Annotated in this window: 102 protein-coding genes, 2 tRNA genes and 13 pseudogenes (2 of these 117 cut by a window edge); 85 read left to right on the top strand and 32 right to left on the bottom strand. The window is 72.0% G+C overall.

Translation table 11 applies throughout. The features are described from left to right. Positions 1-535 carry the 5' portion of a uroporphyrinogen-III C-methyltransferase gene (cobA, locus tag QQK35_RS04655; RefSeq protein WP_284253152.1) on the bottom strand. 248 nt of this gene lie to the left of the window's left edge, so 535 of the gene's 783 nt are visible here — the first part of the coding sequence; its start codon is at positions 533-535; its stop codon lies off the left edge, out of view. Next, positions 535-3,100: pseudogene (gene nirB / locus QQK35_RS04650) on the bottom strand (nitrite reductase large subunit NirB). The gene cobA and the pseudogene nirB overlap by 1 nt, the downstream one beginning before the upstream one ends. 181 nt (positions 3,101-3,281) lie before the next feature. Here nirB and nirD point away from each other — a divergent pair. Beyond that, positions 3,282-3,602 carry a nitrite reductase small subunit NirD gene (gene nirD / locus QQK35_RS04645; protein ID WP_284253151.1) on the top strand — a complete coding sequence of 107 codons (321 nt, stop codon included), beginning with the start codon at positions 3,282-3,284 and terminating at the stop codon, positions 3,600-3,602. Beyond that, the gene (locus QQK35_RS04640; protein ID WP_284253150.1) at positions 3,599-4,372 is read left to right on the top strand and encodes a sirohydrochlorin chelatase; all 774 of its coding nucleotides are present in this window, start codon (positions 3,599-3,601) and stop codon (positions 4,370-4,372) included. Before nirD ends, QQK35_RS04640 begins: the two co-directional genes overlap by 4 nt. Here the strand turns inward: QQK35_RS04640 and QQK35_RS04635 are convergent. Beyond that, the gene (locus QQK35_RS04635; protein WP_284253149.1) at positions 4,314-5,228 is read right to left on the bottom strand and encodes a rhodanese-like domain-containing protein; all 915 of its coding nucleotides are present in this window, start codon (positions 5,226-5,228) and stop codon (positions 4,314-4,316) included. The two genes, QQK35_RS04640 and QQK35_RS04635, sit on opposite strands and share 59 nt — an antisense overlap. Between QQK35_RS04635 and deoD the strand changes: the two genes are divergently transcribed. From deoD to serA, 3 genes are all read left to right on the top strand, one after another. Further along, complete coding sequence (gene deoD / locus QQK35_RS04630; RefSeq protein WP_284253148.1) at positions 5,227-5,940, top strand: purine-nucleoside phosphorylase; 714 nt, start codon at positions 5,227-5,229, stop codon at positions 5,938-5,940. The genes QQK35_RS04635 and deoD overlap by 2 nt on opposite strands. Positions 5,941-5,973: 33 nt before the next feature. Further along, positions 5,974-6,444 (top strand): hypothetical protein, encoded by a 471-nt coding sequence (locus QQK35_RS04625; RefSeq protein WP_284253147.1) that lies wholly within the window; start codon positions 5,974-5,976, stop codon positions 6,442-6,444. Positions 6,445-6,867: 423 nt separating this feature from the next. Continuing rightward, complete coding sequence (serA, locus tag QQK35_RS04620; protein ID WP_284253146.1) at positions 6,868-8,463, top strand: phosphoglycerate dehydrogenase; 1,596 nt, start codon at positions 6,868-6,870, stop codon at positions 8,461-8,463. 58 nt (positions 8,464-8,521) lie between these two features. On the opposite strand, the gene QQK35_RS04615 is transcribed toward serA, so the two are convergent. Beyond that, positions 8,522-8,668 (bottom strand): hypothetical protein, encoded by a 147-nt coding sequence (locus QQK35_RS04615; RefSeq protein ID WP_284253144.1) that lies wholly within the window; start codon positions 8,666-8,668, stop codon positions 8,522-8,524. Between the two features lie 12 nt (positions 8,669-8,680). Here QQK35_RS04615 and QQK35_RS04610 point away from each other — a divergent pair, with 12 nt between their 5' ends. From QQK35_RS04610 to QQK35_RS04595, 4 genes and pseudogenes are all read left to right on the top strand, one after another. Continuing rightward, the gene (locus QQK35_RS04610; RefSeq protein WP_284253143.1) at positions 8,681-8,818 is read left to right on the top strand and encodes a hypothetical protein; all 138 of its coding nucleotides are present in this window, start codon (positions 8,681-8,683) and stop codon (positions 8,816-8,818) included. Between the two features lie 159 nt (positions 8,819-8,977). Then, complete coding sequence (locus tag QQK35_RS04605; RefSeq protein ID WP_284253142.1) at positions 8,978-10,021, top strand: 3-isopropylmalate dehydrogenase; 1,044 nt, start codon at positions 8,978-8,980, stop codon at positions 10,019-10,021. 41 nt (positions 10,022-10,062) lie between these two features. Further along, positions 10,063-11,155: pseudogene (locus tag QQK35_RS04600) on the top strand (branched-chain amino acid aminotransferase). 299 nt (positions 11,156-11,454) lie between these two features. Next, positions 11,455-12,147 carry a DUF559 domain-containing protein gene (locus QQK35_RS04595; protein ID WP_284253141.1) on the top strand — a complete coding sequence of 231 codons (693 nt, stop codon included), beginning with the start codon at positions 11,455-11,457 and terminating at the stop codon, positions 12,145-12,147. 80 nt (positions 12,148-12,227) lie between these two features. On the opposite strand, the gene QQK35_RS04590 is transcribed toward QQK35_RS04595, so the two are convergent. Then, the gene (locus QQK35_RS04590; protein WP_284253140.1) at positions 12,228-12,881 is read right to left on the bottom strand and encodes an alpha/beta family hydrolase; all 654 of its coding nucleotides are present in this window, start codon (positions 12,879-12,881) and stop codon (positions 12,228-12,230) included. 23 nt (positions 12,882-12,904) lie between these two features. On the opposite strand from QQK35_RS04590, the gene QQK35_RS04585 reads away from it, so the two are divergent. The 5 genes and pseudogenes from QQK35_RS04585 to gltX all read left to right on the top strand — a co-directional run bounded on the left by QQK35_RS04585 (position 12,905) and on the right by gltX (position 18,494). Beyond that, positions 12,905-13,681, top strand: coding sequence for a fumarylacetoacetate hydrolase family protein (locus tag QQK35_RS04585; RefSeq protein WP_284253139.1), 777 nt, complete (start codon positions 12,905-12,907; stop codon positions 13,679-13,681). Between the two features lie 13 nt (positions 13,682-13,694). Beyond that, positions 13,695-14,984: an MFS transporter gene (locus QQK35_RS04580; RefSeq protein ID WP_284253138.1), complete on the top strand. Its 1,290-nt coding sequence runs from the start codon at positions 13,695-13,697 to the stop codon at positions 14,982-14,984. A gap of 59 nt (positions 14,985-15,043) precedes the next feature. After that, positions 15,044-16,081, top strand: coding sequence for a YeiH family protein (locus tag QQK35_RS04575; RefSeq protein WP_284253137.1), 1,038 nt, complete (start codon positions 15,044-15,046; stop codon positions 16,079-16,081). Between the two features lie 10 nt (positions 16,082-16,091). Beyond that, entirely contained in the window at positions 16,092-16,946 is an 855-nt protein-coding gene (locus QQK35_RS04570; RefSeq protein ID WP_284253136.1) for an EamA family transporter, read from the top strand. Positions 16,947-16,977: 31 nt separating this feature from the next. Then, a pseudogene (gltX, locus tag QQK35_RS04565) lies at positions 16,978-18,494 on the top strand (glutamate--tRNA ligase). Between the two features lie 21 nt (positions 18,495-18,515). Here gltX and QQK35_RS04560 read toward each other — a convergent pair. After that, entirely contained in the window at positions 18,516-20,627 is a 2,112-nt protein-coding gene (locus QQK35_RS04560) for an ATP-binding response regulator (protein ID WP_284253134.1), read from the bottom strand. Between the two features lie 136 nt (positions 20,628-20,763). Here QQK35_RS04560 and QQK35_RS04555 point away from each other — a divergent pair, with 136 nt between their 5' ends. Both QQK35_RS04555 and QQK35_RS04550 read left to right on the top strand, forming a co-directional pair. Next, positions 20,764-22,293, top strand: a complete 1,530-nt coding sequence (locus tag QQK35_RS04555) for a glycosyltransferase family 39 protein (RefSeq protein WP_284253133.1) — start codon at positions 20,764-20,766, stop codon at positions 22,291-22,293. 67 nt (positions 22,294-22,360) lie between these two features. Beyond that, positions 22,361-22,435: transfer RNA gene (locus tag QQK35_RS04550), tRNA-Gln, on the top strand. A 37-nt stretch (positions 22,436-22,472) separates the two neighbouring features. Here QQK35_RS04550 and QQK35_RS04545 read toward each other — a convergent pair. Continuing rightward, positions 22,473-22,793 (bottom strand): DUF3465 domain-containing protein, encoded by a 321-nt coding sequence (locus QQK35_RS04545; protein ID WP_431311834.1) that lies wholly within the window; start codon positions 22,791-22,793, stop codon positions 22,473-22,475. A 281-nt stretch (positions 22,794-23,074) separates the two neighbouring features. Here QQK35_RS04545 and QQK35_RS04540 point away from each other — a divergent pair, with 281 nt between their 5' ends. The 8 genes and pseudogenes from QQK35_RS04540 to QQK35_RS04505 all read left to right on the top strand — a co-directional run bounded on the left by QQK35_RS04540 (position 23,075) and on the right by QQK35_RS04505 (position 27,979). Further along, positions 23,075-23,716, top strand: a complete 642-nt coding sequence (locus QQK35_RS04540) for a Gfo/Idh/MocA family protein (protein WP_284253132.1) — start codon at positions 23,075-23,077, stop codon at positions 23,714-23,716. After that, positions 23,713-24,036 carry a Gfo/Idh/MocA family oxidoreductase gene (locus QQK35_RS04535; protein ID WP_284253131.1) on the top strand — a complete coding sequence of 108 codons (324 nt, stop codon included), beginning with the start codon at positions 23,713-23,715 and terminating at the stop codon, positions 24,034-24,036. The genes QQK35_RS04540 and QQK35_RS04535 overlap by 4 nt, the downstream gene beginning before the upstream one ends. 6 nt (positions 24,037-24,042) lie before the next feature. After that, a complete protein-coding gene (locus tag QQK35_RS04530; RefSeq protein ID WP_284253130.1) occupies positions 24,043-24,798 on the top strand; it encodes a BadF/BadG/BcrA/BcrD ATPase family protein in 756 nt (251 codons plus the stop codon). Further along, positions 24,795-24,977, top strand: coding sequence for a hypothetical protein (locus QQK35_RS04525; protein WP_284253129.1), 183 nt, complete (start codon positions 24,795-24,797; stop codon positions 24,975-24,977). Before QQK35_RS04530 ends, QQK35_RS04525 begins: the two co-directional genes overlap by 4 nt. Continuing rightward, positions 24,974-25,414, top strand: coding sequence for a beta/alpha barrel domain-containing protein (locus tag QQK35_RS04520; RefSeq protein WP_284253127.1), 441 nt, complete (start codon positions 24,974-24,976; stop codon positions 25,412-25,414). Before QQK35_RS04525 ends, QQK35_RS04520 begins: the two co-directional genes overlap by 4 nt. Continuing rightward, positions 25,351-25,668, top strand: a complete 318-nt coding sequence (locus QQK35_RS04515) for a beta/alpha barrel domain-containing protein (protein ID WP_284253126.1) — start codon at positions 25,351-25,353, stop codon at positions 25,666-25,668. Before QQK35_RS04520 ends, QQK35_RS04515 begins: the two co-directional genes overlap by 64 nt. Next, entirely contained in the window at positions 25,665-26,378 is a 714-nt protein-coding gene (locus tag QQK35_RS04510; protein ID WP_284253125.1) for a GntR family transcriptional regulator, read from the top strand. The genes QQK35_RS04515 and QQK35_RS04510 overlap by 4 nt, the downstream gene beginning before the upstream one ends. A gap of 12 nt (positions 26,379-26,390) precedes the next feature. After that, positions 26,391-27,979 (top strand): annotated as a pseudogene (locus QQK35_RS04505) (FAD-dependent oxidoreductase). Positions 27,980-28,126: 147 nt separating this feature from the next. Here the strand turns inward: QQK35_RS04505 and QQK35_RS04500 are convergent. Next, positions 28,127-29,420: pseudogene (locus QQK35_RS04500) on the bottom strand (FAD-dependent oxidoreductase); the annotation flags it as partial. Between the two features lie 100 nt (positions 29,421-29,520). Here QQK35_RS04500 and QQK35_RS04495 point away from each other — a divergent pair. Next, positions 29,521-30,390 carry a sugar phosphate isomerase/epimerase family protein gene (locus QQK35_RS04495; RefSeq protein WP_284253124.1) on the top strand — a complete coding sequence of 290 codons (870 nt, stop codon included), beginning with the start codon at positions 29,521-29,523 and terminating at the stop codon, positions 30,388-30,390. Between the two features lie 28 nt (positions 30,391-30,418). On the opposite strand, the gene QQK35_RS04490 is transcribed toward QQK35_RS04495, so the two are convergent. The 3 genes and pseudogenes from QQK35_RS04490 to QQK35_RS04480 all read right to left on the bottom strand — a co-directional run bounded on the left by QQK35_RS04490 (position 30,419) and on the right by QQK35_RS04480 (position 32,533). Next, a complete protein-coding gene (locus QQK35_RS04490) occupies positions 30,419-31,234 on the bottom strand; it encodes a LacI family DNA-binding transcriptional regulator (RefSeq protein ID WP_284255600.1) in 816 nt (271 codons plus the stop codon). A 38-nt stretch (positions 31,235-31,272) separates the two neighbouring features. Further along, positions 31,273-31,470 (bottom strand): LacI family DNA-binding transcriptional regulator, encoded by a 198-nt coding sequence (locus QQK35_RS04485; protein WP_284253123.1) that lies wholly within the window; start codon positions 31,468-31,470, stop codon positions 31,273-31,275. Between the two features lie 107 nt (positions 31,471-31,577). After that, positions 31,578-32,533: pseudogene (locus QQK35_RS04480) on the bottom strand (DUF6772 family protein). 137 nt (positions 32,534-32,670) lie between these two features. Here QQK35_RS04480 and QQK35_RS04470 point away from each other — a divergent pair. Next, positions 32,671-33,666 (top strand): alcohol dehydrogenase catalytic domain-containing protein, encoded by a 996-nt coding sequence (locus QQK35_RS04470; protein WP_284253120.1) that lies wholly within the window; start codon positions 32,671-32,673, stop codon positions 33,664-33,666. 137 nt (positions 33,667-33,803) lie between these two features. Here QQK35_RS04470 and QQK35_RS04465 read toward each other — a convergent pair whose 3' ends face one another. The 4 genes from QQK35_RS04465 to QQK35_RS04450 are packed head-to-tail and all read right to left on the bottom strand — an operon-like array spanning position 33,804 to position 37,113. Next, positions 33,804-34,712: an NAD(P)-dependent alcohol dehydrogenase gene (locus tag QQK35_RS04465; protein WP_284253119.1), complete on the bottom strand. Its 909-nt coding sequence runs from the start codon at positions 34,710-34,712 to the stop codon at positions 33,804-33,806. 23 nt (positions 34,713-34,735) lie between these two features. Then, positions 34,736-35,791 carry a LacI family DNA-binding transcriptional regulator gene (locus QQK35_RS04460; protein WP_284253118.1) on the bottom strand — a complete coding sequence of 352 codons (1,056 nt, stop codon included), beginning with the start codon at positions 35,789-35,791 and terminating at the stop codon, positions 34,736-34,738. Between the two features lie 15 nt (positions 35,792-35,806). Beyond that, a complete protein-coding gene (locus QQK35_RS04455; RefSeq protein WP_284253117.1) occupies positions 35,807-36,142 on the bottom strand; it encodes a DUF6385 domain-containing protein in 336 nt (111 codons plus the stop codon). 8 nt (positions 36,143-36,150) lie between these two features. Then, positions 36,151-37,113 carry a DUF6772 family protein gene (locus QQK35_RS04450; RefSeq protein ID WP_284253116.1) on the bottom strand — a complete coding sequence of 321 codons (963 nt, stop codon included), beginning with the start codon at positions 37,111-37,113 and terminating at the stop codon, positions 36,151-36,153. A gap of 263 nt (positions 37,114-37,376) precedes the next feature. Between QQK35_RS04450 and QQK35_RS04445 the strand changes: the two are divergent. From QQK35_RS04445 to QQK35_RS04400, 9 genes and pseudogenes are all read left to right on the top strand, one after another. After that, positions 37,377-38,305, top strand: a pseudogene (locus QQK35_RS04445) (ABC transporter permease). A gap of 107 nt (positions 38,306-38,412) precedes the next feature. Next, positions 38,413-39,194, top strand: a pseudogene (locus tag QQK35_RS19620) (ABC transporter permease). A 202-nt stretch (positions 39,195-39,396) separates the two neighbouring features. Then, a complete protein-coding gene (locus tag QQK35_RS04430; RefSeq protein WP_348534883.1) occupies positions 39,397-40,227 on the top strand; it encodes an ABC transporter ATP-binding protein in 831 nt (276 codons plus the stop codon). Then, positions 40,220-41,050 carry an ABC transporter ATP-binding protein gene (locus tag QQK35_RS04425; RefSeq protein ID WP_284253112.1) on the top strand — a complete coding sequence of 277 codons (831 nt, stop codon included), beginning with the start codon at positions 40,220-40,222 and terminating at the stop codon, positions 41,048-41,050. The genes QQK35_RS04430 and QQK35_RS04425 overlap by 8 nt, the downstream gene beginning before the upstream one ends. 65 nt (positions 41,051-41,115) lie before the next feature. Then, positions 41,116-42,654, top strand: coding sequence for an ABC transporter substrate-binding protein (locus QQK35_RS04420; protein WP_284253111.1), 1,539 nt, complete (start codon positions 41,116-41,118; stop codon positions 42,652-42,654). An 80-nt stretch (positions 42,655-42,734) separates the two neighbouring features. Beyond that, entirely contained in the window at positions 42,735-44,060 is a 1,326-nt protein-coding gene (locus QQK35_RS04415; protein WP_284253110.1) for an FAD-dependent oxidoreductase, read from the top strand. A gap of 16 nt (positions 44,061-44,076) precedes the next feature. Further along, positions 44,077-45,006 (top strand): DUF6772 family protein, encoded by a 930-nt coding sequence (locus tag QQK35_RS04410; protein WP_284253109.1) that lies wholly within the window; start codon positions 44,077-44,079, stop codon positions 45,004-45,006. A gap of 42 nt (positions 45,007-45,048) precedes the next feature. Beyond that, the gene (locus QQK35_RS04405) at positions 45,049-45,375 is read left to right on the top strand and encodes a hypothetical protein (protein WP_284253108.1); all 327 of its coding nucleotides are present in this window, start codon (positions 45,049-45,051) and stop codon (positions 45,373-45,375) included. 53 nt (positions 45,376-45,428) lie between these two features. After that, positions 45,429-46,241, top strand: coding sequence for a sulfite exporter TauE/SafE family protein (locus QQK35_RS04400; RefSeq protein ID WP_284253107.1), 813 nt, complete (start codon positions 45,429-45,431; stop codon positions 46,239-46,241). Between the two features lies 1 nt (position 46,242). Here QQK35_RS04400 and QQK35_RS04395 read toward each other — a convergent pair whose 3' ends face one another. From QQK35_RS04395 to QQK35_RS04385, 3 genes and pseudogenes are all read right to left on the bottom strand, one after another. Further along, positions 46,243-46,878 carry an MBL fold metallo-hydrolase gene (locus QQK35_RS04395; protein ID WP_284253106.1) on the bottom strand — a complete coding sequence of 212 codons (636 nt, stop codon included), beginning with the start codon at positions 46,876-46,878 and terminating at the stop codon, positions 46,243-46,245. A 325-nt stretch (positions 46,879-47,203) separates the two neighbouring features. Further along, positions 47,204-47,938 (bottom strand): annotated as a pseudogene (locus QQK35_RS04390) (Gfo/Idh/MocA family protein); the annotation flags it as partial. A 23-nt stretch (positions 47,939-47,961) separates the two neighbouring features. After that, the gene (locus QQK35_RS04385) at positions 47,962-49,098 is read right to left on the bottom strand and encodes a Gfo/Idh/MocA family protein (RefSeq protein ID WP_284253105.1); all 1,137 of its coding nucleotides are present in this window, start codon (positions 49,096-49,098) and stop codon (positions 47,962-47,964) included. A gap of 110 nt (positions 49,099-49,208) precedes the next feature. Here QQK35_RS04385 and QQK35_RS20235 point away from each other — a divergent pair. The 11 genes and pseudogenes from QQK35_RS20235 to QQK35_RS04325 all read left to right on the top strand — a co-directional run bounded on the left by QQK35_RS20235 (position 49,209) and on the right by QQK35_RS04325 (position 60,114). Next, positions 49,209-50,572 (top strand): annotated as a pseudogene (locus tag QQK35_RS20235) (ROK family transcriptional regulator). A 310-nt stretch (positions 50,573-50,882) separates the two neighbouring features. Then, positions 50,883-52,184, top strand: coding sequence for an extracellular solute-binding protein (locus QQK35_RS04370; RefSeq protein WP_284253103.1), 1,302 nt, complete (start codon positions 50,883-50,885; stop codon positions 52,182-52,184). Between the two features lie 25 nt (positions 52,185-52,209). Beyond that, a complete protein-coding gene (locus QQK35_RS04365; RefSeq protein WP_284253102.1) occupies positions 52,210-53,196 on the top strand; it encodes a carbohydrate ABC transporter permease in 987 nt (328 codons plus the stop codon). Next, positions 53,193-54,101: a carbohydrate ABC transporter permease gene (locus tag QQK35_RS04360; protein ID WP_284253101.1), complete on the top strand. Its 909-nt coding sequence runs from the start codon at positions 53,193-53,195 to the stop codon at positions 54,099-54,101. Before QQK35_RS04365 ends, QQK35_RS04360 begins: the two co-directional genes overlap by 4 nt. After that, positions 54,101-54,859, top strand: a complete 759-nt coding sequence (locus QQK35_RS04355) for a 6-phosphogluconolactonase (protein ID WP_284253100.1) — start codon at positions 54,101-54,103, stop codon at positions 54,857-54,859. Before QQK35_RS04360 ends, QQK35_RS04355 begins: the two co-directional genes overlap by 1 nt. Beyond that, positions 54,856-55,653 (top strand): sugar phosphate isomerase/epimerase family protein, encoded by a 798-nt coding sequence (locus tag QQK35_RS04350; protein WP_348534882.1) that lies wholly within the window; start codon positions 54,856-54,858, stop codon positions 55,651-55,653. The genes QQK35_RS04355 and QQK35_RS04350 overlap by 4 nt, the downstream gene beginning before the upstream one ends. A gap of 25 nt (positions 55,654-55,678) precedes the next feature. Continuing rightward, positions 55,679-56,863, top strand: a complete 1,185-nt coding sequence (locus QQK35_RS04345) for a Gfo/Idh/MocA family protein (protein ID WP_284253098.1) — start codon at positions 55,679-55,681, stop codon at positions 56,861-56,863. Then, positions 56,860-57,758: pseudogene (locus QQK35_RS04340) on the top strand (sugar phosphate isomerase/epimerase family protein). Before QQK35_RS04345 ends, QQK35_RS04340 begins: the two are co-directional and overlap by 4 nt. After that, a complete protein-coding gene (locus tag QQK35_RS04335; RefSeq protein ID WP_284253097.1) occupies positions 57,759-58,910 on the top strand; it encodes an N-acetylglucosamine-6-phosphate deacetylase in 1,152 nt (383 codons plus the stop codon). Then, a complete protein-coding gene (locus QQK35_RS04330) occupies positions 58,907-59,713 on the top strand; it encodes an MFS transporter (protein WP_284253096.1) in 807 nt (268 codons plus the stop codon). Before QQK35_RS04335 ends, QQK35_RS04330 begins: the two co-directional genes overlap by 4 nt. Further along, positions 59,638-60,114, top strand: a complete 477-nt coding sequence (locus tag QQK35_RS04325) for an MFS transporter (protein WP_284253095.1) — start codon at positions 59,638-59,640, stop codon at positions 60,112-60,114. Before QQK35_RS04330 ends, QQK35_RS04325 begins: the two co-directional genes overlap by 76 nt. Before the next feature lie 29 nt (positions 60,115-60,143). Here the strand turns inward: QQK35_RS04325 and QQK35_RS04320 are convergent, their stop codons facing one another. The 4 genes from QQK35_RS04320 to QQK35_RS04305 all read right to left on the bottom strand — a co-directional run bounded on the left by QQK35_RS04320 (position 60,144) and on the right by QQK35_RS04305 (position 63,206). Further along, positions 60,144-60,815, bottom strand: a complete 672-nt coding sequence (locus tag QQK35_RS04320) for an N-acetylglucosamine-6-phosphate deacetylase (protein WP_284253094.1) — start codon at positions 60,813-60,815, stop codon at positions 60,144-60,146. Next, positions 60,767-61,270, bottom strand: a complete 504-nt coding sequence (locus QQK35_RS04315; RefSeq protein WP_284253093.1) for a hypothetical protein — start codon at positions 61,268-61,270, stop codon at positions 60,767-60,769. Before QQK35_RS04315 ends, QQK35_RS04320 begins: the two co-directional genes overlap by 49 nt. Beyond that, positions 61,267-62,484: an ROK family transcriptional regulator gene (locus QQK35_RS04310; protein WP_284253092.1), complete on the bottom strand. Its 1,218-nt coding sequence runs from the start codon at positions 62,482-62,484 to the stop codon at positions 61,267-61,269. The genes QQK35_RS04315 and QQK35_RS04310 overlap by 4 nt, the downstream gene beginning before the upstream one ends. Before the next feature lie 80 nt (positions 62,485-62,564). Beyond that, positions 62,565-63,206, bottom strand: coding sequence for an NADPH-dependent F420 reductase (locus tag QQK35_RS04305; RefSeq protein ID WP_284253091.1), 642 nt, complete (start codon positions 63,204-63,206; stop codon positions 62,565-62,567). 64 nt (positions 63,207-63,270) lie between these two features. On the opposite strand from QQK35_RS04305, the gene QQK35_RS04300 reads away from it, so the two are divergent. The 3 genes from QQK35_RS04300 (at position 63,271) to QQK35_RS04290 (ending at position 65,730) form a co-directional block, all read left to right on the top strand. Then, complete coding sequence (locus QQK35_RS04300; RefSeq protein WP_284253090.1) at positions 63,271-63,552, top strand: metal-sensitive transcriptional regulator; 282 nt, start codon at positions 63,271-63,273, stop codon at positions 63,550-63,552. Between the two features lie 71 nt (positions 63,553-63,623). Further along, complete coding sequence (locus QQK35_RS04295) at positions 63,624-64,271, top strand: HAD family hydrolase (RefSeq protein ID WP_284253089.1); 648 nt, start codon at positions 63,624-63,626, stop codon at positions 64,269-64,271. 52 nt (positions 64,272-64,323) lie between these two features. Then, on the top strand, positions 64,324-65,730 hold the full coding sequence (locus QQK35_RS04290; RefSeq protein WP_284253088.1) for a heavy metal translocating P-type ATPase: 1,407 nt from the start codon (positions 64,324-64,326) through the stop codon (positions 65,728-65,730). A gap of 15 nt (positions 65,731-65,745) precedes the next feature. On the opposite strand, the gene QQK35_RS04285 is transcribed toward QQK35_RS04290, so the two are convergent. Further along, positions 65,746-66,639 carry a hypothetical protein gene (locus QQK35_RS04285; RefSeq protein WP_284253087.1) on the bottom strand — a complete coding sequence of 298 codons (894 nt, stop codon included), beginning with the start codon at positions 66,637-66,639 and terminating at the stop codon, positions 65,746-65,748. Between the two features lie 83 nt (positions 66,640-66,722). On the opposite strand from QQK35_RS04285, the gene QQK35_RS04280 reads away from it, so the two are divergent. The 3 genes from QQK35_RS04280 (at position 66,723) to QQK35_RS04270 (ending at position 68,903) form a co-directional block, all read left to right on the top strand. Continuing rightward, on the top strand, positions 66,723-67,643 hold the full coding sequence (locus tag QQK35_RS04280) for a YegS/Rv2252/BmrU family lipid kinase (RefSeq protein ID WP_284253086.1): 921 nt from the start codon (positions 66,723-66,725) through the stop codon (positions 67,641-67,643). Positions 67,644-67,684: 41 nt separating this feature from the next. Then, positions 67,685-67,760 (top strand) — tRNA-Glu (locus QQK35_RS04275). 138 nt (positions 67,761-67,898) lie between these two features. Further along, the gene (locus QQK35_RS04270) at positions 67,899-68,903 is read left to right on the top strand and encodes a DMT family transporter (RefSeq protein ID WP_284253085.1); all 1,005 of its coding nucleotides are present in this window, start codon (positions 67,899-67,901) and stop codon (positions 68,901-68,903) included. On the opposite strand, the gene QQK35_RS04265 is transcribed toward QQK35_RS04270, so the two are convergent. After that, on the bottom strand, positions 68,810-69,166 hold the full coding sequence (locus tag QQK35_RS04265; RefSeq protein ID WP_284253084.1) for a hypothetical protein: 357 nt from the start codon (positions 69,164-69,166) through the stop codon (positions 68,810-68,812). The genes QQK35_RS04270 and QQK35_RS04265 overlap by 94 nt on opposite strands. Before the next feature lie 45 nt (positions 69,167-69,211). On the opposite strand from QQK35_RS04265, the gene QQK35_RS04260 reads away from it, so the two are divergent. From QQK35_RS04260 to QQK35_RS04120, 29 genes and pseudogenes are all read left to right on the top strand, one after another. After that, positions 69,212-69,373: a hypothetical protein gene (locus QQK35_RS04260; protein WP_284253083.1), complete on the top strand. Its 162-nt coding sequence runs from the start codon at positions 69,212-69,214 to the stop codon at positions 69,371-69,373. Between the two features lie 83 nt (positions 69,374-69,456). Then, positions 69,457-69,837, top strand: a complete 381-nt coding sequence (locus tag QQK35_RS04255; protein ID WP_284253081.1) for a hypothetical protein — start codon at positions 69,457-69,459, stop codon at positions 69,835-69,837. A 49-nt stretch (positions 69,838-69,886) separates the two neighbouring features. After that, entirely contained in the window at positions 69,887-70,507 is a 621-nt protein-coding gene (locus tag QQK35_RS04250; protein ID WP_284253079.1) for an SOS response-associated peptidase, read from the top strand. 479 nt (positions 70,508-70,986) lie between these two features. Beyond that, positions 70,987-71,982, top strand: coding sequence for a TerC/Alx family metal homeostasis membrane protein (locus QQK35_RS04245; protein ID WP_284253078.1), 996 nt, complete (start codon positions 70,987-70,989; stop codon positions 71,980-71,982). Between the two features lie 118 nt (positions 71,983-72,100). Beyond that, positions 72,101-73,156, top strand: coding sequence for a serine/threonine-protein kinase (locus QQK35_RS04240; RefSeq protein ID WP_284253077.1), 1,056 nt, complete (start codon positions 72,101-72,103; stop codon positions 73,154-73,156). After that, a complete protein-coding gene (locus tag QQK35_RS04235; RefSeq protein ID WP_284253076.1) occupies positions 73,144-73,674 on the top strand; it encodes a hypothetical protein in 531 nt (176 codons plus the stop codon). Before QQK35_RS04240 ends, QQK35_RS04235 begins: the two co-directional genes overlap by 13 nt. Positions 73,675-73,782: 108 nt before the next feature. After that, positions 73,783-76,383: an Ig-like domain-containing protein gene (locus tag QQK35_RS04230; protein ID WP_284253075.1), complete on the top strand. Its 2,601-nt coding sequence runs from the start codon at positions 73,783-73,785 to the stop codon at positions 76,381-76,383. Next, a complete protein-coding gene (locus tag QQK35_RS04225; protein WP_284253074.1) occupies positions 76,380-76,733 on the top strand; it encodes a hypothetical protein in 354 nt (117 codons plus the stop codon). The genes QQK35_RS04230 and QQK35_RS04225 overlap by 4 nt, the downstream gene beginning before the upstream one ends. After that, complete coding sequence (locus QQK35_RS04220; RefSeq protein WP_284253073.1) at positions 76,712-79,252, top strand: fibronectin type III domain-containing protein; 2,541 nt, start codon at positions 76,712-76,714, stop codon at positions 79,250-79,252. The genes QQK35_RS04225 and QQK35_RS04220 overlap by 22 nt, the downstream gene beginning before the upstream one ends. 127 nt (positions 79,253-79,379) lie before the next feature. After that, positions 79,380-80,341: pseudogene (locus tag QQK35_RS04215) on the top strand (AAA family ATPase). A gap of 9 nt (positions 80,342-80,350) precedes the next feature. Further along, on the top strand, positions 80,351-80,800 hold the full coding sequence (locus tag QQK35_RS04210; protein WP_284253072.1) for a hypothetical protein: 450 nt from the start codon (positions 80,351-80,353) through the stop codon (positions 80,798-80,800). Further along, a complete protein-coding gene (locus tag QQK35_RS04205; protein ID WP_284253071.1) occupies positions 80,704-81,585 on the top strand; it encodes a DUF58 domain-containing protein in 882 nt (293 codons plus the stop codon). The genes QQK35_RS04210 and QQK35_RS04205 overlap by 97 nt, the downstream gene beginning before the upstream one ends. Next, positions 81,582-82,610: a transglutaminaseTgpA domain-containing protein gene (locus QQK35_RS04200; RefSeq protein ID WP_284253070.1), complete on the top strand. Its 1,029-nt coding sequence runs from the start codon at positions 81,582-81,584 to the stop codon at positions 82,608-82,610. The genes QQK35_RS04205 and QQK35_RS04200 overlap by 4 nt, the downstream gene beginning before the upstream one ends. Positions 82,611-82,636: 26 nt before the next feature. Beyond that, complete coding sequence (locus tag QQK35_RS04195; RefSeq protein WP_284253069.1) at positions 82,637-83,998, top strand: transglutaminase-like domain-containing protein; 1,362 nt, start codon at positions 82,637-82,639, stop codon at positions 83,996-83,998. Then, complete coding sequence (locus QQK35_RS04190; protein WP_284253068.1) at positions 83,995-84,831, top strand: PP2C family protein-serine/threonine phosphatase; 837 nt, start codon at positions 83,995-83,997, stop codon at positions 84,829-84,831. The genes QQK35_RS04195 and QQK35_RS04190 overlap by 4 nt, the downstream gene beginning before the upstream one ends. A 55-nt stretch (positions 84,832-84,886) precedes the next feature. After that, positions 84,887-85,894, top strand: coding sequence for an FHA domain-containing protein (locus QQK35_RS04185; protein ID WP_284253067.1), 1,008 nt, complete (start codon positions 84,887-84,889; stop codon positions 85,892-85,894). Further along, positions 85,891-86,667, top strand: coding sequence for an FHA domain-containing protein (locus QQK35_RS04180; RefSeq protein ID WP_284253066.1), 777 nt, complete (start codon positions 85,891-85,893; stop codon positions 86,665-86,667). The genes QQK35_RS04185 and QQK35_RS04180 overlap by 4 nt, the downstream gene beginning before the upstream one ends. Continuing rightward, positions 86,664-87,197 carry an FHA domain-containing protein gene (locus tag QQK35_RS04175; RefSeq protein WP_284253065.1) on the top strand — a complete coding sequence of 178 codons (534 nt, stop codon included), beginning with the start codon at positions 86,664-86,666 and terminating at the stop codon, positions 87,195-87,197. Before QQK35_RS04180 ends, QQK35_RS04175 begins: the two co-directional genes overlap by 4 nt. 100 nt (positions 87,198-87,297) lie before the next feature. Next, on the top strand, positions 87,298-88,086 hold the full coding sequence (locus tag QQK35_RS04170) for a PP2C family protein-serine/threonine phosphatase (protein WP_284253064.1): 789 nt from the start codon (positions 87,298-87,300) through the stop codon (positions 88,084-88,086). Positions 88,087-88,698: 612 nt separating this feature from the next. Further along, the gene (locus QQK35_RS04165) at positions 88,699-89,307 is read left to right on the top strand and encodes an FHA domain-containing protein (RefSeq protein ID WP_284253063.1); all 609 of its coding nucleotides are present in this window, start codon (positions 88,699-88,701) and stop codon (positions 89,305-89,307) included. Continuing rightward, a complete protein-coding gene (locus QQK35_RS04160; protein WP_284253062.1) occupies positions 89,304-90,779 on the top strand; it encodes a serine/threonine-protein kinase in 1,476 nt (491 codons plus the stop codon). The genes QQK35_RS04165 and QQK35_RS04160 overlap by 4 nt, the downstream gene beginning before the upstream one ends. Continuing rightward, on the top strand, positions 90,776-90,955 hold the full coding sequence (locus QQK35_RS04155) for a hypothetical protein (protein ID WP_284253061.1): 180 nt from the start codon (positions 90,776-90,778) through the stop codon (positions 90,953-90,955). The genes QQK35_RS04160 and QQK35_RS04155 overlap by 4 nt, the downstream gene beginning before the upstream one ends. A gap of 14 nt (positions 90,956-90,969) precedes the next feature. Beyond that, positions 90,970-91,671 (top strand): FHA domain-containing protein, encoded by a 702-nt coding sequence (locus QQK35_RS04150; protein ID WP_284255598.1) that lies wholly within the window; start codon positions 90,970-90,972, stop codon positions 91,669-91,671. 138 nt (positions 91,672-91,809) lie between these two features. Beyond that, on the top strand, positions 91,810-95,760 hold the full coding sequence (locus QQK35_RS04145; RefSeq protein WP_284253060.1) for an Ig-like domain-containing protein: 3,951 nt from the start codon (positions 91,810-91,812) through the stop codon (positions 95,758-95,760). Continuing rightward, positions 95,730-97,364 (top strand): fibronectin type III domain-containing protein, encoded by a 1,635-nt coding sequence (locus QQK35_RS04140; RefSeq protein WP_284253059.1) that lies wholly within the window; start codon positions 95,730-95,732, stop codon positions 97,362-97,364. The genes QQK35_RS04145 and QQK35_RS04140 overlap by 31 nt, the downstream gene beginning before the upstream one ends. A gap of 13 nt (positions 97,365-97,377) precedes the next feature. Continuing rightward, positions 97,378-98,346 carry an AAA family ATPase gene (locus QQK35_RS04135; protein ID WP_284253058.1) on the top strand — a complete coding sequence of 323 codons (969 nt, stop codon included), beginning with the start codon at positions 97,378-97,380 and terminating at the stop codon, positions 98,344-98,346. Next, positions 98,343-99,560, top strand: coding sequence for a DUF58 domain-containing protein (locus QQK35_RS04130; RefSeq protein WP_284253057.1), 1,218 nt, complete (start codon positions 98,343-98,345; stop codon positions 99,558-99,560). Before QQK35_RS04135 ends, QQK35_RS04130 begins: the two co-directional genes overlap by 4 nt. 67 nt (positions 99,561-99,627) lie before the next feature. Continuing rightward, positions 99,628-101,508: a transglutaminase-like domain-containing protein gene (locus QQK35_RS04125; RefSeq protein ID WP_284253056.1), complete on the top strand. Its 1,881-nt coding sequence runs from the start codon at positions 99,628-99,630 to the stop codon at positions 101,506-101,508. Continuing rightward, the gene (locus tag QQK35_RS04120) at positions 101,448-102,158 is read left to right on the top strand and encodes a hypothetical protein (protein WP_284253055.1); all 711 of its coding nucleotides are present in this window, start codon (positions 101,448-101,450) and stop codon (positions 102,156-102,158) included. The genes QQK35_RS04125 and QQK35_RS04120 overlap by 61 nt, the downstream gene beginning before the upstream one ends. 31 nt (positions 102,159-102,189) lie before the next feature. On the opposite strand, the gene QQK35_RS04115 is transcribed toward QQK35_RS04120, so the two are convergent. From QQK35_RS04115 to QQK35_RS04080, 8 genes are all read right to left on the bottom strand, one after another. Then, positions 102,190-102,972 (bottom strand): hypothetical protein, encoded by a 783-nt coding sequence (locus QQK35_RS04115; RefSeq protein WP_284253054.1) that lies wholly within the window; start codon positions 102,970-102,972, stop codon positions 102,190-102,192. Further along, on the bottom strand, positions 102,953-103,594 hold the full coding sequence (locus tag QQK35_RS04110) for a hypothetical protein (protein WP_284253053.1): 642 nt from the start codon (positions 103,592-103,594) through the stop codon (positions 102,953-102,955). The genes QQK35_RS04115 and QQK35_RS04110 overlap by 20 nt, the downstream gene beginning before the upstream one ends. Beyond that, the gene (locus QQK35_RS04105) at positions 103,591-104,211 is read right to left on the bottom strand and encodes a hypothetical protein (RefSeq protein WP_284253052.1); all 621 of its coding nucleotides are present in this window, start codon (positions 104,209-104,211) and stop codon (positions 103,591-103,593) included. Before QQK35_RS04105 ends, QQK35_RS04110 begins: the two co-directional genes overlap by 4 nt. Before the next feature lie 2 nt (positions 104,212-104,213). Further along, on the bottom strand, positions 104,214-105,599 hold the full coding sequence (locus QQK35_RS04100) for a putative T7SS-secreted protein (RefSeq protein ID WP_284253051.1): 1,386 nt from the start codon (positions 105,597-105,599) through the stop codon (positions 104,214-104,216). Beyond that, entirely contained in the window at positions 105,596-105,925 is a 330-nt protein-coding gene (locus QQK35_RS04095) for a hypothetical protein (RefSeq protein ID WP_284253050.1), read from the bottom strand. Before QQK35_RS04095 ends, QQK35_RS04100 begins: the two co-directional genes overlap by 4 nt. A gap of 80 nt (positions 105,926-106,005) precedes the next feature. After that, the gene (locus tag QQK35_RS04090) at positions 106,006-106,302 is read right to left on the bottom strand and encodes a WXG100 family type VII secretion target (RefSeq protein ID WP_284253049.1); all 297 of its coding nucleotides are present in this window, start codon (positions 106,300-106,302) and stop codon (positions 106,006-106,008) included. A gap of 134 nt (positions 106,303-106,436) precedes the next feature. After that, positions 106,437-107,204, bottom strand: coding sequence for a hypothetical protein (locus QQK35_RS04085; RefSeq protein ID WP_284253048.1), 768 nt, complete (start codon positions 107,202-107,204; stop codon positions 106,437-106,439). After that, positions 107,159-110,905: a type VII secretion EssC family protein gene (locus QQK35_RS04080; RefSeq protein ID WP_284253047.1), complete on the bottom strand. Its 3,747-nt coding sequence runs from the start codon at positions 110,903-110,905 to the stop codon at positions 107,159-107,161. Before QQK35_RS04080 ends, QQK35_RS04085 begins: the two co-directional genes overlap by 46 nt. Before the next feature lie 144 nt (positions 110,906-111,049). Here QQK35_RS04080 and QQK35_RS04075 point away from each other — a divergent pair, with 144 nt between their 5' ends. From QQK35_RS04075 to murA, 4 genes and pseudogenes are all read left to right on the top strand, one after another. Continuing rightward, positions 111,050-111,598 carry an FHA domain-containing protein gene (locus tag QQK35_RS04075; RefSeq protein ID WP_284253046.1) on the top strand — a complete coding sequence of 183 codons (549 nt, stop codon included), beginning with the start codon at positions 111,050-111,052 and terminating at the stop codon, positions 111,596-111,598. Between the two features lie 452 nt (positions 111,599-112,050). Beyond that, the gene (gene leuC / locus QQK35_RS04070) at positions 112,051-113,472 is read left to right on the top strand and encodes a 3-isopropylmalate dehydratase large subunit (RefSeq protein ID WP_284253045.1); all 1,422 of its coding nucleotides are present in this window, start codon (positions 112,051-112,053) and stop codon (positions 113,470-113,472) included. Further along, the gene (gene leuD, locus QQK35_RS04065; RefSeq protein ID WP_284253044.1) at positions 113,472-114,068 is read left to right on the top strand and encodes a 3-isopropylmalate dehydratase small subunit; all 597 of its coding nucleotides are present in this window, start codon (positions 113,472-113,474) and stop codon (positions 114,066-114,068) included. The genes leuC and leuD overlap by 1 nt, the downstream gene beginning before the upstream one ends. Before the next feature lie 105 nt (positions 114,069-114,173). Then, a pseudogene (murA, locus tag QQK35_RS04060) lies at positions 114,174-115,343 on the top strand (UDP-N-acetylglucosamine 1-carboxyvinyltransferase); it runs 155 nt beyond the window's last position.

The following is a 115,343-nucleotide window of genomic DNA, read 5'->3' as shown; positions in this document are numbered from 1 at the left end:
TGGACGGCAGGGTCGCCACGCCCATGAGCACCACGATCGTGCCCGAGAGACCGGCCAGCCGGGCCAGGTCGTCGTCGGAGAGCGGCTCGTGCCCGGAGACGACGGTGAACATCCGGCTGACCTCGCGATGCGTGAGCGGGATGCCGGCCTCGGCGGGCACGGCGAACGCGCTGCTGACGCCCGGGACGACCTCGACCTCGACCCCGGCGGCCCGGCAGGCGAGCACCTCCTCGGCGCCGCGGCCCAGCACGTATGGGTCGCCGCCCTTGAGCCGCACGACCCGGCGGCCGGCGCGGGCGTGCTCCACAAGGAGTGCCTCGATCCGTTCCTGCGGGATCGGATGATGACCGGGCCGCTTGCCGACGTCGATGAGGCGGGCCCCGGGGGCGAGTGACGGCAGTTCATCCACCGGTCCGAGCCGGTCATAGAGCACGACGTCGGCCTCCCGCAGTGCGCGGGCCGCGGCGACGGTCAGCAGATCGCTCGAGCCGGGGCCGCCGCCGACGATCCAGACCCGCCCCGCCGCCGGATCCATCAGGCGCCCTCTCGCACGGCGATCCGGCTGCCGAGCAGGACCCGGCCGTCGGAGAGCTCGTCCTCGCGCGCCGGCCGGTGCTGTTCGCGCTCCTCGACGCGTGGCAGGCCCACGTCGGGTGCATCGGGGTCGTTGATGAAGCTCCGGAAGCGCCGGAGGCGCTCGGGGTCGGCCAGGGTCGCGGCCCACTCGTCCTCGTAGGTGCCGACATGGCGGGCCATGCCGGCCTCGAGTTCCTCGGCCAGGCCGAGACTGTCGTCGACCACCACCTCGCGCACGTGATCGACGCCGCCGGGCAGATCCTCCATCCAGCGCGCCGTACGCTGGAGCCGATCGGCTGTGCGGATGTAGTACATGAGGTAGCGGTCGATGTAGCGCAGGAGCGTCTCGTCGTCGAGATCGCTCGCCAGCAGCTGCGCATGCGCCGGCTGGAAGCCGCCGTTGCCGCCGACGTACATGTTCCAGCCCGACTCGGTGGCGATCACGCCGACGTCCTTGCCGCGCGCCTCCGCGCACTCGCGCGCGCACCCCGAGACGCCGATCTTCAGCTTGTGCGGGGAACGCAGCCCGCGGTAGCGCAGCTCGATCCGGATCGCCATCGCGACGGAGTCCTGCACCCCGAAGCGGCACCAGGTCGACCCGACGCAGCTCTTCACGTTGCGCAGCGCCTTTCCGTAGGCGTGACCCGACTCGAAGCCCGCCTCGACGAGCCGGCGCCAGATGTCGGGCAGCTGGTCGAGGCTCGCGCCGAATAGGTCGATGCGCTGGGCGCCGGTGATCTTCGTGTACAGCCCGAAGTCGGCGGCGACCTCGGCGATGACGGCGAGCTTCTGCGGGGTGACCTCGCCGCCGGGGATGCGCGGCACCACCGAGTAGCTGCCGTCGCGCTGCATGTTGGCCAGGGCCCGGTCGTTGGTGTCCTGCAGGGCGGCGCGACCGCCGTCCAGGATGTACTCCTGGTGCTGGCTCGCGAGCACCGAGGCGACGGCGGGCTTGCAGAGGTCGCATCCCGTCCCGGACCCGAGCCGCCCGATGATCTCGTCGAACGAGCGCAGGCCGAGCACCCTGACCGATTCGAACAGCTCGCGCCGGGACAGCGGGATGTGCTCGCAGATGGCCCGCGAGACCTCCAGGCCGGCGGCCGCGAGCTCCTGACCCAGCAGCTTGGACAGCAGCGGCACGCAGGAGCCGCACTGGGTGCCGGCTCGCGTGCAGGTCTTGAGGGGCCCGAGTTCGTGGCACGGGTCGGCGCCGTCCCCGCCGCCGATCGCGTCGCGGACGGTGCCCACCGTGACGTTGTTGCAGGAGCACAGCAGGGCGTCATCCGGCAGCCGGGTATCGACCGCGGGGGCTCCCGCCGCCGAGAGGTAGGCGCTCGGCTCGTGGTCGAGTTCGCGCCCGAGGAGGGTCGCAGCGCCGCGTAGGGCGCCGCATCGCCGATGAAGATCCCCCGAGCAGCGTGCGCGCGTCGCCGGTCGTGACGACCTTCTGATAGAGCCCGCGGGCCGGGTCGGCGAAGACCACCTCGAGGGCGCCGGACGTGCGCGCGGTCGCATCGCCGAAGCTCGCGACCTCGATGCCGGCCAGCTTGAGCCGGGTCGCCTCGTCGATCTCGCCGAGCTCGGCGGTGCCGCCGAGCAGTCGGTCCGCGACGACCTCGGCCATCGCGTTCGCGGGGGCGACCAGGCCGTAGCTGCGATCCCGATGACTGGCGACCTCGCCGATCGCCCAGATGTGCTCGACGCTGGTGCGGCAGTCGTCGCCGATCGCGACGCCGCCCCGGGGGCCGGGTGCGGCGCCGATGGCCCGCGCCAGCTCGTCCCGGGGCGTGATCCCGATCGCGAAGACGACGAGCTCGGCCTCGAGCTCGGAGCCGTCGGTCAGCAGTACGCGGCGGGCGGCGGCGGCCTCGTGGATCGCGACCGGGCGGACGCCGAGCCGCAGCGCGATCCCGCGCGAGGCGATCAGCCGACCGAGTGCCTGACCGCCGCCCTCGTCGAGCTGCGACGACATCAGCCACCGGCCGGAGTGGACGATGGTCGCATCCGCGCCGAGCATGGCCGCCCCGCCCGCGGCCTCCAGTCCGAGCAGGCCGCCGCCGGCGACCACGACCCGCGGCGGTCGCCCGAGCGCGGCTCTCAGCCGGCCGATCTCCTCGCGGAGGTGGTCCACGTCGTCGATGGTGCGGTACACCCGGGCCTGCTCCGCGCCCGGGATGTCGGGGATCGTCGCCCGCGAGCCGGTCGCCAGCACGAGCTCGTCGTAGCTCTCCTCCGCCGCGTCGTCGAGCCGGACGGTGCGCGACTCCGCGTCGACGGCGACGACTCGGCGCCCGCGCAGCACGGTGAGCCGGTGATCCCAGGCGGCGGCGGGCCGGAGCGCCAGGTCGACCGGACCGCTCAGCCGGCGGCTGAGCGCGACCCGGTCGTAGGGCGGATGCTCCTCCTCGCCGATCAGCAGGATGCGCGCCTCCTCTCCCGCTCGCGCCGCGAGCGCATCGGCCAGCCGGTGGCCCGCGGGCCCCGCGCCGACGATCACGATGCGTCGTCCGCCGGATCGATCCATATGGCGATTCCTCCCCGGTCTCACGGCGACGATAGGGAGCGGCCGTTTCGCGGCAGTTGCCGCGATGTAACCGCCAGATCAACCGGCCCGCACCGGCGCGGCCTCCGGTCGTGAGGATCACGTCACGACCCCGAAACACGCGTGCACAGCGGACGAAACCCGGCGTCTCTACCCTCGGGTCATGACGGACTGGATGCGGGCCTGCAGGGCCGACGAGCTGGAGCCCGACTACGGGGAGGCGGTCCTGCTCGACGGGGAGCCGATCGCCCTCGTGCTCACCGACGGTGTCGTCTACGCGGTCGGGCATCGCGATCCGACGTCGGGCGCGCCGGTCATGGCGCGCGGCATCGTCGGGTCGCGCGGCGATCGCCCGACGCTCGCCTCCCCGCTGCACAAGGAGATCTACGACCTCCGTACCGGTGAGTGTCTGAGCACGGACGCCCCGCGGCTGCCGACCTATCCCGTGCGCATCGCCGACGGGTGGGTCGAGGTGAGCATGTGAGCGCCCCCGCCCTGCTGGCGATCTCGCACGGCACGTCGTCGCCGTCGGGGCAGCGGGCGGTGGCGACGTTCGTCGCGGCCCTGGCGCGCCGTCGCCCGGACGTCACCGTCCTCGGCGGATTCGTCGACGTGCAGCGCCCCGATGTCGATGACGTCCTCGCCGCCCTGCAGCGGGACCGCCCCGCGGTCGTCGTGCCGCTGCTGCTCTCCGCCGGGTACCACGTGCACGTGGATCTCGCCCGGAGCGCCCGCGGCGCGGATCGGCCGGTGCGGGTGGCTCGCGCCCTAGGGCCGGACGATCGCCTCGTGCGGCTCCTGGCATCCCGGCTGATCGCCGCGGGTCTCGCATCGGGCGATCGCGTCGTGCTCGCCTGCGCCGGCTCCAGCGACCGGCGCGCGGTCGAGGACTGTCGTGCGGTCGCCGCCTCGCTGGACCGCCGGCTCGGGGTCGCCGTGCGGCCGGGGTTCATCTCGGCGGCCTCGCCCGCGCTCGCTCAGGCGGTCTCGGATGCCGCGGCGGCGGCGCGCGCCGATGGCGGCCGGGTGCTCGTCGCGAGCTATCTGCTCGCCCCGGGGTACTTCGCCGAGCTCGCCCGGAGCGGCGCCGCGGACCTCGTGACCGCGCCGCTGCTCGCGGCCGACGAGGAGCCGCCGGATGTCCTCGTCGACCTGGTCTGGGACCGGTACGACGAGGTCGCCCCGGGCGGCTTGTTCAATAGCGCGGCAGGGACGGGTCGACCTGCACCGCCCACGCGTCGATCCCGCCGGTGAGGTGCCGCGCGCGGGTGAAGCCGGCCCTCTGCAGCAGGCCGAGCGCGCGCGACGAGCGGACGCCGTGGTGGCAGAACACGACGAGCGGCGCGGTCGGGTCGAGCTCGCCGATGCGCGCCGGCAGCTCGCCCATCGGGATGTGCACCGCGCCCGGCAGCGAGACGAACGACACCTCGGGCGCCTCGCGCACGTCGAGCAGGGTCGGGACCGGCTCGTGGATGCCGAGCGTCGTCGCGCCGGCCAGCAGCTTGGCGAGCGCGGGTGCGGAGATCGAGCTCGCGTCGTCCGGCTCGGGGATCGTCGTGCGCTCCTCGAGCGACCCGGGTCGCGCGACGGCGCTGTCGCGGGCGTAGCGCCGCTGCTGCAGCGTCGCGCCGTCCCAGGCGCGAACCGTGCCCGCCATCCCGGGATCGGCCAGCACGGCCGCCGCGAGTTCGGCCGCCGACCCGCCGAGAACGTCGGCCGGTGCGTCGGTGGGGGCGACCGGCGCGTCGGGCGCGTGCAGATCGCGGTAGTCGACGCCGCGCTCGTCGAAGGCGGCGCCGACCTCGCCGGCCGCGGTGTCGACCCAGACGAGCGGGATGCCGCGCACGGCCGCCGCGTCGTTGGCCAGGTAGCGGGTGGCGGCATCCCCGCTCGCGTCGAGCACGAGGTCGGCCTCCAGCAGCAGGTCGAAGGTGCGTCCCTCGACGAACGCCGCGGTGCCGGAGTCGCGGGGCGCGGGCGAGGCGGCGATCACCTCGAAGCCGGGCTCCCGGTCGAGGGCGGTGCGCGCCGCGCGGGCGGCATCCCCTCGCCCACCAGCACGACGACCGCCATGGCTCGATCCTCTCGCACCGAAGTAGCGTGACCCCATGGCCACCCCGCACATCGCCGCCGAACCGGGCGACATCGCCCCCCACGTGCTCATGCCCGGCGACCCGCGCCGCGCCCGCCGCATCGCGGAGCGCTTCTTCGACGAGCCGCGGCTCGTGACCGAGGTGCGCGGCATCCTGGGGTTCACCGGCGGCTACCGCGGCGAGCCGGTCTCGGTGCTCGCCTCGGGCATGGGCATGCCGTCGCTCGCGATCTATGCGACCGAGCTCGCCCGGTTCTACGGGGTGCGGCGCATCGTGCGAGTGGGCACGATGGGCTCGCTGCAGCCGGAGACCGCGCGGCTCGGGGATGTCGTGATCGCCTCGAGTGCGCACACCGACAGCGCGATGAGCGGTTTCCGTGTGCCCGGCGTCGGGCTGAGCCACGCGCCGGCGTACCCGTTGCTGCGGGCCGCCGCCGACGCCGCGGCCGTGTCGGGGGCGCGGGTGCACGTCGGGCCGGTCTTCAGCTCCGACGCCTTCTACCATCCGCGCCCGGAGCTCGGGCAGGCGCTCGCCGCGATCGGCACGCTCGGGATCGAGATGGAGGCCGCGGGACTCTACGACGTCGCGGCTGCGGAGGGCGTCGAGGCGCTCGCCATCTGCACCGTCAGCGATTACGTGATCGGTCCGGAGGAGAGCATGACCTCCGATCAGCGGGAGTCGACCTTCGACGCATCGGTCGAGCTGGCGCTGGCGGCCGTGCGGGCGTGAGCCGGTCGGGCGCGGGAGTGGAACGATAGGGACGTGGCCAGTCCGACCGACCCGACGCCCGAGGGCGGCGACGTCGACGACGAGGCGCTCACCTGGGCCGGCGACGAGGAGCAGGGCCGCCGACGTCCGCGGCTCGCGGCACCCGACCCGGCCGAGGAGTCGACGCTGGAGTCGGCCGGCGACGACGAGGACCAGGAGTTCGAGCCGCCGGCGACGCCGCGCGACGTGCCGGGCGCCGCGCTGGCGGTCGTGTTCGGCATCCTGTACCTGGCCATCACGGTGGGCTGGATCTATTCGGTGCAGCTGACCGCAGCGCCGTCGGCCGACCTCTTTCCCGAGGTCGTGTGGCAGTTCGGCGAGTTCACGGCGATGGTGGCCGCCCCGATCTGGTTCGCGGCGGTGATCGCGCTCACCCGCGATCGGCCGGCGTTGCGGGCCGGGTGGTTCGCGCTCGGCGTCGGCCTGCTGCTGCCGTGGCCCGTGCTCCTGGGGCTGGCCGGATGAGCGACGAGCAGAACACGGCCGCCGCCCCGGCCGGTCGCACGGCGACCTGGATCATCGCGGTCGCCTTCGCGATCCTGTACGCCGGTCCGCTGTTCTGGGCGGTCTCCGATCTCGTCGAGTACCCCGCACAGGTCGGCGGACGCACGCCGTGGTGGCTGCTCATCGTGGCGGTCGCGATCCCGGTCGCGCTCTACGTCGGGGGCTGCTCCTCGGCCGAGCGCGCACCCCGTGCTGCGCACCATCCTGCTGGGCGCGGGGCTCTGCGCCGCGAACGCGCTCACCATCGCCGGGATCGCGCTCGCCCCGTTCCTGCTCTGAGGCGCGGCTCAGTCGCCCGCCGGACGGGACCCGCCCGGCGGTCCGGGCACCCCGCGCGCCCCGGTAGGCTGGCGTCACCCCTTTCGCCTACGTAGAGGATCCTCCGTGGCCAAGCCGGTCGTGCTGATCGCCGAAGAACTGTCTCCCGCCACCGTCGAAGCCCTCGGGCCCGACTTCGAGATCCGGTCGGTCGACGGCACCGACCGCCCGGCGCTGCTCGCGGCGCTCGCGGGGGCGGATGCCGTGCTCATCCGATCGGCGACCCGCATGGATGCGGAGGCGATCGCCGCGAACCCGCAGTTGAAGGTCATCGCGCGCGCGGGCGTCGGGCTCGACAACGTCGACATCAAGGCGGCGACCGAGGCCGGCGTCATGGTCGTGAACGCGCCGACCTCCAACATCATCAGCGCCGCCGAGCTGACCATCGGGCACATCCTGAGTCTCGCCCGCCACATCCCGGCCGCGCACGCGAGTCTCGCGGCGGGGGAGTGGAAGCGCTCCAAGTACACCGGCACGGAGCTGTTCGAGAAGACCCTCGGCATCATCGGTCTCGGCCGCATCGGCGCCCTCATCACCGAGCGCATGCAGGCATTCGGCATGGAGGTCATCGCCTACGACCCGTACGTCACCGCGGCGCGCGCGCAGCAGCTCGGGGTGCGGCTCGTGAGCCTCGACGAGGTGCTCGCGGAGTCCGACTTCATCACGATCCACATGCCGAAGACGCCCGAGACGACGGGCATGATCGCCGGGCCGCAGCTGGCCGCGATGAAGTCGACGGCGTACATCGTCAACGTGGCCCGCGGCGGCCTGATCGACGAGGCGGCTCTCGCCCAGGCGCTGCGCGACGGTCAGATCGCCGGCGCGGGCATCGACGTCTTCTCCAGCGAGCCCCCGGCCGACGACGTGCTCACCGCGGCCCCGAACATCGTCGTCACCCCGCACCTCGGCGCCTCCACCGACGAAGCGCAGGAGAAGGCAGGCGTCTCGGTCGCGCGTTCGGTGCGGCTCGCCCTCGGCGGCGAGCTGGTGCCGGATGCCGTCAACGTCGCCGGCGGCGCGATCGACCCGTTCGTACGCCCGGGCATCGCGCTCGTCGAGAAGCTCGGCCAGATCCTCGCCGCGGTGGCCGGACACGGCGCGCTCACCGACCTCGAGATCGACGTGCGCGGCGAACTCGCCGCCTACGACGTGAGCGTCTACCGGCTCGCGGCGCTCAAGGGCTACTTCACGAACCAGGTGACCGAGAACGTGTCGTACGTGAACGCGCCGCTGCTCGCCGAGCAGCGCGGCATCGCGTCGAGCCTGTCGACCGCCGAGGACAGCAGGGACTACCGCAACACGACCACGCTTCGCGGCGTGCTCTCCGACGGCACGACCGTCGAGGTGTCGGGCACCCTGTCGGGTACCAAGATGGTCGAGAAGATCATCGGCCTGAACGGGTACGACATCGAGGTGCCGATCGCGGAGCACCACGTCGTCATGCTCTACACCGACCGGCCGGGGATCGTCGCGGCCTACGGGCGCGAGTTCGGCGAGGCGGGCGTCAACATCGCCGGCATGCAGATCGCCCGGCGCAGCGCTGGCGGGCAGGCTCTGACGATCGTGACGGTCGACTCGCCGGTGCCCGACGACGTGCTCGAGCGCGTGCGCGGCGCCATCGACGCGGACGACGTGCGCGAGATCGACATCGTCGAGGCATAGGGCGGTCCAGGAGCGAGCGGGTCGAGGAACACCGCGGCTCCTCGACCCGCTCGTCCGCTCAGACCGGCGGGTCGACGTCGGTCGACGAACTCCGCACCGAGTTGCCCGTGGCCGGGTCGACGGCGGTGCGCTCGACGGTCGTGGCTCCTCGGCGGCGCATCATCGCGACCAGGCCGACGATGAACAGCACGACGCCGGCCACCATGAGGATCCCCCGATGATGGGCATGCTCACGCCCGGCACCGCGAAGGAGACGCCGAACGCGAGGATCGCGCCGACGACGAACAGCAGGACTCCACCTACCACCATGGTCAGCTCCTATCTCGTTCCGGGAGTGTTCCCGGGTACGGCCTGACGCTAAGCCCGGTTGGTGAGGCCTGTCTCATCTCCGAGGCCGGGGACGGCGCGGGATAGGCTGGGACCCTCTCGCGAGCCCCGGAAATCCGGGGCCGCCCGGCACCCTGGATGTCGCCTGGACATTCACTCGGCCCGTATGCGAATGGAGCCCCGCGACGTGACCCGCAGCATCGACCTGGCCGTGATCCCGGGCGACGGGATCGGTCGCGAGGTGGTGCCGGAGGCCGTCGAGACCCTGCGGGCCGCGCTCGGCGCCGACGCGGCGATCACGACGACCAATTACCCGTTCGGTGCGACCCACTACCTCGAGTCGGGCGAGATCCTCTCCGACGACGACCTCGCCGCCCTCGCGGCGCACGACGCGATCCTGCTCGGCGCGGTCGGCGGCGATCCGCGCGACCCGCGGCTCGCGGGCGGGATCATCGAGCGCGGCCTGCTGCTGAGGCTGCGGTTCGCCTTCGATCACTACGTCAACCTCCGGCCGACCCGCGTCTTCCCGGGTGTCGTGAGCCCGCTGGTCCGGCCGGGCGACGTGGACTTCGTGGTGGTGCGGGAGGGCACCGAGGGGCCGTACGTCGGCAACGGCGGCGCCATCCGGATCGGCACGCCCGCTGAGATCGCGACCGAGGTGAGCCTCAACACCGCCTACGGCGTGGAGCGCCTCGTGCGTTACGCGTTCGAGGTCGCCGAGAGGCGCCGCAAGCGGCTCACGCTCGTGCACAAGACGAACGTGCTCACCAACGCCGGGGCCCTCTGGACGCGGCTCGTGCGCGCCGAGGCCGAGCGGCATCCGGATGTCGAATGGGACTACCTGCACGTCGACGCGGCCACGATCTTCCTCGTCACCGACCCTGCTAGGTTCGACGTGATCGTCACGGACAATCTCTTCGGCGACATCCTCACCGACCTGGCGGGCGCTATCAGCGGCGGCATCGGACTGGCGGCCTCGGGCAACATCAACCCCGACGGCGCGTTCCCCTCGATGTTCGAGCCCGTGCACGGATCGGCTCCCGACATCGCGGGGCAGCAGAAGGCCGACCCCACGGCCGCGATCCTGTCGACCGTCCTGCTCCTGGATCATCTCGGGATGCCGGAGCCGGCCCGCCGGATCGAGGCCGCGGTCGCGACCGACCTCGCGGATCGCGCCGGCGCCCCGCGCTCGACGGGCGACGTCGGCGACGCGATCCGCTCCAGACTGTAGATAGGACGAAAGGCGCACCCATGGCGATCAACCTGCTCCCGATGGCGAACCAGGACCTGCTCTGGCAGGTCACCCGCAACGACGGGGCGAAGTCGGCCGAGGAGCGCGCCGAGATCCTGAAGGCCCCGGGTTCGGCAATTACTTCACCGACCACATGGTCGACGTGTGCTGGTCGGAGCAGGGCGGGTGGCACCGGCCCCGCGTCATGCCGTACGGCCCCATCTCGATCCAGCCGGCGGCCGCGGTGCTGCACTACGCCCAGGAGATCTTCGAGGGGCTCAAGGCGTACCGGCACGCCGACGGGTCGATCTGGAGCTTCCGCCCGGAGCAGAACGCGGCGCGGATGCAGCGCTCGGCCCGGCGCCTCGCGCTGCCGGAGCTGCCGACCGAGTACTTCATCGACGCCCTCAAGCAGCTCATCGCCGTCGACGGCGACTGGGTGCCGGCCGAGCCGGAGACCTCGCTGTACCTGCGACCGTTCATGTGGGCCAAGGAGGCGTTCCTCGGCGTGCGCGCCGCCAAGAAGGTCAACTTCAACCTCATCGCCTCGCCCGCCGGCGCGTACTTCACGTCGGGGCCGGAGCCGCTCTCGATCTGGCTCTCGACCACGTTCACGCGCGCGGGGCACGGCGGGCTCGGCGCGGCCAAGACCGGCGGCAACTACGCCGCGTCGCTCCTGCCGCAGCAGGAGGCGTACGAGAACGGCTGCCAGCAGGTGCTCTTCCTCGACGCCCAGGAGGGAAGTACCTCGAGGAGCTCGGCGGCATGAACATCGTGCTCGTCACGCGCGACCAGAAGCTCATCACGCCCGACTCCGACTCGATCCTCGAGGGCATCACGCTCGACTCGGTGCTGCAGCTCGCGGTGGACCGCGGCTACGCCGTCGAGCAGCGCCGGGTGTCGATCGACGAGTGGCGCGACGGCGCGGCGTCGGGCGAGATCGTCGAGGCGTTCGCGTGCGGCACGGCCGCCGTGATCACCCCCATCGGCGAGATCAAGAGCCCCGACTTCGGCATCTGGATGACGGAGCCGGCCGGGGAGCGCGTGTCGATGCAGCTGCGCGCGGAGCTCCTCGACATCCAATACGGCCGCGCCGCGGACCGGCACGGGTGGCTGACCCGCCTCGACGCGTAGCGCGGTCCATCCATCTGACGCGAATGCCCAGTCCTCCCCAGGGGACCCGGGCATTCGCGTCAGACAGCCGACGTGAGGCGGCCCCGGGCGCTCCGCGAGGAGCCCAGGATGCCGGCATGACACGTCGGCGCGATCTGCCCGGCCCCTTCGACGGCTCCGCATTCCGCGTGGGGCGGGCGCGATCCGCGGGGATCTCGCGTCATCGCGTCGACGCGCGGGACCTCGTCCGTCCGCATCACGGCGGCAGAGCCCACCGCTTGGAGACCCTCGAAGATCGATGCCGAGCCCTGATGCCGCTCATGTCGTCCACGCAGGCGTTCACCGGGCCGACTGCGGCACTGCTCATGGGTGCGCCTCTGCCCCTGCGGCTCGAGCGGGACCCGCGTCTGCACGTCTCCTCGCTGCGGCCGCAACGCGCCATGCGGCGCCCCGGCGTGGTCGGCGTGGAACGAGGCGACGGTGCGGTCGGTCGGATCCGTGGCATCCCGGCGCTCCACGCCGCACTGGTCTGGGTCGACCTGGGTCGCCGGCTCTCCATCGTCGATCTCGTCGCCGTCGGCGATCGTCTGGTCTCCGGCACCCTCCGTCGACCGCCGCTGTGCGGGGTCGAGGACCTGGCGGCGGCGGTTGCGCAGCGGACCGGATCGCCGGGGGTCCGGGCGGCGCGGTCGGCCCTGCCGTCCATCCGGATCGGCAGCTGGTCGCGGCCGGAGACCTTCCTGCGGCTGCTCATCGTCGCGGCGGGACTGCCCGAGCCCGAGCTCAACCGGCCGATCGTCCTCTCGATCGGCCGGTTGGTGGTGCCCGATCTGTGCTGGCCGCTGTATCGCATCGTCATCGAATACGACGGCCAATGGCATGACGACGTGTGGGATTCGGACGCCGACCGTCACGAGGCCCTCGTCGACGACGGCTGGATGGTGGTGCGTGTCCGTCGTCACGAGCTCTTCCACGCGCCGGGGTCCTCGTCGCGCGCCTCGTGCGTCGTCTGAACCAGTGCGGCTACCGGCATCCCGCGTCGATCGACCTGACGCGAATGCCCCGCTTCACCGCTTAGGACTGGTCAGTTGCGTCAGATGGACGGGGGAGGGAGGAGGGGGAACGGACCTGACGGGTGGCGGCGGGCGAAGGCGGCGACCGCGGCGGCGGCGGCGTCGAGGTTCTCGGCCGGGGTATGGCCCGACGCCTTGCGCGGGCGGAGGTCGTGGTCGCCGTCGGGCGCCCACGAGATCGTGATCGTCGGCGCGAGCGCGTAGCCCGCGACGTCGGCGGTGGTGCCCATCGGGTCGCGCTCGCCCTGGCAGATGAGGGCGGGGGTCGCGAGGTGCTCGAGGTGCGCCGTGCGCAGCTGCTCGGGCCGGCCCGGCGGGTGGAACGGGTAGCCGAGGCACACCAGCCCGCGGAGGCCGTCGGGTCGGAGCGAGTCCGCCACCATCGAGGCCACGCGCCCGCCGTAGGACTTGCCGCCGATGAGCGCGGGACGCCCGGCCTGCTCCCACGCGACGCGGTACTCGCCGAGCACGCGGTCCGCGCGGGGGACGGGGGGACGCGAGCCGGAGCGGCGGGCGGCCATGTAGGCGAACTCGAAGCGCACGACCCGGATGCCGCGGGCCGAGAGGCGGGCGGCCATGTCATCCATCCATCGCGAGTCCATCGCCGCCCCCGCCCCATGGGCCAGCATCAGCGTCGGCCCGTCGTCGGGCCCGGTGATCAGCAGATCGGGCACGGAGGCAAGGCTAGGCTCGGAGCGTGAAGGTCGCCCGATTCGCCACGGAGGGCGAGGACCCCCGGTACGGCATCGTCGACGGCGAGGAGGTCGTCGTGCTGCGCAGCGACCCCATCTTCGCCGGGTTCGACACGACGGGAGAGCGGGTCGCGCTCGCCGACGTCCGGCTGCTGGCCCCGGTGATCCCGCGCTCGAAGGTCGTGTGCGTCGGCCTCAACTACGCCGAGCACCGCAACGACATGGCCAACGTGGACGCGCCCGACACGCCCCTGATCTTCCTCAAGCCGAACACCGCCGTGGTCGGTCCGGGCGACCCCATCCAGATCCCGCCGGTCGAGGGCCGCATCACCCACGAGGGCGAGCTGGTCATGGTCGTCGGCCGGATCGCGAAGCAGGTCAAGGCCGAGAACTGGGCCGACTACGTGTTCGGCTACACGATCGGCAACGACGTCTCGGCGCGTGACCAGATGTTCGCCGACGGGCAGTGGGCCCGCGCCAAGGGCTACGACACGTTCGCGCCGATCGGGCCCTGGATCGAGACGGAGCTCGACCCGACGAATCTGGAGATCCAGACCTACGTCGACGGGGAGCCCCGCCGGCACGGCAACACGAAGGACCTGCTGCACAAGCTGCCGGAGCTCATCGAGTACATCTCCGACGTCTGGACGCTGTTGCCCGGCGACATCATCATGACCGGCACACCGTCGGGGCTCGGCGGCTTCGTCGACGGCCAGGTGGTCGACATCGACATCGAGGGCATCGGGCGCCTGAGCAACCCGGCGCGGAACCGCGACGGCTGAGCATGGCCGGCGCATGAGCGAGCGCGTCGACCGCGCGCGGCTGCATCGGCGGGTGCGCGTCTCGCTGATCATCGGCCAGGCGATGGCCGGCGTCGGCATGGGCGGCACGCTCTCCGCCGGATCGTTGCTCATCGCGCACGTCACCGGTTCCGACGCCTGGGCCGGGATGGCCGCCACGTTGACGACCCTGGGTGCCGCCGCGGCCGCCCTGCCGCTGGCCGCACTCGCGCGCCGCCACGGTCGAGCGCCGGCCCTCACGACGGGCGGCGTCGTCGCCGCCGCAGGGGCCGCGCTCGGCGTGCTGGCGGCGGTGCTCGGCTCGGTCGCGCCCCTGTTCATCGCCATGGTGCTCATCGGCGTCGGCACGGCCGTCAACCTGCAGTCGCGATTCGCGGCCACCGACCTCTCCGACCCGCGCAGCCGTGCCCGCGATCTCGCGATCGTCGTGTGGGCCACGACCGTCGGGGCCGTGCTCGGGCCGAACCTCATCGACCCGGCCGACCGGTTCGGCCAGGGGATCGGGCTGCCACCGCTCGCGGGGCCGTTCCTCGTGACGCTGCTCGCCCAGCTGCTCGCCGCCGTCGTGTACGTCATCGGCATCCGGCCCGATCCGCTGCGGTTCGCGGCGCGGGCCGCGGCGGCCGCCGGCCCTGCCGCCGCCGGCTCGCCGCCGGATCGCAACGGTGTCACGACGGGCATCGTGGCGCTGGCCGCGAGCCACGCGACGATGGTGTCGGTCATGTCGATGACGCCCGTGCACATCCAGGAGCTCGGGGGCGGGCTCGTCGTCATCGGATTCACCATCAGCCTGCACGTCGCCGGGATGTACGGACTGTCACCCGTGTTCGGCATCCTCGCCGACCGGGTCGGCCGCGAACGGGCGATCCTGGTCGGGCAGGGGCTGCTGCTGCTGAGCCTCGTCTGCGTCGGGGCGGGCGCCCGGAGCGAGGCGCTCGTCATGCTCGGGCTCGTGCTGCTCGGACTCGGCTGGAGCGCCTCGACCGTCGCGGCCGCCGCCCTCGTGTCGGAGTCGGCGGCGCCGGAACGCCGCACGAGCGTGCAGGGTCGCTCCGACCTCATCATGAGCGCGTCCGGAGCCGTCGGCGGAGCCCTCGCCGGGGTCGCGGTCGCCACGCTCGGCTATGCCGCGCTCGCCTTCATCGCACTCGCCCTCGTCTTCGCCGTGCTCGCCACGGTGGGCTTCCGCGCCGGACGCGGGCGGCGTGAGCAGCCTCTCGCCGGGGCGGCCGCGGCCGAGCTGATCCCGCTGGATCCGGACGTCATCCGCGAGGAGCTGCCGTGAGCTGGCCGGCCGACCGCACGGTGCTCGGCCCGAACGGCGAGCACTAGGCTCGGATCGCGATGAGTGCCGAGGAAGCGGGGGCGCCGGCCCCGAGCCGCATCGCCTGGGTCCCGGGACTCCTGCTCGCCGGGGTCGCCGCCGCGATCGGCTGGCTCGTGCACGACCTGCTGCCGTGGGCGCCGTGGTTGACGGTGTCGCTCGTGCTGGGCGTGATCGTCGGATGCATCCCGCCCGCCCGGCGCGCACTCGACGGGGCGCTGAAGGCCGGCCTGGCCCTGGCGGCGCGACGCGTGCTGCGCATCGGGATCGTCGTGCTCGGGCTGCAGCTGAGCCTCGTCGACATCGGGCGGCTCGGCTGGGCCGCGATCCTGCTGATCATCGCGCTCGTGGCCGTCGGCTTCGTCGTGATGTACCTGCTCGGCCGCGCGTTCCGGCTGCCCGGCGACGAGCCCGTGCTGCTCGCCGCGGGCTTCTCGATCTGCGGCGTCTCCGCCGTGGGGGCGATGAGCGCGGCACGGCGCTCCGACCCGGCCGACGGCGGCGCTCCCGTCGCGATGGTCACGCTGTTCGGGACGGCCGCGATCGCCGTGCTGCCCGCGCTCGCTCTGCCCTTCGGGCTCGGCCACGGCCGCATCTACGGCGACTGGGTCGGCGCGAGCGTGCACGACGTGGGCCAGGTGGTCGCCACGGCGGGCGCCGCGGGAACGTACGCCCTGGCGGCCGCGATCGTCGTCAAGCTCACCCGCGTGCTCATGCTCGCGCCGATGGTCGCCATCGCGTCCGTCGCGACCCGCCGCCGGATGCGCGCCGCGGGCGACGACGTGCGCGGGCCGCTGCCGCCGATCGTCCCGCTGTTCATCGTCGGGTTCCTGGCCCTGGTGCTGATCCGCACCTTCGCGCCGGTGCCGCCGGTCGTGCTCGATGTCGCCTCCACCGTGCAATCGGCTCTGCTCGCGACCGCCCTGTTCGGCATCGGCGCGTCGCTGCGGCTCGAGCGGCTCGTGCGGACCGGGCCGCGGGCGCTCGCCGCGGGCGCGATCGGCTGGGTCGTCATCCTGCTCCTGGCGCTGCTCGTGCCGTTCGTCGCCGCGCACTGACGTCGCCGCCGTGGTCGCCATCCTGGGCCTCGTGAGCGCGGTCGTCTACGGCGCCTCCGACTTCTTCGGCGGTCTCGCCGCCCGCCGGATGCCGGCGCTTCTGGCGAGCACGCTCGGCTCCGCGGTCGCCGTGGTGGGGGCCGCGATCGCGGTGCTCGTCGACCGGCCGGTCTGGACCCTCGAGGACGCCGCCCTGGCCGCCGTCGCCGGGGTGCTCGGCGCGATCGGCACCTGGTCGTTCTACGCGGGCCTCGCCATCGGCCCGATGAGCGTCGTCTCGCCGGGGGTCGCGATGATCTACGCGGTGGTGCCCGCGGTCGTCGGCATCGCGCTCGGCGAGCGGTTCCGTCCCGTCGGCTACGTCGCCCTCGTCGCGGTCGTCGGCGCCGCCCTGCTGCTCGCGGTGCCCCGGCAGCGCGACGGCGCCCGGCTCACCCGGCGTGCGATCGTGCTCGGGACGATCGCCGGGCTCGCGTACGCCGGGTACATCATCGCGATGGACCGCACGAGCGCGGCGTCGGGACTCGAGCCGCTGCTCGTCGAGCTCGCGGCGGCGTTCGTCGTGTTCACGATCGTGCTCGCGTTCCGGCGCGCACGCCGCGGCCCCTCCGAGCTGGCCGGCCTGCGCGACGCCCGGTCGGTTCTGCACGCCCTGCTCGCGGGGCTGCTCCTCGTGGTCGCGACCATCCTGCTCGTCATCGGTCTGCACCTCGGGGAGCTCGCCGTCATGGGCGTGCTCAACTCGCTCTATCCGCTCGGCACGGTGCTGCTGGCCCTCGTGGTGCTGCGCGAGCGGCTCAGCCGGCTGCAGCTCGCCGGCATCCTGCTCGCCATCGCCGCCTCAGCGGCGCTCGCGCTCGGCTGACGGACCGGCTGCGTCGGTAGGCTCGGAGGCGATGGCCGACCTCCCCTTCACCACCGCGACCGGATCCGACATCCGGGTGCGCTTCTGCCCTCGCCGACGGGCACGCCGCACGTCGGCATGGTGCGCACGGCCCTGTTCAACTGGGCGTACGCCCGGCACACGGGCGGCACGTTCGTCTTCCGGATCGAGGACACGGATGCCGAGCGCGACAGCGAGGAGAGCTATCTGCAGCTGCTCGACGCGCTGCGCTGGCTCGGCCTGGACTGGGACGAGGGCCCCGAGGTCGGCGGCCCGCACGAGCCCTACCGCCAGTCGCAGCGCGGGCGGGTCTATCAGGACGTCATCCGGGCGCTGCGGGATGCCGGCCACCTCTACGAGAGCTTCGTCACCCCGGAGGAGATGGAGGCCCGCAATCGCGCCGCCGGCCGCGACCCCCGGCAGGGCTACGACAATCACGAGCGCGATCTGACCGACGAGCAGCGCGCCGCCTTCCGCGCCGAGGGTCGCGAGCCCTCGCTGCGGCTGCGGGTGCCCGACGTCGACCTGAGCTTCGACGACCTCATCCGCGGGCCGGTGACGTTCCGGGCGGGCAGCTTCCCCGACTTCGTGCTGGTGCGGCCGAACGGCGCGCCGCTGTACACGCTCACGAACCCGGTCGACGACGCTCTCATGGGGGTGACCGACGTCATCCGCGGCGAGGACATCCTGTCGTCGACCCCGCGTCAGATCGCGCTCTATCTCGCCCTCATCGACATCGGCATCACGACGTTCGTGCCGCGCTTCGGGCACATGCCGCTCGTGCTGGGCGAGGGGTCGAAGAAGCTGTCGAAGCGCGATCCGGAGTCCAACCTGTTCCACCACCGCGATCGCGGCTTCATCCCCGAGGGGCTGCTGAACTACCTCGCGCTGCTCGGCTGGTCGATCGCCGCGGACCGCGACGTGTTCTCGCGCGAGGAGCTGGTCGCCGCGTTCGACATCCGCGACGTGAACGCCAACCCGGCGCGGTTCGACCAGAAGAAGGCCGACGCGATCGACGGCGACCACATCCGGATGCTCGAGCCGGCCGACTTCGCCGGACGCATCGTGCCCTACCTCGAGGGGCTCGTCGCCGACCCGCCGACGCCGCAGCAGGCAGCGATCCTGCGCGAGGCGGCGCCGCTCGTCCAGGAGCGCGTCAACGTGCTCGGCGAGGCGCGCGGGATGCTCGGCTTCCTGTTCACGCCCGACGACGAGATCCACTACGACGACGACGCGCTCCCGAAGGACGCCGACCAGGCGCGCCTCGTACTGGATGCCGCCGTCGCCGCCCTGGAGCCCCTCGACGACTTCTCGGCGGCCGCGATCGAGGCGGCGCTGCGGGCGGCGCTCACTGTGCCGGTCGAGGAGGGCGGCGCGGGGTTGAACCCGCGCACCGCCTTCGGCCCGCTGCGCACCGCGATCTCGGGACGCCGGGTCAGCCCGCCGCTGTTCGAGTCGATGGAGATCCTCGACAAGGCCTCCACGCTCGCGCGCCTCGACCGCTTCCAGCGCCACCTGCGGACGGCGTAGTGCCGTAGCGGCACTCGCGAGTCACTCGAACCGCTGCGTGGCCCAGGGGAACCGCACCTCGACCTCGAGCCCGCGGCCCGGGTCGTTGTGGAGCGCGACGTCGCCCCCGCTCAGCCGGGCGATCCCGGCCACGATCGTGAGACCGAGCCCTGCCCCGTCGCGGCGCGGCGCCGCCCGGGCGAAGCGCACGAGTGCGCGGTCGGCGAAGTCCGGGTCCATGCCGCCGGCGTCGTCCCGCACCGACAGCACGGCGCCCGAGGCGCGGCGACGCAGGGCGAGCTCGATGCGCGCGGGCCGATCGCCGGCCGCCGCGATCGCATTGCCCGTGAGGTTGTCCACGGCTCGCCCGAAGTCCTCGATCGGCACGGCGACGGCCGTCTCGTCGGCGCCCGGATCCGCGTGCGCGACAACCTCGATCGCGCGGTCGCCGATGCGCAGGCGCGCCCGGTCGGCGGCGTCGGCGAGCTCGAGAGCGAGATCGGCGTAGTCCGCGCGGCCCGGCGTGGACTGCGCCTCGATCCGCGACAGCTCGAGCAGCGAGGTCGCGAGCGTGCTCAGCCGGCCGAGTGTCGCCTGGGCCGACGCGAGGTCGCGCCGCAGCTCCCGCTCGTCGTCGCCCGCCTGGGCGAGCTCGAGCTGGGTCTGCAGGATCGCGAGGGGCGTGCGCAGCTCGTGGCTGGCATCCGAGACCAGTTGTCGTTCGCGCTCCGCCGACGCCCGCAGCTGCTCGATCAGCTCGTTGAGCGACCGCGCCAGCCCGGTGATCTCGTCGTCGGCCGCACCGACCGGCAGCAGCTCGTCGCCCGGCTGCGCCGCCAGCCGCACCGCGCTGCGCCGCAGCCGGGTGACGGGCCGCAGGGCGAGCGTGCCGATGAGCCAGGATGCCGCCCCGAACCCGACGTTGATGATCGCGATCGCGATGATGAGCAGCCAGGAGACCTGGGTGAGCACGGTCGTCTGCTCCTGGGCATTGCGGGCGGCCACCAGGTGCCAGGTGCCGGTGGAGTTGGTGACGGAGGCGACGCGCACGAGGTAGCGGACGCCGCCGACGGCCACCATGTGGTACCCGTCGGGCAGCGCCACCAGGGAGCCCATTCTGTCCCGCAGCGCATGGGGGAGGCTGTCGACCTTGCGCGCACCGGTCGGGTCGACGACGGCGATGTGCTCGCCGCGGCCCGGCCCGTCCAGGCCCTCCGTGGGCTCCGTGAGCAGGGCGGTGCGGTACGGCGCCTCGATGCTCGCGAGCAGGTCGTGCTCGCCCTCGTCGACGATCGAGCGCACCCGATCGAAGATCACGACCCCCGCGACGACCGAGATCGCGAGGGCGATGACGACGCTGCCGCCCGTGATCCGGGTGCGGATGCTGAGGCGGGAGAGCCTCATGCCGAGGGTCGCGGCGGCGTCCTCGGCGGGCGCGCGCGCCGCGGGACGCCCGGCCGCCGGCGGCTCGGCTGCGGCCGGGTCGACCGCCTCGAGCCGGAATCCGACGCCGCGCACGGTGACGATCTTCAGCGCCGATCCGCCGGCATCGAGCTTGCGGCGCACATAGCTCACGTACTGGTCGACGATGTTCGGGTCGTATCGCGCCGACCCCCAGATCTCGCCGAGGATGGCCCCGCGCTCGAACACCTCGCCGGGGCGCTCGGCGAGCATCCGCAGCAGATCGAACTCGGTCCGGCTGAGCCGGAGTTTGCGCTCGCCGACCCAGACCAGCTGCCGCGCGAGGTCGAGCACGGTGTCGCCCACCTCGACGCGGGCCGCGCCGAGCCGGCCGCGCCGCCGGAGGGCGCGCAGGCGCGCCGCGAGTTCGGCGAGATGGAACGGCTTCGTGAGGTAGTCGTCGGCCCCCGCGTCGAGCCCGCGCACCCGGTCGTCGACCGCGTCGCGCGCCGTCAGCAGCAGGATGCCGATCCCCGGCACCGCCTCCTTGAGCCGGCGGCACAGCTCGAACCCCGACATCCCGGGCAGCATGACATCGAGCACGGCGACGTCGTACCCGTCGGTATCGCGCGCCAGCGAGAGGGCGTCGATGCCGTTGTCGGCGATGTCGACCTGGTACTCCTCGCCGCGGAGTCCGCGCGCGATGAGCGCCGCCATCTCCGGTTCGTCATCCACGACCAGTGCACGCACCACGACGCACCTCCTGAGGTCGGATCCGAGCCTACGGGGAGGAGACTTGGCGCCGGATCGATGCGACCTGAAAGTCCTCTCACCCCGCGCGGCCGCGATCCGGGCCGGTTCCCCATGCGTGCCGGGGAGCATGGGCGACATGACGACCCTCGGCACGCAGACCGTCCGGCCGCCCGCGGCGCGGCCGGCGCGTTCGCGATGGGCCGCGGCGCGTGCCGTCCTGCGGAGGTCGACCGCGGCGCGCGCGGCGTCTCTCGGTCTCGTGGGCGGGCTGATCGGCTGGGCCGGATCGGGGGTGCCGTCGTACTGGGGCGACGAGGCGGCGAGCATCATGTCGGCCGAGCGCTCCCTGCCCGGCCTGTTCGCGATGGCGGCCCACGTCGACGCGGTGCACACCACCTACTACGCACTCCTGCACGTCTGGATCCGCCTGGTCGGCACCTCGGAGCTCGCCACGCGCACGCCGAGCGCGGTCGCGGTCGCATTCCTCGTCGCCGGGGTCGTGGTCCTCGGCGAGCGGCTCGGCGGCATCCGGCTCGGGGTCGCCGCGGGCATCGCCGCCGTCGCCCTGCCACGGATCACCTACCTGGCCACCGATGCCCGCTCCTACGCGTTCGCGGCGGCGGCGGCGGTGTGGATCGCGGTGCTCGTCGTCCGGCTGCTGCGCGGCCGGCACCGCCGTCGCGCCTGGGTCCTGCTCGGCGTCGCGATCGGAGCCACCGCCTGGATGTTCCTCTACGCCGTGCTGCTCGTGCTCGTCGTCGGGGTCATGGTGCTGGTGCTGCGACGTGACCTCATCCGCTCATGGCTCTGGGCCGGCGCCGCGGCCGTCGTCGTCGCGTCGCCCATCGCCCTGCTCGCCATGTCCGAGCGGCACCAGATCGCCTTCCTCGCCCACCGCAGCGTCGTGAGCGTCGGCGGCGTGCTCGTGACCCAGTGGTTCCTCAAACCCTGGCCTGCCGTCGTCGGCTGGGCGATCATCCTCGCCGGCGTCGTGCTGTCGCTGCGCCGGCGGCGCGGACGGCGGGCCGTGCTGCTCGGGCTGACCTGGATGGCGCTGCCCACCGCGATCCTGCTGCTGGCCGACCCCGTCGTGCCGGTCTACACGACACGCTATCTCTCCTTCGCCGCCCCTGCCGTCGCGCTGCTGATCGGGCTCGGCGCCGTGCGCATCGCGGAGTCGGTGCGCGGACGGGAGCTGCGTCTCGCCGCCGGTGCCGCGGTGCTGGGCATCGCGGCCGGCGTCTCCGCCCCGGTCTACCTCGCGCAACGCGGGCCGTACGGGCAGTCCGAGGGAGCCGACTTCGAGCAGGCCGCGGAGGCGGCCGGCGACCTCGGCCACCGGGGCGACGCCGTCATCTTCGACGAGGGCACGAAACCGTCGATCGACCCGCGACTCGCCTACCGCCTGTTCCCGCAGCGCTTCACCGGGCTGCGCGACGTCGAGCTGGTCACACCGTTCGACCGGCGGACCCAGCTGTGGGACGTCGTGCGCCCGCTCGACCAGGCGCTGCCGGATCTGGGTCGCGAGGTGATCGCGATCGAGAACACAGCGGGTCACGGCCTCCCGCCCGACATCGAGCGCCTCGTCGGGGCCGGGTACCGCGTCGACGCGGTGCAGCGGCTGCACATCGACAGCGTCTACCGCCTGACCCGGCCGGGCGCCTGACGGGCCTCGTCCGTACGGTAGAGTTGCTCCTCGGCCCGGCGCTTTCGAGCGCGACGTGCCGCCGCATTGGGGTGTGGTGTAATTGGCAACACGGCTGATTCTGGTTCAGTTGTTCTTGGTTCGAGTCCAGGCACCCCAGCCACACGACTGATCGACGCGCAGGCCGAGCGCGATCCAGGTCACCCGTAGGTGCGATCGTTCCACTCGAGCCATCCGGTCTCGTGCCGCCCGGACGGATCGTGGTGAGTCCAGTGCACGGTGCCGCCTTCGGCGTTCCACTCGTACTGCCCGAGGAACGCGACCGCGTCGCCGACGCGCAGTCCGTTCAGCCGTGGCGCGATGTCGATGTCGTATGCGACGAGGATCGTGAGCCCGTCGGGCAGCGTGAGGATGAACCGCTCGTGCCGTGACCCCGCGGTGTCGTCGGGCAGGATGCGCGAGACCGTGCCCGTGCCATGCACCTCGATACCGCTTCGCCGGTCGTCGAAGAGCGCGCGGATGTCGGAGCGCGTCGTCGATGCGCTCGCGAGTGCCGCGCCGGGCGCGGGGATGCGCGCGGGGGCCGGTCCGGCGATCCATCCCTGGGTGAGTCCGAGCGCGACGGCCGCCCCGACCAGGACGAGGGCGGCGACGGCGCCGCGCGCCCCCTTCGCCTCACGCTGCGAGCCTAGCCAGGGCGCTCCGGCGGGTCACGGGCAGGAATCATCCATGTGTGTACATATCCTTGACAGGAGCGGCCTTATTGCGCATGAATGGGCGTCGACGGCAGAAGGAGCGCGACATGCGGATCGGTGTTCTCGGAGCGGGTGTCCAAGGCAAGCTGCACGCGCAGACCCTCGCGGGTCTGGCCGAGGTGGAACTCGCAGGGGTGGCCGACCTCCTCCCCGACAACCGGCGATGGGCGCACGAGACGCTCGGCGTGCCGGTGTACGACACGCTCGATGAGCTCCTTCCGCACGTCGACGCCCTCAGCATCTGCCTGCCGGACCATCTCCACGAGCAGCCGACCATCGCCGCCCTCGACGCGGGCGCGCACGTGCTGCTCGAGAAGCCGATGGCGCTCAGCACCGATGCGTGCGACCGCATCGCGGCGCGCGTGACCGACCGCACGACGCTCATGATCGGCCACGTGCTCCGCTTCGACCCGCGGGTGATCCGGGCGAAGGAGCTGATCGACGCCGGTGCGATCGGCGACGTCTGGGACCTCCAGGTGTGGCGGTGCACGTCGCAGGCCGTGGGGGAGGGCATCTGGGACCGCACGGGGGTGCACTGGTTCCTCGGCATCCACGACGTCGACCTCGTGCGGTTCCTCACCGGGCAGGAGCTCGAGGTCCTCTCCGCGGTCGCCGCGTCGCGGTTCTCGCAGCAGGCCGATGTGGTGCACTCCACGCTGCGTCTCTCGGGCGGGGGCTCGTCACGATGAACGAGAGCTGGCTGCTGCCGCACTCCCGTCCCTCGCGCGCCGACGCCGGAGTGAAGATCGTCGGCGAGCGGGGACTGATCGAGATCGACCTCAGTCACTCCGACCTGCTGCTGGCCTCGCGCGACGGGGAGGTGTCGTTCCGCGACACGCGGTTCTGGCCGAGCCCGTCGGGAGCGGGCGCCTTCAACCTGCGGACCGAGCTGCAGGAGTTCATCCGATCCGTCCGCGACGGGATGCCGTCGCCCGTCACCGCAGCCGACGGTCGCGCCGCGGTGGCGACGATCGAGCAGATCGACGCCCGGCTGACGCGCGCGGACTGACAGACCATGGCGATCGTCGGGGTCGACATCGGCCAGTCCGGAAGCCGCTCGGTCGCGATCGAGGCCGGCGCCTCGCGACATGGGCAGGCGGGCGGCTACTGGTCGGATGCCGTCGCGTCCACCCTGCTGGCCGCGGTCGGTGCCGTGGCGGCCGTCGGCGCGCACGAGATCGGCGTCGGTCTCAGCGGCTATCACCGGATGGGCGACGACCGAGCGCGCATCGTCGACGCCCTCGCCGCGGCCGGCTACCGCGGCACGGTGGTGCTGGCCGATGACGCGGTCACCGCGCACCTCGGCGCATTCGGCGGCGGAGCGGGGGCGGTCATCGCCGCCGGCACGGGAGCCGTCGTGCTGTACGGCGACGGGCGCAGAGCGGTCAGCGTGGACGGCCTCGGTCACGAGCTCGGCGACCGGGGGTCCGGCTACGCGATCGGCCGGTCGGCCCTGCGCGATGCCCTCCTCGAGGAGGAGACCGGGGCCGCACCCGGCCGGGAGTCCGCGCTGCTGAACGCGGCGCGCCGCATGCTGGGGGAGGACCTTCGCCGTCGCGTGGCCGACGCGCCGCCGTCGGTCGACGAGGTCGCGTCGTTCGCCCGCGTGGTCGCCGAGACGGCCCGGTCGGGCGATGTCTGCGCCGTGCGGATCCTGGCCGACGCGGGGGCCGAGCTCGCCCGGTCGGCGACCATCGCGCTGCGCCGGGCCGATGCCGCAGCCGCGGAGGTGTGCCTGATCGGGGCCTCGCCGCCGCGGGCCCGGCGTTGACCGACGCCCTCGCCGACGGACTGCCGGCGGGCTGCCGGCTCGTCGAGCCGCGGGGCGACGCGCTCGATGGTGCCGTGCTGCTGGCCGGCCGCTCCCGGCATCCGTACGGCGACCTGGTGAGCCGCTTCATCATCGACGCCGGCGGGATCGTCGTGGCCGGAGAAAGGGGCCGGGGGTGACGACCGTGCTGGAGACCATCCGCGGCGGGCTCATCGCCTCGTGTCAGGCGGCGTCCCCCGACAGTCCGTTCCGCGATCCGGCCGCCATGCGGCTCATGGTCGAGGCGGTGCGGGTCGGCGGTGCCGTCGCCGCCCGCGTCGAGAGCATCGCCCACGTGCGCGCCGCCCGCGACTGCGGCCTTCCCCTCGTCGGACTCGTCAAACGCGCGAGCGCCGGGAGCGACGTGTACATCACCCCCACGGTCGCCGATGTGCGCGCGCTCATCGCGGCGGGGGCCGCGATCGTCGCGGCGGACGGCACCGTGCGGCCGCGGGAGGGGGCGCGACCCTCCCCGAACTCGTGGACGCCGCCCACACCGCGGGCGCCGTGTTCATGGCCGATGTGGACAGCGTCGAGGCCGGGATCTACGCGGCCGGCTGCGGCGCCGACATCGTGAGCACGACGCTCGCCGGCTACACGGTTCGAGATCTCGAGGTGCCCGATACGCCCGACATCGACCTCGTCGCAGCGCTCGTGCACGCGGCCGGGATCCCCGTGGTGGCGGAGGGGCGCTACACCCGCGTGACCGAGGTGGAGCGCGCCGTCGCCCTCGGCGCGCATGCCGTCGTCGTCGGCACCGCCATCTCCGACCCCGTCCGGCTGACGGCGCGATTCGCGGCCGCCCTGCCTCCACGGCAGGAGTTCCGATGACCGACGGCACCAAGGCATCCCGCGCCTACACCCACCTCGTCCGCCGGGTCGAGACGATGCGACCCCACGAGATGCTGCCCCGGGAGGTCGACCTCGCGGCCGAGCTCGGCATGAGCCGCACGACGCTGCGCCAGGTGCTGACCACCCTCGCCGCCGCGGGATCGATCTACTCCGTGCGCGGGTCGGGCACGTTCGTCTCGGACGCGAAGATCGACAAGGGCACGGCGCTGTTCGGGTTCAGCGAGGACATGCGCGCCCGCGGCATGACGCCGGGAAGCCGCCTCCTGCACGCCGGTCCGGAGCTGGCCGACGGCGACGTGGCGGAGCGTCTCGGCCTGCGTCCCGGCGCACTGGTCTACCGGATCGAGCGGCTGCGTCTGGCCGACGAGGTGCCGATGTGCGTCGAGGACGTCCGGTTGCCCGCCGAGCTGTTGCCGGACCTGCTCACCCGCGACGTCTCGGCGGGGCTGTACGAGCTCCTGCGGTCGGCGTACGGGATCGAGGTCGTGGTCGCGCGGCAGACGATCGCCAGCTCCGTGGCCACCGCCCAGGAGGCGGACCTGCTCGGGATCGCCGTCGGGGCTCCCGTCTTGAACGTGCGACGGGTGGGCCAGGACGCACGGGGCCGATCCGTCGAGTGGGCGCGCTCGTTGTATCGCGGCGATCGGTACGAGTTCAGCCTGACCGCCACCCGCAACGGGCACCGGTGAGGCGCGGTCGGGATGGCTGAGCGGGCGGTGGCTCCGGAGGTGCTCGTCGTGGGCGGCGGTCTCGGCGGGGTCGCCGCGGCGCTGTCGGCGTGTGCGGCCGGACGCACGGTGCTCATCGCCGACGAGTTCCGCTGGCTCGGGGTCAGGCGACCTCGCAGGCGGTGCCGCTCGACGAGCACCGGTGGATCGAGCGGACCGGGTCCTCCGCGACGTACCGGGCCTTCCGCCGGGGATTGCGCGCGGAGTTCCGCCGTACGTACCCCCTCCGCACCGCCGTCCGCGACGATCCCGCTCTCAACCCCGGCTCGGCATGGGTGAGCCCGTTGAGCATCGAGCCCCGGCTCGCGGTGCGGGTGATCGAGGCGATGCTCCGGCCGTGGATCGCGCGCGGCGTGCTCCGGGTCGAGCGCGAGTCCTCGATCGCCGACGCCGAGGTCGACGGCGACCGGATCGCGGCCGTCACCCTCCGCCTGCGCGACGGCGACCTCCTGCGGGTCGAGCCGCGGATGGTGGTCGAGGCCTCCGAGACGGGAACGCTCCTGGAGGCGGCCGGCGTGGAGCACCGGCGCGGAGCGGAGTCCGCGGCGATGACGGGCGAGCCCCACGCGCCCGCTCGGGCCCTGCCGGAACGGATGCAGGCCGCGACGCACTGCCTCGCCGTGGAGCACGTGGCGGGCGAGTGGACGATCGACCGTCCCGAGGATTACGACTCCTGGCGCGCACTGCGCATCCCGGGGTGGCCGGGGCCGATGCTCGACTGGCGCTATCCGAACCCGCGCACCGGGGCGACCATGACCGCCCGCTTCACGCCGAACCCGGACGAGGCGGACTCCGACATGGAGGCCGCCGTCTTCCGGCCCGAGCTGTGGACGTACCGGCGGGTGTTCGACCGGCACCATCTGGTCGGCGATCACCACGGCGTCAGCGACGTCACCGTTCTCAACTGGCCGATGAACGACTACGTCGCGGGCCCGATCGACGACGTGGATGCCGGCCGGCATCGGGCGGCGGCGAAGAGCCTGACGCTCAGCCTGCTCTACTGGCTGCAGACCGAGGCGCCCCGACCGGACGGGGGCGCCGGCTGGCCGGGGCTGCGTCCGCGCCCCGACGTGACCGGCACCGACGACGGCCTGGCGCAGGCACCGTACGTCCGCGAGGCCCGCCGCATCGACGCCCTCGCGACGCCTCGCGAGCAGGATCTGTCGGTGCAGGTGCGCGGAGATCGCGGCGCGGTCGTCTATCCGGATGCCGTGGCGCTCGGGCACTACCGGATCGATCTGCACCCGGCCGTCGACGGCACCGGATACGTCGACATCGCCACGCACCCGTTCACCGTGCCGCTGGGCGCGCTCATCCCGGTCCGCGTCGCCAACCTGGTCGCAGCCGGCAAGACGATCGGCGCCACCCACATCACCAACGGCTGCTACCGCGTCCACCCGGTCGAGTGGGTCACCGGCGAGATCGCCGGCCTGCTCGCGGCCGAGGCGATCCAGCGCGACCGTCCGCCCGCGGCGATCCGGGCCGACCCGGCCGGCTTCGAGTCCTTCCGGCGGCTCGTGGCGGCACGCGGCGTCGATCAGGCGTGGGGGCCACCGAGCTAGCAGATGCCCGACGATTGTTCGGTCACGACGGCTGAGCGACCGCACGCGGGACGAGGTCCTCGTCGTCACGAGCGCGCCCTGGTCGCGCAGCACCGCCTGCAACTCGGTGACGTCGAGCTCGCGCGGGTGGATGCCGTGCCGCGCGCTCAGGGCGGCCGCGGTACCGGCGGCGTGCCCGGTCGCGGTGCAGGTGGCCCCGACCCGCACCGAGCCGAGCGCCTCGCGGTCGACGGAGATGCAGCGGCCGGCCGCGAGCAGGCCGTCCGTGGTGGCCGGCACGAGAGCGCGGTAGGGGATCCCGTACGGTGCGGGGACGAACATCGAGTGCGACCCGACCTCCCCTCGGCGGGGTGCACGTCGATCGGCCAGCAGCCCAGCGCGACGGCGTCGTCGAACTCCACCCCGTCGCGGATGTCGTCGCCCGTCATCGTGTACTCGCCGATCAGCCGGCGGGTCTCGCGGATGCCGATCTGCGGGCTGGTCTGCAGCAGGCGCCCTCGGCGAAGCCGTCGACGTGATCGCGGAAGTACTCGAACAGCGCGAAGCTGTCGCGGCGGCCCTGCATCTCGGCGCGCGTGAAGTCGTGGATATCGGTGGCGTCGCCGACGATGCGCGTGGTGTTGACCCACACCACGTCCTTCTCGAGGCCGCCGAACCAGGGTCCGCCGAAGACCGGCAGCCCGCCACGGCGCCGGATCTCGCGCATCGCGGGGATGTCGACGGGCACGTCGGCGCGGACCGACGCGTACTCGCTCAGCGCGGGCTCCATGAGCGGACCGGCGTCGGGCCCGATGGGGATCTGTCGCGGCGCGAGATGGTCGACCGCCTCGACCGGCTGGACGTTCCCGATCCGCATGGACATGGTCATCGGCTGGAGGGTCTCGCCCTGGGTCCAGTCGTCTCCCGATCGGGAGACGATGTCCCCGTTCCCCGTCCCGTCGACCGTGACCGCGGCGCGGATCGCCCGTCTGCCCTCGACGGTCTCGATGATGCACCCGCGCACCGCGCCGTCCTCGACGATGGGAGAGGTCGCGAGCACATGCAGGAGCACCTCGACCCCGGCGTCCTGGAGGAGCCGGTCGGCGACGAGCTTCATCTTCTCGGGATCGGAGCTGAGGGCGAAGCCGTCGTGGTTCAGCGCTCCGCCGATCGCCTCGGCACGGGCGAGCCAGTCGCCGCCGACTCCTGCCACGCAGCGCACGCGATCCGGCATCAGCCAGGAGTTGTATCCCGCCAGGGTGATCACGAGGCCCGAGGTCCACATGCCGCCAAACGCCGCGCCCTGCTCGACGAGGAGGGTCCGTGCCCCGGTGCGCGCGGCGCCGACCGCGGCCGCGACACCGGAGGGGCCGCCGCCGACGACGAGCACGTCCACCTGCGCGAGCACCGGCACCGCGCGCGCGGGCTCGGCGTAGGTCGCGGGCGCGTCGATCTCGGTCATGAGATCAACATTAGCGCTACCGTCCGGCTCCGCCAGCCCTTATATCGCGCCACGCATTAGCCCTAATGTGGGACGCAGCATCCCGTCGCAGAGGAGCGTCATGTCATCCATCGGAGTCCACGGTCTCGTCTTCACCGGGCGGTTCGACGCCGCAGGGATCGAGCGCGCGATCACGGGCGCCGCACGAGCCGGATTCGACCTCATCGAGTTCCCGGTCTTCGACCCGGGCGAATGGGATGTCGATCTCACCCGCGCGCTGCTGGCCGAGCACGGCCTGCAGGCGACCGCATCGCTCGGTCTGCCCGAGGATCGCAACGTCAGCTCCGCCGATCCCCGCGTCGCCGCGGCGGGGGAGTCGTTCCTGTCCGAGGTGGTCGACGTCGTGGCCGGGATCGGCGGCACGCGGCTGTGCGGCGTCATCTACGGCCCGTTGGCCAAGCGCTTCCGCGCCGCCGAGCCCGAGGAGGTCGCGAACGGCCAGGCGGCTCTCGGGCGCGTGGCGCGGGCCGCGGCGGCGCGCGGCGTGCGGCTCTCGATCGAGATCGTCAACCGCTACGAGACGAACATCGTGAACACCGCGGTCCAGGCAGTGCGGTACGTCGACGGCATCGAGGCGCCCGTAGGCATCCACCTCGACACCTACCACATGAACATCGAGGAGCCGGACATGTTCAGCCCGGTCTTCACGGCCGGCGACCGGCTCGACTACGTGCACATCGGGGAGAGCCACCGGGGCTATCTCGGCACGGGCACGGTCGACTTCGACTCCTTCTTCCATGCACTCGACGCGGCGCGGTATGACGGACCGATCGTCTTCGAGTCGTTCTCGTCGGCCGTGGTGTCGGCGGACCTGACCGGGATCCTCGGCATCTGGCGCAACCTCTGGGACGACGGCGACGACCTCGCTGCGCACGCGAACGCCTACATCCGGGGCGCCCTCCGCGCCGCCGCGACCATCCGCGGCCACTGACCGGCGGCGACGCCGGTCGCGGGCCGCATCACATCGTCGGAGTCGGGTCCACGATCTGCCGCACCGACGACTCGCGCACGACCAGCTCCCCGGGGATGAGCCGGCGCAGCGGCGGCGTGCGGTCGCCGGCGATGCGTCGCAGCAGGAGGGAGACGGCGGCCTCCGCGATCAGGTCGAATGGCACGTCGACGGTCGTGAGGGAGGGCTGCAGGTACGCCGTGTACGGATGGTCGCTGTAGCCGATGACGAGCACGTCGTCGGGCACCCGCACCCCGCGCTCCGCGAGCGCCCGCAGGGCGCCGACGGCGTGGTAGTCGTCTTCGAACAGCATCGCGTCGGGGGCGGCGTCGCTCTCCAGCAGCGCTGAGACGGCGCGGTAGGCCTCCTCCAGCTGCCATGGGCTGGTGCGGTTCTCGAACCGTCGCGTCGGCATCGGCACGACGTGGCCGGACGCCTCGGGGACCGCGCGCACCGCCGACTCGAAGCTCTCGACCCGGATGCGGTTGGTCATCGTGTCGATGTCCTCGTCGAAGAAGTACAGCGATCGCGCACCCTGCGCGAGCGCATGCCGGGTGGCCGCGTACATCGCCGCGTGCTGGTCCATCGCGACGAAGTCGCCATCGCGACCGGGGATCTCGCGGGCCACGGCGACCACGGGGAACGGCAGCTCGCCGGCGTCGGTCCAACCGCTCGCGTCGCCCTGCACCGGGATCACGATCGCGCCGGCCGGCTCGGCCTCGAGCATCCCTGCGATCACCGCGTTCTCGACGTCCGCGGACTCCTCGGTGATGTGCAGGACCATGTCGTAGCCCTGTGCCCGCAGGGCGGTCTCGACGGCGGGGATCAGGCGCAGGATGAAGACGTTGATCGAGCTCGTGACGGTCAGCGCGACGACCTTGGAGCTCCCCGCGCCGCGCGGGAGGGCGACACGTAGCCGATCCGCTCGGCCTCGCGGGCGACCGCTTCGCGCGTCCGGCTGGATACCCCGTCCTTCTGCGTGAGGGCGCGGGACACCGTGTTCACCGACAGCCCCACCGCGTCGGCGAGGTCGGTGAGCGTCGGGCGTTTCTGTCGGGGCACGGGGGTCCTCTCGGGCCGGGATGAGCGGCTAGGGCCATCCTGGCCCGGATCGGTCGCCGGGCGCGCTCGAACCGGATGCGCAGCACGACCGGCGCGCACCGCCGGACTCACCAGTCCGCCGAGATGACGACGGAGTCGAGGAACAGGAGGTTGCGCGTGGGACTGAGCGTGCGCACCGAGAAGTAGAAGTTGAGCAGGTTGTCGAGCGCGTGCCAGCGGTCGGGATAGGCCGGCACCGGCACGTCGCGCAGGTCGATGACTGTGTCGTTGAACTGGAGCTCGACGTTCGAACGAGTCTCGGTGTCGAGCAGGAACCGCAGGTAGTGCCAGTTCGTCTTCGTGGGCACCTCGTTGTAGCAGGTGCCCTGCTCGGCACCGACGGCGTGCCAGTCCGCGGGGTCCGGGGCCGTGAAGTCGCTGAGCGGACCGTAGGGGTGCGCCTCGCCGAGCCGCTCGTGCGGGGTCGGCTCGGGCACGACCGGGTACATCCAGCGGCGGACCAGGTGATGGTCGGCATCCGTGTTCTGGAAACGCATGACGTTGTGGTACCGGATGCCGCCGTCGCCGCAGATGTCCGTCGCAACGGTGAAGGCGCCGAACTGCGCCTCGGACGGATGCTGATTGCCGTCGAAGGTGATGTCGCCGAAGGTGTTGTTCTCGACGCCGCCGCCGAGGGTCGCCTCGGACTTGTAGGTCAGATACGCCTCGATCTGCACCCGGCCGCGACCGCTCATCGTGAGACGGCGGATCCCGACCGCGGTGTGGCCGGTCTCCGGACGGGTGGCGAGCTTGAGGAGTACGTCCCCGTCATCGCGCCGTGGGTTCCGACGTCGAAGAAGTTCGCGTTCGACAGCTGCGGCGGCCGCATGTCGATGAACTGCGGATCGATCGAATCGAGGGCGCCCGTGCCGTCGTAGTTGCCGCTCAGTTCCACCCAGCCGTTGGTGCCGTTGTTGAAATCGTCGACGGTCAGGATCCGCGACAGCGGGTTGTACTTGCACAGCACCGGGTCGGAGCTCCGGATCGCCGCCCTCAGGTCGTCGGCCGTGGACGTCTGCGTCATGTTCCCTCGAAGCTCCCTGCTCGACCGCGATCGTAGTGTTTGAGGTATCAGCCTATTCTTCACGTGAAAAATTACAAGAAACGTTGACCTTGAAGCCGTGGCTTCCTACGCTGCAGGGGACGAACCCGAGGGAGCGCATGCCGAACACCGCCGCAGTCCTGACGTCCGCCGGCGTGGTCGAGCTCCGGAACCGCCCCGTCCCGCTGCCCGGCGAGGGCGAGGCGATCGTCCGGATCCGCAGCGTCGGCGTGAGCGAGCTCGACGTGGCCCGCTTCGAAGGGACGTGGGACCGGAGTCCCGGCTGGGGCGCGGTCCTCGGTCATGAGGCGACCGGCGAGGTCGTCGGGGTCGGTGCGGGCGTGACGATGGTGGGCCTCGGAGACCGGGTCGCGATCGAGCCCGGCGCTCCGTGCCGCCGGTGCGCCGCGTGCCGACGCGGATGCCCCCGCCTGTGCGCGCAGCTCGCCTTCTTCATCCCGCCGCTGGACGACGGCTTCCTGGTGCGGTACGCGGCGATCGACGAATGGCAGCTGCACCGGCTGCCCGATCTGATCTCCTTCGACGACGGGGTCCTCATCGAGCCGCTCGCCGTGGCCCTCCGCGCCGTCGAGCGCGCGGCTCTGCGTGCCGGCGATCGCGTGCTCGTCACCGGTGCCGGGCCGATGGGTCTTCTCGCCGCGGAGGCGGCTCGCGCGCTCGGTGCCGACACGGTGCGCCTTGCGGACGGATCCGCGACCCGGCTCGACATCGCCTCCTCGCGCGGTTTCGAGGTGGAGGACGGCGGAGCGGGATCGGAGGTCGACGTCCTCCTCGAGTGCTCCGGGAGCGTCGCCACGCTCCTCCGGTCCATCGAGCGTCTGGCCGACGGCGGCCGGGCCGTGACCGTCTGCGTGAGCGCGTCGGACGACACCGTGACGGTGCCCCGGGACGATGCGCGCGAGATCAGCGTCGCGCGCGCGAACCGCTACCAGTTCACCTGGCTTCTCGCCGTCGAGCTCGCATCGACGGCACGGATCGAGCTCGACGGGATCGTGTCGCACGGATTCGGCATGGCTCGCGCGGCGGAGGCGTTCCGGCTGGCCGCCGGGACGCCCGACGCGATGAAGGTCGTCATCCATCCCGGCGACGACTGACCCGACGACCGCCGGGGCCGTCGAGACGGATCAGGCCGGCCCGACCCGCTGCGGATCGATGATCGCCTTCATCGAGTCGGGCACGTGCTTGGCGAGCGTCAGCGCCTCCGCCGTGTCGTCGAGCCCGAAGCGGTGCGTCACGATCGAGGCGACGTCGACCCGGCCGCCGGCGACGAGGAGATCGCCGTCGGCCACGTGTGCGCGTAACGGTTCACCAGGCCGATCGTCAACTCGTTCACGTTCAATTTCGACAGGGGCAGCTCGACGGACTGTTTCGGCATGCCGACCATCGCGGCGCGGCCGTTCGTGCCCAGCCTGCCGAGCCCGTCGGCGAGGGCGGTGGGGGCGCCCGAGCACTCCAGCAGGACGTCGAAATCGGCCCGGGTGCCCTCGCCGGCGCGCTCCGCCGCGAAACCGAGCTCGCGGGCCAGGCCAAGGCGGAATTCCGACACGTCGACGACCGTCACCGAGGCGGCGCCGAAGGCGCGCGCGACCTGGGCCGCGAGCACGCCGACCGGGCCGGCGCCACTGACCAGCACGTGATCGCCGGGCGCCAGACCCGCGCGATGGCACGCCCAGATGCCGACCGAGAGCGGCTCGCACAGAGCGGCCTCCTCGTAGGTCATCGAGTCGGGGATCGCGAAGAGCTGGCGCTCGTCGAGGGCGATGCGCTGCACGAGCGCGCCGTCGTACGGCGGCGTGGCGAGGAACTTCAGGCGGGGGCAGAGGTGGTAGCGGCCGGCCATGCACTCCCGGCAATTCCGGCACGGCTCGCCCGGCTCGATGGCGACCCGGTCGCCGGCCTTCACCCGGGTCACCTCCGCACCCACCGCCACGATCTCGCCCGCGACCTCGTGGCCGAGGATGATCGGCCCGTCGACCACGTAATCCCCGATGTACCCGACCGTGTAATACGCGGTGTCGGAGCCGCACACGCCGACGGCCTGGATCTGCACGACGGCCTGGCGCGGCCCCGGCGCGGGCTCGCCGACATCCCGGATCTCGATGCGCCCGATCTCGGGCATCACGGCGGCCTTGTTGGACACGGTCGACTCCTCGTCGGGCGGATTCAGCGGTTCGTGGACGCCCGGAGCACGAGCTCCGGCTGGATGAACTCGGTCACCGGCTCGTCGCCGGCCACGCTGTTGTCGAGCAGGGCGAACAGGCGTGCCGTCGCCCGTCGGGCGACCTCGATGGAGGGCAGCCGCAGCGTCGACAGCGGCGGATCGAGGAACCGGGCGAAGGCGTAGTCGCCCCAGCCCATGACGAGGACGTCCTCGGGGATCCGGATGCCGCGCTCGCGCAGCGCGCTGTACAGCCCGAGCGCCAGGTAGTCGTTGCCGACGACGAAGGCGTCGGGCATCCGGCCGCCGTCCAGCAGGTCGCGCACGACGCGGTAGCCGTCCTCGGCCCGCCAGTGCATGGCGGAGCGCGCGTTGCGGCGGGAGGGGATCAGCTCGTTGCGGCGCGAATCGAACGGGATGCCGTGCTCCTCGAGCGCCTGGCGGAAGCCGTTGATCCGGTGCTCGACGGTCGAGATCTGCAGATCCTCCTCGATCAGCAGCGGATCCCGGGCTCCGCGCTCGAGGACGGCGTTGGTCGTCATCCGGCCGCCGGCCTCGTTGTCGTTGGAGAAGAAATCCACCCCGAGCTCCGGGATCTCCCGGGTGGTCAGGACGAGGGGGATCCCGGCGCGCGTGAGCGCGGTCCACGGGTTCGCCCGCCCCTGCACGGGCACGCCGATGACCCCGTCGACGCCGGCGCGCAGCGCGGTCTCGATGGCGAGCCGTTCGCGCTCGGGGTCCTCGTCGGACAGCAGGAGCAGCAGGTTGTATCCGGCGGTGAACGCCTGGTCCTCGATCTCGCTGACGAGGTCGTTGAAGTAGGGATTGGCGATGTCGGTGACGACGACGCCGATCGTCTTCGGCGAGCCGAGCACGAGCGAGCGGGCGTGCACGTTGGGCACGTAGCCGATCCGCTCGGCCTCGGCCTTGATGCGGGCACGCGTGGCGGCGCTGACGCCGGGCATGTCGTTGAGGGCGCGGGAGACCGTGTTGGCGGAGAGGCCGACGGCCTCTGCGACGTCCTGGAGCGTGCGACGACGCTGCCCCCTGCTCCTCGCCACCATCGCCGCCTCCGCCTACTCCTTGAGCTCCAGGTAGATCCGCAGCAGCGGGGATTCCTGACCGGCCTTCTGCTCGACGCGCAGACGAAGCCAATGCCCGAACCGCTCGACGGGGATGGACAGGAGGCCGACCGCCTCGGATTGTACTGCCGAGACGGACTCGTGATCGATCCAGTTGATGCCGTCCGGTGAGATCTGGACGCGCATCTCGACCGTGCTGCCGGGGGCGGGGCGGAGGAACTGGACGTACCAGCGGGCCTCCCCGGCCCAGGCCGTCTCGAAGGGCTCGGTCTCGAGCACCTGCTCGAGCTCGGCACCGCGTTCGATGACGGCGCTCTGCGATTGACGCATGGTCGTGCTCACCAATCTGCCGAGATGACGACGGAGTCGAGGAAGAGGAAGTTGCGGTGCGGTCCGAGGGTGCGCACCGAGAAGTAGAAGTTCAGGAGGTTCTCCAGCGACTCGTACTTCTCGGCGTAGGGCGGCACCGGCACGTCGCGCAGGTCGTACACGTCGCTGTTGAACTGCAGCTCGACGTTCGAGCGGGTGCGGGTGTCGACCACGAAGCGCACGTAGTGCCAGTTGATCTTGGTCGGGACCTCGTTGTAGCAGGCCTCCTGCCGCACGTCGCTGAGGTACCGCCAGTCGTCCGGGTCCGGCGCGGTGAAGTCGGTGTAGGTGTCGTAGTCGTGCTTGCCCTCGAAGCGCTCGTGAGGAGTCGGCTCGGCGACGACCGGGTACATCCACTTCTGGACGATGTGGCCGTCCCAGTCGGTGTTCTGGAAGCGCATCACGTTGTGATAGCGCACCCCCTCGCTGCAGAGGTCGGTCGCGACGGTGAAGGCGCCGAACTGCGCTTCGGAGGGATGCGAGTTCGCATCCCACGTGATGTCGCCGTAGCTGTTGGCCTCCTCGCCGCCGCCGAGGTTCGCCTCCACCTTCCAGGCGACGTAGGCCTCGATCTGCAGCAGGCCGCGCCCACTCATCGTCAGCCGCCGGATCGCCGTCGAGGTGTGGCCCGGACGCCGGCGGGTGGCGAGCTTCATCGAGTACGTGCCGGTCATGCCGCCGTGCGTGCCGACGTCGAAGAAGTTCGCGTTCGACAGCTGCGGTGGGCGGAAGTCCCGGAAGTGGCGGTCGAGCGACTCGAGGGATCCGCGTCCGTCGTAGTTGCCGCCGAGCTCGACCCAGCCGTGGACTCCGTCGTTGAAGTCGTCGAAGGTCAGGATCCGGGACAACGGGTTGTATTTCGAGAGGCGCAGATCGGTGCTGCGCATCCCCTCGCGGACGCCGGCTGCGACGCTCGCGGTGTCGATGGACACGAGATGACTCCTTGGATCGTCGGGGCCGGCGCTCCATCGCGCGGCCCGTGCTGTCGCAAAGTTAGCGTTCTCGTTCACTCCTGTCAAAGACTGCCGGTCGGCGCGCCGCCAGGACGAGCAAGACGCGTGTTGCCCTGTAAACACAGGGATAGCGCGAGCGCTTGACATTTCTCGGAGGATCGGCGAGGGTGCATGAGCGATAATGTTTTCGAGGTCGACCCGGGCCTCCACCGCAACAGGATCGAAGCGGATCCGGACGGGAGATGTGCGTGCTCGGCTACGTGTTGCGGCGCCTGCTGCTCGCCGTCTTCGTCCTCTGGGGCGTCGCCACGGTGGTCTTCATCGTCGTGCGCATGGTCCCCGCGGATCCCGCCCTGCTCATCGCCGGAGAGACCGCCACCCCGCAGCAGCTGGCCGCGCTGCGTCACGACATGGGGCTGGATCAGCCGCTGATCCTGCAGTACCTGCAGTACCTCGGCAAGGCCGTGGTGGGCGACTTCGGGAACTCCTATCTGCAGAGCGTCCCCGCGATGTTCCTCATCGGGCAGGTCCTGCCGAACACCGCGCTGCTCGCCGTGCTCGCCTGCGCGCTCGCGCTCGTGGTGAGCTTCCCGCTGGGGCTCATCGCGGCGCTGCGGGTCAACGGCCTCGCCGATCGGGCGGTCACGACCTCGTCGCTCGTGGTGCAGGCCCTTCCGGGGTTCTGGGTCGGCGTCGTCCTGCTGCTGATCTTCTCCCGGACGCTGAAGTGGCTGCCGAGCGCCGGACTCACCAACGCCCAGAGCCTCATCCTGCCCGCGATCGTGCTCGCGCTGCCGTTCATCGCGATCCTGACCCGGCTGACGCGCAGCGGTCTGCTCGAGGTCGTCGGCGAGGGCTACATCCAGACGGCGCGGGCGAAGGGCCTGGCCGAGCGCACGGTGATCTTCCCGCACGCGATCCGCAACGCCACCATCCCGATCGTCACGGTCGTCGGCCTCGAATTCGGCACCCTGCTGGGCGGTGCCGTCATCACCGAGACCGTCTTCTCGTTCCCGGGGTCGGACGGCTGCTGGTCACGTCCATCCAGACCCGCGACTACAACGTCGCCCAGGCCTGCGTCATCATCATCGCCGTCGCCTTCGTCCTCATCAACCTGCTCGTCGACCTGCTCTACGCCTACCTCGATCCGAGAATGAGGCTCGTCTCGTGACCACGTTGCCCCCCACCATCGCCGTGCAGACGGTGCAAGCCGGCCGGCGTCGCTCGCGCGGCGCGGTCGTGGCGCGGATCGTGATCCCGCTGCTCGTCATCGCGATCATGGCGATCGGGGCCGTTCTCGTGCCGATCCTGTACCACTACGACCCGCTGCACACCGACCTCCTCGTGCGCCTGAAGCCGCCGGGGACGGTCGTCTCCAACGGGTCGGTCGCGATCCTCGGCACCGACCAGGTCGGCTCCGACCTGTTCGCCGAGATGATGGACGGCACGCGGATCTCGCTGCTGGTCGGGGCGGCCACGCTGCTCATCGCAGGCGTCGTCGGGGTGCTGCTCGGTCTGCTGGCCGGGTACTTCGGGGGCTGGTTCGACACGGTCCTCATGCGCATCGCGGATGTCCAGCTCGCGTTCCCGTCGATCCTCCTGGCGATCCTGATCGCCTCCGTTCTCGGCCAGGGGTCCTGAACGTGATCATCGTGCTGTCCATCGCGAACTGGGTGGTCTTCGCCCGCGTCACGCGCAGTCAGGTGATGAGCCTCAAAGGGCGCGAGTACGTGGAGGCGGCGCGCACCCTCGGCGCCGGTCACGCCCACCTGATCTTCCGCACCCTGCTGCCGGGCTGCGTGGCGCCGATCCTCGTGATCGCGACCGTCGAGTTCGGGCAGGTGATCCTCGCGGAGGCGGCCCTGTCGTTCCTCGGGGTCGGCGTGCCGCTCGGCACCCCGAGCCTCGGCAGCACGATCTCCAACGGCACCCAGTACCTCACGACCGCCTGGTGGATCTCCACCCTCCCCGGCGTCGCCCTGCTGATCCTGGTGCTCGCCACCGGCATCCTCGGCGACGCCCTCCGCGACCGCTTCGACCCGAGGCTGAGGAGCGCCTGATGACGATGACGCGCACCGCGGCGGTCGAGCCCGGCTCGGGCACCGAGCCGTTGCTGAGCGTGCAGAACCTGCAGGTGGAGTTCTCCACGTCGGCCGGGGTCGTGCGGGCGCTGGACGGCGTGAGCTTCGACGTGCACGCGGGGGAGACGCTCGCCGTGCTGGGGAGTCCGGTTCGGGCAAGTCGGTCACGGCCCAGGCGATCATGGCCCTGCTGCCCAAGCCCGCCGGCTCGATCGCGGGCGGCCGGATCATCTACCGGGGCCGCGACCTGGCGCACGAGCCGGTCAAGCAGGTGCGCGAGCTCTGCGCGACCGAGATCGCGATGATCTTCCAGGACCCGCTGAGCTCGCTGAACCCCGTCTTCTCGATCGGCTACCAGGTCGCCGAGCCCTTCCGGCGCCGACAGGGCATGGGCAAGAAGGAGGCCTGGGCGCGGGCGCTCGACCTGCTCAAGCACGTCGGCATCCCGAACGCCGAGAAGCGGATCCGCGACTACCCGCATCAGTTCTCCGGCGGACAGCGCCAGCGGATCATGATCGCGATGGCGATCGCCCTCGGCCCGAGGCTGCTGATCGCCGACGAGCCGACGACGGCCCTCGACGTCACCGTCCAGAAGCAGATCATGAATCTGCTCGCCGACCTGCAGGCCGAGACCGGGATGGCGATGATCCTCATCAGCCACGACCTCGGTGTCGTCGCCGACGTCGCGGAGCGGACGGCGATCATGTACGCCGGCCGGATCGTGGAGACCGGGACGATCCGCGAGGTCTACGACCACCCGGCGCATCCCTACACCCGCGGCCTGCTGGACTCGATTCCGAGCACCAGCGACATCGGCAAGCGGCTCACCCCGATCGTCGGCTCCCCGCCCAATCTGCTCGCGCTGCCCGCGGGATGCAGCTTCCACCCACGCTGCCCCTTCGCCACCGACATCTGCCGGACGGTGGAGCCGCCGCTGCGGCAGCCGGTCGGCTGGCTTCCGGGGCATGAGGCGGCGTGCCACCGCTCGGAGGAGGTGCTCGCGCATGGCTGACACCGCGGGCGATCCGCCCCTGCTGCGGGTGACGCACCTCAAGGTCGCCTATCCGATCCGCTCCTCGGTCCTCATGCGATCGATCGGCGAGAACCTCGCGGTCAGCGACGTCAGCTTCGATGTGCGGGCCGGTGAGACGGTCGGACTGGTCGGGGAGTCCGGTTCGGGCAAGTCGACCATCGCGCGCACCGTCATCGGCCTCGTCAAGCCCAGCGACGGCGACATCGAATTCGAGGGCAGGAGCATCTCCGGGTACTCCTCGCGGCGCATGAAGGGCGTGCGCCGGGACATGCAGATGGTCTTCCAGGACCCTTACGCCTCACTGAACCCGCGGCTGACCGTGCGGGACCTCATCGCCGAGGCATGGCGCGTGCACCGCGGCATCGTGCCGAGCAATCGCTGGACCGCGGAGGCGAAGGAGCTGATGGAGCGCGTCGGGATGAACCCCGACTACGCCAGTCGCTACCCCCACCAGTTCTCGGGTGGTCAGCGTCAGCGCATCGGCATCGCCCGCGCCCTCGCGCTGCGGCCGAAGCTCATCATCTGCGACGAGGCGGTCTCCGCCCTGGACGTGTCCGTGCAGGCGCAGGTGCTGAATCTGCTGGACGACCTGCAGACCGAATTCGGGCTCGCCTACCTCTTCATCTCGCACGACCTCTCCGTGATCGAGCACCTGTGCGATCGCGTGCTCGTGCTCAACAAGGGCGTGGTCGTCGAGCAGAACGGAACACGCGAGCTGTTCGAGGACCCGCAGGACGAGTACACGAAGGCGTTGCTGGCCGCCGTCCCGGTGGTGCGCCCGTGGCTGGATCCGGCGTCATGAACTCCTCCCGGTCACCCGGGCGGACACCCCAACGCACCACCGTCAAGAAATCAAAGGAGATCGCAATGACATCCCCATTCCGCAAGGGGCTGCTGGGGCTCGCGGCCGCGACCGCGGCCGTCGCCCTCGCCCTCACCGGGTGCAGCTCCGGCGGCACCCCGTATACGTCGGGCGCGGCCCTCCCCGACGCCAAGCAGAACCTCACCTTCGTCCCCAACTACGCGGTGCCGAGCACCGATGTGACGAAGAACCCGCTCGAGATGGGCACGAACCAGGTGATGTCCAACGTCCTGCAGGCGCTGGTCAAGCTCAACGACAAGTCCGTCCCGGAGCCGCAGCTGGCGACATCGTGGGACTGGACCGACCCGACCACCCTGGTGTTCAAGCTGCGTAAGAACGTGAAGTTCAGCGACGGCGCCGACTTCACCGCCACGAACGTGAAGAACAGCTTCGACCGCTACATCGCCCAGAAGCAGGCGCTCGCGGCCGCCCTCTCCGTGATCACCTCCTACGAGGCGGACGACTCCGCCGGCACGTTCACGGTCCACACCAAGGCGCCGACGGGAACCCTCGTCGGCATCCTCGCGCTCGTCTACATCGGCGAGGGGGCCGCGACGGACGACGCCGCGTGGAGCAAGCCGGTCGGCACCGGCGCGTTCGTGCTCAGCGACTACGTGCCGAACGACCACGTCACGCTCACGCGGAACAAGAGCTACTGGGGCACCAAGGCGAAGCTCAAGACGGTGACCTTCAAGCTGATCACCGACACCAACGCGAAGATCACCGCGTTGTCCAACGGGCAGGTGCAGGTGCTGAACGACGTCACCAACGACCAGATCCCCACGGTCAAGGGGATGTCGAACGTCACCTTCACCCAGAGGTCCGGTCTGACGTACTACTTCCTGTGGTTCGAGAACCAGCACAAGCCGCTCGACGACGTGCGCGTCCGCAAGGCCATGTGGGAGGCGCTCGACCTGCCGACGATCGTGAAGAGCCTGTACGGCGAAACCGCGTCGACGATGGACTCCTTCTGCCCGTCGGCGGCCTTCGGCTGCCTGCCGGCCGAGGGGATGCCGAAGTACGACCCGGAGGACGCGAAGAAGCTCCTCGCCGACGCCGGGTACCCGAACGGCTTCAGCACCGACGTCATCTTCAGCACGGCCAACTCCGGGCTGAACGACCTGGCGACGGCGTTCGTCTCCGCCTGGAAGTCGGTGGGCATCACCGTCCAGCCGCGTGCGGAGGACGGCACGAGCTGGCTCGCCGACTTCACCGCTCTGAAGTGGGACATGGACCTCCAGCCCAACCAGACGATCACCGGGGATGCCGACTACACGCTGAACCGCCTGTACAGCTGCGCCGCGAAGCGGCTCGGGTACTGCAACCCGGACCTCGACGCGCTCATGACCAAGGCGCAGCAGGCGACCGATGCAGGGGAGCGCAAGGACCTGTACCAGAAGGTCGTGAACATCATGGCGAAGGACGTTCCGGCGATCCCGCTGTTCCAGTCCACGTCGAACGTCGCGGCCCTGAAGACCGTCAAGGGTCTGAAGATCCCGCCGTCGGAGTTCATCGACTGGAGCGGGGTCTACCTCACCAACTGAATCGAGCGTGGCGCGGGGCGGCGGATCGCCGCCCCGCGCCACGACGCCCCGCCCGCATCGACCAGGGAATCAGAGAGCGCGTGTTCATCACGGAGAAGAGCCGGGACATCCCGGTCGCCGGCAGCTACGACGTCATCGTCTGCGGCGGGGGTCCCGCGGGTCTCATCGCGGCGGCGGCCGCCGCGCGCAACGGCGCCCGGACGCTCCTGATCGAGCGCTACGGGTTCATCGGCGGCATGTCGACGAGCGCGCTCGTGACGCCGATCAGCGAGTTCCGCATCAACAGCAAGCAGCACATCGGCGGGATCCCCCTCGAGCTCATGAGGATGGCGGCGGAGCTCGACGGCGCCAACGTCTCGCTCGACAGCGGCAACTACCCCGTCAACGACGAGGTCCTGAAGCTCGCGGCGCAGCGACTGCTCCTCGACAGCGGCGTCACCCTGCTCTACCACTCCTGGATCTCCGACTGCGTCGTCGAGGACGGCCGCGTCACCCACGTCGTACTGCAGAACAAGGCCGGCCGGGTGGCGTACGAGGGCGCCGTGTTCATCGACTGCACCGGCGACGCCGACATCGTGCGGGCCGCCGGCCTGCCGACGGTCAAGGGAGACGTGCTGCAGCCGGCATCCCTGTGGTTCCAGCTGGGCGGGGTCGACACCGACGCCCTGGCCTACACGTTCGGCGACGCGGTCAACGGGGTGCTGCCGATCTCCGACGTCATCCGGGACAAGCTGGCCGAGCTGCACGAGCAGGGCCGCATCCCCATCTTCGGCGGCCCCTGGATCAACAAGTTCTTCCACGAGGGCATGGTCAGCATCAACCTCCTGCGCGAGCCGACGGACGCCAGCGATCCCGAATGGTTCACCCGCACCGAGTGCAGCATGCGCGAGAACCTGCACCTGATCATCGACGTGCTGCGCGAGAACTTCCCGGAGTTCGAGCACGCCTGGCTCGCGAAGTCGGGCATCCAGACCGGGGTGCGCGAGACGTACCACATCGTCGGCCGCCACGAGCTGACGAGGGACGACATCCTGAACCCCAAGGCGTTCCCAGACACCATCGCGAAGGGCGCGCACGTCATCGACATCCACGAGACCGACGGCAACGACCAGCTCGATTTCGTGATCCCGCGGCAGGAGTACAACATCCCGCTCGGCTGCCTCATCCCCCAGGGCAGCGTCAACCTCATCACCGCCGGTCGCTGTCTGAGCGCCGACGGACCCGGATTCGGCTCGGCACGGGTCATGGCCACGTGCATGGCCATGGGGCAGGGCGCGGGCACGGCCGCAGCGCTGGCCTTCCGCACCGGCCACGCCATCCCCGACGGGGATGTCGCCCTGCTCCGCCGCACCCTGATCGACCAGGGCGCCATCGTCGACTTCGACAACTGCCGGATCCCGGCATAGGACCTGAGGAGAGAGCATGCAGAAGTTCCTGAGCTACGAACGCGGTCTCGAGAAGTACAACCCGCTCGAGCGCGTCATCACCTACGACGATTTCGACACCGGGTTCAACGGCTGGATGGACCTCACGCCCAACTTCGTCTACGACGACTACGAGTCGTTCGACTCGGTCGTCGACCTCTCGAGCTGGGCGCCGACGATGCTGAGCTCGGCGTCGATGCGGTTCGCCTCGTCGCACGGCTCCATGGAGGGCACCTACTCGCTCAAGCTCTCGACCGCGCCGACGGGCGGTCCGCACACCGAGCCGCCGCGGCCCGGCAGCATGGGGCACGCGATCAAGCGGCTGTCCCGTTTCGGCGACCCGTCGAAGATCCAGATCGAGACCTGGTACTCGTACACCCCGACCCAGGACAGGGTGGGGCTCGGCGAGGAGGACATCCGGGCCTTCGGGTTCTTCTTCGACGTGCAGGACTCGGAGTACCGCTACATGCCGGGGGTGCGCTACGTGAACTCGCTCGGCGGCAATCTGGTGAAGAAGTGGCAGTACTACCGGGTCGCCGACGGCGTCACGCCGACGGACTGGAGCTTCGGCGTGGAGAAGGGCTGGTGCGTGCCCGGCGTCGACAACCAGTGGTACGGACGTCGTTTCGCCGACGGCTCCGGCGACGGGTACCAGTGGGTGCCCGGAGGCGAGCAGGACCTGCTCTACAACGAGAGCCCCGACAAGGTGAACTGGCTGTACCTGCGCCTCACGGTGGACGTGAAGAAGCGGGAGTACATCGAGCTCCAGTCGATGGACCGCGTGTTCGACATGCGCGGGCTGCAGCCGACCCTGACCAAGGGGTACAAGTCGATCGACAACCTCATCAATCCGGTCTTCTTCGTCGAGACCGACACGGACCGCTCCGTCCATCTCTTCCTCGACTCGGTCGTCTACTCGACCGAGTGACCGACGCCGCCGATATCCGTTCTCCCCATCGAAGGCAGGACCATGCTGACCACCAACACCTCCGTCCTCACCCGCCGGGTGCGGATCAGCGGCGACCACGCGACCCTGCCCTACGAGGCCGGATGGGCGAGCGAAGCCGTGTTCTTCCTCCAGGCGGAGGGCGGGCATCCTGACCTCTCCGTCGCGGCCGAGGTCTCGCCGGACGGGATCACCTGGATCCGCCGAGGGGCGCCGGTCGCGCTCCGGGGATCCGAGGCGCTCGCCGAGCTGCCGCTCACCGTCTTCGGCAACTGGTTGCGGCTCGTCGTGTCCGGGGCGACCGAGGCGGCGCCCGCGCGCATCCTGATCCACCTGACCCTGAAGGGCTGAGCGGCCTCCGGCTGCGGAGCGCGGCGCGTGCCGCATCCGGTTGAATGGCGGTGATGAACCCCCGCCGCATCTCCGCTCTGCTCGTCGTGGGGATCCTCGGCGGCGTCCTCTCCGGGATGTTCGGGGTCGGCGGCGGCATCATCATGGTGCCCCTGCTCCTCACCCTCGGCCGTATAGATCAGCGTCAGGCGGCGGCGACGTCGCTCGCCGCGGTCGTGCCCACCTCCGTCGTCGGCGCGGTCGCCTACGGCCTGGCCGGGCACGTCGACGTCATCGCGGGGCTGGTCGTCGCCGCCGGCGGGGTCGCGGGATCGCTCATCGGCACCCGGCTGCTCCGGGCGCTGCCGGTCGGCTGGCTCCGCTGGCTCTTCATCGCGCTGCTCCTGCTGGTCGCGGCCCGGCTGTTCTTCGAGGTGCCGGAGCGCGGCGCTGCGATCGCCTACACCTGGTACTCGATCGTGGGGCTGCTGGTGCTCGGGCTCGTGATGGGCATCGCGTCGGGGCTGTTCGGCATCGGCGGCGGCGTCATCGTCGTGCCGGTGCTCGTGGCGGTGTTCGGCGCGAGCGACCTGCTCGCGAAGGGCACCTCGCTGCTCGCGCTGCTCCCGGCCGCGGTGATCGGGTCGACGGCGAACGTGCGGGCACACCTGCTCTGGGTGCGGACCGCGCTGCTCGTCGGCATCCCCGCCGCTCTCGCGTCGTTCGGTGGCAGCGCGCTCGCATTGCTGCTCTCGCCTCAGACGTCGACGATCCTGTTCGCGATCCTCATCCTCGCGGCCGCCGCGCAGATGGTCGTGCGCGCGGTGCGCAGGCAGAGGACCCCGCCGGCCGACGCCGACGGGATCGCCGCACCCGCCGAGGACTGAGCTACAGGTCGATCGACTCCCCGACCTCGAGCGGGGTCCACGTGCCGCCGTTCTGCTCGGTGGCCCATTGCAGGCGGGCGGCGTGCATGCCCTTGCCGGCGACGGAGAGGGTCATGTCGTGCGCGTAGAAGGCGCGCTTCGGCTTGACGGCGAGCACGTAGTCCATGACCTCGCCGACCTTGAGCCACGGCGCGCCGGCCGGCGCCGCGAGCGTGCCGACCTCGACGCCCTCGGGCACGGTGAACGAGTCGCCGGGATAGTAGAGCTCGTCGTTCACGAGCACGCCCACGTTGTCGATCACCGGCAGCGAGGAGTGGATGACGGCGTGCTTCTCGCCGAAGAAGCGCAGCGTGAACGGCTCGACCTCGACGACGTCACCGGCTCGCACGACGTGCACCTCGAACCCGCTCGCGGCCGCCGCGACGCCCTGCGGTCCGTAGATCCGGGCGTCGGGGCTGATCTCGAGGATGCGTGCGAGGTTGTCCTCGGTCCAGTGGTCGGCGTGCTCGTGGGTGATCACGACGGCCACGGTGTTCGCGAAGTCCGGCGGGGTCAGGAACATGCCGGGATCGATGACCACCTGCTTGTCGGCGGACGAGATGACGAGGGTGGCGTGTTCGTACTTGGTGACCTTCACGATGCGACCCTAGCCGGGTCGGCTCAGCGGTCGCGGTGCTTCGGCTTCTGCACCGTGCCCGTGCGCGCGGCCTCGTAGAACGAGACGCACACGGAGAGGTTCTCCCACGCGTCCTCGACCGTCGACAGCGCCGAGGAGGGTCGCGCACGGCCGCGAGGATCGCGTCGATGCCGACCGTGTGGTCGGGCGGCGACGGCAGCTGCTGCCACGAGTCGTCGCCCGTGCCGAACTCGCGCAGGCCGATCATGCCGGTGGTCGTGTCGAGGTAGACGATCCCCTGGGTGCCGACGATGCTCGTCGAGATGCGCCAGCCGCCGGCCGGGGCGCTCCAGGTGTCCTCGATGGAGGCCATGACGCCGTTGCCGAAGCGCAGGATGGCGTGGCCGTAGTCCTCGACGCCGAGGTCGGTGTGCAGCAGGTTCGCCACACGGCCGCTCACCTCGTCGACCTCCTCGCCCAGCAGCCACCGCATCCGGTCGATCTGGTAGAGGCTGTGGTCGATCCAGCCGCCGCCGGGGGCGCGGTCGGGGTCGGCCCACCAGCCGCCGTCGGGATCCCCGCCCGGCCAGCCCATCGGCAGCGAGCCGCTCAGGCTGAACTGCGCCGACGTGATCCGCCCGAGGCGGCCGCCCGACACCCATTCCTTGAGCAGCTGGTTCTGTGCGGCCTCGCGCGAGCGGGACTCGCCCGGCATGAAGACGACGCCGGCGGCGTTCACCGCGTCGACGATCCGATCGGCCTCGGGCAGGGTGCGTGCGAGCGGCTTGACCGAGACGATGTGCTTGCCCGCCTGCGCGGCGGCGACCACGATGTCGGGGTTCTGGTCGACGCTCACGAAGCTCGCGATCACGTCGATCGAGTCGTCGGCGATGAGGGCGTGCAGGTCGTCGGTCACGGCCGGCGAGCCGGTCTTGGCGGCGACCTCCTTCGCCCGGTCGATGTCGCGGTCGGCGATGCCGACGAGCTCGGCGTCGTCCTTCGCGGCGATGGCCTCGGCGAGCGGGATCGCCGAGTACCAGTGGTCGAGTCCGACGACTCCGAAGCGGACGGCTGACGACATGATTCTCCTTATTGTCTGCGGGGTCAGAACGTGGTGGTGAGCTCGACGACGCGACCCTCGCGAGCCGACGTGCCGACGGCGATCATGATCTCGAGGGCGTGCCGGGCGTGCTCGGCGGTGAGCACCGGTTCGGCGCCGTGCAGCACGACGTCGGCGAGGTGGTCGACGAGCAGCGCGCGGCGAAGCGCGTCGCGTCGCGGATCGGCGAGCCAGCCGTCGCTCTTCGGCTGCACCCAGCCGTCCATGCCGGGCGCGACGTCGGTGCGGTACAGCTGCAGATCGGGTCCCGACGGATTGATGATGCCCATCGCACCCTGCCGGCCGAAGAGCTCCACCTTGGGGCTCAGCGACGCGTGCACGTTGTACGAGCCGTCGATGACGGCGAAGGTCGAATCGCCGAAGTCGAGCATGAACAGGTTCATGTCCGGCGTCGTGACCGGCATCTCGAGACCGGTGTACTCGTTGTCGCCGCGCACGGTGCGGATCGGGTCGGTGATGCCCGCGAAGGCGCTCACGCGGCGGGCGGGCCCGAGGATGCCGGTGATCTCGTGGATGCCGTATACGCCCATGTCGAACAGCGGACCGGAGCCCTCCTGGTAGAACCAGCTGGGGTCGAAGGGCCAGCCCTCGGGGCCGCCGCCCGGACCCTGGTGCGAGCTGCGCACCCGGGCGAAGGCGACCCGGCCGATGGCCCCCTGACGCACCAGCCGCTGCGCCTCGCGATAGGGGCGGTAGAGCATGTCCGGCGGTGCGACGATCACCGTCACCCCGTTCTGCTTCGCGGTCTCGATGATCCGGTCGGCGTCCTCGAGCGTGGTCGCGATCGGCTTCTCGACCACGAGGTGCTTGCCGGCGCCGACGATCGTCAGCGCGGTCTGCGCGTGCGCCGGGATCGGCGTCAGGTTGATGACGGCGTCGACCTCCTCGCCGGCGAGCAGCTCGTCGAGGGTCGCGTACACGTTCGGGATGCCGTACGTCGCCGCGGCGCGCTGCGCACGCTCCACCATCACGTCGGCGATCGACACCACCTGCACCTTGTCGGCGATGTGGTGCAGGTTCGGCAGCACCCCTTCGGGGATCGTCGCGATCCCGCCGGAGCCGAGCACGCCGATGCGCAGGCGCGAGGGCGACGAGACGGAGGGGGCGGCGACATCTGTCATGAGGCGATGCCTTTCATGGGTGGGTTGCGGAAGAATCGCCCCGACCCGGGGTGGAGACCGGGTGAGACCCCGCGTTCGGCACCGGCCGGCGCCGAACGGGTGGAGCCGACATGGCTTCGTGTATAGGATTATTCATTAAGGTTCCTTATTTCGTCAAGGGACCGGGCGCCCCCGGCGCCTCCGATCCAGAGCGTGGGAACGCCGAAGCGGGGGAGAGAAGGAGAGCCGTGGCCGAGTCACGCCGGACCGCAGCGCCGTCCGCGGCCATCGCGCCGTCGATCCTGCGCACGATGAATCAGCGCTACCTCCTCGACTGGCTGTACAGCAACGGACCCGCCACCCGCCCGCAGCTGGCGCGCGACTCCGGCCTGTCGCAGCCGACGGTCTTCGCGACGCTCGCCAACCTCGAGCAGGCGGGTCTCGTGCGGCCGAGCGGCCAGTCCGACGAGCCGGCCGGCCGGCCCGCGCTCATCTACGAGGCGGATCCCACCGCCGGCGCGGTGCTCGCGGTCGACCTCGGGTACGACTGGGTGCGCATCGTCGTGACCGATCTTCTCGGTCGCCAGCTCGGCAAGGTGGAGCATCGCAACACCGCGCGCAGCTCCAAGTCGCTCGTGGATGCGGTGGTGGAGGGCGCGTCGCAGGTGGCGAAGGACGCCGGTCTCGAGCTCTCGGGCATGACGACGGCGGTCATCGCGTCGCCCGGCGTCTACCGGGCACAGGCCGGCCGCGTCGCCTACGCGGCGCAGCTGCCGGGATGGCAGCGCCCCCGGCTGGCCGAGGAGCTCGAGAAGCGCCTCGGCCTGCCCATCACGATCGAGAACAACATCAATCTCGCCGCCCTGAGCGAGTACACGGAGGGCGCCGGCCAAGGGGTGAGCCCCTTCGCCTTCCTGCACATCGGAACCGGCGTGGGTCTGGGCATGGTGATCGACGGCGAGGTGTTCCGGGGGCGACGGGTGCCGCCGGCGAGGTCGCCTTCCTGCCGCTCCTCGACGTCGAGGGGGCCACGCCCGAGGACCGCAACCGGGGCATCCTCGAGGAGGCTCTCGGAGCCGATGCCCTCGTCTCCGCCGCGAAAGACGCCGGGATGACGGGAACGATCACCCCGGCGCGGGTCTACAAGGAGGCACGGGCGGGGTCGGCGCTCGCCCTCGGCGTCGTGCGCGGTCAGACCGAGCTGCTCGCCCGCCTGCTGGTCAGCCTGTGCTCGTTCCTCGACCCGGAGCTCGTCGTGCTGGGCGGCGGCGTCGGCCAGAACCTCGACCTGCTGGGCGTGGGACTCATGGATCGCATCGGCGAGCTGTCGCCGCTGCGTCCTCGGCTCGCGGCGAGCAGCCTCGGCAGCGATGCGGTCGTGCGGGGCGCCGTGGTCCACGGGATCTCCCTCGCGCGCGAGGCCGAGTTCCAGGCGCGGATGGCCTCCGCGATCACCGAGGCCGCCCCGGCTGCGGAGCGAACCGGGATCTCCTGACCTCGTCCGGGTTGCAGAATACGCACACATTCTGCAACCTCTGCCAAGAGCAAGCGGGGTCCGCTGTCGCCCGGTGTAGCTCATCCGGCGCGCACTGCGATCCCTGATATCCGCTGTGATCACGGGCGTTTGTTCCTGCCGCTGACGGCGGACGCGACTCGTGCGGCATCCACTGGGCTCCCCGTTCTTGTCAAGATTGGTGCTTGACCAAGAAAGAGCCTTAACGAATACTCCTTAATAACTATCGGGCAGTCGAGCGGGTCACCGCCTTCGGAGCCCCTGCACCGCGATCACTTTTCAAGGAGGAAACATGTGGAGGAAGCACTACCTGGCGGCCGGTGCCGTCGGCCTCGCGGCGGCCCTGGCCCTGACCGCGTGCAGCAGCGGCTCCGGCGGCGGAGGTGACGGCGGCTCGAGCACCACGCTCGACGTCTGGCTCATGCAGAACACGCTGACGCCCGCGTCGCAGAAGCAGCTCGAGCAGAAGTTCGAGGCCAAGACCGGCGCGAAGCTCAAGATCTCGATCCAGCAGTGGGACGACATCAACACGAAGATGACGACCGCCCTCGCGACCGACACCCCGCCGGACGTCGTCGAGATCGGCAACACCGACGTCCCGCTGTTCGCCGCGAACGGCGCCCTCGCGGACCAGACCGCCGAGAAGAGCAAGCTGGCGGGCGGCAGCACGTTCCTCACCGGTCTCGAGGGGCCGGCGACGGTGGACGGCAAGATGTACGCCGCTCCGTTCTACGCGGGGGCCCGCGGCGTCATCTACAACACGGACCTGTGGAGCAAGGCCGGCATCACGGCCCCGCCGACCAGCTGGGACGAGTTCACGGCCGACCTCGACAAGGTCGCCGCGACCGACTCCGCCCCCGACTTCTCACCCGTGTACCTGACCGGCACGTACTGGTACGGCGGCTTCACCTTCGTGAGCGACGCCGGCGGTTCGATCGCGACCGAGAAGGGCGGAACCTGGACGTCGGGCCTGACGAGCCCGGCCGCCCAGAAGGGCCTGTCGCAGTTCAAGGCGTTCCAGAACAAGTACTCGACGACCGCGTCGCGCACGGCGCCGCTGGACACCCCCGATCCGAACGCCGTGTTCGGCACGGGCAAGACCTCGGTCATCTTCGGCAACGGCAACTCGGTGGCGACGATCCTCTCGACCTACCCGGCGCTCAAGGGCAAGGTCGGCACCTTCGCGCTGCCGAGTGAGAACCACCCCGGCAAGGCTTCGCCGACCTACCTCGGCGGCTCGGACCTCGGGATCGCGGCGAAGAGCAAGAACCTCGCCCTGGCGAAGAAGTTCATCGCGCTCATCACGTCGAGGTCGGTGCAGATCGATCAGCTGGTGAAGCTCGACGGACACATGCCGGTGACGACGAAGCTGCTCGACGAGGCGACGCCGGAGGTGTCGCCGGTGCTGCGGGCGTTCTACACCGCGGGCAAGAAGAGCTACTCGACGCCGGCGGCGCCGGGCTGGGCGACCATCGAGACCGACCAGTCGGTGCTCGCCTTCTTCTCCGAGGTCGCGGCGGGCACGAGCACGCCCGAGCAGTCGGCCCAGACGTTCAGCGCCCACCTCACCAAGGCGCTCAACGCCAACCAGTAGCAGCGACCGATCGAAGGAAGACGACATGTCGTCGGACACCTCGCAGATGAACGCGCGAGGGATCGCCCCGACCGGGGCGGATGCGGGCCGCGGCTCGCATCCGCCCCGCGGGTCCGCCCGCCGCCGCCGCTGGGTCGCCCCCGTGATCCTGATGGCGCCCGCGATGGTCGTGCTCGCGGTGATCCTCGGGTATCCCCTCGTGCGGCTCGTGCTCAACTCGTTCCAGGACTTCGGCCTGCACGCCCTGTTCACGGGTCAGAACGAGTGGATCGGGATCGCCAACTACACGGCGATCTTCACCGACTCCGACTTCCTGCCGGTCATCGGCCGCACGCTCGTGTTCACCCTCGGCCTGTGCGTAGCCTGCATGGTGATCGGCATGGCGATGGCGCAGCTCATGACCCGGGTCGGCGGGTTCACCCGGATGCTGCTGAGTTTCATCCTGATCCTCGCGTGGGCGTTGCCCACGGTGTCGTCCACCCTCGTCTGGCAGTGGCTCTTCCAGCCGCTGTACGGCGTCTTCAACTGGGTGATCACCCGGCTCGGCGTGTTCGGGGACTACACGGAGCACAGCTGGACGAGCGAGCCGTTCCAGGCGTTCGCGATCGTGTTCATCCTGATCGTGTGGCAGGCGGTGCCGTTCGTGGCGCTCACCCTCTACGCGGGGCAGTCGCAGATCTCGTCCGACTACTACGAGGCGGCGATGCTCGACGGCGCGACGGGATGGCGCATCTACCGGTCGGTGACCCTGCCGTTCCTGCGGCCCGTGCTCTACCTGGTCGCGATCCTCCAGGTGATCTGGCACTTCAACACGTTCAACCAGCTCTGGATCCTCACCCAGGGCGGGCCGAACGGCAAGACCACCACCCTCAGCATCTGGTCGTTCCAGAAGGCCTTCGCCTCGAACTCGTTCGGGCAGGGCTCCGCCATCGCGATCGTGACGGCCCTGATGCTCATGGTGATCACGTTCTTCTACATCCGCCGCCTCGTCCACTCGGGAGAGAAGCTGTGACCACGACCGCCCAGCCCGCCACCGCCGCGGGCACCGCCGAGGTCGTCGGCGGGACCGCGCGCGGGGAGGTGCGCCGGCGACGCCGCCGCGCCAAGAACCCGGGCTCGCACCTGCTCGTCTACGTCCTGTGCGTGATCTGGATCTTCCCGATCTACTGGATGCTGAACACGTCGTTCAAGGCACCCGCGGACATCCTCTCGACGACCCCCGCGTTCCTGCCCTCGCCGCCGAGCATCCAGAACTACATCGACGCCTTCACGAAGGCCGGGTTCATCTCGTCGCTGCTCAACAGCCTCGGGGTGACGCTCGCGACGGTCGTCGTGTCGATCGCGCTCGGCTTCCTGGCATCCGCGGCGCTGACCAAGTTCCGGTTCTTCGGACGCCGGGCGATCCTGATCACGATCATCTGCGTGCAGATGATCCCGGGCACGGCGCTGCTGATCCCGCTGTTCTTGTCGTTCAAGAGCCTCGGCCTGCTGAACAACTACGCCGGCATCGTGCTCGCCTATGTCGCGACCGTGCTGCCGTTCAGCATCTGGGTGCTGCGCAGCTTCTTCCTCGCACTGCCGGACGAGATCGAGGAGGCGGCCAAGGTCGACGGAGCCAGCACCTGGCGCATCCTGCGCTCGATCTACCTGCCGCTCGTGCTGCCGGGGCTCATCTCGACGAGCGTGTTCGCCTTCATCAATGCGTGGAACGACTACATCACCGCCTACGTGATGCTCGAGGACCAGTCGAAGTACACCCTGCCGGTCTGGCTCGTGTCGTTCAGCACGAACGAGGGCACCGACTACGGAGGCCTCATCGCGGCGTCGGTGATCTTCTCCCTGCCGGTCGTCATCTTCTTCGTGCTCGTGCAGCGCAACCTCGTCTCCGGCATGTCGGCGGGCGCGGTGAAGGGCTAGTGCTGCGCGTCGAGACCCTCGACGACCGACGGGCGCTCGGCATCCGGGCGGGCGCGGATGTCGCCGCCGAGCTGCGTCGCCTGCTCGAGCGGCAGGCATCGGTGCGGGCCATGTTCGCCGCGGCACCGAGCCAGACCGAGACGCTGGAGGCGCTGGTCGCCGCTCCGGGCATCGACTGGAACCGGGTCACCGCGTTCCACATGGACGAGTACGTCGGGCTGCGGCACGGTGCGCCCGAGCGGTTCGGCGCCTGGCTGTCGCGGGCGCTGTTCGACCGTGTGCCGTTCGGCGCCGTGCACGTCATCGATCCCGGCGACGACCCGGATGCCGAGGCCGCCCGCTACGGCGCGCTGGTCACCGAGGCGCCGATGGACCTCGTGTGCCTGGGCATCGGGGTCACCGCACATCTCGCGTTCAACGATCCGCCGGATGCCGATCTCGCGGATCCGGCCGCGGTGAAGCTCGTTGAGCTCGATCTCGAGAGCCGCCGCCAGCAGGTGGCCGACGAGTGCTTCGCGGCTCTCGACGAGGTGCCGACCCACGCGCTCACCGTCACGATCCCGCCGCTCGTCGCGGGACGGCGGCTGTTCTGCATGGTGCCCGGCGCGCTCAAGGCGCGCGCGGTGCGGGCGACGCTGCGCGAGCCCGTCTCGGCCGGGACGCCGAGCACGGTGCTGCGCGGGCATCCCGCCTGCACCCTCTATCTCGACGCCGAGTCGGCGGCGCTGCTGGACCCCGCGGAACGGAACGCGGCATGAGCGGCTGGCGGCTCTCGGGCTTCGGCGACGAGATCGACCCCGAGCCGTGCGTGCAGCTCGCCGTGCTCGCGGCGGTGGGGGCGCGGCTCATCGACGTGCGCTCGGCATGGGACGTCAACATCGTCGAGCTCGACGCGGATCGGCTCGCCGAGCTCGCGGGACTCGTGCGGGATGCGGGCATGGCCGTCTCCGCGGTCTCGTCGCCGGTGGGCAAGGTCGACATCGACACGCCCGTGGAGGACGAGGTCGAGCGGCTCGAGCGCGCGGTCGCGGCCGCGCACGCACTCGGCGCCCCCTTCGTGCGGGTCTTCTCCTTCCAGTACGGGCATCGCGATCCGGAGTCGGTGCGCGACGAGGTGCTTCGGCGGCTGGCCGCGCTGGTCGAGGTCGCGCGGCGCGGCGACGTCGTGCTGCTGCTCGAGAACGAGTCGGGCCTCTACGGCGACCAGCCCGAGCGGGTGCTGGATGTCGTCGAGTCGGTCGGCTCGGAGCGGCTGCGGGTGGCGTGGGATGGCGGCAACTTCGTACGCGTCGGCCGTCGGCCCTTCGACGAGGCGTTCCCGTTGCTCGTGGCGCACATCGCCTACCTGCACGTGAAGGACGCGCTCGCGGACGGCGCCAGCGTGCCCGCCGGCGCGGGCGACGCGCAGCTGCCCGAGACCATCGCCGCCCTGACGACGTCGGGCTTCGACGGCGTGGCGGCGCTCGAGCCGCACCTCGCGGTCGCGGGCCGGCTGGGGGCTTCACCGGGCCGGCGGGATTCGGCGTGGCGGCCCGCGCGTTCACGGCTCTGATCGACCGAGTGGAAGGACACCTCGCATGACGACGGAATCGACGGCCGGCACGCTGGCGGAGCGGATGGGTGTCGCCCTCGTGGGGTGCGGGGTCATCGGCCGCACGCACGTGCAGGCGATCCGCGCCTTCGACGAGCTGGAGCTCGTCGCCCTCGTCGACCCGGTGGTCGACGCTCGCCGGGAGTTCGCGGACGGGATCCAACGGGAGGGCGGCGCGCGCCCGACGGAGTACGACCGACTCGACGAGGCACTCGCCGATCCGCGCGTGCAGCTCGTCGTCGTGGGCACCCCGACGGGGCTGCACGCCGAGCAGGGTCTCGCCGCGTTGCGGGCCGGACGGCACGTCATCATCGAGAAGCCGCTCGACGTCGACATGCACCGCGCGCGGGAGATCGTCGCCGAGGCGACGGCCGCGGCCGGCCGCGGCGTCGTGGGCTCCGTCATCAGCCAGCACCGTTTCGACGACGCGACGCGGGCGGTGCGCGCGGCGATCGACGACGGCCGGCTCGGCGTCGTGACCTCCGCCATCGCGACCTCGCCGCGCTGGCGCACCCAGGCCTACTACGACTCGGGCGACTGGCGTGGCACGTGGGCGATGGACGGCGGCGGCGCGCTCATGAACCAGGGCGTGCACACGCTCGACGTGCTGCTGGCGCTGCTCGGGCGCCCGGTCGAGATCTCGGCCCGCACCGCGCTCCTCGCGCACGAGCGCGTCGAGGTGGAGGACACGATGGTGGCGACGATCGAATTCGAGAGCGGAGCCCTCGCGGTCATGCACGCGTCCACCGCGGCGAGCCCCGGCCTGGCATCCCGGGTGCAGGTCATGGGGTCGGCCGGCTCGGCGATCATCGACGACGATCAGCTGCTCTACCTGCACGCCGAGCGCGAGCCCGACGGCTCGCCCGCGACGGATGCGGACGGCGACCAGTCGGAGCGGGCGCTCGCGGCGCTCGGAGCCGGACGCCACGACGACATCGCGAGCGGCGGCGACGCGCGCGACGTGGCGGCGGGGCACGTGCGCCAATACGCCGATGTGCTGCGGGCCATCCGGGAAGGCGGACGGCCGGGTGTGCGCATCGACGAGGCGGCGATCGTGCTCGCGACGGTGCGGGCGGTGTACCTCTCCGCGACGCTCGGCGCGCCCGTGCGGCTGGAGGACGTGATGAACGGGCGCTACGACGACACCGAGGTCAGGACGGGGCGGGCATGAGGTTCTCGGTCTTCACGGCATCCACCCCGGAGTGGACCCCCGGCAGGCGGCGCGCGCGCTCGCCGAGCAGGGCTGGGACGGCGTCGAGTGGCGCATCACCGACCAGCGGGAGGCGCCGGAGCCCGGCTTCTGGGCCGGCAACCGCAGCACCTGGCCCTTCACCGGGCTCGAGGAGCGCCTCGACGAGATCGAGCGGGTGACCCGGGATGCCGGCCTCGCGTTCTCGGGGCTCGGGGGCTACCAGCGCTGCGACGACCACGACGGCGTCGAGCGCATGCTCGCGGCGACGGCGCGGCTCGGCGCGGAGCGGGTGCGCGTGACCATGCTCCCGCTCGGCACCGCGGCATCGGGTGAGGGCGAGCCGAGCGGTCGCTCCTACCCCGACCTGTTCGACGAGACGCGCGAGCACGTCCGGTGGCTCGCCGACCGCGCGGCCGCGCACGGCGTGCTGGCGCTCATCGAGCTGCATCCGCGCACGGTCGTCTCGTCGGCCTCGGCGGCCGTGCGCCTGCTCGAGGACGTCGACCCGGCGCACGTCGGCGTCATCCACGACTCCGGCAACCTCGTCTCGGAGGGCGGGGAGGACACGCTCGCGGGCTTCCAGATGCTCGGGTCGCACCTCGCGCACGTCCACCTCAAGAACGCCCGCTGGCGGGTCGTCGGCGAGGAGGGCGAGGGCGCGCTCGCCGGCACGAAGCGCTGGGCGCCGGGCCCGGTTCCGCTGCGCGAGGGGCAGTGCGACCTGCTCGACCTTGTGCGCTCCCTGCGACGGGTCGGCTACGACGGCTGGCTCACGGTGGAGGACTTCTCCACCGACGAGCCGCTCGCCGCGCGCACGGCCGGCAACCTGGCCTACCTCCGCGCGGTGCTCGCCGCCGCCGATGCGGAGGGCTGAGTGGACGAGTGGAGCGGGCACCTCGCCACCGGCGAACCGGTACGTGTGCGCGCGGCCGGCGGCGTCGTCACGGCGATCGAACCCGCGAGCGAGCACGATGTGCCCGATGTCTGGATCGTCCCCGGTCTCGTCGACCTACAGGTCAACGGCATCGCCGACCTCGACCTGAACCGCGGCGATCCGTCGCCGGAGACCGTCGCGGGCGTCGTGCGCGCGCTGCAGCGCGAGGGCGTCACCCGGTTCCTGCCGACCGTCGGCACGGCGTCGGAGGAGCACATCACGGCGGCGGTTCGGGCGATCGCGGATGCCTGCGACGCGGACCCGGACGTCGCGCGGGCGGTCGCCGGCATCCACGTCGAAGGGCCCTTCATCTCCGGTGAGGACGGCCCGCGCGGGGTGCACGACCCCGCCGCCGTGCGGCCGGCCGACCCCGACGAGGTGCGCCGGTGGCAGGAGGCCGCGCGCGGTCGGATCCGGATGGTGACGTTCGCGCCGGAGTCACCCGGCGCCCTCGACCTCGTGCAGGCGCTCGTGCGCGAGGGGATCATCGCGGCGATCGGCCACGGTGCCCCGACCGAGGAGCAGGTGCAGGCGGCGGCCGACGCGGGGGCGACGATGTCGACCCACCTCGGCAACGGTGCGGCGCCGATGCTGCGGCGGCATCCCAACCACCTCTGGGCCCAGCTCGCCGACGACCGGCTCTGGGCCGGGCTCATCGGCGACGGGTTCCACCTGCCGGCCAGTACCCTGACGACGATGATCCGGGCGAAGGGCGACAAGGCGATCCTCGTGAGCGACGTGGGGTCGCTCGCCCGGATGCCCGCGGGCCGCTACAGCGGACGGCACCACACCGACGTGGTGCTCGAGCCGAGCGGGCGGCTGCACATCGCCGGCTCCGAACTGCTCGCCGGATCTGCCAGCACCCTGCGCGACAGCATCGCGAATGTGGCGCGACGGGGCATCGTGCCGCTCGCCCGGGCCGTGGAGCTGGCCAGCCGGCACCCCGCGCGACTCCTCGGGCTCGACGCCGACGGCGCCGGCGACCTCGCGGTCGGGGCGGCCGCCGATCTGGTCGTGCTGCACCGCACCGACGACCTCGCCGTCGCCCAGACCGTCGTCGCCGGGCGCACCGTGCATCGCGCGGCGTCGTGAGCACGCTCACCGCGCCCGACCTCGCGGCGATCCGGCGCTGGCGCACCTCGGTGCTCGTCGTCTTCGGGCTGGCGGGCGTCGGCGTCGCCAGCTGGCTCTCGCGCCTGCCGAGCGTGCGCGACGGGCTGGAGGCCACGACCCTCGCGATGGGCGTGCTCGCGCTGGGGATCTCGATCGGCTCGGTCGCCGGGTTCGCGGTGGCCAGCCGGATCGCCGTGCGCTACTCGCCGCGCGCCGTCATCCGCGCATCGCTCGGCGTCGCGATGGGCGGGCTGCTGCTCGCCGGGGTCAGCGGAGGCGTGCTGCCCGACTATCCGCTCGCGATGGCGGGGCTCATCCTGCTCGGTCTCGGCAACGGCACCTGCAACGTCACGATGAACGTCGAGGGTGCGGCCATCGAGCGGGCGCTTCGCCGACCCGTGATGCCGTGGTTCCACGCGCTCTACTCGATCGGCGCGGCCGTCGGCGCGAGCATCGGCGCGCTCGCCGCCGCCCTCGGGATCTCGCCCTCCGTGCAGATCCCGGTGGTCGTCGCGGCCATGGCCGTCACGACGGTGTTCGCGACGCGGCACCTCGGCACCGAGCCGCACGCCCGGCCGGGGGCCATCCGGCGTCCCCGGCGCGCCGGCGCTCGCCCTGGTTCGAGGGCGGCACCCTGCTCATCGGCCTGGTCGTCGTGGGCATGTCGTTCGCCAACGGCGCCGCCAACGACTGGATCGCCCTCGCGATGGTCGACGGGCACGGCAGCGGACCGGGCGTCGCGGCGCTCGCGGTCGACGTGTTCACGATCGCCGTCGTGGTGACCCGGCTCACGGGGGTGCTGCTGCTCTCCCGGCTCGGGCGGGTGCGCACCGTGCAGCTCACGGCGGCGGTCGCGATCGCCGGGCTGCTGCTGTTCATCCTCGTGCCGAATCCCGTGGTCGCCTTCGTGGGGGCCGCGCTCTGGGGGCTGGGCGTCTCGCTCGGCTTCCCGATCGGGATGTCGGCCGCGGGCGACGAGGCCCAAGGCGCGACCGGTCGCATCGCCGTGGTCGCCGCGATCGGTTACGCGGGATCGCTGGTCGGGCCGCCGCTCATCGGGTTCGTGGCGGGCGGCGTCGGCATCCGGACCGCGCTGCTCATCGCCGTGGTGCTCGTCGTCGCGGCCGGCGCCGTGGCGCCCGTGCTCTCCCGATCGCGCCGCGACGCCCCGACGACGCCCTGATCGCGCCGGGTCCGGCGACCGTCCGCCGCTCAGCCCGCGGCGAGCACCCGCAGCAACCGGCCCCGGTCGTCCAGGGCGAGCAGATGCGCCCGGGCGCCGGCGACGAGCCGACCTCGATCGGTCCAGCCCATCCGGTCGGCGGGGGTCGTCGATGCCATGCGCACCGCGTCCGCGATCGGCACCCCGAGCTGCGACACCGCCCTTTCCACGGCGGCGGCGAGGGTGAGCGTGGAGCCCGCCAGGGTCGTGGTGCCGGTCAGGCGGGCGGCGCCGTCGACCACGTCGATCTCGCGGCCGGCGACGTCGTAGTGCCCGTCGCCCAGCCCCGCGGCGGCTGACGCGTCGGTCACGAAGGTCACGCGCTCCGGCCCGGCGGCGCGGATCGCGAGACGCACCGCGTCGGGTGCGAGGTGGATGCCGTCGACGATGAGCTCCACCGAGACCCGCTCGTCGAGCAGAGCGCGCGCGACGGGACCGGGCCGGCGGTGCTCGAGGGGCGGCATCGCGTTGTAGAGGTGGGTGACGTGACGGGCGCCGGCGTCGATGCCGGCGGCGAAGGCGTCGCCGTCGGCATCCGTGTGCCCGAGCGCGAACCGCACCTCGTCGTGCCGGGAGATGAGCTCGAGCGCGCCGGGCAGCTCGGGCGCGATCGTCACGAGACGGGTGTATCCGCCGGCGGCCTCGAGCAGGTGCGCGAACACCGTCTCCTCCGGGTCGCGCAGCGCCGACGGCGGGTGCGCGCCCCGCCGGGCGGGGAGAGGAACGGTCCCTCGAAGTGGATGCCCGCGAGCTGCGGCGCCGACCCGTCGTCGATCACGGCGGCGATCGCGCGGGCCGCCTCGAGCATCCGGGGCAGGGGCATGCTGCCGATCGAGGCGAGCAGGGTGGTCGTGCCCGCGCCCCGGTGCACGCCCGCGGCGACCCGCACGTCATCCTGCGCACCCGCGTACAGCGATCGGCCCCCACCGCCGTGGCAGTGCACGTCGACGAAGCCGGGCACGAGCCAGCCGCCCGCGAGGTCGACGACCTCGGCGTCGGCATCCGGCGGGGCGCCGATCCCGAGCGCCTCGATGCGGTCGCCCGCGAGCAGCCAGCCGTCGTCGAGCACGCCGTCCGGCGTGACGATGTGGGCGCCGCGGACCAGCAGGCCGCTCATCCGGCCGCCGCGAGCCGCGTGTCGCGGGCGGGCGCGTAGGTCTCGAAGACGTGCAGGATGTGGTCGCCGTCGCTCGTGATCGTCGTCACGTCGTCGCGGTTCACGCCGAGCTCGAGGTACAGGCTCGACAGGGCGAGCGACATCGCGCCGAGCAGGCCGGCCGAGTCGTCGAGGCTCGAGCGGCGCACCGAGGCGCGGACGCCGACGCTCGCCTCCACCTGCGCCCCCAGACGGGCGAGCAGGGTGTCGTCGAACGAGTCGGAGAGGCCGCCCGTGACGAGGATCGACTGCGGTTCGTAGGCGAGCGCGACGACCGAGAGCAGGTGCTGCAGAGTCGCATGCACCCGGTCGACGGTCGCGCGGTGCCGGCGCGGATCGGCGAAGATCTCGCGCGCGCTCGAGACGGGCGTGCCCTGCTCACGGGCGTAGGCGACGAGTCCCGCGCCCGAGACGAGGTCGCGCACGCGGTGCGGGGAGTCCGGCAGCGGCAGGCGCCCGAACTCGCCGAGCTCGCCGTCGCGACCCGACAGCACCCTGCCGTCGATCGAGATCGCGGCGCTGAGGCCGGTGCCGAGCACGAGCAGCGCCACCGTCTCGCCCAGGGTGCCGGAGCCGTACTGCAGCTCGCCGAGCAGGGCCAGGTTGGAGTCGTTGTCGAACGAGGTGGGCACGCCGGTCGCCTCGACGAGACCGTCGATGAAGTCGGTGCCGATGATCTGCGGCAGGTTGACGGAGCCGACCACGCGCTCCTTGTCGCCCGCCACGGCGCCCGGCAGACCGACCGCGACGGCCCCGAGCTCCACGCCGCCGCCGTGCCGCACCGCGAGGTCGAAGATGTGGCCGGCGAGCCAGTCGGCGAGCTCCGGCCCGGACAGCTCGGAGGGCGTCATGAGGTGCCGCCGGCCGAGGGTGCCGCCCAGCGCGTCCGCCAGCACGATGCGGCAGTTCGTGCCGCCGAGGTCGACGCCGGCGACGATCGCCTGCCGGGCATTGAGGTGCAGCCGGGTGGCGGTTCGCCCCGGCCCGGAGCGTTCGCGCGGGTCGCCCTCCAGCACGAGACCCTCGTCGACGAGGTCCTCGACGACCCGGAAGACGGTCGCCTGGCTCAGCCCGGTGGCGCTGACCAGCCGGGGCCGGTCGAGTTCGCGAGCCGAGATGAGCGCGGACAGCACGGCGCTGCGATTGAAGCCGCGGGGGAGCGACGGGGTGCCCATCGGAATTCCTTTCAGCCTGAATTAGATTCCGACTGAATCATAAACACCCGCCGCCCTCCGCGGCAACGCCGGACGGCGGGTCAGACCGTGCGGGGAGCCCTCGCCAGGTTGGCCTCCAGCTCCTGCTTGCTCTGACGCACCCCGTATGCCGGGCGGTCCCGCTCCACGCGCCACGACTCGCTCAGCGGGCTCGTGTCGACGGCGTCGAAGCCGAGGTCGTCGTAGAGCTTCGCGACGAATGCCGCCGCGTCGGGGAAGTCGCTCGCCAGCGCGAGCGCGCGGCGGTTCGGCGCTCCGGCCGGGGCTCCGTCGCTCGTGATGTCGGCGGAGCCGATGTGATTGAACGCCTTGACGACCTTCGAGGTCGGCAGGTGCTCCTGCAGCAGGCCGCTCGTGGTCGTCTCGCCCGCCTCGAGGGAGTCGACGACGCCGTCGCGCTGCGGGTAGTAGTTGTTGGACTCGAGCACGATCTTGCCGGCGAGCGGCTCGACCGGGATGTCGTGGATCGCCCGCAGCGGCACCGAGACGACGGCGACCTCCGCGGCCTCCGCCGCCTCCTGTGCGGTCGCCGCACGCGCCTTCGGGCCGAGCTTCGCCACCAGCTCCGCGAGCGTCTCGGGGCCGCGCGAGTTCGCGATCACGACCTCGTGCCCGAGTCCGATGACCGCGGTCGCGACCGCCGTGCCGATGTTGCCTGCGCCGATGATGCCGAATGTCGTCATGTTCATGCCAACGTATTGATCGGCTCATCATTCCGGTACCCCCTGGGGTATGTAGACTGATCGGGTGATCGACGACATCAAGAAGCGCGCCCTGCATCGCGCCCGCATCATCGAGGGACAGTTGCGCGGCATCCAGCGCATGATCGAGGACGAGGCCTACTGCGTCGACATCATCACGCAGACCCTCGCGGTGCAGAAGTCGCTGCGCAGCCTCAACAAGCTGCTGGTCGAGAACCACCTGCGCACCCACGTGACCGAGATGTTCGAGGAGGGCGGATCGCGTCGCGACGACGCGGTCGACGAACTGCTCACCGTGTTCGAACTGCAGCAGAACAGGAGCGCATGATGGACCACGAGACGGCGGCGGCGCCCGAGCGCCCATCTCCGCATCACGCCGGCACGGGCGAAGACGCTCGGATGATGCAAACGGGGGCGCTCGCGGAAGCAGCGCACGCGGAGCACGACCACGAGATGCACGAGGGTCACAGCGGTCACGAGCACGCCGCCCACGACGGCCACGGCGGTCACGACCACAGCGCCCACGACCCGAACGCGTTCCGGCGGCTGTTCTGGGTCTGCCTCGCGCTGACGATCCCGACCCTGGTCTTCTCGACCGGGCTGCAGGAGATCCTGCACCTGCCGGGTCCCCGCTTCGCCGGCTCGATCTGGATCTCCGCGATCTTCGGCGCCGCCGTGTTCGCGATCGGCGGTCGCGTCTTCCTGACCGGTGCGATCGCCGAGCTGCGCGTGCGCACGCCCGGCATGATGACGCTCATCTCGCTCGCGATCCTCGTCGCGTTCGGCTACTCGGTCGCCGTGCTGCTCGGGGTGCGGGGCATGGACTTCTGGTGGGAGCTCGCGACCCTCATCGACGTCATGCTTCTCGGTCACTGGATCGAGATGAGCGCCGTCATGGGCGCGCAGAACGCGCTCGGCGCGCTCGCGAAGCTGCTGCCCGACGACGCCGAGCGCCCGGATGGCACGCGCGTCGCCCGTGCGGACCTCGCGGTCGGCGACCTCGTGGTGGTGCGGCCCGGGGCTCGGTGCCCGCCGACGGCGAGGTGACCGAGGGCGAGTCGGAGGCCGACGAGTCGCTCCTCACGGGGAGTCGGCCGCTGTGACGAAGCGCCCGGGCGACACGGTCGTCGGCGGTTCGATCGTGCGCGGCGGCGCCCTGACGGTCCGGATCAGCCGGGTCGGCGACGACACGGCGCTCGCCGGCGTGATGCGGCTGGTCTCCGAGGCGCAGGCCAGCCGCTCGCCCGCGCAGCTGCTCGCCGATCGCGCGGCCGCCATCCTGTTCTACGTCGCGCTCGGCGCAGCGCTCGTCACCCTCGTCGTGTGGGCGCTGCTGCGTCCGGAGGACCCGGCGTTCGTGCTCGAGCGCGTCGTGACCGTGCTCGTCATCGCGTGCCCGCACGCGCTGGGGCTCGCGATCCCGCTCGTGGTGCAGCTGACGACCGCGATCGGGGCGCGCCGCGGCATCCTGGTGCGCTCCCGCGAGGCGCTCGAGACGGCGCGGTCGGTGGATGTCGTGCTCTTCGACAAGACCGGCACGCTCACCGAGGGGCGCCCCGTGCTGCGCGGCATCGCCGTGGCGCCCGGCGCGGACGAGGCGGATGCGCTGGGGCTGGCGGCCGCGGTCGAGCGGCGATCGGAGCATCCGCTCGCCCGCGCGATCGAGGCCGCGGCGCTCGAGCGGAAGGTGCGGGTGCCGCGATCGAGCGGGTTCCGGGCGCTCGAGGGCCGCGGAGCCGAGGCCACGATCGACGGCCGGGTGGTCGCGGTCGCCGGGCCGCGGGTCGCGACCGAGCGCGGCATCCTGCTCGACCCCGAGCTCGTGCACGCGTCGCGCGAACTCGGCGCCGACGGGGCGACGCTCGTGCACGTCCTCGACGGCGATCGCGTCGTCGCGGTGCTCGCGCTCGGCGACGCCGTGCGCCCCGAGTCCGCCGACGCCGTCGCCGGGCTGCATCGGGCCGGCATGCGGGTCGCGATGCTGACCGGCGACGCGCACCGGGTGGCCGACGCGGTCGCAGCCCGGCTGGGGATCGACGAGGTCAACGCCGAGGTGCTGCCGGGGCAGAAGGCCGACGTCGTGGCGCGTCTGCAGTCCGCCGGTGCGAAGGTCGCCATGGTCGGCGACGGGGTGAACGATGCCCCGGCCCTCGCGCGGGCCGACGTCGGGATCGCGATCGGCGCCGGCACCGATGTGGCGATCGCGTCGGCGGGGGTCGTGCTCGCGTCCGACGACCCGCGCGCCGTGCTCGACACGGTCGCGCTCAGCCGCGCCGCGTACCGCAAGATGCAGCAGAACCTCGCGTGGGCGACCGGGTACAACGTGCTCGGCATCCCGCTCGCGGCGGGGGTGCTCGCGGGCGTCGGGTTCGTCATGCCGCCCGCGGTCGGGGCCGCCGTGATGTCGGTGTCGACGATCGTGGTGGCGCTCAACGCGCAGCTGCTGCGCGCGCGCTTCGCTCAGAGCGGGGGCCATTTCTGGCCGCCGCGGCGGCGCCAGCGCTGACGGCCGTCTCGGCCGTCAGTCGTCGCGAAGGCCGAGTTCGTAGAGCCAGCGCTTGCGCGGGAACTCGCTGGCGCCCCAGAGCCGGCCACGGGCGTCGAGCGCGAGGTCCTCGGGGCCGGGCGGCAGTGCGCCCGCGCGGCGCACGAGGGCGTCGCGCGGGCCGTGCCACAGGTCGCCGCGCGCGTTCGGGCCGTTGCCGGAGCTCACCGACCACATGCCGTCCCGGAGTGCGACGCCCTGCATCGCCGCGATGCCGGGCGTGACGACGTCCACGATCTCGGCGTGCTCCTCGCCCACGCGCAGCCGGGCGATCCGGCCGCGGTCGTCGGGGCGGTACTCGCCGGCGACGAGCTCGCGGGCCCCCTCGACGGCGGAGACGAATGAGTAGCGCAGCCGTTCGTGCCGCTCGCCCTGCGCGATGAGCTCGGCCGACTGCGGCAGCACGAGGCCGTGCTCGAACGGCCCGTGCGCGCGGGCCAGGTCGGCGAGCCGGAACTCCCGGATGCCGCCGAACGTGGCGGCGGCGTAGAGGAGCCCGCCGTCCGCGCCGGGCAGCCACGCGATCCCGCCCGCGTGGATCGGCACCGTCTCGAGCGCGCCGTCCGCGCCGATCGCGACGAGCAGCACGTGCCGGTAGCGCGGTCGACGCGCATCGCGCAGGTCGACGACGCTCACGCGTGCGCCGCGCCGGATGCCGCGCCGCTCCTGCGCGAACCAGCTCACGAGCGCGACGGGGGCGCCGTGGTGCTCGCCGAGCGCCACGCCCTGCGGCCACCACACCCGCGACCAGCGGTCGGCGGCATCCCAGGTCCAGGCGCGCGCGACCGCCGTGCCGGGTGCCCGGGCCGCGCGCAGCGTCCGCCCACCGGGTTGCGCGAGCACCCCGCCGAGGCCGAGCACCTCGATCACGGCGGGCGCCCCCGCGACGGAGGCCGCGGTGCGGCGGATCCGCAGGGGAGCGGCGGGCGGTCCACGTGCTCCATACTCGTGCCATGCCGACGACGAAGCCGAAACGGGTCGTCGTCGCCATCAATCCCTCGGCATCGTTCGGCAAGCGCCGGGAGGTCGGTCCGGCCCTCGTGCAGACGCTCCGCGCGTCGGGGCACGAGGTCACCTCGCTGCAGGAACCGGACTGGGAGTCGCTCGCGGCGTCGGCCCGGGCGGCCGTCGCGAAGCGCCCGGACGCTCTCGTCGTCGTGGGCGGCGACGGGATGGTGCACCTCGGCGTCAACATCCTCGCGGGCAAGCGGGTGCCGCTCGGGATCGTGCCCGCCGGGACCGGCAACGACATGGCGCGCTCGCTCGGCATCCCGTACGAGAACGCCGAGGCCGCGATCCGTGCGCTCGGCGACGCGCTGAGCCGCGATCCCCGCACCATCGACGCCGCCAGGGTGCGCTGGACCGACCCGGATGGCATCCCCGACGAGCGCTGGGTGGCGTGCGCGATCAGCGCCGGCTTCGACGCGATCGTCAACGAGCGTGCGAACACGATGCACCACCCGAAGGGTCCGAGCCGCTACACGATCTCGATCCTCGTCGAGCTCGCCCGGCTGAAGCCGATTCCGTACCGGCTGACGCTCGACGGCCGCGTGATCGAGACCGACGGCTCGCTCGTCTCCCTGGGCAACGGCGTCTCCCTCGGCGGCGGCATGAAGGTGACGCCCGACGCGCTGCTGGACGACGGCCTGCTCGACGTGATGATCGTGCAGCCGCTGACGAGGGTGAAGTTCCTGCGGCTGTTCCCGAAGGTGTTCTCGGGCCGCCACACGACGCTGCCGGTCGTGCGGATGGAGCGCGCGCGCCGCATCCGGATCGAGGCTCCGGGCATCATCGCGTACGGCGACGGCGAGCGGCTGGGGCCGACGCCGGTCGACATCGAGCTCGTGCCGGGGGCCCTCCGGGTGCTGGCCTGAGCGGCCCGCGCGACCTGTATACTCGGTCGAGTTGTCGTGACGGCCCCATCGTATAGTGGCCTAGTACGCCGCCCTCTCACGGCGGTAACGCGGGTTCGAATCCCGCTGGGGTCACCACTTCCTGACAAGCCCGGTTCTGCCGGGCTTGTTCTGTGATCGGCGTCGCCCGCCGATCCGGATGCCGTGCTGAGGGTTCGCACCCTCACCGATCCGACGACTCGGCGCGGTGTCGCCGGCCGGCCCTACGCTGAGCCGGTGACCCGCCGCGGCATCGTCCTGTTCGCCGCCCTCGGGATCGCGTGGGGCATCCCGTATCTGCTCATCAAGATCTCGGTCGGCGAACTCGATCCGGCGATGGTCGTGCTCGGCCGCACCGCCATCGGCGCCCTCTTCCTGCTGCCGCTCGCCTTCGCCCGGCGGCAGGTGCTGGTCGTGCTGAAGCGCTGGCGGCCGCTGCTGGCCTACACGGCCCTCGAGATCGTGCTTCCGTGGTTCTTCCTCAGCGCGGCGGAGCAGCGACTGCCGAGCTCGACATCCGGGCTGCTGCTGGCCGCCGTGCCGCTCGTGGGGGTCGGCGTCGCCTTCCTGTTCGGGCGACCGGCGCGGCTCACCCTGCTCAACTGGCTCGGCATCCTGGTCGGCATGCTCGGCGTCGCGGCGCTCGTCGGGCTCGACGTCGCGGGCTCCGACCTGGTGGGCGTGCTCGAGATCGTCGTCACGGTCGTCGGCTACGCGTTCGGCCCGGCGATCCTGTCCAAGTGGATGTCGGACCTGCCCGGCCTCGGCGTCGTGAGCGTCTCGCTCACCCTCACCGCGATCGTGTACCTGCCCGTCGTGGCGCTGACCGGCGGCTTCCCGGCGCAACTGCCGTCGCCGCCCGTCGTCGTGAGCATCATCCTGCTGGGCGTGGTGTGCAGCGCGGTCGCGTTCCTCATCATGTTCGCGCTCGTCGGCGAGATCGGGCCGGTGCGGATGACGACGATCACCTACGTGAATCCGGCCGTGGCGATCATCGCGGGGGCCCTCGTGCTGCACGAGCTGGTCACGGTGTGGACGATCGTGGGGTTCGTGCTCGTCGTCGGCGGGGCGTTCCTCGTGACCTGGCATCGCGCGATCGCGCCCCGGATCCCGAGGCGCCGCCGGCCGAGCTCGCGCAGTAGCGGCGGCTACTCCGTGCGGGTCCAGTGCTCGCGGCCGAACAGCCGCGCGAGACGCGCGGTCAGCGACGTGCCGGTCGCCTGGAGCGCCTCGACCTCGTAGATCGGCTCGCCGTCGGGTTTCGGGAGGTGGGCCGCGTCGTCGTCCGCGATCGTCGTGGTGACCTTCGCGGCGGTGATCGCGTCGATGCTGTCGCGGCCGACGAACCGGATGCCGTGCGGCGTGTGCAGCACGATGCCGTCGAAGAAGTCGAGGTGGTCGTCGGCGAGCACGTGGGCGACCGTGCCGAGCTCGGCGCCGTGCGCCGAGACGACGCGGGTGCCGGGCCGCAGGGCTTCGTACGAGATGGGGGTGTCGTCGGCCATGGCTCCGAGGCTAACCCGCTCGCGCCAGGGGCGTAGGGTCGCGGCATGCTTCCCACGGCGATCACGCTCCCGGGCGGGACGGACGGGCTCTGGACCCTGTTGTTCGTGCCCGTCTCGATCGCGCTCGCGGCGATCGGCGGGGTGATCGGCATCCTGCTGACTCGGCGCGGGGAGGCATCCGGCGGGTCGGAGAAGGAGCGGTCGTGATGCAGGCCGGCCTCGCGCGGCGGATACGACGCCGCTAGCTTGGGCGCTGAGCCGGATCCGTACCCCGGCGAAAGGGGTGCCCGATGGCAGGCAGGCGACCCGGAGGCGTGACGCTCGTCGCGGTCCTCGTGGTGATCAACGGCGTCCTCGAGATCCTCGCCGGGGTGCTCGGATTGGCCGGCGTCGCGCTCGCCGGCGTTCCGCTGCTGGCGTTCCTGCCGATCATCCCGCTCGTGCTCGGCATCCTGACGATCCTCGTCGGCATCAGCCTGCTGCGCGGCGGGCAGATCGCCCGCGGCATCACGACCGTCGTGCTCGTGCTCGACCTGGCGTTCGCGATCTTCGCCATCGTGCAGAATCTGGGCTCCGGCAACGTGTGGAGCGGCGTCGTGTCGGGTGTTCTCGCGCTGATCGGCATCATCCTGCTCTGGACCCGGCGGGCGTCCGAGTTCTTCCGCGACTGACGACGCGGCCCACCCCGCGCACGTCGGCGGTCCGCGCGACAATGGCCGCATGTGCGGCCGGTTCGCGATGGACAAGGAGACGAACGACCTCATCGAGGAGTTCGTGCTCGACGGCAACGACTACCGCGACTGGAGCGTCTCGTATTCGATCGCGCCCACCGACACCGTGCCGATCGTGCGCGAGCGCCGCGACAAGGACTCCGGTGAGGTCACCCGCACCGTCGAGCCCGCCGTGTGGGACTTCCACCCCGCGTTTCTGAAGGACTCGAAGCGCCCGAACTTCAACGCGCGCATCGAGACGCTCGCGACCAACGGGCTGTGGAAGCGCGCGTTCGCGAGCTCGCGCTGCCTCGTGCCGATGCGGGGCTACTACGAGTGGTCCGAGCGCGACGGGCTCAAGATCCCGCACTTCCTGCACGGCCCCGACGACCTGCTCGCGGCGGCCGGCATCGTCGCGGTGCGCAAGGTCGACGACGAGTGGATCGTGTCGACCGCGATCGTGACGCGCGAGGCGCGCGACACCTCCGGCGCGGTCCACGACCGGATGCCCGTCTTCCTCCCGGCGGACGACTGGGCCGACTGGCTCAACCCCGCCCCCTCGACGCCCCCGCCATGGACGAGACGATCGTCCGCATCACGACCGCCTCCGAGCGGATGGCGCGCGAGGTGACCGAGTACGAGGTCGACCGCCGCGTCAACAACTCGCGCACCGTCGACCCCGCCGACCCGACGCTCGTCGCTCCCGTCAGCGCCTGAGAGATCCCTCATCGCGATCGCCCCTCTTCGGGGGTCGGCGGCGACGCGGGGACCGTCGTAGCGTGGCATCTACATAGGGGGGACGAGGGTCCGCTCACCACGGATCCCCTCGCAGGGCAGCCAGGGAATGCCCGACACCCGACGGCCGCCCTCCGCGCGATGCAACCACCGGCGGATGGGCGGCCGTCGTCACGCGCTTGTCCACAGTCGGGCCGCGACCGGGGTCCTACATACAGCGCCCCCTAGACTGACGCGCAGCGAAGGGGAGTATCCCACCTCGTCGCGGCCGTCATCACGGGTGCCGAAGGCGTCATCCCGGTCGCGATCGGCCGCCCGGCAGGGCGGACGCGGGAGAGACGTTCGGGTCGTTCGACGTTCCCGAAAGGTCCTCCCATGCAGATCCCGTGGTGGTTCGAGGTCGGCGCGCTGGTCGTGCTGCTGCTCGTGCTCGCCGTCGACGTGTTCCTCGCCTTTCGGCGCCCGCACATCCCGTCCACGCGCGAGTCGGCGCTCTGGATCGGCGCCTACGTCGCGGCCGCGCTCGTGTTCGCGGCGGTGCTCTGGGCGATCGGCGACGCGGAGCAGGCCGGCCAGTTCGTCGCAGGATGGCTGACCGAGTACAGCCTCTCGGTCGACAACCTGTTCGTCTTCCTCCTGATCATGAGCCGCTTCGCGGTGCCGCGCCGGTACCAGCAGGAGATCCTGATGGTCGGCATCGTGCTGGCGCTGGTGTTCCGGGGCATCTTCATCCTGGTCGGCGCGCAGCTCATCGAGCACTTCAGCTGGATCTTCTATCTCTTCGGCCTGTTCCTCGTGTACACGGCGATCAGCCAGGCGGTCACCGGCCACGAGGACGAGAAGGAGAGCGAGGGCCGGCTGATCCGCTGGCTCCGGCGGCGCATCCCGGTCACGGAGCGCTTCGAGGGCGCGCGGCTGCGCACCCGCATCGACGGGCGCCGGATGTTCACCCCCGCCCTGATCGTGTTCATCGCGCTCGGCACGACCGACCTGGTCTTCGCTCTCGATTCGATCCCGGCCATCTTCGGGATCACGCAGGACCCGTTCCTCGTCTTCGCCGCGAACGTGTTCGCGCTCATGGGGCTGCGGCAGCTCTACTTCCTGCTCGGCGGCCTCGTCGAGCGGCTCGTGTACCTCAAATACGGCATCGCGGTCGTGCTGGCGTTCATCGGGGTCAAGCTCTTCCTGCACGCGCTGCACGAGAACGAGCTGCCGTTCCTGAACGGCGGGCGCGGCTTCGCGTGGGCGCCCGAGATCCCGACCGTCGTCTCGCTCGGGGTCATCGTGCTCGCGATGGCGCTCGCGGTCGTCGCATCGGTGGTCCGGATGCGGGTGCTCGCGCGGCGACAGAGTGACGCCCCAACCCCGTGAGCGCCCCAGCCCCGTGAGCGCCCCAACCCGGTGAGCGCCGCAGCCCGTGAGCGCCTACGTTCGCATCATTCTGGCGCGATAGCACGTGCCCGCCTGATGTGAACGTAGGCGCTCGGGGGTGGCATCCGGACTGCTCCGCTACCCTGACCGGGTGCAGCGCGACCCCGCCGCCCCTCCCGAGCTCGACGGCTACACGGCCGTCCGGGTGCTCGGGCTCGGCGGGTTCTCCGACGTGTTCCTCTATCAGCAGGAGCTGCCGCGGCGACAGGTCGCCGTGAAGGTGCTCACGGGGGTGCTCACCGATGCCGTGCGCACCGCGTTCGTGCGCGAGGCCAACCTCATGGCGGCGCTCTCGACGCACCCCTACATCGTCACCATCCATCAGGCCGGGATCGCTCGCGACGGGCGTCCCTATCTCGTCATGGAGTACTGCTCGCGCCCGAGCCTCGCCGAGCGGTACAAGCGGCAGCCGCTGTCGATCGCCGACACGCTGCGCACCGGCATCCGGATCGCGGGGGCCGTCGCGACGCTGCACGGCGCCGGCATCCTGCACCGCGACATCAAGCCCGCGAACGTGCTCACCAACGACTACGGCTGGCCGGCCCTGACCGACTTCGGGATCGCGACGGCGTTCGGACCCGGCGGCGCCGGCGCGGGAACGGTCGGGCCGGCCGGTGCCGGTTCCGTGGCGGGCGGAGGCTTCGACGCGACCGGGGGCACGGGCACGATCGGGCTCAGCGTTCCGTGGTCGCCGCCCGAGATGTTCGTCGACGTGCCGGACCCGGATGTGCGCTCGGACGTGTTCTCGCTCGCCGCGACGCTCTACACGGTGCTCGCCGGCCGGACGCCGTTCGAGATCCGCGGCGGCCCGAACGGCCAGCTCGACCTCATCTCGCGCATCGAGCGCGGCGAGGTCACGCCCATGTCGCGCACCGACGTGCCGGTCTCGCTGCTCGCCGCGCTCGCCCGGGGCATGGCGCCCCGTCGCGAGGATCGCTGGCCGAGCGCCCTCGAACTCGCCCGGGCGCTGCAGCGCGTCGAGCTCGAGCTCGGCTACGCCCCGACCGGCATCGAGCTGCCGGGCGCGGAGGCTCCTCGCGGCGCAGCGATCCGGATGACGACGGTGGCGACGGCGACGAGAACGCCACCCGGGTGCGCGCGATGCCGACCGTGATCGCGCAGCCCGCCGCACCGCCCGCACCATCCACGCCGCCCGCGCCGCCTCCGACGGCCGTTGCGCCCGCGGCACCCGCGCCGTCGGGGGTGGCGGACCTCCCGCGGCGCCGCGCGCGCATCGTCGGGATCGTCGTCGGAATCCTCGCCGTCCTCGCCGTGGGCGCCGTCGTCGTCGCCGTGCTGATCGCGGGGCTCCCGCACGAGACCGCCGCGGGACCCGGCAGCTCGCCGACGGGCGGCTCCGCGATCGGCCCCGGACTTCCTCAGCCCACGAAGGGCGCGGCCGCGGTCTCGCCCGACGGCACGGAGGTCACCTTCACCTGGACCAACCCCTCGCCCGAGAAGGGCGACGTCTACTACTGGGCCCGCTCCGAGTCGCCCGACGACCGGCAGGTGACGCCCCACACCCGCGTCGTCGTGACCGGCGTGGTGCCCGGCAGCCGGGTCTGCATCGACGTCGCGCTCGGGCGCTCCGGCCGCACCTCGGCGCCCGAGAGGATCTGCACCCGGCCCTGAGCCTGAGGATCGACCGCGTCACGCGTGAATCGCTCATGTTACGGTGAGTCGGCCCCGCGGCGACCACCCATCGGGGGCCATCGGCGGAGGCATTCGGAGGTCGGCGGCGTGTCGCTCGTCAAGTCCGTCGTCCGCCACAAGAGGGGCGTCTGGTCCGGGATCGTGGTCGCGGGCCTCGCCGCGATCCCCATCGCGTTCGCGGTCATGCATCAGGGCTTCCCGGTCACCGACGTCACGCTCGACGCGAAGGACGTGTGGGTCACCAACGGCCATTCGCTGCAGGGCGGGCGTCTCGACCGGCAGATCGAGGAGCTCGACGGCGCCGTGAGCGGCGCCTCGTCGGACCTGGATGTCGCCCAGAACGGCTCGAGCGTGTTCCTGTTCGATCCGAGCCGGGGCGACATCTCGCGCATCGATCCCGCCTACACCGAGCTCGTGGAGCCCGCCAAGATGCCGGCCGGGTCCCACGTCGCGCTGGGCGGCGACACCCTCGCGATCACCTCGCCCGACGGCAGGCTCTGGGCGATCGACGTGGCGAACGGGCTGACCTTCGACCCGTCGCAGCGGCCGGCCCTCAAGCTCGGCGCGGGCGGGCAGGCCGTCGTGACGGCATCCGGAGCGGTCGTCGCGATCAGCCCGAAGGACCAGGAGATCTTCCGCATCGACACACCCGGTGGCCCGGCCACCCAGCGCGGCATCGCGGTGCCGAGGAACGCCCAGCTCGCCCCGGCCGGCGACCGGGCGGTCGTGTTCGCGCCGGGCAGCCGCAGCCTCGAGCGCGACGACGGCACGACCATCCTGCTGCCTGTCGCGGCGCAGCAGCTGCAGCTGACCGGCGACTCCGACGAGGTCGCCCTCGCGAGCGGCGACCGGCTGCTCATCGCGCAGCTGGGCGACGGATCCGTGCGCAGCGTCTCGGCGAAGCTCGCGCGTCCGGTCGGCGACCCGAGCGGGATCACCCGGCCGGTCGTCGTCGCGGGATGCGTCCACGGCGCCTGGGCGGGCGCGCAGCGCTACCTGCTCGCCTGCGACGGCGCGAAGCCGCGCGCCGAGGACATCGATCAGGCGACGCAGGGCAAGCGTCTCGAGTTCCGGGTCAATCGCGACGTGGTCGCGCTCAATGATCTCGACACCGGCAACGTCTGGCTGCTCGACGATCAGATGCGGCTCGTCGACAACTGGCAGCAGGTCACGCCGCCCCAGCAGGACGACAGCGACAAGGGCCATCACAAGGCCAGCACGCAGTCGTTCCAGGACACGCTCGCCCAGCGCAGCGCGATCAACCGCCCGCCCGTCGCGCGCGACGACGATCTCGGCGTCCGGCCCGGACGCACGACCGTGCTCGCGGTTCTCGACAACGACACCGACCCCGACGGCGACGTGCTGACGATCCCGCGCTTCACCCCGATCCCCGCCACGCAGGGCGAGATCGACGTGATCGACAGCGGCCGGGCGCTGCAGTTCACGCCCGCGGCGGGGGCGAGCGCGGCGTCGTTCCATTACACGGTCGATGATGGCCGCGGCGGGGTGGCCGAGGCCGCTGTGACGCTGCGGATCGTGCCGGAGACCGTGAACACGGCGCCGGTCGCGGTGCGCGACGCGGCGATCAGCGTCGAGACGGGCGGCACGATCAGCTACAACGTGCTGGCCGACTGGCGCGACCCGGACGGCGACGACATCTACCTCGACTCCGCCACGCCGACCAGCTCCGACCAGGTGCGGTTCACCCCCGACGGCTTCCTCACCTTCCAGAGCCTCGGCGGCCAGACCGGCGCCAAGGAGGTGCAGTTCGTCGTGAGCGACGGACGGCTCCAGACCAAGGGCACGCTCGAGGTCGACGTGCAGCCGGCCGGCAAGCTCGGCCCGGTGGGCACGCCCGACTTCGCCCAGGCGTTCCGGGGCAAGCAGATCGAGATCTCGCCGCTGGTCAACGACGTCTCGCCCGACGGCGGCGCGCTCGATCTGCTCGGGGTCAGCGAGACGCCCGGCGGGGTGCAGGTCGTGCCCAACCTGCAGAAGGGCACCATCAGCTTCACCTCGGCCACCGTCGGCACGTACTACTTCAAGTACCAGCTGGCCGACGGCGCGGCCTCGAGCGTCGGGCTCGTGCGGGTCGACGTGCTGCCCGACCCCGACCACCCCTCGCCGCCGATCGCGGTCAAGGACACCGCCTTCCTGCGCGCCGGGCAGCCGACGAGCGTCAAGGTGCTGCTCAACGACGTCTCACCCGACGGCAAGGTGCTCGCGGTGCAGTCCGTCGACACCTCGCAGACCGACCCGGCCGTGAGCGTGGAGGTGCTGAGCAACGCGGTCATCCGCATCTCCAGCTCGGCCGCGCTCGCGACGCAGACGCAGTTCCGCTACACGGTCTCGGACGGCGAGCAGACCTCGACCGCCGGCGTCACGATCGTGCCGGTGCCGCCGATCGTCAATCGCCAGCCGCCCGTGGCCGTCGACGACAAGGTGCTCGTGCGGGCCGGCGACATCGTGAGCGCCGACGTGCTCGCGAACGACTTCCACCCCGATCAGGCGCAGCTGATCCTCGAGCCCGACCTGGTCGACACGAGCGACAAGGGCGACGGGCTCGCGTTCGTCGGCGACGGCAAGGTGCGCTACCAGGCGGGCACGACCCCGGGGAGTACAGCGTCGTCTACCGCGTCACCGATCAGTACGGCGAGACGGCGACGGCGCGGGTCGCGTTCATCGTGACGGCTCCGGATGCCAAGACCGACCAGGACCCGGCACCGGCGCCCCTGATCGCGCGCGTCTTCGCCGGCGCCGAGGTGCCGATCACCGTGCCGCTGGACGGGGTCGACCCCGACGGCGACTCGGTCGTCATCGACGGCGTGCAGAGCCCCCGCAGCTGGGCACGATCACCGGCGGCTCGACGACCGGATTCGAGTACCGCGCCTTCGACACCGCCGCGGGCACGGACGAGTTCACCTACACGGTCGAGGATCCGTACGGGCACAAGGGCATCGGCACGATCGACATCGCCGTCATCCCGCGCCCCGACACCGCCGGCGCGCCGAACGCCGTGGACGACGCCGTCACGATGAAGCCCGGCCGCACCGCGACCGTGCAGCCGCTGCTCAACGATTCCGACCCGAGCGGGTACCCGCTCTCGCTCACCGGCATCAGCGCCGTCGACAGCCACCTGAGCGCGACCGTCGATCACGCGAAGATCGTCATCGTCGCGCCGAAGACGACCGGAACGTACTCGCTGCGCTACGCGATCGGCAACGGGCACGGCGGCCAGGACACCGCCTTCGTGCAGGTGAAGGTCACGCCCGACGCGCCGCCGGTCTACCCGACGGCCGAGGACATCCACGTGCCGGCCACCTCGATGGTGAACAAGTCGAGCGTGCCGGTGAAGCTCGCCGGCTCGATCGCGAACCCCGCCGGCCGCGACGGAGATCTCACGATCGCGCTCGCGGGCGCGAACGCGGGGCTCGGCACGGTCGACCAGGCGACCCAGACGGTCACGGTGCGGCCCGCGGACCGTCGCATCGCCGTCGCCTACACCGTCACGAATCCGGATGACGACCTCACCGCGACCGCGTTCATCGTCGTGCCGCCGAAGCAGGTCGGCGCGGTCGTGCCGCCGCCCCACCTGAACCCGAAGGTGCTGCCGCAGTACGTCGACATGAACACGCCCAAGCAGTGGACCCTGGCGCAGCTGCTGATCGTGCCGTCGAAGCAGAAGGCGATCCTGATCGACACCGGCGACATCCAGGCGCCCAACTCCGACGGCTCGCCGATCGCGGTGGGCGACGACGCGATCCGGTTCACGCCGCGCACCGGGTTCCGCGGGCAGACGACGATCTCGTTCCGGGTCACCGACGGCACCTCGGCGACCGATCCGAACGGCCACCAGAACCTCATCAGTTTCCCGATCACGGTCGGCGACCCCGACCGGCTCGACGAGCCGCCGACCTTCGCCGGTCTCACGGTGCAGGTGCAGCCCGGCGAGGCGCCGCAGGTGCACGACCTGCGCGACGCGACCGAGCAGCCGAGCCCCAAGGTCGACAAGGGGCAGTTCACCTACACGGGCCTCACCGGCCAGACCGGCGACGTGACGGCGACGCTCGACGGATCCCGCCTCGGTGTCTCGGCGCCGCTCGGCACCCAGCCGGGCGCGCGGGCGACGCTGCATGTGGTCATCCACTACCGCGGCTTCACCGTGCCGGCCACGGTGCAGGTGAGCGTCGTGTCGTCGAACCGCCCGCGCACCCAGGCGAACGAGGACGACGCCAAGGGCCAGCGCGGCAGGACCGACACGGTGAACGTGCTGCGCAACGACACGAACCCGTTCCCCGGCCAGCCGCTCACGCTGACCGGCGCGCAGATCGAGAACGCGGCGCAGTCCGGCGCCTCGATCTCGTTCACGAAGGACGGCGACATCACGGTCCGGCCCGACACGTCGTTCATCGGCGTCGTGAGCGTGCTGTACACGGTGCGCGATGCGACGAGGGACCCGTCGCGCGACGTCACCGGCCGGCTGCAGTACACGGTCCGCGATGTGCCGGGCAAGCCCGCGGCGCCCACCTTCGTCGAGGGCGACTCCGCGGTGACGGTGCAGTGGCAGCCGCCCGCGACCAACGGCGAGCCGATCGACCATTACACGATCGCGTGCTCCGGACCCGGATGCCCCGCGACGACGACGGTGCCCGGATCGGACGCGACGCACCGGTTCTCCGGTCTGACGAACGGCGACGGCTACACCTTCCACGTCACGGCCCACAACGCGCTCGGCGACGGGGAGATCTCCGACGCGAGCGCGACGGCGAAGCCGTTCGGCGCGCCCTCCGCCCCGACGACCGCGACGATCGCGGCGACCTCCGACGGCTCGGGCAACGTGGTGCTCAGCTGGGACGGGGCGCAGGGCAACGGCCGCGACATCGCGGGGTACCACATCGTGCTCTCGGACGGCACGCAGCGCGACGTGGGAGCGGTCGCGACGGTGACCCTGCCGGGCCACGTCGGCACGCACTACACCTACACGATCCAGTCGAAGAACAGCGGCGGCCTGCAGAGCGCCCCGAAGACGTCGACGGGCAGCGCCGTGCCGACGCCCCGCGCACCCACCATCAGCGCGACGCAGAGCGGATCGAGCGTCGTCTACAACTGGGGGCCGGGCGCGAGCACCGAGCCCATCACCTACACGCTCTCGGGCGACGGGGTCGGCGGCGCGGTGTCGGCGCCGGGCAGCACGAGCTTCGCCGGCAGCTACGGCACGACCTACCACGTGACCATCACCGAGACGAGCGCGGGACAGACGGCGAGCGCCTCGGCCTCGGTGACGCTCGTGAACCCGTTCTCGATCCACCTCTGCTACGGCGGGGCGCTCAGCGGGGGCAACCGCCTCGGCGTGACGTGGACGAGCTCGCCGGACTCGTCGCTCGTGCGGTTCGGGCCCGACTTCCAGTCGACGGTGACGACGAGCCCCGGGACCGGCTCGGCGGCCTCCAACGCGTGGGCGGCCCGCAACACCGCCGGCGACCTGGGCCAGAACTTCCAGTTCACCTACAAGGGCCAGACCTACACCGAGAACTGGGGGAGCGCCCCGCCGTGCTGACCGACGACCGCCCCCTGCCGCCCGTGCCCCACCGATCCGGAGAGACCCGATGACCGATACCGCCCAGCCCGCGGCGAACGCGACGCCCGCGGCGACCGCCGCCGTGCCGCCCACCGAGGCCGTCACCGTGACCACCGAGCAGGCCGGCTGGTTCGCCGATGCGTTCGAGAAGCTCGTCGCCAACATCGACCAGGCGATCCTCGGCAAGCGCGACGCCATCCGGCTCGTGCTCACGGCGCTGCTGAGCGACGGCCACATCCTGCTCGAGGACGTGCCCGGCACCGGCAAGACCGTGCTCGCGAAGGCGCTGGCCAACACGATCGACGGCACGACCTCGCGCATCCAGTTCACGCCGGATCTGCTGCCCTCGGATGTGACGGGTGTCTCGATCTACGACCAGGCGAAGGGCCTGTTCGAGTTCCACCCGGGACCGATCTTCGCCTCGATCGTGCTCGCCGACGAGATCAACCGCGCATCGCCGAAGACCCAGTCGGCGCTGCTCGAGGTCATGGAGGAGGGGTCGTCACCGTCGACGGCACCGGCCACGCGGTGGGCTCGCCGTTCATGGTCATCGCGACGCAGAACCCGGTCGAGCAGGCGGGCACGTACACGCTGCCGGAGGCGCAGCTCGACCGCTTCCTCGTCAAGACCTCGCTCGGCTACCCCGACCACGACACGACGGTCGCGCTGCTGCTCGACTCGGCCAACCGGGCCCGCGCCGCGAAGGTCGTACCGATCATCGCGGCCCGCTCGATCGCCGAGATGGCGCGGCTGACCGACGGCGTCTACACCGATCCCGCGGTCATGGACCACCTGGCGCGGATCGCCGCGGCTACCCGTGAGCACCGTGACGTGCAGCTCGGCGTCAGCATGCGCGGAGCGCTCGCGCTCGCCCGCGCTGCGAAGACGTGGGCGCTCGCGGCCGGGCGCGCCTACGTCACCCCGGAGGACGTGCGGGAGCTCGCCGTGCCGGTGCTCGCCCACCGTCTCGTGCTCGATCCGGAGGCCGCGTTCGCCGGCCAGAGCGCCGAGAAGGTCGTCGCGGGCGTGGTCGACGGTATCGCGCCGCCCGAGCTGCGGGCCCGGTAACGCCACCGCATGACCGCGCTGCGTTCGCTCCTCGGACTCGCCCGGCTCGCCGCCGGGCGGGTCGCCGCGGCGTGCGCACCGGTGGCCGGGATCGTCAGCCCGCTGGGCGCGATCGTCGCGCTCGCCGCGGTCGCGGCGGGGGTCGCGAGCGCGGTGCTCGGCTGGGCCGAGCTCAGCTACCTCGCCCTGACCCTGGTGTGCGGGCTCCTCGTCGCGGCGCTGTTCCTCATCGGCCGCGCGAGCTATCGCGTGACGATCGAGCTCTCGCCCCGCCGGGTGGTCGCGGGGAGCGCGCGTTCGGACGGCTGCTGGTCGCCAACGCCGGGTCGCGGCGCGCGAGTGCGGGCCGGCTCGAGCTGCCGGTGGGGCGCGGACGGGCCGAGTTCGACATCCCGGCGCTCGCCCCCGGCGCGGAGCACGAGGAGCTGTTCGCCGTGCCCACCGCGCACCGCGCCGTGATCGTCGCCGGTCCCGCGATCGCGGTGCGCGGGGATCAGCTGGGGCTGCTGCGCCGCCGCGTGCGGTGGGCGGATCCGATCGAGCTGTTCGTGCATCCGCGCACCGCACTGCTGGCGCCGTCGGCCGCGGGGCTGGTCAAGGACCTCGAGGGCCGCACCACGCCGACCCTCACGAGCAACGACCTGGCCTTCCACGCGCTGCGCCCCTACGTGCCGGGCGACGATCGCCGCTACATCCACTGGCGCACGACGGCGCGCACGGGCGTCATCATGGTGCGCCAGTTCGAGGAGACCCGGCGCAGCGACCTCGTGCTGCTGCACCACGCCGAGCGGCGCGCATACGCCGATCCCGACTCCGACGATCCGGATGCCGAGTTCGAGCTGGGCGTGTCGGTCGCCGCGTCCGTGGCGGTGCAGACGATCCGCGACGGCACCCGCTCGCGCATCCTCGGCGAGGAGGCCGAGCTGCGCACCGCGACCGTCGGCGCACTGCTCGACGACAGCTGCCGGCTCGCGCCCGTGCAGCGCTATGCGACCCCGCGCGACTTCGCCCGCGCGGCGACGGCCCTGCTGCCGGCACCCGCGGTCGTCGTGTTCGTCACCGGATCGCGCACCCCGGTGGCGGAGCTGCGCGCCATCGAGACCGCCTTCCCGCCGGACACCGACCTCGTCGCGATCCGGGTCGAGCGCGGGGGCGAGCCGCGACTGCAGGTCGTGTCGCGGCTGCGGGTGCTGACGGTCACCGAGCTCGGCGACCTGCCGAAGCTGCTGCGGAGGATCTCGTGAGCCGCGCGCCGATGTCGTTCCGCACCTGGGTCGACGTCGTGGTACCGCTGCTGCTCGCGATGATCGGCGTGGTCGGGCTCGCCTCGAGCTATCACGATCTCGGCTGGCTCCTCGCCGGCGCGGGCGGGCTCGTCGTCGGCGCGGGCGCCGCGCTCGCCGCCCGAGCGCTCCGGTTCGGCGTGCTGCTGACCGTCGCGCTCGCGCTGGTCGCGTACCTGCTGTTCGGCAGCGCGCTCGCCGTGCCGGAGCAGGCGCTCGCCGCCGTCGTGCCGACGCTGACGAGCGTGCAGAGTCTCGGCGTGGGCGCCGTGTGGGGCTGGGCGGACATCCTGACGCTGCGGGCGCCCGTCGACCTGCCCGACTACGTCACGGTCGTGCCCTACGCCTCGGCCTGGGTCGTCGGGCTCGTCGGCTCCACCCTCGCCGCCCGCTGGCTGCCGCGCCGGCGCACCGCGGCACGCGCGTCGCTGCTGGTGCTCGGGCCGGCCGCGCTCTACGTCGGGAGCGTGCTGCTGGGCACCCAGCAGCCCTACTACCCGGGCGTGCGGGGCGTGCTGTTCGCCGCCATCGCGCTGGTCTGGCTGGGATGGCGGGGCACGACGGGTGAGCAGATCCGGGTCGAGCGGCGACGCGGCACCCTCGGGCGCCGCGTCACGGGCACCGCGATCGTCATCGGCGCGGCCGTCGTGCTCGGGGCCGTGAGCGGCTCGGTGCTCGTGCCGCCGCCGCAGGACCGCTTCGTGTTGCGCGAGAAGGTCGAGCCCCCGTTCCAGCCGATCGACGTCGCAAGCCCGCTGTCGGGGTTCCGGCGCTACTCCAAGATCGACGCGAACCGGACCATCTTCACGGTGCGCGGGCTGAAACCGGATGAGCGGCTGCGGCTCGCCACGATGGACGGCTACGACGGCCACGTCTGGGACGTCGCGGGTGCGCAGGTCGCGAGCGGCGGATCCGGCAGCTTCGAGCTCGTGGGCGGCGCCTATCCGGCTCCGCCGCTCGTGCGGCCGGGGGTCGGCAGACCCTGACGATCACGGTCGGCGACTACGACGACGTGTGGATCCCGACGCCGGGCTACACGCAGGCCCTGACCGTGACGGGCCCCGGCGGCGCCGGGCTCGGCGACGCCGCGCGGCAGAGCCTGCGCTACAACGCCGCGACGGGGGGCACGGTGCTGCTCGGTGGCCTCGCCCGGGGCGACGCCGTGCGGATCACGGCGCAGACGCAGCGGGCTGCGCCCGACGACGACCAGCTGCGCAGCGTGCCGACCGCGAACGTGCAGCTGGGGCCGGTCACCGACATCCCGGATGTCGTGGCAGCGAAGGCGACCGAGTTCGCGGCTTCCGCGAAGAGCGCGATCGGGCAGCTGCGCAACATCGAGCAGACCCTGCACACCAAGGGGTACCTCTCGCACGGCACGTCGTCGGACACGGTCGCGTCGCTCGCCGGGCACGGCGCCGACCGCATGGAGCAACTGTTCTCGGGCAACGTCATGGTCGGCGACGACGAGCAGTACGCCTCCGCGATGGCGCTCATGGCGCGCAGCCTGCACTACCCCGCCCGCGTGGTGTTCGGCTTCGCCCCGAAGGTGCCCGACGGCGCCGACCCCGCGACGCCGCGCAAGATCACCGGCCACGACGTGAGCGCGTGGGTCGAGGTGGCGTTCCAGGGCGTCGGCTGGGTGCCGTTCTACCCGACGCCGACCCAGACCGATGTGCCGCAGGCGCTTAACCCGAAGCCCCAGACCGAGCCGCAGCCGCAGGTGCGCCAGCCGCCGCGCAGCAACAGCGACGAGAACGACCTGGTCACCAACGTCAAGATCGACGACGGCGACAAGAAGGACGTGTCGCTGTTCGGCCTGCCCGGTTGGGTGGTCGCGGCGGGACTCGGCGTGCTGATCCCCCTGGCGATCGTGCTCCTGCCGGCCCTCGTCGTCGCCCTGTTCAAGGCGCGCAGGATGCGGCGCCGACGCGCGGCGGCCCGCGCCCCGGACGCCGCCGCCGGGGCGTGGTCGGAGCTCGTCGATCGGCTCGACGAGCTCGGCATCGGGCCGCCTCCACCGGGCACCCGGGCACGGGTCGCGGGAGCGCTCGACGCGCGGCTGCGGGAGCTGCCGGCCGCGGGACGCGCGCCCGATGCCGTGGGAACCGCGACGGCCACGGCGACGCTCGAGCCCCTGGCCCGGCGCACCGACGAGCTCGTGTTCGCGGCCCGCCCGGCGACCGCCGCCGAGGCCGACGCGGTGTGGGCGGAGGCGCTCGCCGTCATCCAGTCGACCGAGCACCGCCTGTCCCGGGGGCGCCGTGTGCTGCGCCGGTACCGGCTGTCGTCGCTGACCGGCTGGGCGCGGCGGATGGCGGCGCGGGGCCTGGCCGCCGTGCCGAGGACCGGCGAGCCCGGCGGCGGAGCGCGATGAGCGCCCGCGCGACCGAGCAGCGGCTGACCGTCGCCGACGGCGAGCTGGTGCTGCGCGTGAGCGTCGCCTCCGATCGCGGGACGGTTCGTGCCGTCAACGAGGACGCGGTGCTCGCAGAAGCGCCGGTGTTCGCCGTCGCCGACGGCATGGGCGGTCACGCGCTCGGCGACCGGGCCAGCGCGGCCGCCGTCGCCGCGCTGCGCGCGGTGCTGCCCGCCGACCGGCCGGCGACGACGTCCGAGGTGCGGGAGGCCGTGCGGCGAGCGAACGCCGACGTGCGCCGGGTCGGCGGGCAGAGCATGGCCGGCACGACTCTCGCCGCCGTCGTCCTCGTCGACCCTGCGGCGTGGATGGTCGTGCACGTCGGAGACTCACGGGTCTACGGCTGGGACGGCCGCGTGCTGCACCGGCTGACGAGCGATCACTCGCTCGTGCAGGAGCTGCAGGATGCCGGGATCATCGATGCGGAGCAGGCGCAGCGGCATCCGGATCGCAATGTGGTGACGCGCGCGCTCGGGCCCCACGACACGGCCCTGCCCGACGTGCGGGTGCTCGACCTGCGACTGCCGGGCGACGAGCCGGCCCTGCTGCTGTGCTCCGACGGGCTCACCCGCGAGCTCGACGACGCGGCGATCGCCGGGATGCTCGCCGATGGTGCCGATGCCCACGACCTGGTGGAGGCGGCGGTGCGGGCAGGCGGCCACGACAACGTCAGCGCGGTGATCGTACGCCCCGAGTTCGCGGGACTGGCGGAGCCGCCCGTGGACGAGCAGACTCTCGACCGGATGCTGGGGACCGAGCTCGAGGACACGAGGCCGAGGAGGCATTCATGATCCTGAGGACGAACCCCGGGACGGGGAATGGACCGTTGCGACGGTCGGGGATGCGGTGCTCGCCGTCGGCGACCCCGCGCAGATCGGCGACCTGACGGCGCGACTCGCGGGACCGGACGGGTTCCGGGCGGCGCTCGAGCGCCTGGTGAGCGGCGGGATCGCCGCGGCGCCCGACTTCGCCCTGATCGATGCGGCCGGCGGCATCGCGCGCATCGTGCTCCGCGGCGCGGCCGAGGTGGATGCCGGGGCCGAGAGGCTCTCGGGCGCGGGCGTCACGACGTGGACCGAGCGCGTGCTCGAGGGCGTCGACGAGCTGCGACTGAGGGTGCCGGGGTCGAGCTGGACCCTGCTGCCGGGCGGTCCGGCGGTTTCGGGTGTCGTCGGCCGGGCCGCCGAGCGGTTCGACGAGGCCGACGCGCATACGACGCTGGTGCCGGCGCGCGAGGAGCGTGCGGCGTCGCCCGCCACGGCTCCCGTCGCCCCCATCGCCGCGGTCGCCGCTCCCGCGGCGGCTGCCGCCGGCGCGCCTGCCGTCGAGGACGAGCCCTACGCGTTCCTCTTCGGCGACACGGTCTACCGCACGATCTCGGGTGACTCGGTGCGCATCCCGAATCCCGACCCCGCACGCCCCGGCGACCACGACGGGCGCACGGTGCTCGTGGACGAGCTGGAGGAGCACGAGCCGGCCGAGCCGCCGGCGGTGGCCGCGGCATCCGGACCGGTGCTCGCCCTCGAGCTGCCGGGCGGCGACGTCGAGCCGCTCACCCGTCCGGTCCTGGTCGGGCGCTCGCCGAGCGACCCCGGACACGACGCATCGGGCGGTCCGCCCCGGCTCGTCGTCGTGGCGGCCGGCGACAAGGACATCTCGCGCACGCACGCCCGCATCGAGGTGGCCGGCGGCGCCGTCGTCGTGACCGACCTGGATTCCAAGAACGGAACGAGCGTCACCATGCCGGGTGCGGCACCGCGGCGGCTGCGCGCGGGGGAGCCCGCGGTCGTGCTGCCCGACACGGTCATCGACCTCGGTGGCGGCGTCATGATGACGGTGCGGGAGACGGCATGAGCGGCCCCGCGTCGGCGCTGCCGGCCGGGACGGCCTCCCGCGGCGGGCTGAGCGGCGAGACCGTGCCACCGCCCCTCACCGCGCTGCGGGTGCGCTACGGCGACCGGAGCGCGGAGGTGCGACCGGGCACCGCGTTCTCGATCGGCCGCGACGCCGACCTCAACGTCGACGACAACCCGTACCTGCACCGCCAGTTCCTGCGCCTGCGCTCCGAGGTCGGCCTCTGGTGGCTCGAGAACGTCGGCACGTTGCTGTCGGCGACCCTCACCGACGGCAGCGGCCAGGTGCAGGCCACGCTCGCGCCGGGCGCCCGGCTCCCGCTCGTGTTCGACCGCGTGCAGGTCGTGTTCGGGGCCGGGTCGACGAGCTACGAGCTCGAGATCTCGAGCGACGCGGCGTTCTTCGGCCCGCCCGTGCTGCCCACCCCGCGCACCGTCGGCTCCGCGGACGAGACCATCGGCCACGTGCCGCTCACCCACAGCCAGCGCCAGCTCGTCGTCGCGCTCGCCGAGCCGCTGCTGCGTGGCGGGTCGACCGGCCGCGGCGAGATCCCGGGCTCGGCGGAGGCGGCTGCGCGTCTCGGCTGGACCCTCACGGCGTTCAACCGCAAGCTCGACAACGTCTGCGAGAAGCTCGACCGCATCGGCGTGAGCGGCCTGCGCGGTGGCCGGGACAGTCTCGCGACGAACCGTCGGCTGCGCCTCGTCGAGTACGCGGTGGCCACGCGCCTGATCACGGCGGATGACCTCGCCCTGCTCGAGCCGGCGACATGAGCGAGAACCCGTTCCTCCTGCCCGGCGCCCGTCCGGGCGGGGCGGGGACGCCGCCGCCGGACCAGCCACGGCTCGAATCCGCCACACGCCGGGTCCCCCGGGTGGATGCCGCCGTGCCGCCCGTGATCCTGCCGCCGGCTCCTGCGGCCGCGCCCGGGCCCGGTGCGCCGCCCGCGGCGGCATCGCCGCCGGCTCCCGCCGCGCCGGCGGCCTGGCGTCTCGTGTTGCCGGGCGGCGAGGAGATCGCCCTCGACCGCGCCGTGATCGTCGGGAGGGATCCCTCGCAGCCGGACGAGGCGCCGGATGCCCACCCGGTCACGGTCGCCGACCCGCAGAAGACCGTCTCGAAGACCCACGTCCTGCTCACGCCCGACCCGGCCGGCGTGCGCGTGCGCGACCTGCATTCGACGAACGGCACGACGCTCGTGCTCGCCGGGGGACGCGCCCCCGTGCCGGCCGAGGGCGGCCTGCTCGTCTCGCTGCCGGCCGACCTCGAGCTCGGCCGCTACACGGTGCGCATCGAGTGCTGACACGGCCATGGGGAGCGCTCCCCACCCCGCCGCCGCCCGATCCGGTGTTCAATGAAACGATGACCCCGCCGCGCCGCGCCCCCGGGACGCCGAGCCCCTGGTGAGCGTCCGCACCGACCTCGGCCGGGTGCGCGAGGTCAACGAGGACAGCGTGCTCGCCCGCTACCCCGTCTACCTGGTCGCCGATGGCATGGGCGGGCACAGTCGCGGCGACGTCGCGAGCCGCACGACGATCGAGGTCATCGACGCCGCGATCCCGGCGGGTCGGCCCACCGCGGCGGCCGCGATCGTCGAGGCCGTGCACGCGGCCAACGCCGCCGTGCACGCGCTCGGGGCGGAGACCGTCTCGGGCACGACGCTCACCGGCATGGCCGTCAGCGTCTCGGCCGAGGGCGAGAAGCACTGGACGATCGTCAACGTCGGCGACTCCCGCGTCTACAGCTGGAGCGGCCGCACCCTCACGCAGCTGACGGTGGATCACTCGGTCGTGCAGGAGCTGATCGAAGCGGGCGAGCTCTCGCCGCTCGAGGCCGATCGGCATCCGGAGCGCAACACGATCACACGGGCGATCGGCCCGTTCGAGGAGGTCGAGGTCGACGTCTGGCTGCTGCCGTACGTCGACGGGCAGTCCTTCCTCATCTGCTCCGACGGCCTCACGAAGGAGCTGCCGCTCGAGCGCATGGAGCACATCTTCGCGGCGCACACCGGCGACGACGGCGGTTCGCTCGCGGATGCCGTGGTCGAGGCGGCGCTCGCCTCCGGCGGGCGCGACAACGTGAGCGCGATCGTCGTCGAGACCGGCGGCGGCGACGACGCCACCCGGGTTGGCACGGGCACGCGCGAGCGCCCCCGCCAGCTCGAGGACACCCTGCCGCGGGGCATCGGATGACCGCGCGGGTGGTCGCGGATCCGTCCGGGGCATGGCTCGCGGTCGTCGGGCCGGCCGGCGCGCTGCTCGTCGCGCACGCGGCGGAGCGTGCCGAGGAGCTGCTCGCGGCGCTCTCGGCGAGCGACCCGGTGCAGCCGGTGCTCGACGTGCTCGCGGGTTCGGGCGTCTCGGTCGCCCCCGACTTCGCCCTCGTGCTGACCGACGAGGCGGGACGCCCGCGGCACGCGGTGATCCGCGGCCACGCCGTGGTGCGGGTCGCCGGTGCGGGCGACGCGGTCGACGAGCTCACCGGGCGGGGCGCCCGCACCTGGATGGAGCACGAGGTGGATGCCGCCTCGGCCTCGCTCGTCGCTCCCGTCGCGTCGACCGGGGCCGCCCTCCCGCTCGAGCGCGGCGCCGTGCTCGGTGTCCGGATCGACGTGGGGAGTCCGCGGCCCGGCCCGCGTCCGACCGCGCGCCGTCGCCCGCAGCTGCCGCGCATCCGAGCCCCGCGCCGGCCCCCGGTCCTGCCCCTTCGCCCGCCCCCGCGCTCATCCCGGCCGTCGACGAGCACACGATGGTCGAGCCCGACGAGGGGGACTCGGCTACGACCGCCTGTTCGAGGCGACGATCGTGCGGCCGGTCGAGGCCGCGGCGGTGCGCCCCGAGCCGGTCGACGAGGAGGCCGACCCGCCGACGCCCGCGCCCGCCTCTGCCTCCGCGCCGGCCGCGCCGCCCCACGACGAGTCCGGCGCCGGCGCATCGGCCGACGACGAAATCGACGACGACGGCGACCACGACGGCGAGACGGTGCTGAGCGGAGACCTGCGGGGTCGCGCGACCCGCACCCGACCCGCGCCGGACGAGATCGCCCCTGCCGCCGCCGCGCACCGCTACGCGCTGGTCCTGCCCGACGGCCATCGAGAGGCCCTCGTCGGGGAGCTCATCCTGGGTCGTGCCCCGACCGCCCGCGTCGTCGACGGCCGGATGCCGCGCCTCGTCACGATCGAGGGCGACCCCGACGTCTCCCGCAGCCACGTGCGTGTGGCGCTCGAGGGCGACACGGTCGTCGTGACCGACCTGCGCTCCCGCAACGGCACCTCGGTCGTGCTGCCCGGCAAGCAGCCCCAACTGCTGCGCGCCGACGAGCCGACTCCGGTGATCCCGGGCACGGTCATCGACCTGGGCGAGTCGAAACTGCGCGTCGAGCGCGCGGACACGGGCGCGGGGGACGCCGCATGAGGCGGACCGCCTCGGCCGCCCCGGAGTTGCAGGGCTACGAGTACCAGCGCCTGCTCGGCGCCGGCGGCTTCTCCGACGTCTTCCTCTACCTGCAGCGGCTGCCGCGTCGCCCCGTCGCCGTGAAGGTGCTGCTCGCGGAGGAGCTCACGCCCGCGGCGCGCCGCGCTTTCGTCGACGAGGCGAACCTCATGGCGCAGCTCTCGGCGCACCCGTACATCGTCACCATCTACTCCGCCGACATCACGCCCGATGAGCGCCCGTACTTCGTCATGGAGTACTGCGCCGGCCCGAGCCTCAGCGAGCAGTACAAGAGGGAGCGGTTCTCGGTCGCCGATGCGCTGCGCACCGGGGTGCGGCTCTCGAGCGCGGTCGCGACGGCGCACGCGGCCGGCATCCTGCATCGCGACATCAAGCCGGCCAACGTGCTCACCAACGAGTACGGCTGGCCGGCGCTCACCGACTTCGGCATCTCGTCCGCGGTGGAGGAGCTGCCGATCCACACCATGACGGCCGGCATCCCGCGCGGCGACGAGACCGGCGGCACCGGGCAGTCGATCGGCATGAGCGTGCCGTGGTCGCCGCCCGAGATGTTCGACGACGATCCGGATCCCGACGTGCGCTCCGACGTCTTCTCGCTCGCCGCCACGATCTGGACCCTGCTCGCCGGCCGCACCCCGTTCGAGGTGCCCGGCCGGTCCAACGGCACGCTCGACCTCATCGGCCGCATCGAGCGCGGGGCCGTCACCCGGCTCGACCGGGACGACGTGCCCGCCTCGCTCGTCGCGGTGCTGACCAAGGGCATGGCCGTGCGTCGCGTCGACCGCTACCAGTCCGCGGTCGAGTTCGCCCGGGCCCTGCAGAGGGTCGAGCTCGAGCTCGGCTACGCACCGACGAGCATCGAGCTCCCCTCCATCGGCGGGGATGACGAGCCGGATGCCGTCGCCCCGACCGACGAGGCCCCCGAGACCCGGGTGCGCGGCGTGGCGACCATTCACGCGCAGCCCGCCGCGCCGGCGCCGACGTCGGCCGGCGCCGGGCATCCGGCCGCGGCCGTCGCCGCCGCGGAGCTCGCGCCCACCCGGGTCCGGGGTCTCGCCGTCGTGTCGCCCGAGGCGCCCGCCGCCGAGGCGCCCGCGTCCGCGTCGTCCGCTCCCGAGCACACCGTCATCCGCCCGCGCCCCGAGCCGGCCGCGCCGGCTCCCGATCCGTCGACCGCGGCGCCCGTCGAACCGCGGCCGGGCCGCCGCGTCCCGCGCCTGCGCGTCGTCCTCGCCGCCGTCGCCCTCGTCGTGGTCGCCGCCGCGGTGACGACGTCGATCGTGCTCACGGGGGTCAGGCCGTCGATCCGACCCCGAGCCCGACCGCCTCCGGCTCGAGCGCCGTCATCGGCGGCGCGCCCGAGGCGCCGCGATTCGTCCGCGCGACGGCGAGCGCCGACGGCACGGCGGTCACCTTCACGTTCGCGCCGGTGAAGAACGCGGCGGGCTACCAGTGGGCGCCGGGCGAGAACGCGGACGCGAAGACCTCGGTGCGCACGCCGGTGGTCGTGCGGACCGGCCTCACCCCGAACCAGCGGGTCTGCGTCAGGCTCGACACGATCGCACCGGACGGCCGCACCTCCGAGGCGACGACGGGGTGCTATCCGTGACCAGCGCTCCGGCCATCGGCACGCTCACCGTCGACTTCATCGGCGAGGAGTACGTCGTGCAGCCCGGCGACGAGTTCACGATCGGGCGCGAGGGCGACCTCAGCATCGACGAGAACCCCTACCTGCACCGGCACTTCCTCCGCCTCGCCGTCGAGTACGACATGTGGTGGCTCTCCAACGTGGGCAGCCTGCTCTCCGCGACGGTGAGCGACGGCACCGGCCAGGTGCAGGCCTGGCTCGCGCCGGGCGCGCGGCTGCCCATCGTCTTCCCGGTCATGCACGTCATGTTCAGCGCCGGGTCGACCACCTACGACTTCACGATCCGCACCGAGGCCGACTGGTTCAACACGAGCACCTCGGGAGCGGCGCTCTCGAGCGCGACGACCGTCATGCCCGTGACGCTCACCCGCACGCAGCGCCAGCTCGTGCTCGCGCTCGCGGAGGGCGTGCTCACCCAGTCGGTTCCGGGTCGTGGGGCGATCCCCGCATCCGCCGACGCCGCGAAGCGGCTGGGGTGGTCGATGACCACCTTCAATCGCAAGCTCGACAACGTCTGCGACAAGCTCGACAAGCTCGGGGTGCCGGGGCTCCGCGGCGGCCCGGGCCGGCTGGCGACCGGCCGCCGGGCGCGGCTCGTCGAATACGCGATCGCGAGCCACCTCGTCTCGGTCGACGACCTGCCGCTGCTCGACGACGCCGGTTCCGAGTCGGACTAGCCCCGACGCGGTCTCGGCGCCCGCGTGGGGAGTGCTCCCCATTCGCCCCCTTCGAGGGCCGTGTTAGCGTCGAGCGTCGTTCAGGGACGGCCCGAGAGTACGTCCGATGAGACCCGGGGGTTGCGAGTGTTGCGCTGGTTGCGCGGCTGGAGCCGCGCCCGCAAGGCGATCGGCTCGACCGCCGTGATCGCGGTGGCGGCCGGGGTGCCGCTCACCGTGGCGGCGCTGTACCACGGCTTCCCGGTGAGCGACGTCGACCTCACCCAGCGCGACGTCTGGGTGACGAACTCCCAGCAGGAGCTCGCCGGCCGGCTCAACAGGCAGATCGACGAGCTCGACGCGTCGGTGCAGGCGACGACCGCGTCGATGGATGTCGTCCAGTCCGGCCGCGACGTCTTCCTGATCAACCGCACGGCCCACACGCTCGAGCGGATCGATCCCGCCTACACGACGCTCGGCCAGCGCGCCGACCTGCCGAAGAACGCGGAGGTCGCGCTCGGCGGCTCGACCCTCGCGATCGTGGACCCCTCCAACGGTGCGCTGTGGTCGATCGACGTGAGCAACCAGCTGAGCTTCGACCCCGCCACCCGGCACCCCGACATCAAGCTGGGCGCGGGCGGGCACGCGACCGTCACGCCGACGGGCGTCGTCGTCGCGACCTCGCCGAAGAACCACGAGATCGTCACCGTGCCGCGGCCGGGGGCGCGTCCGACGACGGCCGGGGCCGACATCCCGGTCGACAATCAGATCTCGTCGGTGGGCGAGAAGGCGGTCGTGCTCGAGCCCGGGGCGAAGAAGCTCCTGGTCGTCGGCGGCCCGACCGTCGAGCTGCCGGCTCCCGCGCTCAAGCTGCAGCAGGCGAGCGCGGCGCACGGATATGCGGTGCTCGAGGGGCGCGACGAGCTCATGGAGGTGCCGCTCGGCGGCGGCACGGTCACGCGGATCATGGCCGGCATCCCCGACTCGTCCTCCGGCAACGGGGCGATCGCCCCGGTCTGGGTCGATGGCTGCGCCCACGGCGCGTGGGGCGCCTCGCAGCGCTATCTGCTGGCGTGCGACGGGCGGCAGCCGCAGAAGGCGACGATCCACCAGAAGACCTCGGGCGACGAGCTCGCCTTCCGGGTCAACGGCCACGTGGTCGCCCTGAACAACCTCGACACCGGCAACGTCTGGGTCATGGCCGACTCGCTGCATCTCGTCGACAACTGGGACGAGGTCACACCGCCCAAGGAGCAGCAGAACGACCAGATCGACAAGACGAAGTCGAGCGTCGAGTCGTTCGAGGACACGCTCGCCAAGCGCACGAACGTCAACCACCCGCCGACCGCGACGCCCGACACGTTCGGCGTGCGTGCGGGGCGCACCACGGTGCTGCCCGTGCTCGACAACGACACCGATCCCGACGGCGACGTGCTGGTCATCACCGACTTCACGGCGATCCCCGACTCGCTCGGCCACCTGGATCCGATCGACGGCGGTCGCGCGCTGCAGTTCACCCCCGCGGCGGATGCGGCCGGCAGCGCGTCGTTCCGCTACACCGTGAGCGACGGCCGGCCCAACGGCACGGCGGACACGACCGTCGACGTCCACGTCGTGCCGCCGGATCGCAACTCGGCCCCCGTCTCGCATCGCAAGGCCGCCGTGAGCGTCGAGGACGGCCAGACGATCACCTACAACGTGCTGCAGGACTTCCGCGACCCCGACGGCGACGACATCCTGCTGCAGAACGCCGCGCCCGCGTCGCAGGACCAGGTGCGCTTCACGCCGGATGGCACGCTCACCTTCCAGTCCACGAGCGGCCAGGTGGGCCTCAAGACGGTGAACTTCACGGTCTCGGACGGGCGCGCCTCGACCACGGGCCAGCTCACGGTCGCCGTCAAGCCCGCCGGCTCGCTCGACCCGGTGGGAACGCCCGACTTCGGTCAGGGCTTCGCCGGCGACACGATCAAGATCTCCCCGCTGCAGAACGACACCTCGCCCTCGGGGCAGCCGCTCCAGCTGCTGGGCGTCAAGGACGTGCCGGGCGGCGCCACGGTCACCCCCAACCTCGACCAGGGCACGGTCGACGTGACATCGAGCCGTCCCGGCACCGTCTACTTCGAGTACGAGCTCGGGGCGGGGCCGAGCACCTCGGTCGGCATCGTGCGGGCCGACTTCGCGCAGCGGCCGCAGGACGCGATCCCGCCGGTCGCCGTCACCGACACCGCCTACCTGCGCCAGGGCCAGTCGAGCGAGGTGAGCGTGCTCGACAACGACGTGTCGCCCACCGGCAAGGTGCTCGCGGTGCAGTCGATCGACACGTCCGCCCTCGATCCGGGCGTCAAGGTCGAGGTGCTGAACAACACGATCGTGCGGATCAGCGACTCGGCGTCCCTCACCACGCAGACGCAGTTCACCTACACCGTCTCCGACGGCGACGCGAGCGCGGTCGCGGGCGTGACGATCGTGCCGGTACCGCCCGTCGTCGACCGGCAGCCGCCGATCGCCGTCGACGACCACGCCACCGTGCGCGCGGGTGACATCGCCACGGTCGATGTGCTCGACAACGACTCGAGCCCCGACCAGGCGCAACTGACCCTGCAGCCCCGGCTGGTCGACACGCACGCGGCCGGCGACGGTGTCGTGTTCGTCTCCGGCGACACCCTGCGCTACCAGGCGCCCAAGAAGCCGGGGGTCTATTCGGTCGTCTACCGGGTCGCCGATCAGTACGGCGAGGCCGCCGACGCGACGGTCGATCTCACGGTGACGGCCCCGGATGTCAAGGGCGACCGCGCACCGGTGCCCGATCCGCAGACCGCGCGCACGTTCGCGGGCGCGAAGGTCCGCATCGACGTGCCGTTGAACGGCATCGACCCCGACGGCGACTCGGTGACCCTGGTCGGCTACACGAGCGCGCCGCAGCTCGGCCGCATCGTCGAAAGCGCGAGCGACCACTTCACCTACGAGGCGTACCCGACCTCGGCGGGCACCGACAGCTTCCGCTATTCGGTGCAGGACGCCCTCGGCAAGACCGCGGTCGGCGAGGTGCGGATCGGCGTGATCCCGCGGGCGGCCGAGTCGCAGCCGCCGAACGCGGTCGACGACACCGTCTCCGTGCGACCCGGCAAGACGATCGCCGTCCAGCCGCTGCTGAACGACTCCGACCCCAACGGGTACCCGATCACGCTGGAGAAGAAGCTCACCCACATCGACAAGCACCTGAAGGCGCACACCGAGGGGGCGCGGGTGCTCATCGTCGCGCCCAAGACCCAGGGCTCCTACAACGTCGGCTACCGCATCACCAACGGCCAGGGCGGCGAGGACGACGCGTTCATCATCGTGCGCGTCGACAAGAAGGCGCCGCTGCAACCGCCGACGGCCGAGGACCGGTACATCTCGTCCGAGGACCTCGGCAAGAAGGCCCAGTACACGGTCGACGTGTCGCGCCTGATTCAGAACCCGAACGGCGAGAACGACGTGCTCAAGGTCAGCACGGTCGGGCCGAACGCCGGACTCGCCGACGTCGCCGGCCAGAGGGTGACCGTGCACGCCCAGGATCACCGCGTCGCCATCGCCTACAGGGTCGTCGATCCCGACGATCCGAAGCTCAGCGCCGAGGCGTTCATCATCGTGCCGCCCCGGGTCGGGTCGGACTACAGCCCGCCGCCGTACCTCAAGCCCGGCACGCACCCGGTCGTCCCGCAGGACGGCTCGAAGCAGTGGGATCTGAAGGACATCCTCGTCGTGCCCTCGGGGAACCCGGTGACCCTCGCGCACCCGGACCAGGTGGCGGCGACGGGCAGCGACGGGTCGAAGCTGGTCGTCGACAAGAACACCCTGCGCTACGCACCGCGCAAGGGCTTCCGGGGCCAGACCGCGATCACGTTCCAGGTCACCGACGGACCGACCGCGACCCAGCCGACCGGCCGCGTCACGCTCATCACGATGCCGCTGACGGTCGGCAATCCGGACCAGTCGGACGTCGCGCCCTCGTTCACCGCCATGACGGTGCAGATCGAGGCGGGCGAGCCGGCCAGGAGGTGGACCTGCGGGCCGCGACCGCCCATCCGAACCGGTCGGTGGTCTCGCAGTTCCGCTACGGCGCCCTGACGGGCGGCACCGATTTCATCCACGGCGACCTGTCCGGCGCGACGCTCAGCGTGTCGTCACCGCTCGGCACCCGCGTCGGCACGACCGCCGACCTGCACTTCACCATCGCCTTCCGCTCCTTCACGGTGCCCGGCACCGTGCACGTCGTCACGGTGCCCTCGACGCGGCCGCGCGCTCAGGCGATCGAGGACGACGTCAAGGCGCAGCGCGCCAAGGCCACCGCACCGATCGACGTCCTGGCCAACGACTACAACCCGTTCGCCGATCAGGGCAAGCCGCTGCAGCTGACCCGCGCCACCGTCGACAACTCGGCGCAGACCTCCGCCGCCGTGTCGTTCACGCCCGATGGCCACGTGACGGTCAGGCCCGACGCCTCGTTCATCGGAGTGGTGAGCATCACGTACACGGTGCGGGATGCGACCGGTGACGCGAGTCGCGACGTGACGGGCCGGCTGCTGGTGACCGTGCGCGACGTGCCGAGCCAGATCCAGCCCGCGCCGAATGTGCTGAGCGAGAAGGATCACGAGGTCACGATCGAGTGGAAGATCCCGGCGACCAACGGCGAGCCGCTCCTGGACTACACGATCCGATGGATCGGCTCCGACGGCGGCAAGTCCGGCGAGGAGTCCGTGGGCACCGGGAGCACGCGGGCGACCGTCACGGGCCTGGTGAACGGCGGCCATTACCAGTTCACGGTGTTCGCGCGGAACATCCTGGGCGACGGCACCCTCCGCGCAGAGCACCGTGGCGATCCCGTTCGGCACACCGACGCCGCCGACGACGGTCACGGCCACCCCGACGAACGACGGCTCGGGCCACGTGAAGCTCACCTGGTCGGGAGCCACCGGCAACGGGCGCGACATCACGACGTACACCTGGCGCTCGAACAGCGGTGCGACCGGCCAGTCGACGACGACGAGCGCGACCGCGAGGCTGGCCGTCGGAAGCAACTACACCTTCACGGTGACGGCCACCAACAAGGGCGGGTTGACCAGCAAGCCGAGCGTCGCGTCGAAGGCCGCGATGCCCGGCGTGGGTGCCCCGAGCAGCCCGCGCCTGAAGACCGGCGCCGACGGCGACAAGACGATCACGGCCACCTGGGGCGCCGCGACCACCTACGGCACCCCGGTGACCTACCACGTGATCATCAACGGCGACGACAAGGGGTGCACAGTTCCGGGTGGCAGTTCAACGGCAACTTCGGCTCGAACTACACGATGGTCGTGCGCGCCGTCGCGGGCGGCTCCACCCATGACTCCGCCAAGTCGAACACGGTCTCGCCGAGTGACAAGAAGCCCGCGGCCCAGACGGTGAAGGGGCCGGAGTACAACGGCTACTCGGGCTGTCCCGTCAACTGCTACAAGGTGAAGGTCAACTACCAGGACTTCCCGTCGGGCACCTACACGCTGGTGATCTGGGACCGCGATGCGGGCCAGAGCTCCGGTCACTCGGAGTCTCCGTCGTTCTCCGCGCACATGAGCGGCAGCGGATCCGTCGTACTCGACTACACGTTCGGCACGGTGGGTGAGCACGACGAGATCTGGGTGCACATCTCCGGCAACGGAATCAACATGGACGCCACGCACTCCGGTGCCTGGGGATAAGGAGACCGCACACATGCCCGTCACCCAGGAGCAGGCGACCTGGTTCGCCGACGCGTTCGGCAAGCTCGTCGACAACATCGACAAGGCGATCCTCGGCAAGCAGCACGTCATCCGGCTCGTGCTCACCGCGCTGCTGAGCGACGGGCACGTGCTGCTGGAGGACTTCCCGGGCACCGGCAAGACGGTGCTCGCCAAGTCGCTCGCGAACACGATCGACGGCACGCACTCGCGCATCCAGTTCACGCCCGACCTGCTGCCCTCGGATGTCACCGGCGTCACGATCTACGACCAGTCCAAGGGCGTGTTCGAGTTCCACAAGGGCCCGATCTTCGCGTCGATCGTGCTCGCCGACGAGATCAACCGCGCATCGCCGAAGACGCAGTCCGCGCTCCTGGAGGTCATGGAGGAGGGCGTCGTCACGGTGGACGGCGTGGGCTATCCCGTGGGCTCGCCGTTCATGGTGATCGCGACGCAGAACCCGATCGAGCAGGCGGGCACGTACACGCTGCCGGAGGCGCAGCTCGACCGGTTCCTCATCAAGACCTCGCTCGGCTACCCGGATGACGCCACCGCGCTCTCGCTGCTGCTCGATCCCGGCGACCGGGCCCGCGCCAACCGGGTGCAGCCGATCATCGCGGCCGCCTCGATCTCGAGCATGAGCCAGCTCGTCGCCGAGGTGCACGTCGAGTCGAGCGTCATGGAGTACGTGAACCGCATCGTCGGGGCCACCCGCACGCGAGAGGACGTCACGCTCGGCGTCAGCATGCGCGGCGCCATGGCGCTCGCGCGCGCGATCAAGACCTGGGCCCTGTCGAAGGGCCGCGCCTACGCGACGCCCGACGACGTGCGCGAGCTCGCGGTGCCGGTGCTCGCGCACCGCGTCATCGTCGACCCCGAGGCGGAGTTCGCCGGCACGACCGGCATCGACGTCATCACGCGCATCGTCGCCGAGATCGAGCCCCCGGCCTACCGCGCCGCATGACCGCCGCCGCCGATCCCGCGCCGCTCGGGCGTGCGTCGCCGTGGACGGCGCGGGCCCGGGCGGCCGGAGACCGGCTGCGCACGGCCGGCCGGATCTCCGCCTACGCCGGACGTCGGGCCCGCACGGTGCTCGCGCCGCGGCTGGCGATCGTCAGCGGCCTGGGCTGGCTCGTGCTCGCGGCCGCGGCAGGCAGCGCCGTCGTCGGGTTCGTCCTGGGCTGGCAGGAGTTCGTCTACCTCGCGATCACGCTGGCGGCCGGGCTCATCCTCGCGGCCGCCTTCGTGTTCGGCCGCGGCAGCTATGACGTGCTGATCGAGCTCACGCCGCGTCGCGTCACCGCGGGCGATCGCGCGCTCGGCCGGATGGTCGTCGCGAACGCAGGTCAGAAGCGCTCGGCGCCCTCGCGGATGGAGCTGCCGGTCGGCGCCGGGCTGGCCGAGTTCGTGATCGGACCGCTGCAGCCCGGAGCCGAGCACGAGGAGCTGTTCGCGATCCCCACCAACCGCCGCGCCGTGATCGTCGCGGGCCCCGCCGTCTCGGTGCGCGGCGACCAGCTGGGACTGCTGCGGCGGGCGCTGCGCTGGACCGACCCCGTCGAGCTGTTCGTGCATCCGGTCACGACGCCGCTGGCTCCGTCGGCGGCCGGCCTCATCCGCGACCTCGAGGGCGAGACGACCAAGACGGTCGTCAACAGCGACATCTCGTTCCACGCGCTGCGGCCCTACCAGCCGGGCGATCCGCTGCGCAACGTGCACTGGCGCACGACCGCGCGCACCGGGCAGCTCATGGTGCGCCAGTTCGAGGAGACCCGCCGCTCGCGGCTGACGATCGTGTTCGACGACGCGAAGACGCATTGGGCCTCCGACGACGAGTTCGAGCTCGGCGTCTCGATCATGGCATCGCTCGCGGGGCAGGTGCTGCGCGACGGCAACCGGGTGAGTGTCGTGAGCGAGGCGCGCGAGCTGCGCACTCGCACGGTCACGACGATGCTCGACGACAGCTGCCGGCTGGAGCGGGTCTCGAGCGCGTTCCGCACGGTGCGGGAGATGGCCCGCGACGTCACCGCGCAGCTGCCCGACCCGAGCGTCGTCATCGTGATCGGGGGATCGCGCACGCCCGTGGGAGGGATCCGGGGGTGCAGCGCCTGTTCGGGAGCGAGGTGCAGACGCTGGGGTTCCGGGCCGACCCCGGCGGCGCCACCCGCCTCGACGTGATCCGCGGCCTGCGCATCGGCACCGTGGGCGCCCTCGACGACCTCGGACGGCTCGTGCGGAGGCTCTCGTGAGCGCGGCGGGCGCGGAGTCGGGCGAGACCCGGGCGAGCACGCCCCGCAGCGCCGTCGCGCCTGCTGCGACCCGCGCCACCGGCCGGGCCGAGCGCGCCGCGCCGCGAGCGATCACCGCCCGCACCTGGACCGATCTGGCGGTGATCGCCGTGCTCACGGTCATCGGCCTGCTCGGCTTCGGGCCGGCGTTCCGCGATCTCGGCTACCTGCTGGCCGGCGCGGGCGGGCTCCTCGTCGGCGGCGCCGTCGCGGTGCTCGCCGCACGCTACCGGCTCGGGGCGCTCACGACGGTCGCCGTGGCGATCGTCGGCTACTTCCTGTTCGGCAGCGCGTTCAGCATGCCGACGATCGCGCTCGGCGTCGTGCTGCCGACGCTGCAGACCCTCTCGGGTCTGGCCCTCGGCGCCGTGTTCGGCTGGGCGGACGTCGTGACGCTCCGCCCGCCGGTGAGCCTGCCGTTCTACATCGACGTCGTCGCCTACGTGGCCGCGTGGCTCGTCATGCTCGTCGCCGCGACACTCGCCGCCCGGTGGCTCATCACCGGCCGGCGCACCGTGGCCCGGCTCGCGCCGGTGCTCGTCGGGCCGACGATCGTCTACGCGGCGGGCGTGCTGCTCGGCACCGACGAGCCGTATTTCGCGGCGGTGCGCGGTGTCGCCTTCGCCGCCATCTCGCTCATCTGGCTGGGATGGCGGCGCCCGTTCGGCGGCGGCGTGGCCGTCGGCGGGAACCGGATGCTGCTGCGGCGCAAGCTGGCCGGCACCGCGATCCTGGTGGCCGGCGCGATCGCGATCGGCGCGGGCGGGGGCGGTGCTCGCGCCCGCGTCCGCGCACCGGTTCGTGCTGCGCGAGCAGGTGCAGCCGCCGTTCGAGCCACTCGACTATCCGGCGCCGCTCGCGGGGTTCCGTCACTACACGAAGGACCTGCACGACACCGACCTGTTCCGGGTCTCCGGCCTGCACTCGGGCCAGAAGCTGCGGATCGCCACGATGGACACCTACGACGGCGTCGTCTGGGGCGTCGCGGGCGCCGAGCAGTCCACCGATGGGTCGGGCGAGTTCCGGCTCATCGGCCGCGACTTCCCCGACCCACTCCCGGCATCACGAAGGGCGCGACGGCGCTGGATGTCTCGGTGCTCGGCTACTCGGACGTCTGGGTGCCGTCGACCGGCTACACGGGCGCGCTGACGTTCTCGGGGTCGCCGGCGGCGAGCCTCGAGGACGTGCGCTACAACGCCGCGACCGGCACGACGGTGCTCACCTCGAGCCTCCGGAAGGGTCAGCGGTACCGCCTGACCGCGCGGGACCAGCGCCTGCCCTCGGACGCGTCGCTGCAGCACACGCCGGTGGCGTCGATCCAGCTGCCGCCGGTCTCCGACATCCCGGACCCCGTGGGCGCCAAGGCGAGCGACATCACCAAGGACGCGCATTCGCCGATCGACAAGCTGCGCGCGATCGAGAAGTACCTGAAGTCCCACGGATTCCTGAGCCATGGCACGGCCTCCGACCAGTCGCCGTCGCGGGCGGGCGAGGGCGCCGACCGCATGGAGGAGATGATCTCCTCGGCCCACATGGTCGGCGACCAGGAGCAGTACGCGTCCCTCATGGCGCTCATGGCCCGCAGCATGAACGATCCCGCGCGCGTCGTGATGGGCTTCGCCCCCAAGGTGCCGTCGTCGGGCGGCCCGGTCACCGTCACCGGCGACGACGTGACGGCCTGGGTCGAGGTCGACTTCCAGGAGTCGGATGGATCCCGTTCTTCCCGACCCCGACCGACACCGACGTCCCGCAGCAGCAGCAGCCGAAGCCGCAGTCGGTGCCGCAGCCGCAGGTGCGTCAGCCGCCGCGCACCCAGAACGACCACGACGACCTCGTGACGCCCGTGCAGATCACCGACTCGCACAAGAGGGACGAGGGGCTGTTCGCGCTGCCCGGCTGGGTGATCGGGCTCGCCCTCGGCCTCGTGACCCCGGCGGCGATCGTCTTCCTGCCGATGCTCGTGATCGGGTTGCTCAAGCAGCGCCGGGGCCGGCGTCGGCGGGCTCCCGGCGGCGACCGGGCGGCCGGCGGAGCGTGGGACGAGCTCGTCGACCGCCTGAGCGAGCTCGGCTACCCGCAGCCCGCTCTGCGCGCGACGCGGCTCATGGCGGCGGACGAGCTGGCACCGGCGACGACGCCGACCGTCACGGCGCTCGCCGAGCGCACCGACGACGCGGTGTTCGCGGGCGCCGCCGTGAGCGACGAGCAGGTGGCGGCACTGTGGAGCGAGGTCGACGAGGTGCTGGATGCCGCGGGCACCGCGGCCGGTCGCCGTCGCCGCCTGGTGAGCCGCTACCGGGTCGCGGCGGCCCGGCGCTGGGGCACGCGCGTCGTCGCGACCGCGACGCAGGCGCTGCCGCCCGGGGTCACCGAGCAGGCTGCCGACGTCGGCCGTCAGGCGGCCGCGACGGGACGGCGGATCGGCACCCGCGTCGCCGAGCGGGTTCAGACCGGTGTCAGCCGGGCCGCCCGCCGACCGCGCGACTGAGGGAACCGCCGATTGCGTCCCGGGAGAGACGTCAGACGAGGCTCTCGCCGGATCCGAGCGACTCGCCCGACCGCCAGAACTGGGTGCTCGCGACGATGCCGACGGCGACGAGCACCGCTCCGGCGATCAGCATGACCAGCAGGGCCGTTCCGGCGCCGGTCGCGCTGTCGTCCACGTCCGGCAGGGTGGTGGGGATCAGGCCGAACAGGAACCCGCCGATCCCCGCCGCCCAGATGTCGAGACGCCAGCGGTAGCCGATCCAGCGCCAGAAGACGCGCCCGCGCGCCGGGTCGCCGCCGTGCGGATGACGCGAGGCGCCCGAGCGCCAGACCGCCTTCTTCAGCAGCGAGACCGCGCCCCCGGCCACCGCACCGACCCCGACGGCGCCGTAGACGATCCAGACGGCCGCGAGATCGACGTCGGAGAAGGCGATGGCGGGCAGCACGAGCAGCGCGATCGAGACGAGCGCTCCCAGCACCAGCCAGAGCAGGTGCCAGCCCATCGGCAGCAGCCGGAAGCGGGTGACGATCGATGCGGTGGGGAGCGCCGTCGCGGGAGGAGCCGGATTCGCGCCCCAGCGGCCGCGGCGCAACTGCTCCCCGAGCACGAGGCATCCGGCGGCGACCAGCAGCAGGATGCCGGTCGCGATGCGGGCGAAGTCCGCACCGAGGAGCGTCCCGCCCACGAGCGCGATGAGCGCGAGCAGCGCCGCCACGGCCCCCGTGATCGAGAGGGTCGCCCCGGACCGCCGGTTCGACGCGGCCACGCGGGCGCGCCGCTCGGCCAGCTCGGCGTCAGACGGCCGGCGCGTCATCGAGAACGGCGATCGGCTCGGCCCAGGTGAGCGAGTCGACGATCTGATCGAAGAGCGCGGCCCACAGCTCCGGGTCGGCCATCATCGGGGTCGAGATGGTGAACTCCAGCAGGCGCGACGCGTCCGGGTATGGGATGCGGAACTGCGCGCGCATCGTCGGCGTCGACTGCGAGCCGATCTCCTGCGTGCCGAACTCGATGGTGCGCGCCGCGGGCCCCATCCGATGGGCGACGACCTCGGCGTCCGGGAATCCGGTTCGCAGCGCCTCCTCGATGCCGAGGGCGCGATCCGTCGCGGTGGGCGGCCACGCGACGTCGCCGCCGAGAATGGCGGCCGGGAAGGGCACGTCGGGCAGGATCTCCAGCGCCAGGTACATCGACGCGCAGCCGGCCTCCCGCGCGCGGCGCGCGGTCTCGTGCACCTGTTCCGTCACCTCACGGCGCTGACGGGCCAGCCGGTCGGCGCGGCCCATCTGCTTGCGCACGAGGGCCGTCACGCGACGCTTCACGTCCTCCTCGTCGCCGAGTGCGAACGCGAACCAGGCACCGGGCAGGATCAGCGTGTAGCCGCCGCCCGGCGCGGGAACCGATCGCACGTCGGCGGCGGATTCCTTCTCGCTCATGCCTCGCCCTCCAGCCGCACGTGGAGATTCAGCACGATCGACTGGGTCTGCTCCGGCATGTTCTCGAAGGAGCCCAGCCCCTGCGCCGAGAAGATGAACTGCACGGCCTGCGCCGCCCCGGGCGGATAGACCGCGATGACGACGCGCTCCTCGAGCAGCGAGCCTTCCGCGTCGTCCGCCTCCGGATGCGCCACCAGGTTGTGCGAGGCGACGACCTCGCCGGCCGGCACCGCGGACCGCCAGGTGCTCACGTTGTAGTAGAACTCGCCGTCCGTGGTGCGGTTCGCGTACGAGGCGAGGAAGCGCTCGTACTGGTCCGGCATCCCGATCTCGTCGAGCTCGGCCATCGCGAACACCATCGCCGCGTCCGCGTGCCCGCTCTCGGGCTCGCCGACCCAGACGGCGGCGCGGATGAGCGGGTCGTCCATGCCCACGAAGGCCGCGCGGGCCGACTCGAGCTCGCCGGTCAGGCGGGTCGCCGCATCCGGATCGTCGGTCAGGGAGGCGGCGAGCTCGCCCGGCCAGCTGCGGCCGCTGTCGTCGAGCGGCATCGGATACCACTCCTCGGGGAGCCCGAGGCGGAAGTCGGCGATGTCGCGAAGGGCTGCGGCGGGCATGATCACATCTTCCCGACGAAGTCCTTGACGTTGCCCGCGAGCTCGGGCACCTTGCTGTAGCTGCCGCCGGCGAAGCCGGCGCCGTCCTTGATCAGGGTGATCGGATCGTGCGCGCCGAGGTCCTTGCCGAGGCCCATGATCTTGTTCTCGGTCGTGTACATCTGGAAGCCGGTGAGGGCGACGGCCTTGGCCTTCATGCCGGTCGTGACGACGACGCGCGAGTCCTTCGCCATGTGCGCGGCCGAGAGCAGATCCTTGTTGAGCCCCGCCGCACCCTTCCAGTCGAAGGAGGGCTTGGGGAACGCGTTCTTGGCCGCCTTGCCCATGGCCTGGGTGAACGTGTACTCGCCCTTCTGGAACTTGCTCATGATGGCGAAGTCGTTACCCGAGCGGCGGAAGGGCTGTCGGAAGGCGTCGGTGAGCGGCTTGCGCACCGCCTTGCGCGCCGCCTTGAAGCTCATGAACTCCTTGCTGCCCTTGGTGACGCCCTGCAGCTCGCGCAGCTCCTTCGAGCCCTTCAGGCCGGTGGACAGGATCATCGAGCCCTTGAGCTCCTTGGCGGCCATCGCGAACAGCTTGCCGCCGAAGATCGTCAGCACGCACATGGCGGCGGCGCCCAGCACGGCCCACCAGGAGCCGTTGCCCTGCACCGCGGCGACGATCGACTCGACCAGCGTGATGAGCGCGCCGATTGCGGCGAGCACGAGCAGGATCTGGCCGAAGATCGGGATCCAGCCGAGGAAGATCGACAGGAATCCGGCCACGTCGCAGATGAACTTGACGACGTTCAGGATCTTGCTGCCCCAGTTGTCCCACCAGGAGTCCTTCAGGCCGTGCTCTTTCTTGCCGGAGACGACCTCCTTGATGAGCCCGATGGCCTTGTCCGCCGCGGTGTTCTTGAGGTTCTCGGCGTCGTGCCACTTCTGCTGGGCGGCGCGCAGGGCGCCGTCGGCATCCCCGGCCGCATCCGACGCCTGGGAGGCGGCCGTGGTCTTGTCGGACTTGTCGGCGTCGCTCGCGTCGTCGGCGTCCTGCTGGGCGGTCCGCGCGGCGGTGTGCGCGTGGTCGGCGTCCTGCTGCTTCTGCTCGATGTCGGGGATGGCGCGGTTCGCGTCCTCCTGAGCGGTGCGCAGCGACGACGCGTACTCGAGCAGGGCATCCGCGGTCTGCTGATAGCGGTCGTGGGCCTTGTCGATGTCGTCGGCGACGTCGTGCGCGGAACTGCGGACGGCGTCGACGGCCTTGCTCTTCATCGTGTCTTCGTCGTGGATCTTGCGCAGCGTGATCACGGAGCGCGCGATGGCCTCGCCGATGTGCTTGTAGTGGAGCGCCTTGGTGCGCAGCAGGTCCGGGTCGCCCTTCAGCGGCTTGTACTCGGTGTCGCTCATTTCGCGCCTCCGATCTTCTGCTTCTGCTGCTCGGTGTGGGCGTCCTCGAGGGCCTTGGCGAGTTTGCTGTCGACGGTGGTGAAGCCGTCGGTGATCGCGCTGATCTGCTTCTGCAACGCGTCGACGTTGGCGGTCATCTTCTTGCGCTTGTCGTTCCACTTGTGCGCGAAGTCGCGCACGCTGTCGTGGAGGGCGTCGTGGCCGGTGGCGTCGGCGACGTCGTCGCTGAAGTCGTCGGCGTCGGTGAACTCCTTGACGATCGCGTCGAGGTCCTTCTTGAGCTGCTTCAGCAGCGGGAGGTCGACGGAGAGGTCGGGGCCGGCCATGCGACGTTTCCTTTCTGGGTGGTGCAGTGACGTGGCGGACGGGTGCGGGGGCGACGGATGCCGGCGCCCCCGCGCGCGGCTCAGCCGCCGATGCCCTTGGCGAGCTGCTGGTCGACGTTCTGGAGGGCGTCGGCCGCCTTGGTCAGGAACTGGCTCATGCCGTCCAGGCCGTTGACGGCGTCGGTGGTGCCCTTGGTGAACTGCTCGTACGACGAGTGGAACGCGCCCGAGGCGGAGTCGGTCACGAAGCCGCCGTTGACGAGGTTGTTCACCAGCGTCTGCAGCTCGTGAAGCTTCGCGGTGATGTCGTCCTTGCCGGAGATGAGGCGGTTCGCCGCGTCGGTCATCTCCCCGTAGGTGACGTTCATGTTGGCCATGAGGGGTATCCCTTTCGGTAGTGGAGTCGGGCCGGGAATCGACCGCGTCTTGATGCCTTCGACGCTAACCCGGATGAGAAGGGCTCGGAATGGGGAGGACTCCCCATCGGCCCCGTCACCGGCTTCCGGGCAGGTCAGGAGGGCAGCGGCAGCTGCACCCGCGCGAACCTGCCCCGCGCGATGTAGACGCCCCGCCCCGGCGGGAACTCGTTCTTCTGCAGCCGGGGCAGGGCCGTCTTCAGCAGGATGTCGCCGTCGATCGAGTCGGGCTGCAGCAGCAGGCCGCGGCGCCCGTTCTTGAACTCGCCCATGAGCGGCCAGGACGATCCCCACGCGGAGGTCTCGGCCTCGGCGACCACGAGGTGCTCCGACTTCTTCGCCGCCTTGGCCAGCTCGACGATGGGCCCGTCCGCCGACGACTGCAGGAACTCGCCGAGCGACTCGATCACGACCGCGATCCGCCCCTCGGTGTCGTCGTCGGTCATGGCCTGCGCGAGCGCGCGGGCGAGCTCGGCCGCCTCCTCGGGCCTCGTCGCCGTCTCGACCCACTCGAGCGCCGCCGCGACCGGAGAGCGCCTGGACCCGATGTAGTACAGCCGGGTCTCCGGATCGAAGCGCTCGAGCGCCTGCGCGATCGAGATGAGCGACGTCGTGCGCCCGGAGGCCGGCGGCCCCGCGACGAGCACCGTGCCGCTCGGCTCGAACGGGTACGGGCCGAGATCGAGGTCGCTGATGCCGAGCACCGGGCTGCCGCCGAGCGTCGCCGGCAGTTGCGCCGCCGTGTACTCGGCGGGGAGCGAGCCGATGCCGGGTGCGGGCGTGACGCCGGCTCGGCGCATGGCCTCGCCGAGCTCCTTCATCGCGGCGGACTGATCGGCGACGATCGGGCTGCCGCCGAGCACCGCGATCTGGGTCTCCTCGCGATCGACGATGGCCCGCCCGGGCGCCGATGCGGGGAGAGGATGTCGTTCGGCACGTCCAGCATCCCGTAGCTGTCGTCGGCCAGCCGCAGCACCACGCGGCGCTGGATGCTCGACGAGATCGAGGTCGGCACCGCGCCCGGCCGGTCGGCCGTGAGCGCCACGTGGATGCCGAGCTGACGCCCGTCGCCCAGGATGTCGCGGAAGACGTCGTACCACTGCGATCTCCCGGCGGGGATCTCGAAGTCCTCGCGGAAGTTGGGGAACCCGTCGATGAGCAGCAGGATGCGCGGGCGCCCGGCCTCGCCGGAGAGCGTGCGGTACTCGGTGATGTTCGCGGCGTTGCTGCCCGCGAACAACGGCCCGCGCTCCTCGAGCTCGTTCTTCAGCATCCGGAACAGCCGCACGACGCGCTCCGCGTCCTCGCCGGGGATCACGGCGCCTACGTGCGGGAGGTTCTCGAGCATCCGGAGGCTGCCCGAGCCGAAGTCGAGCGCATAGACCTGCACCGGCCCGCCGCGCGGCGTGATCGCCCCCGCGGCGGCGAGGGTGCGCAGCACCGTCGACTTGCCCGAGCCGCCCGTGCCGTAGATCGCGAGGTGGCCGTCGACGTCCGGCGTGAAGTAGACGGGCTGCTGCACCTGCAGGTCCGGCAGGTCGGTGACCCCGAGCAGGAGCTCGGCGTCGGTGCGCTGATGCAGCCGCGCCAGGTCGTACACCGAGGCGAGCTCGTCGAGCCACGGACGCCGGGGCGCCGGGATGGCCGCGGCGCCCGCCGCCTGGATCATCCGCGCGACGAGCCGCTGCTGGTCGGTCGGGCCGAGGTCGCGCTCCTCCTCCGGGGCCTCGCGGCGCGGCTCCTCCCAGCGCACCTCGCCGCCGAAGCGCAGCTCCGTGATCTCGACGTTGGCCTGCTCCGGTTCGCGGCTCGTCCAGCCGCCGGCGTAGGCGGACTGGAACATCGTGAGGCGGCCGGGGCCCGTCTTGGCCAGGCCGCGCCCGGGCAGGCCGGGGTCGAAGCCGCCCGCGTCCTTCGTGCCGACGACATCCTCGCTGTCGGACTCGTCGGCCATGCGCAGCGCCACCCGCATGTTGGTGTTCGCGCGCAGGTTGTCCTTGATGACGCCCGCCGGCCGCTGCGTCGCCATGATCAGGTGGATGCCGAGCGAGCGACCGCGCTGGGCGATGTCGACGACACCGTCGACGAACTCCGGCACCTCACCCGCGAGCGCCGCGAACTCGTCGATGACGAGCACGAGCGCGGGCGGGCTGTCGGGGTCGCCGCGGCGCTCGAGTTCGAGCAGGTCCTTGGCCTTCTTGCGGTTGAGCAGGTGCTCGCGGTGGTGCAGCTCGGCGCGCAGGCTGGTGAGCGCGCGCCGCACGAGGTGCGGGCTCAGGTCGGTCACGAGCCCCACGCAGTGCGGCAGCGTCACGCAGTCGGCGAACGCCGAGCCGCCCTTGTAGTCGACGAAGAGGAAGGTCACCCGGTCGGGGCTGTACTCGGCGGCCATGCCGAGCACCCAGGCCTGCAGGAACTCCGACTTGCCGGCGCCGGTCGTGCCGCCGACGAGGGCGTGCGGACCCTGTGTGCGCAGGTCGAGGTGCATGGCGTCGACGCCCGCGGAGCCGATGATCGCGCGCAGCTTGCCGGGGCGGCGCTTACGGGGCACGAGGCCGGGAGTGCGGTCGTGGATCGACTCGTTCTGCCGCCAGCGGTCGATGACGGCGTCGCTGGACTCGACGAGCTCGTGGCCGAGGAGCGTCACGAGGGAGACGGTGCGCGGCAGGTCGCTCGAGTCGGCGACCACCGCTCCCGCATCGATGACCGGCGCGAGCCGGCGCGCGTAGTCGAGCGCCGCCGTCCCGGTGACGCGCTCTGCGTTCACGCCTTCGATGGTCTCCCCGAGCCGCACCAGCCCGACGCGCGCGGTGTCGCCGTCGAGGGCGACGAACGTGCGGCACACGGCGGGCAGCGCCTCGACGTCGCGCGCCATCCAGATCGGGAACACGCCCGCGTCGGCCGCCTGCTCGGCGAGCTGCACGAGCCGGCCGCGGTCGACCGGCACGTCGTCGGAGATGACCAGGATGACGGCGGGGATCGGCGACTCGGTGCCCTGCCCCGTCTCGTGCCCGACCTTCGCCCCGCGCTCGAGCGCGAGCTCGTCCTGCTCGGCCGCCCCGCGGCGCCGGGCCTCGAGCTTCGCGAGGCGCGACGCGATGAGACCCTCGACGCTCGAGACGAGCTGGGCGGCGCTCGCCGGGCTGTCGGCGAGCTGCACGCCGTCGAGCGGACTCTGCGGGGATGCCGTGTGCGGCAGCCACTTGAGCCAGTCCAGCTGCGCCGACCAGGCGGGGGTGATGGCGGCGGCCACCACGACCTCGGACGGCGAGTGCAGCCCGGTCAGCTGCACGAGGATCGCGTTGGCGGCCTCGGCCGCCGCGGCCCCGTCGCCGGCGATGCCGAGCGCACCCGCATCGTGCAGGTTGTCCACGATGGGCACGTCGGCGACCTCGCGATTGGCCGCGAGCACCTCGTCGAAGCGCTCCTGGTAATCCGGCAGCGCCGTCGGCTTGCGGTCCTCCTGGATCGAGTTGCGGGAGGACATCCTCCCGATCCCCAGCCGCACGTTGAGGAACGACCAGTGCTCCGGCCGCCGGGTCCAGAGCAGCGGGCCCCGGCGGGTCGCCGCATCGAGCACCTCGGCGGTCGCGGGGGCCTCGCGCAGGCGCTGGTCGCGCTCGCGGACGCGCTCGGTCTCCATGTCGGCCGTGAGCTTCGTCAGGTGCTCGTCGAAGCGCGCCTTGTCGCGCTTCTGCTTGCCGCGCCGGGTGAAGAGCTGGCTCACGTAGTTGCCGATCATGAGGATCGGCGACAGCGCGACGTAGATGAGCGAGGTGGGGTTCTGGCTCACCACGAACATCACGGCGCCCATGCCGAGCGGGGCGACCATCGCGACGTACGGGAACGGCGGGTTGACGACCTCCTCCGGCACGGCGGGCCCGGTGTACGCCTGCCCGGCGTACCGCGGCTCGACGACGGGGGAGCGGTTGAAGAACACGGGGCCGGCGGTCGAGGCGACCTCGCCGCCGCCGAGGCGGCTGATCTCGAGCTCGGTGTCGCCGATCACCGCGGTGACCGCGTCCTCGACGACGAGGCGACCGGAGAGACCGCCGTCGACGAGCACGCCGTTGGCCGAGCCGAGATCGATGACCTCGACCGACGATCCGAGCTCGAGGCGTGCGTGCCGCTTCGACACCAACGGGTCGTCCGCGAGCACGATGTCGCAGTCCGGGTCGCGGCCGATGACGACGGTGCCCGGGGCCAGGTCGATGCTGCGGCCCGCCTGCCCGCCGCTCAGGATCCGCACCCGCGCGACCGGCGGACGGTTCGGCGCCGCGGTCGGGCGCACGGCGCCGTCCACGATCTCGATGCTGGCGCCGGAGCCGATCCAGGCCTCGCCGACCGGGGCGTCCGGGGGCAGCACCACAGGGGTCCCGGTGCCGGGCAGCTCGGCGCGCAGCGTACGCACGCCCGCGGGTGCGGTCGCGGGCGTGCCGGCGTGCGCCGGATCGACCCGCTCGATCGCGGCAGCGACCTCGGCGATGCTCGCTCCGGCGTCCGTGGTGACGACGATGTCCGCATCGTGACCGCCGCCGCGTCGCAGTGTCAGCTTGAGTCGCACGCGCGCCCTCCCTCGCAGACCGGAACGATCCTCGCATGAGCCGTCGGCGAGGCCGCCCTCCATCCCATCCCCTCCCGCTCCCGGACGACATGGGCAGCGGTCCCCATGCCGGATAGGGTGGGACGGTCGGAGAGGGGAGCGCCGATGACCGACGAGCCGTTCCTCATCACCCCGCCGCCCGGGCTGCTGCCGCCGCCGCGCGAGCCCGCTCCGGATGCCGTCCCCGTGACGACCGCATCGGAGACCGTCCGCCTGGGCGGGGCCGGCATCCCCGTGCAGCCGCCCGTGGCACCGGTGACCGCACCGACCGCGGCGTCGGCGCCCGTCGTGTCGGTGCCCGCTCCGTCGGCGGCGGCGACGCCCGGCGCGTGGTTCGTGCGTCTGGCCGACGGCACGGAGCACGAGCTCGGGAACGACGGCGTCGTGCTCGGCCGCAACCCCTCGGCGCCGTCCGCCCGGCCCGCCGCCGTCCCGGTCAGGGTCGACGACCCGGGCCGATCGGTGTCGAAGACGCACGCCGCGATCGTGCCGGAGGGCGACCGCGTGCGCGTGCTCGACCTCCGCTCGACGAACGGCGTCGCGGTGACCCCGCCCGACGGCGAGGCGACGGTCGTGCCCGCCGACGGGCTGCTCGCGGTCGCCGGCAGCGTCGTCGCCCTCGGGGACTATCCCATCGCGCTCGCCCGCCGCTGAGCCCCCCGCCCGCCCGCATCCGCCCCTAGCTGCCCCGCCACTCGCAGCCCCGGGTCGCCGGCATCCAGCCCCAGGTCGCCGGCATCCCCCGCCCCAGGTCGCCGGCATCCCCCGCCCCAGGTCGCCGGCATCCCCCGCGGCTGTCAAAAGTTCAGGACGGAACCGGCGCGTCGGTCACGCAGAGGTCGCGGCGCGCGACCGGTTCCTGCACTTTCGACCGGGTCGGGTCGGGGCGGAGAGCGGGAGCGGATTGAGCGGCACGAGGCGCAGCGGTACGGGGCGCAGCGGCACGGGCGCAGCGGAGTCGCCTTCCGCCGCGGTGGTACCCTGCTGGTGATGCGTCATCAGCTCCTCCTTCGTCGCCGCGACGAGGCCTAGCACCCGGCCTCCTCGTCGCGGAGTCGACCGTGGGCCGGATCACCCGGAGTAGCACGGAACAACGGAGTAGAGCCATGAGCGGCAGGACCCTGGCGGAGAAGGTCTGGTCGGACCACCTGGTCAGCAAGGGCGACAACGGCGAGCCGGACCTCGTCTACATCGACCTCCACCTCGTCCACGAGGTGACGAGCCCGCAGGCCTTCGACGGCCTGCGCGCGGAGGGCCGGCCGGTGCGGCGCCCCGACCTCACGATCGCGACCGAGGACCACAACACGCCGACGCTCGCGATCGACCGGCCCATCGCCGACGTCACGAGCCGCACGCAGATCGAGACCCTGCGGCGCAACTGCGAGGAGTTCGGCATCCGGCTGCATCCGCTCGGCGACATCGAGCAGGGCATCGTGCACGTCGTCGGCCCGCAGCTCGGGCTCACCATGCCGGGCATCACCGTGGTCTGCGGCGATTCGCACACGTCGACGCACGGCGCGTTCGGGGCGATGGCGTTCGGCATCGGCACGAGCGAGGTCGAGCACGTGCTCGCCACCCAGACGCTGCCGCTCACGCCGTTCAAGACCATGGCGATCACGGTCGAGGGCGAACTGCGGCCCGGCGTGACGGCGAAGGACATCATCCTCGCGGTCATCGCGAAGATCGGCACCGGCGGCGGGCAGGGCTACGTGCTCGAGTACCGCGGCAGCGCCATCCGGAACCTGTCGATGGACGGCCGGATGACGATCTGCAACATGTCAATCGAGGCGGGCGCCCGGGCGGGCATGGTCGCACCCGACCAGACCACCTACGACTACCTGAAGGGGCGCCCGAACGCGCCGCGGGGCGAGGACTGGGATGCGGCAGTCGCCTACTGGGAGACGCTGCGCACCGACGACGACGCCGTGTTCGACGCCGAGGTGTTCCTGGACGCGAACGAGCTCGAGCCGTTCGTGACGTGGGGCACCAACCCCGGCCAGGGCGTGCCGCTGAACGGCACGGTGCCCTCGCCCGACGAGTACGCCGACCCCAACAACCGCGCCGCCGCCGAGCGCGCGCTGGAGTATATGGACCTCGAGGCCGGCACGGCGATGAAGGACATCCGCGTCGACGCGGTCTTCATGGGCTCCTGCACCAACAGCCGGCTGGACGATCTGCGCGCGTTCGCCGAGCTCATCAAGGGCCGCAAGAAGGCGGAGCACGTGCGCGTCATGGTCGTGCCCGGCTCCGCGCGGGTGCGGCTCGAGGCCGAGGCCGAGGGCATCGACAAGATCGTCGAGGAGTTCGGCGGCGAGTGGCGCTTCGCCGGCTGCTCGATGTGCCTCGGCATGAACCCCGACCAGCTCGCGCCGGGGGAGCGCTGCGCCTCCACGAGCAACCGCAACTTCGAGGGCCGGCAGGGCAAGGGCGGGCGCACCCACCTGGTGTCGCCGGTCGTCGCGGCGGCCACGGCGATCCGGGGCACGTTGTCGGCGCCGTCCGACATCCAGGCGGAGGTGCTGGCGTAATGGAGAAGGTCACGCAGATCACGGGCGTCGCGGTGCCGTTCCGCTACAGCAACGTCGACACCGATCAGATCATCCCGGCCGTCTACCTCAAGCGGGTCACCAAGACCGGCTACGACGACGCGTTGTTCGTCAACTGGCGTCAGGACCCGGAGTTCATCCTCAACCGGGCGGCGTACCAGGGTGCGAAGATCCTCATCGCGGGCCAGGACTTCGGCATCGGCTCGAGCCGTGAGCACGCCGTGTGGGCGCTGCGCGACTACGGCTTCCGCGCGGTCATCGCGCCGCGGTTCGGCGACATCTTCCGCGGCAACTCCGGCAAGCAGGGCTTGCTCACCGGCGTGGTGTCGGAGGCCGAGATCGAGCGCATCTGGCAGGCGCTCGAGGCCGAGCCGGGGCGGGATGCCACGGTCGACCTGGAGGCCCGCACGATCGCGGTCGGCGACCTCGTCATCCCGTTCGAGATCGACGACTACACCCGCTGGCGCCTGCTCGAGGGCCTCGACGACATCGGCCTCACGCTGCGCGACGAGGACGCCATCACGGCGTTCGAGGCGCGTCGCGAGGCCTGGCGCCCGACGACGCTGCCCGTGCGCTGAGGCGGCTGGGCGACCCCGCGATCCTCAGGGGTCGCGGGCTACACTCGCGAGGTGGATACGGTCACGGCGGGGCTCGCCAAGGACGCCCAGAAGGCGGGAGAGCGCGTGGGACTCAAAGCGGACTCGATCGTCATCGAGGGCGGCAAGCCGTTGCGCGGGCGCATCGAGGTACGCGGCGCCAAGAACCTCGCCACCAAGGCGATGGTCGCCTCCCTGCTCGGTGACACGCCGAGCCTGCTGCAGGACGTGCCCGAGATCAGCGACGTCGACGTGGTCTCGCGCATGCTCGACGCCTACGGGGTGGCCGTCACGAGCCCGGCGCCCGGCGAGCTGCTGCTCGACCCGGTCAACGTGGCGCGCAGTCACTTCGAGACGATCGATGCGCTCGCCGGCAGCAGCCGCATCCCGATCCTGTTCTGCGGGCCGCTCCTGCACCGCCTGGGCGAGGCCCTCATCCCGGACCTCGGCGGCTGCCGCATCGGCGATCGGCCCATCGACTTCCACATGGATGCCCTGCGCGCGTTCGGCGCGATCGTCGACAAGTCGTACGAGGGCATCCGGATCACCGCACCGGACGGGCTGCGCGGTGCGAACATCGAGCTGCCGTTCCCGAGCGTCGGCGCCACCGAGCAGGTGCTGCTCACCGCCGTCAAGGCCAAGGGCGTCACGGAGCTGAAGAACGCCGCCATCGAGCCCGAGATCATGGACCTCATCGCGGTGCTGCAGAAGATGGGCGCCATCATCTGGACCGAGGCGAACCGCACGATCTTCATCGAGGGCGTCGACCAGCTCTCGGGCTACACGCACCGGGCGATCTCGGATCGCAACGAGGCCGCCAGCTGGGCGGCGGCGGCGCTCGTGACCCGCGGCGACATCTTCGTCGGCGGCGCGAAGCAGCAGGACCTGATGACGTTCCTCAACGTCTTCCGCAAGGTCGGCGGCGCGTTCGACGTGCGCGAGGACGGCATCCGGTTCTGGCATCCGGGCGGAGCGCTCAAGCCCGTGCAGGTCGAGACCGACGTGCACCCCGGGTTCATGACGGACTGGCAGCAGCCGCTCATCGTCGCGCTCACCCAGGCCGAGGGCGTCTCGGTCGTGCACGAGACGGTGTACGAGAACCGCTTCGGCTTCACGGATGCGCTGAACGACATGGGCGCGGACATCGTCGTGCACCGCGACGGCCTCGAGTCGGTCACCCGGCGCGTGCCGCGGCGCAAGCTCGAGCAGGCCGCCGTCGTCACGGGCCCGACCCGCTGCACGGCGCCGAGGTGCGGG

This window comes from Pseudolysinimonas kribbensis (assembly GCF_030161895.1).
Classification (GTDB): Bacteria; Actinomycetota; Actinomycetes; order Actinomycetales; family Microbacteriaceae; genus Pseudolysinimonas; species Pseudolysinimonas kribbensis.
This window is presented reverse-complemented; position numbering and strand designations above follow the sequence as displayed.

Excerpts from the sequence above, each read along its gene's own strand:
- nirD (WP_284253151.1), top strand. The coding sequence starts at position 3,282 with ATGACGGACTGGATGCGGGCCTGCAGGGCCGACGAGCTGGAGCCCGAC.
- deoD (WP_284253148.1), top strand. The coding sequence starts at position 5,227 with ATGGCCACCCCGCACATCGCCGCCGAACCGGGCGACATCGCCCCCCAC.
- QQK35_RS04635 (WP_284253149.1), bottom strand. The coding sequence starts at position 5,228 with ATGGGGTCACGCTACTTCGGTGCGAGAGGATCGAGCCATGGCGGTCGT.
- QQK35_RS04615 (WP_284253144.1), bottom strand. The coding sequence starts at position 8,668 with ATGGTGGCCGGCGTCGTGCTGTTCATCGTCGGCCTGGTCGCGATGATG.
- QQK35_RS04610 (WP_284253143.1), top strand. The coding sequence starts at position 8,681 with ATGATGGGCATGCTCACGCCCGGCACCGCGAAGGAGACGCCGAACGCG.
- QQK35_RS04595 (WP_284253141.1), top strand. The coding sequence starts at position 11,455 with ATGTCGTCCACGCAGGCGTTCACCGGGCCGACTGCGGCACTGCTCATG.
- QQK35_RS04580 (WP_284253138.1), top strand. The coding sequence starts at position 13,695 with ATGAGCGAGCGCGTCGACCGCGCGCGGCTGCATCGGCGGGTGCGCGTC.
- QQK35_RS04575 (WP_284253137.1), top strand. The coding sequence starts at position 15,044 with ATGAGTGCCGAGGAAGCGGGGGCGCCGGCCCCGAGCCGCATCGCCTGG.
- QQK35_RS04555 (WP_284253133.1), top strand. The coding sequence starts at position 20,764 with ATGACGACCCTCGGCACGCAGACCGTCCGGCCGCCCGCGGCGCGGCCG.
- QQK35_RS04540 (WP_284253132.1), top strand. The coding sequence starts at position 23,075 with ATGCGGATCGGTGTTCTCGGAGCGGGTGTCCAAGGCAAGCTGCACGCG.
- QQK35_RS04535 (WP_284253131.1), top strand. The coding sequence starts at position 23,713 with ATGAACGAGAGCTGGCTGCTGCCGCACTCCCGTCCCTCGCGCGCCGAC.
- QQK35_RS04530 (WP_284253130.1), top strand. The coding sequence starts at position 24,043 with ATGGCGATCGTCGGGGTCGACATCGGCCAGTCCGGAAGCCGCTCGGTC.
- QQK35_RS04515 (WP_284253126.1), top strand. The coding sequence starts at position 25,351 with ATGGCCGATGTGGACAGCGTCGAGGCCGGGATCTACGCGGCCGGCTGC.
- QQK35_RS04510 (WP_284253125.1), top strand. The coding sequence starts at position 25,665 with ATGACCGACGGCACCAAGGCATCCCGCGCCTACACCCACCTCGTCCGC.
- QQK35_RS04495 (WP_284253124.1), top strand. The coding sequence starts at position 29,521 with ATGTCATCCATCGGAGTCCACGGTCTCGTCTTCACCGGGCGGTTCGAC.
- QQK35_RS04470 (WP_284253120.1), top strand. The coding sequence starts at position 32,671 with ATGCCGAACACCGCCGCAGTCCTGACGTCCGCCGGCGTGGTCGAGCTC.
- QQK35_RS04455 (WP_284253117.1), bottom strand. The coding sequence starts at position 36,142 with ATGCGTCAATCGCAGAGCGCCGTCATCGAACGCGGTGCCGAGCTCGAG.
- QQK35_RS04430 (WP_348534883.1), top strand. The coding sequence starts at position 39,397 with ATGGCCCTGCTGCCCAAGCCCGCCGGCTCGATCGCGGGCGGCCGGATC.
- QQK35_RS04425 (WP_284253112.1), top strand. The coding sequence starts at position 40,220 with ATGGCTGACACCGCGGGCGATCCGCCCCTGCTGCGGGTGACGCACCTC.
- QQK35_RS04420 (WP_284253111.1), top strand. The coding sequence starts at position 41,116 with ATGACATCCCCATTCCGCAAGGGGCTGCTGGGGCTCGCGGCCGCGACC.
- QQK35_RS04410 (WP_284253109.1), top strand. The coding sequence starts at position 44,077 with ATGCAGAAGTTCCTGAGCTACGAACGCGGTCTCGAGAAGTACAACCCG.
- QQK35_RS04405 (WP_284253108.1), top strand. The coding sequence starts at position 45,049 with ATGCTGACCACCAACACCTCCGTCCTCACCCGCCGGGTGCGGATCAGC.
- QQK35_RS04400 (WP_284253107.1), top strand. The coding sequence starts at position 45,429 with ATGAACCCCCGCCGCATCTCCGCTCTGCTCGTCGTGGGGATCCTCGGC.
- QQK35_RS04385 (WP_284253105.1), bottom strand. The coding sequence starts at position 49,098 with ATGACAGATGTCGCCGCCCCCTCCGTCTCGTCGCCCTCGCGCCTGCGC.
- QQK35_RS04370 (WP_284253103.1), top strand. The coding sequence starts at position 50,883 with ATGTGGAGGAAGCACTACCTGGCGGCCGGTGCCGTCGGCCTCGCGGCG.
- QQK35_RS04365 (WP_284253102.1), top strand. The coding sequence starts at position 52,210 with ATGTCGTCGGACACCTCGCAGATGAACGCGCGAGGGATCGCCCCGACC.
- QQK35_RS04350 (WP_348534882.1), top strand. The coding sequence starts at position 54,856 with ATGAGCGGCTGGCGGCTCTCGGGCTTCGGCGACGAGATCGACCCCGAG.
- QQK35_RS04345 (WP_284253098.1), top strand. The coding sequence starts at position 55,679 with ATGACGACGGAATCGACGGCCGGCACGCTGGCGGAGCGGATGGGTGTC.
- QQK35_RS04325 (WP_284253095.1), top strand. The coding sequence starts at position 59,638 with ATGGTCGACGGGCACGGCAGCGGACCGGGCGTCGCGGCGCTCGCGGTC.
- QQK35_RS04315 (WP_284253093.1), bottom strand. The coding sequence starts at position 61,270 with ATGAGCGGCCTGCTGGTCCGCGGCGCCCACATCGTCACGCCGGACGGC.
- QQK35_RS04310 (WP_284253092.1), bottom strand. The coding sequence starts at position 62,484 with ATGGGCACCCCGTCGCTCCCCCGCGGCTTCAATCGCAGCGCCGTGCTG.
- QQK35_RS04305 (WP_284253091.1), bottom strand. The coding sequence starts at position 63,206 with ATGACGACATTCGGCATCATCGGCGCAGGCAACATCGGCACGGCGGTC.
- QQK35_RS04295 (WP_284253089.1), top strand. The coding sequence starts at position 63,624 with ATGATGCAAACGGGGGCGCTCGCGGAAGCAGCGCACGCGGAGCACGAC.
- QQK35_RS04280 (WP_284253086.1), top strand. The coding sequence starts at position 66,723 with ATGCCGACGACGAAGCCGAAACGGGTCGTCGTCGCCATCAATCCCTCG.
- QQK35_RS04265 (WP_284253084.1), bottom strand. The coding sequence starts at position 69,166 with ATGGCCGACGACACCCCCATCTCGTACGAAGCCCTGCGGCCCGGCACC.
- QQK35_RS04260 (WP_284253083.1), top strand. The coding sequence starts at position 69,212 with ATGCTTCCCACGGCGATCACGCTCCCGGGCGGGACGGACGGGCTCTGG.
- QQK35_RS04255 (WP_284253081.1), top strand. The coding sequence starts at position 69,457 with ATGGCAGGCAGGCGACCCGGAGGCGTGACGCTCGTCGCGGTCCTCGTG.
- QQK35_RS04250 (WP_284253079.1), top strand. The coding sequence starts at position 69,887 with ATGTGCGGCCGGTTCGCGATGGACAAGGAGACGAACGACCTCATCGAG.
- QQK35_RS04245 (WP_284253078.1), top strand. The coding sequence starts at position 70,987 with ATGCAGATCCCGTGGTGGTTCGAGGTCGGCGCGCTGGTCGTGCTGCTG.
- QQK35_RS04235 (WP_284253076.1), top strand. The coding sequence starts at position 73,144 with ATGCCGACCGTGATCGCGCAGCCCGCCGCACCGCCCGCACCATCCACG.
- QQK35_RS04210 (WP_284253072.1), top strand. The coding sequence starts at position 80,351 with ATGACCGCGCTGCGTTCGCTCCTCGGACTCGCCCGGCTCGCCGCCGGG.
- QQK35_RS04190 (WP_284253068.1), top strand. The coding sequence starts at position 83,995 with ATGAGCGCCCGCGCGACCGAGCAGCGGCTGACCGTCGCCGACGGCGAG.
- QQK35_RS04180 (WP_284253066.1), top strand. The coding sequence starts at position 85,891 with ATGAGCGGCCCCGCGTCGGCGCTGCCGGCCGGGACGGCCTCCCGCGGC.
- QQK35_RS04175 (WP_284253065.1), top strand. The coding sequence starts at position 86,664 with ATGAGCGAGAACCCGTTCCTCCTGCCCGGCGCCCGTCCGGGCGGGGCG.
- QQK35_RS04160 (WP_284253062.1), top strand. The coding sequence starts at position 89,304 with ATGAGGCGGACCGCCTCGGCCGCCCCGGAGTTGCAGGGCTACGAGTAC.
- QQK35_RS04135 (WP_284253058.1), top strand. The coding sequence starts at position 97,378 with ATGCCCGTCACCCAGGAGCAGGCGACCTGGTTCGCCGACGCGTTCGGC.
- QQK35_RS04130 (WP_284253057.1), top strand. The coding sequence starts at position 98,343 with ATGACCGCCGCCGCCGATCCCGCGCCGCTCGGGCGTGCGTCGCCGTGG.
- QQK35_RS04115 (WP_284253054.1), bottom strand. The coding sequence starts at position 102,972 with ATGACGCGCCGGCCGTCTGACGCCGAGCTGGCCGAGCGGCGCGCCCGC.
- QQK35_RS04110 (WP_284253053.1), bottom strand. The coding sequence starts at position 103,594 with ATGAGCGAGAAGGAATCCGCCGCCGACGTGCGATCGGTTCCCGCGCCG.
- QQK35_RS04105 (WP_284253052.1), bottom strand. The coding sequence starts at position 104,211 with ATGCCCGCCGCAGCCCTTCGCGACATCGCCGACTTCCGCCTCGGGCTC.
- QQK35_RS04100 (WP_284253051.1), bottom strand. The coding sequence starts at position 105,599 with ATGAGCGACACCGAGTACAAGCCGCTGAAGGGCGACCCGGACCTGCTG.
- QQK35_RS04095 (WP_284253050.1), bottom strand. The coding sequence starts at position 105,925 with ATGGCCGGCCCCGACCTCTCCGTCGACCTCCCGCTGCTGAAGCAGCTC.
- QQK35_RS04090 (WP_284253049.1), bottom strand. The coding sequence starts at position 106,302 with ATGGCCAACATGAACGTCACCTACGGGGAGATGACCGACGCGGCGAAC.
- QQK35_RS04075 (WP_284253046.1), top strand. The coding sequence starts at position 111,050 with ATGACCGACGAGCCGTTCCTCATCACCCCGCCGCCCGGGCTGCTGCCG.
- leuC (WP_284253045.1), top strand. The coding sequence starts at position 112,051 with ATGAGCGGCAGGACCCTGGCGGAGAAGGTCTGGTCGGACCACCTGGTC.
- leuD (WP_284253044.1), top strand. The coding sequence starts at position 113,472 with ATGGAGAAGGTCACGCAGATCACGGGCGTCGCGGTGCCGTTCCGCTAC.